The 86,953-nt window shown below is 74.6% G+C and carries 73 protein-coding genes and 3 tRNA genes; 39 read left to right on the plus strand and 37 right to left on the minus strand.

The window, feature by feature from the left end; translation table 11 throughout:
* Positions 1 to 47 precede the first annotated feature (47 nt).
* The 3 genes from ACH01S_RS04330 to ACH01S_RS04335 are packed head-to-tail and all read right to left on the minus strand — an operon-like array spanning position 48 to position 1,695.
* Entirely contained in the window at positions 48 to 656 is a 609-nt protein-coding gene (locus tag ACH01S_RS04330; protein WP_083980318.1) for a TetR/AcrR family transcriptional regulator, read from the minus strand.
* Between the two features lie 4 nt (positions 657 to 660).
* Complete coding sequence (locus tag ACH01S_RS46715) at positions 661 to 831, minus strand: fatty acid desaturase (protein WP_218010135.1); 171 nt, start codon at positions 829 to 831, stop codon at positions 661 to 663.
* A gap of 60 nt (positions 832 to 891) precedes the next feature.
* Entirely contained in the window at positions 892 to 1,695 is an 804-nt protein-coding gene (locus tag ACH01S_RS04335) for an ArsR/SmtB family transcription factor (protein ID WP_067885723.1), read from the minus strand.
* A gap of 107 nt (positions 1,696 to 1,802) precedes the next feature.
* Here ACH01S_RS04335 and ACH01S_RS04340 point away from each other — a divergent pair, with 107 nt between their 5' ends.
* On the plus strand, positions 1,803 to 2,225 hold the full coding sequence (locus tag ACH01S_RS04340; protein ID WP_067885598.1) for an SAM-dependent methyltransferase: 423 nt from the start codon (positions 1,803 to 1,805) through the stop codon (positions 2,223 to 2,225).
* Between the two features lie 18 nt (positions 2,226 to 2,243).
* Here the strand turns inward: ACH01S_RS04340 and ACH01S_RS04345 are convergent, their stop codons facing one another.
* Entirely contained in the window at positions 2,244 to 2,852 is a 609-nt protein-coding gene (locus ACH01S_RS04345) for a TetR/AcrR family transcriptional regulator (RefSeq protein WP_067885600.1), read from the minus strand.
* A gap of 109 nt (positions 2,853 to 2,961) precedes the next feature.
* Here ACH01S_RS04345 and ACH01S_RS04350 point away from each other — a divergent pair, with 109 nt between their 5' ends.
* The 4 genes from ACH01S_RS04350 to ACH01S_RS04365 are packed head-to-tail and all read left to right on the plus strand — an operon-like array spanning position 2,962 to position 9,726.
* Positions 2,962 to 4,995, plus strand: a complete 2,034-nt coding sequence (locus ACH01S_RS04350; protein ID WP_067885602.1) for an acyclic terpene utilization AtuA family protein — start codon at positions 2,962 to 2,964, stop codon at positions 4,993 to 4,995.
* Complete coding sequence (locus tag ACH01S_RS04355; RefSeq protein ID WP_067885604.1) at positions 4,992 to 6,584, plus strand: acyl-CoA carboxylase subunit beta; 1,593 nt, start codon at positions 4,992 to 4,994, stop codon at positions 6,582 to 6,584. The genes ACH01S_RS04350 and ACH01S_RS04355 overlap by 4 nt, the downstream gene beginning before the upstream one ends.
* A gap of 5 nt (positions 6,585 to 6,589) precedes the next feature.
* Positions 6,590 to 8,575 carry an acetyl/propionyl/methylcrotonyl-CoA carboxylase subunit alpha gene (locus tag ACH01S_RS04360; protein WP_067885606.1) on the plus strand — a complete coding sequence of 662 codons (1,986 nt, stop codon included), beginning with the start codon at positions 6,590 to 6,592 and terminating at the stop codon, positions 8,573 to 8,575.
* Complete coding sequence (locus ACH01S_RS04365) at positions 8,572 to 9,726, plus strand: acyl-CoA dehydrogenase family protein (protein WP_067885608.1); 1,155 nt, start codon at positions 8,572 to 8,574, stop codon at positions 9,724 to 9,726. Before ACH01S_RS04360 ends, ACH01S_RS04365 begins: the two co-directional genes overlap by 4 nt.
* A 17-nt stretch (positions 9,727 to 9,743) precedes the next feature.
* Here the strand turns inward: ACH01S_RS04365 and ACH01S_RS04370 are convergent, their stop codons facing one another.
* The 5 genes from ACH01S_RS04370 to ACH01S_RS04390 form a co-directional block, all read right to left on the minus strand.
* A complete protein-coding gene (locus tag ACH01S_RS04370) occupies positions 9,744 to 10,304 on the minus strand; it encodes a P-loop nucleotide/nucleoside kinase family protein (protein ID WP_067885610.1) in 561 nt (186 codons plus the stop codon).
* Positions 10,301 to 11,353: an enolase C-terminal domain-like protein gene (locus tag ACH01S_RS04375; RefSeq protein WP_067885613.1), complete on the minus strand. Its 1,053-nt coding sequence runs from the start codon at positions 11,351 to 11,353 to the stop codon at positions 10,301 to 10,303. The genes ACH01S_RS04370 and ACH01S_RS04375 overlap by 4 nt, the downstream gene beginning before the upstream one ends.
* Before the next feature lie 104 nt (positions 11,354 to 11,457).
* On the minus strand, positions 11,458 to 12,936 hold the full coding sequence (locus ACH01S_RS04380) for an LCP family protein (RefSeq protein WP_067885615.1): 1,479 nt from the start codon (positions 12,934 to 12,936) through the stop codon (positions 11,458 to 11,460).
* A gap of 108 nt (positions 12,937 to 13,044) precedes the next feature.
* Entirely contained in the window at positions 13,045 to 14,307 is a 1,263-nt protein-coding gene (locus tag ACH01S_RS04385) for an LCP family protein (protein ID WP_067885617.1), read from the minus strand.
* A 110-nt stretch (positions 14,308 to 14,417) separates the two neighbouring features.
* Positions 14,418 to 15,854: a GuaB1 family IMP dehydrogenase-related protein gene (locus ACH01S_RS04390; RefSeq protein ID WP_067885620.1), complete on the minus strand. Its 1,437-nt coding sequence runs from the start codon at positions 15,852 to 15,854 to the stop codon at positions 14,418 to 14,420.
* Positions 15,855 to 16,509: 655 nt separating this feature from the next.
* On the opposite strand from ACH01S_RS04390, the gene ACH01S_RS04395 reads away from it, so the two are divergent.
* A complete protein-coding gene (locus ACH01S_RS04395) occupies positions 16,510 to 17,424 on the plus strand; it encodes an Lrp/AsnC family transcriptional regulator (RefSeq protein ID WP_067885622.1) in 915 nt (304 codons plus the stop codon).
* 75 nt (positions 17,425 to 17,499) lie between these two features.
* Here ACH01S_RS04395 and ACH01S_RS45095 read toward each other — a convergent pair whose 3' ends face one another.
* From ACH01S_RS45095 to ACH01S_RS04420, 5 genes are all read right to left on the minus strand, one after another.
* Complete coding sequence (locus ACH01S_RS45095) at positions 17,500 to 19,086, minus strand: Na+/H+ antiporter (RefSeq protein ID WP_067885624.1); 1,587 nt, start codon at positions 19,084 to 19,086, stop codon at positions 17,500 to 17,502.
* Between the two features lie 29 nt (positions 19,087 to 19,115).
* The gene (locus tag ACH01S_RS45100; protein ID WP_067885626.1) at positions 19,116 to 19,988 is read right to left on the minus strand and encodes a LysR family transcriptional regulator; all 873 of its coding nucleotides are present in this window, start codon (positions 19,986 to 19,988) and stop codon (positions 19,116 to 19,118) included.
* An 83-nt stretch (positions 19,989 to 20,071) separates the two neighbouring features.
* Complete coding sequence (locus ACH01S_RS04410; protein ID WP_067885628.1) at positions 20,072 to 21,655, minus strand: MFS transporter; 1,584 nt, start codon at positions 21,653 to 21,655, stop codon at positions 20,072 to 20,074.
* Positions 21,655 to 21,918, minus strand: a complete 264-nt coding sequence (locus ACH01S_RS04415; RefSeq protein ID WP_067885630.1) for a ubiquitin carboxyl-terminal hydrolase 14 — start codon at positions 21,916 to 21,918, stop codon at positions 21,655 to 21,657. Before ACH01S_RS04415 ends, ACH01S_RS04410 begins: the two co-directional genes overlap by 1 nt.
* 32 nt (positions 21,919 to 21,950) lie before the next feature.
* The gene (locus ACH01S_RS04420) at positions 21,951 to 22,985 is read right to left on the minus strand and encodes a GDP-mannose 4,6-dehydratase (protein ID WP_067885725.1); all 1,035 of its coding nucleotides are present in this window, start codon (positions 22,983 to 22,985) and stop codon (positions 21,951 to 21,953) included.
* A gap of 185 nt (positions 22,986 to 23,170) precedes the next feature.
* Here ACH01S_RS04420 and folP point away from each other — a divergent pair, with 185 nt between their 5' ends.
* A complete protein-coding gene (gene folP / locus ACH01S_RS04425) occupies positions 23,171 to 24,016 on the plus strand; it encodes a dihydropteroate synthase (protein WP_067885726.1) in 846 nt (281 codons plus the stop codon).
* Positions 24,017 to 24,023: 7 nt separating this feature from the next.
* On the opposite strand, the gene ACH01S_RS04430 is transcribed toward folP, so the two are convergent.
* A complete protein-coding gene (locus ACH01S_RS04430; protein WP_067885633.1) occupies positions 24,024 to 24,575 on the minus strand; it encodes a CGNR zinc finger domain-containing protein in 552 nt (183 codons plus the stop codon).
* A 385-nt stretch (positions 24,576 to 24,960) separates the two neighbouring features.
* On the opposite strand from ACH01S_RS04430, the gene ACH01S_RS04435 reads away from it, so the two are divergent.
* Positions 24,961 to 26,535 carry a Na+/H+ antiporter gene (locus ACH01S_RS04435; protein ID WP_067885635.1) on the plus strand — a complete coding sequence of 525 codons (1,575 nt, stop codon included), beginning with the start codon at positions 24,961 to 24,963 and terminating at the stop codon, positions 26,533 to 26,535.
* A 12-nt stretch (positions 26,536 to 26,547) separates the two neighbouring features.
* On the opposite strand, the gene ACH01S_RS04440 is transcribed toward ACH01S_RS04435, so the two are convergent.
* Complete coding sequence (locus tag ACH01S_RS04440; protein WP_067885637.1) at positions 26,548 to 27,120, minus strand: hypothetical protein; 573 nt, start codon at positions 27,118 to 27,120, stop codon at positions 26,548 to 26,550.
* A 324-nt stretch (positions 27,121 to 27,444) separates the two neighbouring features.
* Between ACH01S_RS04440 and ACH01S_RS43215 the strand changes: the two genes are divergently transcribed.
* The 3 genes from ACH01S_RS43215 to ACH01S_RS04450 all read left to right on the plus strand — a co-directional run bounded on the left by ACH01S_RS43215 (position 27,445) and on the right by ACH01S_RS04450 (position 27,742).
* Positions 27,445 to 27,516: transfer RNA gene (locus ACH01S_RS43215), tRNA-Trp, on the plus strand.
* Positions 27,517 to 27,531: 15 nt separating this feature from the next.
* Positions 27,532 to 27,602, plus strand: a tRNA-Ala gene (locus tag ACH01S_RS04445).
* A 55-nt stretch (positions 27,603 to 27,657) separates the two neighbouring features.
* Positions 27,658 to 27,742, plus strand: a tRNA-Ser gene (locus tag ACH01S_RS04450).
* Between the two features lie 43 nt (positions 27,743 to 27,785).
* On the opposite strand, the gene ACH01S_RS04455 is transcribed toward ACH01S_RS04450, so the two are convergent.
* The gene (locus ACH01S_RS04455; RefSeq protein ID WP_067885639.1) at positions 27,786 to 29,111 is read right to left on the minus strand and encodes a pyridoxal phosphate-dependent aminotransferase; all 1,326 of its coding nucleotides are present in this window, start codon (positions 29,109 to 29,111) and stop codon (positions 27,786 to 27,788) included.
* A gap of 174 nt (positions 29,112 to 29,285) precedes the next feature.
* On the opposite strand from ACH01S_RS04455, the gene ACH01S_RS04460 reads away from it, so the two are divergent.
* The 5 genes from ACH01S_RS04460 to ACH01S_RS04480 all read left to right on the plus strand — a co-directional run bounded on the left by ACH01S_RS04460 (position 29,286) and on the right by ACH01S_RS04480 (position 35,454).
* The gene (locus tag ACH01S_RS04460; protein WP_067885641.1) at positions 29,286 to 30,212 is read left to right on the plus strand and encodes a LysR family transcriptional regulator; all 927 of its coding nucleotides are present in this window, start codon (positions 29,286 to 29,288) and stop codon (positions 30,210 to 30,212) included.
* 197 nt (positions 30,213 to 30,409) lie between these two features.
* Positions 30,410 to 31,183: a VC0807 family protein gene (locus ACH01S_RS04465; RefSeq protein WP_246237098.1), complete on the plus strand. Its 774-nt coding sequence runs from the start codon at positions 30,410 to 30,412 to the stop codon at positions 31,181 to 31,183.
* A 237-nt stretch (positions 31,184 to 31,420) separates the two neighbouring features.
* On the plus strand, positions 31,421 to 32,590 hold the full coding sequence (locus ACH01S_RS04470; protein WP_246237100.1) for a L,D-transpeptidase: 1,170 nt from the start codon (positions 31,421 to 31,423) through the stop codon (positions 32,588 to 32,590).
* 197 nt (positions 32,591 to 32,787) lie between these two features.
* Entirely contained in the window at positions 32,788 to 34,023 is a 1,236-nt protein-coding gene (locus ACH01S_RS04475) for a L,D-transpeptidase (protein ID WP_246237102.1), read from the plus strand.
* A gap of 63 nt (positions 34,024 to 34,086) precedes the next feature.
* Positions 34,087 to 35,454: a glycosyltransferase family 4 protein gene (locus ACH01S_RS04480; protein WP_246237104.1), complete on the plus strand. Its 1,368-nt coding sequence runs from the start codon at positions 34,087 to 34,089 to the stop codon at positions 35,452 to 35,454.
* On the opposite strand, the gene ACH01S_RS04485 is transcribed toward ACH01S_RS04480, so the two are convergent.
* Genes ACH01S_RS04485 through ACH01S_RS04495 form a run of 3 tightly spaced genes read right to left on the minus strand, consistent with a single transcriptional unit; the run spans position 35,381 to position 37,855 of the window.
* Entirely contained in the window at positions 35,381 to 35,890 is a 510-nt protein-coding gene (locus ACH01S_RS04485) for a mycothiol transferase (RefSeq protein ID WP_067885647.1), read from the minus strand. The genes ACH01S_RS04480 and ACH01S_RS04485 overlap by 74 nt on opposite strands.
* A gap of 10 nt (positions 35,891 to 35,900) precedes the next feature.
* A complete protein-coding gene (locus ACH01S_RS04490) occupies positions 35,901 to 37,202 on the minus strand; it encodes a sensor histidine kinase (RefSeq protein WP_067885649.1) in 1,302 nt (433 codons plus the stop codon).
* A complete protein-coding gene (locus ACH01S_RS04495) occupies positions 37,199 to 37,855 on the minus strand; it encodes a response regulator transcription factor (protein ID WP_067885651.1) in 657 nt (218 codons plus the stop codon). The genes ACH01S_RS04490 and ACH01S_RS04495 overlap by 4 nt, the downstream gene beginning before the upstream one ends.
* Positions 37,856 to 38,052: 197 nt before the next feature.
* Between ACH01S_RS04495 and ACH01S_RS04500 the strand changes: the two genes are divergently transcribed.
* The 4 genes from ACH01S_RS04500 to ACH01S_RS04515 are packed head-to-tail and all read left to right on the plus strand — an operon-like array spanning position 38,053 to position 41,505.
* Positions 38,053 to 38,586, plus strand: coding sequence for a hypothetical protein (locus ACH01S_RS04500; RefSeq protein WP_067885653.1), 534 nt, complete (start codon positions 38,053 to 38,055; stop codon positions 38,584 to 38,586).
* Positions 38,586 to 39,629: a peptidoglycan-binding protein gene (locus tag ACH01S_RS04505; RefSeq protein WP_067885655.1), complete on the plus strand. Its 1,044-nt coding sequence runs from the start codon at positions 38,586 to 38,588 to the stop codon at positions 39,627 to 39,629. The genes ACH01S_RS04500 and ACH01S_RS04505 overlap by 1 nt, the downstream gene beginning before the upstream one ends.
* A complete protein-coding gene (locus ACH01S_RS04510) occupies positions 39,626 to 40,315 on the plus strand; it encodes an ABC transporter ATP-binding protein (RefSeq protein ID WP_246237106.1) in 690 nt (229 codons plus the stop codon). The genes ACH01S_RS04505 and ACH01S_RS04510 overlap by 4 nt, the downstream gene beginning before the upstream one ends.
* On the plus strand, positions 40,312 to 41,505 hold the full coding sequence (locus ACH01S_RS04515; protein ID WP_067885657.1) for an ABC transporter permease: 1,194 nt from the start codon (positions 40,312 to 40,314) through the stop codon (positions 41,503 to 41,505). The genes ACH01S_RS04510 and ACH01S_RS04515 overlap by 4 nt, the downstream gene beginning before the upstream one ends.
* 25 nt (positions 41,506 to 41,530) lie before the next feature.
* Here ACH01S_RS04515 and ACH01S_RS04520 read toward each other — a convergent pair whose 3' ends face one another.
* Together ACH01S_RS04520 and ACH01S_RS04525 are read right to left on the minus strand one after the other, a co-directional pair.
* Positions 41,531 to 42,445, minus strand: coding sequence for a hypothetical protein (locus ACH01S_RS04520; protein ID WP_067885659.1), 915 nt, complete (start codon positions 42,443 to 42,445; stop codon positions 41,531 to 41,533).
* Positions 42,442 to 43,275, minus strand: a complete 834-nt coding sequence (locus ACH01S_RS04525; RefSeq protein WP_067885660.1) for an RNA polymerase sigma factor — start codon at positions 43,273 to 43,275, stop codon at positions 42,442 to 42,444. Before ACH01S_RS04525 ends, ACH01S_RS04520 begins: the two co-directional genes overlap by 4 nt.
* A 258-nt stretch (positions 43,276 to 43,533) precedes the next feature.
* Between ACH01S_RS04525 and dinB the strand changes: the two genes are divergently transcribed.
* Positions 43,534 to 44,703 carry a DNA polymerase IV gene (gene dinB / locus ACH01S_RS04530; RefSeq protein WP_218010137.1) on the plus strand — a complete coding sequence of 390 codons (1,170 nt, stop codon included), beginning with the start codon at positions 43,534 to 43,536 and terminating at the stop codon, positions 44,701 to 44,703.
* 6 nt (positions 44,704 to 44,709) lie between these two features.
* Here the strand turns inward: dinB and hpaD are convergent, their stop codons facing one another.
* Genes hpaD through ACH01S_RS04550 form a run of 4 tightly spaced genes read right to left on the minus strand, consistent with a single transcriptional unit; the run spans position 44,710 to position 49,670 of the window.
* On the minus strand, positions 44,710 to 45,726 hold the full coding sequence (gene hpaD / locus ACH01S_RS04535) for a 3,4-dihydroxyphenylacetate 2,3-dioxygenase (protein WP_067885662.1): 1,017 nt from the start codon (positions 45,724 to 45,726) through the stop codon (positions 44,710 to 44,712).
* A complete protein-coding gene (hpaE, locus tag ACH01S_RS04540; protein ID WP_067885663.1) occupies positions 45,723 to 47,231 on the minus strand; it encodes a 5-carboxymethyl-2-hydroxymuconate semialdehyde dehydrogenase in 1,509 nt (502 codons plus the stop codon). The genes hpaD and hpaE overlap by 4 nt, the downstream gene beginning before the upstream one ends.
* 41 nt (positions 47,232 to 47,272) lie before the next feature.
* The gene (gene dapA / locus ACH01S_RS04545; RefSeq protein WP_067885665.1) at positions 47,273 to 48,193 is read right to left on the minus strand and encodes a 4-hydroxy-tetrahydrodipicolinate synthase; all 921 of its coding nucleotides are present in this window, start codon (positions 48,191 to 48,193) and stop codon (positions 47,273 to 47,275) included.
* A 43-nt stretch (positions 48,194 to 48,236) separates the two neighbouring features.
* On the minus strand, positions 48,237 to 49,670 hold the full coding sequence (locus tag ACH01S_RS04550; protein WP_067885667.1) for a fumarylacetoacetate hydrolase family protein: 1,434 nt from the start codon (positions 49,668 to 49,670) through the stop codon (positions 48,237 to 48,239).
* Positions 49,671 to 49,876: 206 nt separating this feature from the next.
* On the opposite strand from ACH01S_RS04550, the gene ACH01S_RS04555 reads away from it, so the two are divergent.
* Together ACH01S_RS04555 and ACH01S_RS04560 are read left to right on the plus strand one after the other, a co-directional pair.
* Positions 49,877 to 50,605, plus strand: coding sequence for an alpha/beta fold hydrolase (locus ACH01S_RS04555; RefSeq protein ID WP_067885670.1), 729 nt, complete (start codon positions 49,877 to 49,879; stop codon positions 50,603 to 50,605).
* 52 nt (positions 50,606 to 50,657) lie between these two features.
* Positions 50,658 to 51,344, plus strand: a complete 687-nt coding sequence (locus ACH01S_RS04560; RefSeq protein WP_067885674.1) for a GntR family transcriptional regulator — start codon at positions 50,658 to 50,660, stop codon at positions 51,342 to 51,344.
* Between the two features lie 84 nt (positions 51,345 to 51,428).
* Here the strand turns inward: ACH01S_RS04560 and ACH01S_RS04565 are convergent, their stop codons facing one another.
* A complete protein-coding gene (locus tag ACH01S_RS04565) occupies positions 51,429 to 52,166 on the minus strand; it encodes an SDR family NAD(P)-dependent oxidoreductase (protein ID WP_067885676.1) in 738 nt (245 codons plus the stop codon).
* Positions 52,163 to 53,155 carry a methyltransferase gene (locus ACH01S_RS04570; RefSeq protein ID WP_067885678.1) on the minus strand — a complete coding sequence of 331 codons (993 nt, stop codon included), beginning with the start codon at positions 53,153 to 53,155 and terminating at the stop codon, positions 52,163 to 52,165. Before ACH01S_RS04570 ends, ACH01S_RS04565 begins: the two co-directional genes overlap by 4 nt.
* A gap of 109 nt (positions 53,156 to 53,264) precedes the next feature.
* Here ACH01S_RS04570 and ACH01S_RS04575 point away from each other — a divergent pair, with 109 nt between their 5' ends.
* Positions 53,265 to 54,281 carry an aldo/keto reductase gene (locus ACH01S_RS04575; RefSeq protein WP_067885680.1) on the plus strand — a complete coding sequence of 339 codons (1,017 nt, stop codon included), beginning with the start codon at positions 53,265 to 53,267 and terminating at the stop codon, positions 54,279 to 54,281.
* A 22-nt stretch (positions 54,282 to 54,303) separates the two neighbouring features.
* Here ACH01S_RS04575 and ACH01S_RS04580 read toward each other — a convergent pair whose 3' ends face one another.
* Complete coding sequence (locus ACH01S_RS04580; RefSeq protein ID WP_067885682.1) at positions 54,304 to 55,701, minus strand: amidohydrolase; 1,398 nt, start codon at positions 55,699 to 55,701, stop codon at positions 54,304 to 54,306.
* Between the two features lie 121 nt (positions 55,702 to 55,822).
* Between ACH01S_RS04580 and lipP1 the strand changes: the two genes are divergently transcribed.
* The 7 genes from lipP1 to ACH01S_RS04615 all read left to right on the plus strand — a co-directional run bounded on the left by lipP1 (position 55,823) and on the right by ACH01S_RS04615 (position 63,617).
* Complete coding sequence (lipP1, locus tag ACH01S_RS04585; RefSeq protein ID WP_067885683.1) at positions 55,823 to 56,770, plus strand: LipP1 family hormone-sensitive lipase; 948 nt, start codon at positions 55,823 to 55,825, stop codon at positions 56,768 to 56,770.
* A complete protein-coding gene (locus ACH01S_RS04590) occupies positions 56,770 to 57,522 on the plus strand; it encodes an ABC transporter ATP-binding protein (RefSeq protein WP_067885684.1) in 753 nt (250 codons plus the stop codon). The genes lipP1 and ACH01S_RS04590 overlap by 1 nt, the downstream gene beginning before the upstream one ends.
* A complete protein-coding gene (locus ACH01S_RS04595) occupies positions 57,519 to 59,279 on the plus strand; it encodes a branched-chain amino acid ABC transporter ATP-binding protein/permease (RefSeq protein WP_067885686.1) in 1,761 nt (586 codons plus the stop codon). The genes ACH01S_RS04590 and ACH01S_RS04595 overlap by 4 nt, the downstream gene beginning before the upstream one ends.
* Before the next feature lie 112 nt (positions 59,280 to 59,391).
* Positions 59,392 to 60,561 (plus strand): ABC transporter substrate-binding protein, encoded by a 1,170-nt coding sequence (locus ACH01S_RS04600; protein ID WP_083980321.1) that lies wholly within the window; start codon positions 59,392 to 59,394, stop codon positions 60,559 to 60,561.
* Positions 60,562 to 60,622: 61 nt separating this feature from the next.
* Complete coding sequence (locus ACH01S_RS04605; RefSeq protein ID WP_067885688.1) at positions 60,623 to 61,495, plus strand: ABC transporter permease subunit; 873 nt, start codon at positions 60,623 to 60,625, stop codon at positions 61,493 to 61,495.
* A 31-nt stretch (positions 61,496 to 61,526) separates the two neighbouring features.
* Positions 61,527 to 62,633, plus strand: a complete 1,107-nt coding sequence (locus ACH01S_RS04610) for a zinc-binding dehydrogenase (RefSeq protein ID WP_067885690.1) — start codon at positions 61,527 to 61,529, stop codon at positions 62,631 to 62,633.
* A 15-nt stretch (positions 62,634 to 62,648) separates the two neighbouring features.
* A complete protein-coding gene (locus ACH01S_RS04615) occupies positions 62,649 to 63,617 on the plus strand; it encodes an aldo/keto reductase (RefSeq protein WP_067885692.1) in 969 nt (322 codons plus the stop codon).
* Positions 63,618 to 63,651: 34 nt separating this feature from the next.
* Here ACH01S_RS04615 and ACH01S_RS04620 read toward each other — a convergent pair whose 3' ends face one another.
* The 4 genes from ACH01S_RS04620 to ACH01S_RS04635 all read right to left on the minus strand — a co-directional run bounded on the left by ACH01S_RS04620 (position 63,652) and on the right by ACH01S_RS04635 (position 67,341).
* Positions 63,652 to 64,038, minus strand: a complete 387-nt coding sequence (locus tag ACH01S_RS04620; RefSeq protein ID WP_067885693.1) for an STAS domain-containing protein — start codon at positions 64,036 to 64,038, stop codon at positions 63,652 to 63,654.
* Between the two features lie 84 nt (positions 64,039 to 64,122).
* A complete protein-coding gene (locus tag ACH01S_RS04625; protein WP_067885694.1) occupies positions 64,123 to 65,760 on the minus strand; it encodes an ABC transporter permease in 1,638 nt (545 codons plus the stop codon).
* The gene (locus ACH01S_RS04630; RefSeq protein WP_067885696.1) at positions 65,757 to 66,671 is read right to left on the minus strand and encodes an ABC transporter ATP-binding protein; all 915 of its coding nucleotides are present in this window, start codon (positions 66,669 to 66,671) and stop codon (positions 65,757 to 65,759) included. Before ACH01S_RS04630 ends, ACH01S_RS04625 begins: the two co-directional genes overlap by 4 nt.
* Positions 66,649 to 67,341, minus strand: a complete 693-nt coding sequence (locus ACH01S_RS04635) for a TetR/AcrR family transcriptional regulator (RefSeq protein WP_067885700.1) — start codon at positions 67,339 to 67,341, stop codon at positions 66,649 to 66,651. The genes ACH01S_RS04630 and ACH01S_RS04635 overlap by 23 nt, the downstream gene beginning before the upstream one ends.
* Before the next feature lie 162 nt (positions 67,342 to 67,503).
* Between ACH01S_RS04635 and ACH01S_RS04640 the strand changes: the two genes are divergently transcribed.
* From ACH01S_RS04640 to ACH01S_RS04655, 4 genes are read left to right on the plus strand one after another with little or no spacing between them, the layout of a single operon-like run.
* Positions 67,504 to 68,574 carry a FecCD family ABC transporter permease gene (locus ACH01S_RS04640; protein ID WP_067885701.1) on the plus strand — a complete coding sequence of 357 codons (1,071 nt, stop codon included), beginning with the start codon at positions 67,504 to 67,506 and terminating at the stop codon, positions 68,572 to 68,574.
* Positions 68,571 to 69,596: a FecCD family ABC transporter permease gene (locus ACH01S_RS04645; protein WP_067885702.1), complete on the plus strand. Its 1,026-nt coding sequence runs from the start codon at positions 68,571 to 68,573 to the stop codon at positions 69,594 to 69,596. The genes ACH01S_RS04640 and ACH01S_RS04645 overlap by 4 nt, the downstream gene beginning before the upstream one ends.
* Entirely contained in the window at positions 69,593 to 70,402 is an 810-nt protein-coding gene (locus ACH01S_RS04650) for an ABC transporter ATP-binding protein (RefSeq protein ID WP_067885703.1), read from the plus strand. Before ACH01S_RS04645 ends, ACH01S_RS04650 begins: the two co-directional genes overlap by 4 nt.
* Positions 70,403 to 70,438: 36 nt before the next feature.
* The gene (locus tag ACH01S_RS04655) at positions 70,439 to 73,828 is read left to right on the plus strand and encodes a non-ribosomal peptide synthetase (RefSeq protein WP_246237108.1); all 3,390 of its coding nucleotides are present in this window, start codon (positions 70,439 to 70,441) and stop codon (positions 73,826 to 73,828) included.
* Here ACH01S_RS04655 and entS read toward each other — a convergent pair whose 3' ends face one another.
* Entirely contained in the window at positions 73,829 to 75,097 is a 1,269-nt protein-coding gene (gene entS / locus ACH01S_RS04660) for an enterobactin transporter EntS (RefSeq protein WP_067885704.1), read from the minus strand.
* 76 nt (positions 75,098 to 75,173) lie between these two features.
* On the opposite strand from entS, the gene panD reads away from it, so the two are divergent.
* Together panD and ACH01S_RS04670 are read left to right on the plus strand one after the other, a co-directional pair.
* A complete protein-coding gene (gene panD, locus ACH01S_RS04665; RefSeq protein WP_067885705.1) occupies positions 75,174 to 75,581 on the plus strand; it encodes an aspartate 1-decarboxylase in 408 nt (135 codons plus the stop codon).
* A 5-nt stretch (positions 75,582 to 75,586) separates the two neighbouring features.
* Entirely contained in the window at positions 75,587 to 77,161 is a 1,575-nt protein-coding gene (locus ACH01S_RS04670; protein WP_083980322.1) for a (2,3-dihydroxybenzoyl)adenylate synthase, read from the plus strand.
* On the opposite strand, the gene ACH01S_RS04675 is transcribed toward ACH01S_RS04670, so the two are convergent.
* Positions 77,149 to 78,057 (minus strand): MBL fold metallo-hydrolase, encoded by a 909-nt coding sequence (locus tag ACH01S_RS04675; RefSeq protein ID WP_067885709.1) that lies wholly within the window; start codon positions 78,055 to 78,057, stop codon positions 77,149 to 77,151. The genes ACH01S_RS04670 and ACH01S_RS04675 overlap by 13 nt on opposite strands.
* 111 nt (positions 78,058 to 78,168) lie before the next feature.
* Between ACH01S_RS04675 and ACH01S_RS04680 the strand changes: the two genes are divergently transcribed.
* Positions 78,169 to 79,026 (plus strand): LysR family transcriptional regulator, encoded by an 858-nt coding sequence (locus ACH01S_RS04680; protein WP_067885711.1) that lies wholly within the window; start codon positions 78,169 to 78,171, stop codon positions 79,024 to 79,026.
* 10 nt (positions 79,027 to 79,036) lie between these two features.
* On the opposite strand, the gene ACH01S_RS04685 is transcribed toward ACH01S_RS04680, so the two are convergent.
* Together ACH01S_RS04685 and ACH01S_RS04690 are read right to left on the minus strand one after the other, a co-directional pair.
* The gene (locus ACH01S_RS04685) at positions 79,037 to 79,813 is read right to left on the minus strand and encodes an Fpg/Nei family DNA glycosylase (protein WP_067885713.1); all 777 of its coding nucleotides are present in this window, start codon (positions 79,811 to 79,813) and stop codon (positions 79,037 to 79,039) included.
* Between the two features lie 34 nt (positions 79,814 to 79,847).
* On the minus strand, positions 79,848 to 81,158 hold the full coding sequence (locus ACH01S_RS04690) for a salicylate synthase (RefSeq protein ID WP_083980323.1): 1,311 nt from the start codon (positions 81,156 to 81,158) through the stop codon (positions 79,848 to 79,850).
* Between the two features lie 122 nt (positions 81,159 to 81,280).
* Between ACH01S_RS04690 and ACH01S_RS04695 the strand changes: the two genes are divergently transcribed.
* Positions 81,281 to 86,953, plus strand: a 5,673-nt coding sequence (locus ACH01S_RS04695) for a non-ribosomal peptide synthetase (RefSeq protein WP_169809203.1), incomplete at its 3' end; no start/stop codon positions are given.

The following is an 86,953-nucleotide window of genomic DNA, read 5'->3' on the forward strand; positions in this document are numbered from 1 at the left end:
TTTATTAAGGGGAGGCCCCGCCGTTATCGGCGGGGCCTTCCTCATTTCTACGGGTCTGTTCTGCGGGCGCCGGAGAAGGCGTCCCAGAGGACGGCGGCGGGTTCGGCGGTGGTGAAGAGCGACTCGATTCGGGAGCGGTCGCCGTCCAGGTGGGTGAGGGTCTGCACGCCCAGGAACGTCGCCACCGCGAGCATTCCGATATCGCGCGACGGCACCAGGCCCTCGAACGTCGTCCCCTGGACGAGGCGTCCGATGGCGGTGGCGGCGAGATCGGACCAGGAATCGACCTGGGTGAGCAGTTCCTCGCGCAGCCGCGGCGAGGACGACGACGCGGTGAACAATTCCTGGACGGCGGCGATGTGACCCTCGTCCCGCGTGTCCTCCGCGTACAGTCCGCGGAGGCGGGAGAGCAGTTGGGTGGCGTCCGTGCAGGAGCCGAGAACCTCGTCGTAGCGTGCCCGCCGCGCCTGGCTGGTGTGGCGTAGTGCCGCGACGAACAGGGCTTCGAGATCGTCGAAATGGTGGTAGACGATGTCGGGTGCGAACCCGCCGGTGCGGGCGATGGAACGCTCGGTCGTCCCGCCGTGGCCTTCGACGGCGAGCGTGGTCATGGCCGCTTCCAGGAGACGCTGCCGGGTCCCCTCGCGTGGCGCCATTCGCTCAGATCACTTCCAGGGTTTCACTCCGCCCTCGGCGAGGACCGGGTCGAGCCGCAGGGGCGAGCCGCGCGAGACGGTGGCTCGGTACCTGCGGGTACAGATGATGCTCCACGTGGTACGTCAACTCCAGGAGCAGCGCCGAGACGACGCGTCGGCGCGACGCGCGCGGCACCCCCGGTAGTGGTCGAGGCCGGGCGCGGTCGCGCCCGGCCTCGATGCGGTGGGGCGGTCCTCAGGAGTAGAGGGCCTTGCCGGTCTCCAGGAGGGTCTTCAGGTCGCTGAGCGTCTGGCTCCAGCCGCCGCCCGCGTCCCCCGCGTCCCCGGCGGTCTGCAGTGCCGTCTTCGGCGCGTCGGTGACGTCGTGGGTGACGGTCAGCCGCGACACCCCGGTGCCGTCGTCCTCGATCTCGTAGGTCAGGCGGGTGAACGGCTCGTCAAGGAACAGCGCCCGCCAGGTCTGGACGAGGCGGCGCGGCGGGTCGGCCTCGATGACCTCGCCGTCGATCAACACGTCCGGGGCGCCGTGCTCCTTCATCACGTCGCTGGCGAGGCCGCGGAAGGCGCCGCCGGGGCGCAGGTCGTACTCGACGGGCGCCTGGTAGCCGAACTTCACCGTCCACTCGGGCTTGGTGATGGCCTCCCAGATGGCCTCCGGGGTCGCCTTGATGTAGACCCGGTACACCTGGACGGTCCTGCTCTCGTCGGTCTCGGTCGTCGTCATATCGGACTCCAGTTCCCTCTTGAGGTCGGCGAGGGCCGCGGCGGGCCGCTCGGTGAACTTGCCGATCCAGCGGTCGTGGATCAGCCTGATCGGCACGGGGTTGAGGAAGTGCAGCTTCTCCCTGCCCGAGCGGCGGGAGACCACCAGCCCGGCGTCCTCCAGAACCCGCAGGTGCTTGGCGACGCCGAACCGTGTCATCTCCACCTCCGACTCCAGCTCGCCGAGCGTCCGGCCCTCGCGGGCGAACAGCAGGTCGAGCAGGAACCGGCGGGTCGGGTCCGCCAGCGCCTTGAAGGCGAGATCGTCGTCGCTCACCACTCCAAAATAGGTGACCAAAAGGTCACATGTCAAGGTGGGTCGGGGCGGACGCCGGTCGGCGGGCGCGGAGGCGGAGCGGGCGGGCGCTGGCCTATCGTCGGGTCATGCCGTCCCTGTCGCCGCGGCTCGCGGAGATCGTCGAGGCGCTGCCGCTCGCGCCCGGACTGCGCGTCCTGGAGATCGGCTGCGGGCCCGGCGCGGCCGCGCGGGCCGTGGCGGCGAGGCTCGGCGCCGGGCACATCCTCGCGATCGACCGGTCGGCGAAGGCGGTCGCGCAAGCGCGGGACGCCGGCGCGGACGAGATCGCGTCAGGGCGGATGAGCGTCCGGCAGGCCGCGATCGAGGACTTCGTCCTGGAGCCGGGCGAAGCGCCGTTCGACCTCGTCTTCGCGGTGCGGGTGGGGGCGCTCGACGGCCGTCATCCGGAGGCCGGGCGCAGGGCCCTGCCCCGGATCGCCGCGGCGCTCGCGCCCGGTGGGAGGGTCTTCGTCGACGGCGGGCGTCCGCTGCGGGAACTGACCGTCTGAGGGCGGACGCGGGGACGGTCAGCGGGCGAGGACCGTGTCGAGGGTCGCGGCCCACTGGTTCAGCAGGCGGGTGCGGCGGGACGAGTCGTCGGTGAGCAGGTCGGCGAGGCCGAGGCCGCGGACCAGGTCGAGCGTCGCCTGGACCGTCTCGCGGACGCCGGGGACGCTCTCGTCGGCGCCGAGCGCCTCGACGGTGAGGCGGTGCGCCTCGCGTCCGACCCGGGCCTCCAGGGGGACGACCCGCGCGCGGAGTTGCTCGTCCGAGGCGGCGGCGACCCAGAGCTGCAGCGCGGCGCGGAACAGGGGGCTGGTGTACATCTCGCCGAGGCGGGTGACGACGTCGAGGGTGGACGGGCGGCGTCCGGCGAGCGCGTCGAGGTGCTCGCGCATCCGCGCCATCCGGACCTCGGAGCCGTACTCGACCGCCGCGGTGACTAGCTCCTCGCGCGTCCGGAAGTGGTGCTGCGCGGCGCCCCGGGACACCCCGGCGCGCTCGGCGACGACGGTCACGGTCGTCCCGGCCCAGCCGACGGAGGCGAGGCAGTCGATGGCCGCCTCCAGCAGGCGGCGGCGGGTGGCGCGGCTGCGGTCCTGCTGCGGTTCGCGGGGGAGTGCCTGGGCGGTCATGGGGTCCTCGGCTCGGTGGGCCTCCAGTCAACCAAATGATCCGGGATCGGACCGATGGAAACAATCATGCGCGATTGATTTTTTAGGACGGGGCTGGCAGGGTTCAGGCATGGGTGAGGTGCTGAGGGTCGGGAACGCCTCGGGCTTCTACGGCGACCGCTTCTCCGCCGTGCGGGAGATGCTGGAGGGCGGGCCGCTGGACGTCCTGACCGGCGACTATCTCGCCGAGCTCACGATGCTGATCCTCGGGCGCGGGAAGCTGAAGGACCCGTCCGCCGGGTACGCGACGACGTTCCTGCGCCAGATGGAGGAGTGCCTCGGCCTCGCCGTGGAGCGCGGCACGGCGATCGTCGCCAACGCGGGCGGGCTCAACCCGCGCGGGCTCGCGGACCGGCTGCGCGAGTTGGCGGGGCGGCTCGGCCTGGACGTGCGGATCGCCCACGTCGAGGGTGATGATCTGGTCGAACGCGTCGACGGACTGGGCCTCGGCGGTTCGCGGTATGGGCGTCCGCTCACCGCCAACGCCTACCTCGGCGCGTGGGGGATCGCCGAGTGCCTGCGGGCGGGCGCGGACGTGGTGGTGACCGGCCGCGTCACCGACGCGTCGCTGGTCGTCGGACCGGCCGCCGCGCGGTTCGGCTGGGCCCGGGACGACTGGGACGCGCTGGCCGGGGCGACCGTCGCCGGACACGTCCTGGAGTGCGGGGCGCAGGCGGTCGGTGGCAACTTCGCCTTCTTTGAAGAGATCTACAATGTAAAGGCGTCGGGCTTCGCGGACCTCAGGACGGGCTTCCCGATCGCCGAGATCCGTTCCGACGGCTCCAGCGTCATCACGAAGCACCCCGGGACTGGAGGTGCGGTGACCGTGGAGACCGTGACGGCCCAGTTGCTGTACGAGATCGGCGGGCCGTCCTATGCGGGGCCGGACGTCACGACTCGCTTCGACACGATCGAGCTCGCGGAGGACGGGGCCGACCGGGTGCGCGTCTCCGGTGTCCGGGGCGGTCCGCCGCCTCCGACGACGAAGGTGTGCCTGAACCATCTGGGCGGGCATCGGAACGAGATGACGTTCGTCCTCACGGGGCTTGGGATCGAGGCGAAGGCGGAGTTCGCGAAACGCCAGCTTGAGGCCGCCTTCGGTGATGATCCGCCCGCGCGTGTGGAGTGGACGCTCATCGGGTCGGTCGAGGCCGACCCGGCGACGCAGGGGGAGGCGACCGCGTTGCTGCGCTGCGCCGTCCTCGACCCGGATCCGGAGAAGGTCGGGCGGACGTTCAGCGGCGCGGCCGTGGAGCTGGCGCTCGCCGGGTATCCGGGGTTCACGATGACGTCGCCGCCGGGGAAGGGGAGCCCTTACGGGGTCTATTCGCCGGGGTTCGTCCCGAACGGGGCGGTCGAACACGTCGCGGTGACGGCGGCGGGGGAGCGCATCCCCATCCCACCCGTTCAAGAAACCGCGCCCGTGCAGTCCGCGCCTGTGGAGGCCGCGCCCGCGCAGTCCGCGCCCGTGGAGGCCGCGCCTGTGGAGTCCGCGCCCGTGGAGGCCGCGCCTGTGGAGGCCGCGCCCGTGGAGGCCGCGCCTGTGCAGTCCCCGCCCGCCCAGGGGGGCCATCCCATTTCCAGTGTCGAACGCGCAGGTCATACGGCGGAGGCGAAACCGCCCCCTGTGGAAAACCCGCGCCTCGGCCGGGCGTTCGGCCAGGCGTTCGGCCAGGCGTTCGGCCAGGCGTTCGGTCGGGCGTTCGGTCGGGCGTTCGGTCGGGCGTTCGGTCGGGCGTCCGGACACCTGGCCGCCTCCGCTTCCTCAGGGAGGACGCGGAGGCTGCCGTTGGGCAGGGTTGTCGGGGCGCGGAGCGGGGACAAGGGCGGCGACGCCAATATCGGGGTCTGGGCCCGTACCGACGCGCAATGGGAATGGCTGGAGCCGTTCCTCACCACCGGCAGGTTCAGGGAACTGCTCCCCGAGACCCGCGAGCACACCGTCCGCCGGTACGCGCTGCCCAACCTCCGCGCGGTCAACTTCGTCGTGGAGGGGCTGCTGCAGGACGGCGTCTCGGCCTCGACCCGGTTCGACCCGCAGGGCAAGGCCCTGGGGGAGTGGCTGCGATCCCGCCTCGTCGACGTCCCGGAGGCCGTCCTTTGACCCTGAAGAGCACCCTCGACACCGGTTCCGCCGAGTACCGGGAGCGCCGCCGGGCCATGCTCGAAAAGCTGGCGGCCCTGGACGCCGAGCACGCCAAGGCCCTGGACGGCGGCGGCGACAAGTACGTCACCCGGCACCGGAAACGCGGGAAACTCCTGGCCAGGGAGCGCGTCGAGCTGCTGCTCGACCCCGACTCGCCGTTCCTCGAACTGAGCCCGCTCGCCGCCTGGGGCAGCGACTTCCCGGTCGGCGCGAGCGTCGTCACCGGGATCGGCGTCGTCGAGGGCGTCGAGTGCGTGATCGTGGCGAACGACCCGACGGTGCGGGGCGGGTCCAGCAACCCGTGGACGGTGAAGAAGAGCTTCCGCGCGTCCGACATCGCGCTGGAGAACCGGCTCCCGCTGATCAACCTGGTCGAGTCGGGCGGCGCGGACCTGCCGACGCAGAAGGAGATCTTCATCCCGGGCGGGCGGATGTTCCGCGACCTGACCCGGCTGTCGGCCGCCGGGATCCCGACGATCGCGCTGGTGTTCGGCAACTCCACGGCGGGCGGCGCGTACATCCCCGGCATGTGCGACCACGTCGTCATGGTGAAGGAGCGCGCGAAGGTGTTCCTCGGCGGCCCGCCGCTGGTGAGGATGGCGACCGGGGAGGAGGCGGGCGACGAGGAGCTCGGCGGCGCGGAGATGCACGCGCGCACGTCCGGCCTCGCCGACCACATGGCCGAGGACGAGCACGACGCCCTCCGCCTCGGCCGCCGGATCGTCAAGAACCTCAACCACCGCAAGCTCGGCCCGCCGCCCGCGCCCGCCGAGGAGCCGCTGTACGACCCGGAGGAGCTGGCGGGGATCGTCCCGGAGGACCTCAAGGTCCCGTTCGACCCGCGCGAGGTGATCGCCCGCATCGCGGACGGCTCCCGCTTCGACGAGTTCAAGCCGCTCTACGGGACGAGCCTCGTCACCGGCTGGACGCGCGTCCACGGCTACCCGATCGGCGTCCTCGCGAACGCGCGCGGCGTCCTGTTCAGCCAGGAGGCGCAGAAGGCCGCCCAGTTCATCCAGCTCGCCAACCAGAGCGACACTCCGCTGCTGTTCCTGCACAACACCACCGGCTACATGGTCGGCAAGGAGTACGAGCAGGCCGGGATCATCAAGCACGGCGCGCTGATGATCAACGCGGTGGCGAACAGCACGGTGCCGCACATCTCGATCATGATGGGGGCGTCGTACGGGGCGGGCAACTACGGCATGTGCGGCCGCGCCTACGATCCCCGGTTCCTGTTCGCCTGGCCGTCGGCGAAGTCGGCGGTGATGGGGCCGCAGCAGCTCGCGGGCGTCCTGTCGATCGTCGCGCGGCAGGCCGCCGAAGCGCGCGGGCAGGTCTACGACGACGAGCAGGACCGCGCCATGCGGGAGATGGTCGAGACGCAGATCGAGGCCGAGTCCCTCCCGTTCTTCCTGTCGGGACGCCTCTACGACGACGGCGTGATCGACCCGCGCGACACGCGCACCGTCCTCGGCCTGTGCCTGTCCGCCGTCCACAACGCGCCCGTGCGCGGCGCCGCCGGCTTCGGCGTCTTCCGGATGTGAGCCACATGATCAACAGAGTCCTCGTCGCCAACCGCGGCGAGATCGCCCGCCGCGTCCTGCGGGCCTGCCGCGGCCTCGGGATCGCGACGGTCGCCGTCTGCTCCGACCCCGACGCGGACGCCCCGCACGCGCGGGAGGCGGACGTCGCCGGACGCCTCCCCGGCGCGTCCCCGGCCGAGACGTACCTGGACGGCGACCGGATCCTCGCCGTCGCGAAGAGCGCCGGGGCCGACGCCGTCCACCCCGGGTACGGGTTCCTGTCGGAGAACGCCGCGTTCGCGCGGGCCGTCGCGGACGCGGGCCTCACCTGGATCGGGCCACCGCCCGCCGCGATCGCCGCGATGGGCTCCAAGATCGAGGCGAAGAAGCTGATGGCCGCCGCGGACGTCCCGGTGCTGCCCGAGATCGACCCCGCCCGGGTCACCGCCGCGGACCTCCCGCTGCTGGTCAAGGCGTCGGCGGGCGGCGGCGGACGCGGCATGCGCGTCGTCCGCGACGCCGCCGCGCTGGAGGGCGCCGTGGCGGCGGCGCGCCGCGAGGCGCAGTCGGCGTTCGGCGACCCGGCCGTGTTCTGCGAGCCGCTGCTGGACGGCGCCCGGCACGTCGAGGTGCAGGTCCTCGCCGACGCGCACGGGACCGTCTGGACGCTCGGCGAGCGCGAGTGCTCCGTCCAGCGCCGCCACCAGAAGATCGTCGAGGAGGCGCCGTCGCCCGCGGTCGGGCCCGCGCTGCGCGCCGAGCTGTGCGCGGCGGCGGCGGACGCGGCCCGCGCCATCGGCTACACCGGCGCCGGGACGGTCGAGTTCCTCCTGTCGCGCGACGGCCGCTTCCACTTCCTGGAGGTCAACACGCGCCTCCAGGTCGAGCACCCGGTGACCGAGTGCGTGTTCGGGGTGGACCTCGTCCGCCTCCAGATCGAGATCGCCGAAGGCGCCCGGCTGCCCGCGGAGCCGCCGGAGCCGCGCGGGCACGCCATCGAGGTCCGCCTCTACGCCGAGGACCCGGCGCACGACTGGCGTCCCGCCAGCGGCGTCCTGCGCACGTTCGAGGTCCCGGACGTGGACGCCGAGTTCGCCGTCCCCGCCTCCCACGGGCTGCGGCTCGACAGCGGGGTGGAGAGCGGCTCGGAGATCGGCGTCCACTACGACCCGCTGCTCGCCAAGGTGATCGCGTGGGCGCCGACCCGCGCCGCCGCCGCGCGCAGGCTCGCCGCCGCGCTGCGCGGCGCCCGCCTGCACGGCGTGACGACGAACCGCGACCTGCTCGTCCGCGTCCTGGAGGAGCCCGGCTTCCTGGACGGCGGCACCGACACCGGCTACCTCGACCGCGTCGGCCTGGACGTCCTCGCCGCGCCGCTCGCCGACGGCGCGGCGGTCGAGCTGTCCGCCCTCGCCGCCGCGCTCGCCCGGGCGGCCGCGAACCGCGCGGAGGCGGCGGTCCTCGGCGGGCTGCCGTCGGGGTGGCGCAACGTCAGGTCGCAGCCCCAGCGCAGGATGTTCCGCACCCCCGGCGGCACGGTCGACGTCGACTACCACCTGCACCGGGGCGCGCTGGTCTCCGGCGTCTGCCCCGGCACGGAGCTGGTCTCGGCGACGCCGGAGCGGGTCGTCCTGGAGCGCGACGGCCTGCGCGAGACGTTCACGATCACCTCGGCGGGCGGCGGCGCCGAGGTGTACGTCGACTCGCGGCTCGGGCCGGTGGCGCTCACGGCCGTCCCGCGGTTCACCGACCCGAGCGCCCGGATCGCCCCCGGCACCCTCCTCGCCCCGATGCCGGGGACGGTCGTCCGCGTCGAGACCGAGCCGGGCGCGGACGTCGCCGAAGGGCAGACGCTCCTCGTCCTGGAGGCCATGAAGATGGAGCACCGCGTCGCCGCCCCCGCCGCCGGGACGGTCGCCGAACTGAACGTCGCCGCCGGTCAGCGGGTCGAGTCGGGCGCCGTGCTCGCCGTCCTCACCGGCCCGGCGGCCGCCGAAGGGAGCCCAGGATGAGCTTCGTCGAGACCGAGGAGCGGCGGGCCCTGCGCGCCGCCGTCGCCGACCTGGGCGCGAAGTACGGCGCGTCCTACTACGTCGAGAGGGCCAAGGCGGGGCGGAAGACCGACGAGCTGTGGGCCGAGGCCGGACGGCTCGGCTACCTCGGCGTCAACGTCCCCGCCGAGTACGGCGGCGGAGGCGGCGGCATCGGCGACCTCGCCGCCGTGTGCGAGGAGCTCGCCGCCGCGGGCTGCCCGCTGCTGCTCATGGTCGTGTCCCCGGCGATCTGCGCGACGATCATCGCCCGGTCCGGCACCGCGGGGCAGCGCGAGCAGTGGTTGCCCCGGTTCGCCGACGGCTCGGTGAAGATGGCGTTCGCGATCACCGAGCCGGACGCCGGGTCCAACTCGCACCGCATCACCACCACCGCGCGGCGCGACGGCGACGGCTGGGTCCTCACCGGGCAGAAGACGTTCATCTCCGGCGTGGACGAGGCGGACGCCGTCCTGGTCGTCGCCCGCAGCCACGACCAGCGGGGCAACCTGCGGCCTTCGCTGTTCATCGTCCCGACCGGCGCCGAGGGGTTCGCCTTCACGCCCATCGACATGGAGATCGTGTCGCCGGAGAAGCAGTTCGTCCTCCACCTCGACGACGTCCGGCTGCCCGCCGACGCGCTCGTCGGCGACGAGGACGGCGGCCTGCTCCAGCTGTTCGCCGGGCTGAACCCCGAGCGGATCATGGCCGCCGCCATGGGCGCCGGGATCGGCCGCCTCGCCCTCGGCAAGGCCGTCTCCTACGCGAACGACCGGCAGGTGTTCAGGACGCCGATCGGCGCGCACCAGGGCCTCGCGCACCCGCTCGCCGCCGCGAAGATCGAGCTGGAGCTGGCGCGGCTGATGGCGCAGAAGGCCGCGTGGCTGTACGACGCGGGCGACGACGAAGGCGCGGGCGAGGCCGCGAACATGGCCAAGTACGCGACCGCCGAGGCCGCGATCCACTGCGTCGACCAGGCCATCCAGACCCACGGCGGCAACGGCCTCACCACCGAGTACGGCGTCGGGATGCTCGCCGGGGTCGTCCGGCTGATGCGCATCGCGCCGGTCAGCCGCGAGATGGTCCTCAACTTCGTCGCGCAGCACACCCTCGGACTGCCCAAGTCCTACTGACCGGGCGGGCGGCCGCGTCAGGCGAGCAGGGCGTCCACCTGCGCGGACAGCGGCTCCGGCGCCGTGAGCCGGTTGTCGACCGCGGCGTGCGGGACGGGCGGCGGCTCGTCCGGCCGCATCCGCGCGGCGAACGCCTCGAACGCGGCGAGCTTGCCGGTGTCGCGGGGCGACCCGCGCCGCGCCAGCCGGCGGCGCAGCGTCGCCGCGTCCGACCGGACCCAGACGAGGCGCACCGGCAGGCCGCCGAGGGCCTCCGCCCACTCCGCCCACCGTGCCGCCGAGCGGATCTGGCCGGTGAACGGGCCGCTGAGCAGCACCGGGCAGCCGTGGCCGCGGATCTCCCGCGCCGTCGCCGCCATCCCCGCGTACTCGTGCGGCTTGACGTGCTCGTCGTACCAGGGGCCCTCGCGCTCGCCCGGGTCGCGGCCGGACGCCGCGAGCGTCGCCGCGACGAACGCCCCGTACATCGTGTCCTTGTCGAGCAGCGCCGGGACGGGACGCAGCCGCGCCAGCAGCAGCTCCGCGACCGTGGTCTTGCCGCAGCCGGGCGGGCCCGCCACCACCCACGCGGTGGTCACAGCCGCATCCGCCGGGTCGCCAGCCGCTCGATGCGGGTCTCGTCGATCTCGTGGCCGAGGCCCGGCTGGGTGAGCGGCACGCCGACGACGCCGCCGGACGAGCGGACCGGCGGCGTCACGAACACCGGGCCGCCCGCCGGGTCCGTCACGTCGCTCGGCAGCGTGCAGCCCGGCAGCGCGGCCAGCGCCACCGCCGCCGCCTGCCCGATCCCGAACGCGCCGCAGCCGCTGCACCACACGTCCCATCCGGCCGCGTAGGCGAGGTCGTGCGCGCTGCGCGCCGCCGTCAGCCCGCCGAGCCGGTCGAGCCGCAGGTGCAGGGCGCGGCCCGCGTCCAGCGACAGCGCCGCGTCGAGCGTCTCCAGGTCGCCGACGGCGGGCGCGACCGCGGTGCCGACCCGCAGTTGTAGCCGGGCGTGCGCGGCGAGGTCGCCGGGCGGGAACGGGCGCTCGATCGCCGCGAGCCCGTAGGCGTCCAGGCCCGCGAGGACGGCGAGGTGCTCCGCCGACTCGGTGTAGGCGTGGCCCGCGTCCGCGACGAGCGCGAGCGCCGGGTAGGCCTGCCGGATCGCGCGCACCGGCTCGATGTCCCAGCCGGGGCGGACGTCCAGCGTCACGCGGGTGTGGCCCGCGCCGACCGCCCGGTTCACCCGGGCCGTGACCGTGTCCAGTGCGGGCTCCGGCGAGATCCGCGCGCCCGTCACGATGGACGTGCGGGTGCCGCCGAGCGCGTGCGCGAGCGGCAGGCCCCGCGTCCGGCACCACAGGTCCCAGCAGGCGGTGTCGATCGCGGCGGCGGCCTCGCGGGCGCCGAGGTCGGCGGCGGCGGACACGTCCTCGGGACGGTCCCAGTCGAGCCCGATGAGGGCGGGCCCCATGCGCTCCTCGATGTCGGCCCACGCCGCGGCCGCGCCGTCCGGGCCGCCGGGCACCGCCATCTCGCCCCAGCCGACCGCGCCGTCCCCGGCGACCCGGACGAGGACGCTCACCGGCCTGCGCCCCCGCGGCATCGCCACGCGGAACGCGTCGCAGCCCTCGATCCGTGGCAATCCGCACCCGCCTTTCCGGAATTGGTCCCCCTCGATTGTCCCCCCTCCGGGGCAGGGTCAGGACGCGCGGCGGCCCGGCCTCCCGCCGCCCCCCGGCGGGGAGGTCACTTCGGGCAGCTCGACTCCAGCGAGACCGGCTTGTTCGGGGGCTTGGTCGGCGTCCCCCCGTCCGGGGAGCCGGACGGCGTCGCCGACGGCGAGCCGGACGGGGACCCGGGCGGCGACGTGCTCGGATGGCTGCTCACCTGGCGCGGGTCGGCGTTCACCGCGTCGGACGCCAGCTTGCGGATGAGGTGGAAGTCGGGGTTGCCCGAGTAGACCAGCGGCGGCACGAACTGCAGGCTGTTGATCTGCGCGCCGTCCTTGACCTTGTTGGACAGCTTCACGAGGGCGGGCAGCAGCTCCTGCGGGATGTCGGTGGACAGCGTCCGCTTGGCCGCGGCGGCGAGCTTGTCGAAGCTCGTGAGGACGGTCTGCGGGTCGGCCTGCTCGGCGATCGCGCGCATCAGGCACTTCTGCCGGCTCATCCGCACGTAGTCGCTGCTGCCGGTGCGGGACCGCCCGTACCAGAGGGCCTCCTTGCCGCCCAGCTTCCGGTAGCCGGGCTGGAGCACGCCGCCCTCCAGCCCGTACGGGATCGGCTCGTCGATCTTCAGCTTGACGCCGCCCATCGCGTCCACGATGTCGGCGAAGCCGAACATGTCGACCAGGATGTAGTAGTCGACGCGCAGGCCGAGGATCCCGGCGATCGTGGCCTTCAGCAGCTCGGGGCCGCGGTGGTTCTTCGCGACGCCGGGCACCACGTCCGGGTGCTCCTCGGCGTACTGGTACACCTCGTTCAGCAGGCCGGGCGTCTGCGGGCCGTCGCCGGTGAAGCCGTAGGGGAAGCGGTCGCGGGCCGGGCCCGGCGGGAGCTGGAAGTGCTCCAGGTTGCGGGGCAGGCTCAGCAGGACGGTGTCGCCGGTCTCGGTGTCGACGCTCGCGACCGTCATGCTGTCGGTGCGGACGCCGGTGCGGTCGGCGGCGGCGTCGCCGCCGAGCAGCAGGATGTTCACGCGGGACTGGCCGTTGAACGGGTCGTCGACGTCGACGTGCCGCCCGTTCTCGCTGCCCGTGCGGAAGATGCTGGTCAGCGCGTCGCGGTAGACGTAGGTGCTGTGCGCCGACCAGGCCGCCGGGACCGCGACGGCGAAGCACATCACCGCGACGGCGGCGGCGCCGAGCGTCCGGCCGCCGACCGTGAGCTGCGCGGGCCGCAGCACGAAGTAGGAGCGGACGACCACCAGGACCCACACCACGCCGACCGCCACCAGCGCGGCGGACAGCCGCTGCAGCACGTCCGGCTGGACGGCGAGGTGCAGCAGGTCGGGACGGTACACGGTGGTGGCGGCGCCGACCGCGACGATCATCAGCAGGTACAGGGCGAGCAGCACCGCCCCGGCGACCCGGCGCCCGGCGGCGAGGTGGGCGACGCCCCACACGAGGGCGGAGGCGAGCGTGAGCGCGAGCGCGCGGGCGAGCCCCCCGTTGCCGGAGGGGCCGTCGACGTCTCTGGCCCGGGCATGCCGGCTCGCGCGACCCATGTAAGCTCCGATTCCCACCCACGGTGAATTAAGCCCCGGCTCACAATATGGACGCGCGGAACCGGGCAAAGGTTGCGTAGGTGTCGGCCACCTGTGAGTCGTGGTGCCTCAGGTGCAGGCGTTGCTCAGGATATGCATTCTGGGCGTGTCGCGGGAGCCCGGGGCGGGCATCCGGAGGGTCTCCGCCGCGATCCGCCTGATCTCCGGATAGTCCGGCCGCCGGGGCGAGACGAGCGGCGCGGCGAGCCGCAACCCGCTGATCTGCGCGTCCTTGATCTTGGCGGCGAGGGCGAGGAGCGGGGGCAGCGGCCGGCGCGGAAGATCGGTGCTGACGGAGTCCCTGAGAATTCGGGCGAGCCGCTCGAAGGCGCCGAGCACGGCGCGCGGCCCCGCCTGCCGGGCGAGCGCCCGGAGGAGGCACGTCTGCCGGGCCATCCGCGCGGGCGCGCCGCCCGCCGCGCGGGCGGGCCCGATGCCGCCGACCGCGTCCACGATCTGCCGGAAGCCGGTCATGTCGAACATGGCGTAATAGGGCACTGGACGGCCGAGGATGTGGCCGACCGTCCGTTTCAGCAGCTCGGCGCCCGGGTCGCGGACGCGTCCGCCGCCCGCGAGGACCCCCGGATGCCCGGCACCGTAGCGGTAGACGGCGTCGAGCGGCCCCTCCGGCGGGAACGGGACGCGTCCCGCGCCCGACCACACCGGCACGCGCCGCAGGTCGCGGGGGAGGCCCAGCAGGACCGTGCCGCCCGTCCTCGTGTCGATGCTGGCGACGGTCATGTCCCCGGTGCGGACGCCGTGCCGGTCGGCGTCGGCGTCGGCGACCAGCAGGACGTCGAGGCGCGGCGCGCCCGCCCACGGCGCGTCCCGGCCCTCGGCGAACAGGCTCGTGACCAGGTCGCGCTGCAGGTAGCCGTCCTGGGCGAGCGTCACCGGCGGGACGATCACGAGCAGGCACAGCACCGAGACCGTCGTCCCGCCCGCGAGACGCCACAGCGGCGAGAGCCCCGCCGGGGCGAGCACCGCGTAGGAGTGGACGATCAGCGCCGCCCACAGCCCCGCGACGGCGACCGACCCGGCCGCCAGCCCGAGCAGCCAGCCCGGCCGCGCGGACAGCTCGGCGACCAGCGGGCGGCCCCGGCCGGCCGCGAGCGCGGCGCAGGTGAGCAGCAGCGCCTGCCCGCCGACCAGCGCCGAGCCGAGCCGGATGCGCCCCGCCCGCAGCTGCGCGAGACCCGGCAGCGCGGGCGCCACGGCGGCGATCAGCAGCGCCTCCGCCAGGCCGCGCGGCGTCGCGTCCGCTCCGGCGCCGCCGCGCGCCGGTCGCGGCGGCGTCCGCGCCCGGCCGCCGCCCGGCCCGCCCTCGCCCATGCCCCGCCCCTCCCCGCGCGTCCTGACCCCAGAGAGTGCAGGTCAGGGCGCTGGAAGGGGGGCGACCTGGAGCGGCGTGTCGGGTAAAGCCCGGCGCGTACGGCGCCGGTTTACCAACTGCTGGACAGCGGCATGCCCTCGGCGAACCCGGATGAGCCCTGGATCCCGACCGTGGCCCGCTCGTGGAACTCCTCCAGCGTCCGCGCGCCCGCGTAGGTGCACGAGCTGCGCAGCCCCGCGACGATCGAGTCGATCAGGTCCTCCACGCCGGGGCGGCGCGGGTCGAGGTACATCCGGGACGTGGAGATCCCCTCCTCGAACAGCGCCTTGCGGGCCCGGTCGAAGGGGGAGTCGTCGGCGGTGCGCAGCCGCACCGCCCGCGCCGACGCCATCCCGAAGCTCTCCTTGTACAGCCGCCCGTCGGCGGCGCGCTGCAGGTCGCCGGGCGACTCGTAGGTGCCCGCGAACCAGGACCCGACCATCACGTTGGCGGCCCCGGCGGCGAGCGCCAGCGCCACGTCGCGCGGGTGCCGGACGCCGCCGTCCGCCCACACGTGCCGGCCGAGCCGGCGCGCCTCGGCGGCGCACTCCAGCACGGCGGAGAACTGCGGGCGTCCGACCCCGGTCATCATCCGGGTCGTGCACATCGCGCCGGGGCCGACGCCGACCTTGACGATGTCCGCGCCCGCCGCGACCAGGTCGCGGACGCCCTCGGCGGTCACCACGTTGCCCGCCACCACCGGGACGGCCGGGTCGAGCCCGCGCACCGCCTCCAGCGCGCTGATCATCTTGTCCTGGTGGCCGTGCGCGGTGTCGACCACGATCAGGTCGGCGCCCGCCTCCAGCAGCGCCTTGGCCTTGCCCGCGACGTCGCCGTTCACCCCGACGGCCGCGGCGATGCGCAGCCGCCCGGCGCCGTCGACGGCGGGCTTGTACAGCGTGGCGCGCAGCGCGCCGGTGCGGGTCAGGATGCCCGCGAGCCGCCCGGAGGCGTCCACGACCGGGGCGAGCCGGTGGCCGCGCTCGTGCAGCCGGTCGAACGCCTCGCGCGGGTCGACGCCCGCCGGCACCGTGACGAGGTCGCGGGACATGATGTCGCGGAGCTGGGCGAACCGGTCGACGCCCTGGCAGTCGGCCTCGGTCACGACCCCGACGGGACGGTCGTCCTCGACGACGATCACGGCGTTGTGGGCGCGCTTCGGCAGCAGCGCGAGCGCGTCCCCGGCGGTGCTGGAGGGCCCCAGCCGGATCGGGGTGTCGACGACCAGGTCGCGTCCCTTGACCCAGCCGATCACCTCGGCGACGACGTCGGCCGGGATGTCCTGCGGCAGGACCGCGATCCCGCCCCGGCGGGCGACGGTCTCGGCCATCCGGCGGCCGGACACGGCCGTCATGTTCGCGACCACGAGCGGGATCGTCGTCCCGCTGCCGTCGGCGGTGGCGAGGTCGACCTCCAGGCGCGACCCGACCGACGAGCGGCGCGGGACCATGAAGACGTCGTTGTAGGTGAGGTCGTGAGCGGAACGCTCACCGTTCAGCAGGCGCACGTCTGTACTACACCAATCGCGGTCGGAGTGGCTGGGCCACCGTCCATTCTCGGCCATGCCCGGCGGTGCCGCCGCCATGCCGCCGCTATCGTTCGCCGGGGCCTACCCGCGAGGCGCCATTGTGCTTCCGTTCCTGGCCGGGGCCCCGGCGGGCGTCGTGCGCGGAAATCCTCATGGCGTGGTCGAAAACGGTGCAACGTGAGGCTTGGCTCTCTGTAAAGTTACCTCTTGACGTAACTGCGCCCTCGATGCACTTTTCTTACATGTGCCTCATGCGGACGGCGGAACCGCCGTAGGGGCGTGACAGCAGAACACCGGGAGAAGCGCATGCAGGTCACGCACTTGGGCCCGGTCAGCCGCGCTCGTCCGCGCCGCGGGCCGTCCCGGGCATGTGCCGACCGGTGGAGCCGCCGGGCACGTCCCCCGCCCGCGTCCCCCCGCGCTCCGGCGCGCGCCGTGTCCGGCAGCGTTGCGCTTCCACGCGGGTTCACGAGGCGTCCGAAACGTCGCCCCGCCGAACCCGCCGCCGACGCATCGACGGCCGCCGGGTACGGCGAACACGAGCAAGATCAATATTTGACGTCATACCGTCCTGAAATGGAATGATCTTGCAGTCGCAGGCAAACCGATTCTTTTCACGTCGAGGAGGACAGCCGTGCTGGATGCGGTCGACGCCGTGCTCGTCCGCGAGCTCCAGCGGGATGGCAGGGCGACGTTCCAGGCGCTCGCCGACCGCGTCGGGCTCTCCCGCACGGCCGTGCGGGCCCGGGTGCAGCACCTTCTCGAAACGCGGGTCGTCCGCGTCGTCGGCATCGTGCACGCCGCCGTCGTCGGCGCGGAGGCGATCGGGCACGTCTCGGTCACCGTCGAGGGCTCGGCCCGGGACGTGGCGGCGGCCGTCGCCGGCCGTCCCGCGGTCAGCTTCGCGGCGCTGACCGCCGGCCCGTACGACCTGGTCGCGCAGGTCCGCACCCGCGACGACGCCGCGCTCGCCGCGGAGGTGGACCACATCAGGTCCGTCTCCGGCGTGCGCTCGGCGGAGGTGTTCCGGTCGGTGTCCACCGTGCGCGACACGCACGCGGTGGTGCGCGAGCTCGGCGAGGTCTCCCTCGACGACATCGACTGGCGGCTCCTGCAGGAGCTGCAGCGCGACGGGCGCGCCCCCTACACCCGGCTCGCGCACATCATCGGGCTGTCGCAGGCCGCGACCCGGGCGCGGGTCGTGCGGCTGATGCGCTCGGGCGTCATCCAGGTCACCGGCCTCGCCGACCCGCTCGCCCTCGGCGCGGCCGAGCTCGGCGGGTTCGGCCTCGTGGTGACCGGCGGGCTGCGGAAGGTCGCCGAGGCGGTCGCCGCCCAGGACGGCGTCCGCTACCTGGCGACCGGCTTCGGCCGCTACGACATCGTCGGGCAGGCCGAGGCGGCGTCGCGGACCGGGCTGGTCGCGGTGCTGGACGCCATCCGCGGCGTGCCCGGCGTGACCGTCCGGGAGTCCTGGCACCACCTCGACGTGGTCAAGGAGTCCTACGCGGTCGAGCTGCCCGACCAGCCCCTCAACGGGTCGGCCTGAGCGCGCCCGCCACGGCGGCTCCCCTCCGCCCTCCGCCCCGGCCGCGGTCGACGCCGCGGCCGGGGCGCCGCGCGGCTAGTCGCGGTTGAGGGCGGCCTCCTCCAGGTCCAGCTCGTGCAGGACGCGGGTCAGCACCTCGTCGTCGATGCGGCGCTCGTCCCGCGCCCGCAGGAACACCCGCCGCTCGGCGGCCAGCATCTCGCGCCGCAGCCGCCGGTACGTCGCGGTCGGCACCTCCGCGCCCTCCGGGCCCGTCCCGCCGCCGAGCCGCTCCCACGCCTTCAGCCGGCGGTGCTCGGCGAGCCAGCGGAGCCGCTCCACGACCTCGGGGTCCAGGTCGTCCTGGTCCTCGGTGAGCTCGTCGAGGCGGTCCAGCGCGGCCCGCGCCGCCGCGTGCTGCGCGCCCGCCTCCGCGACCGAGTCGGTGTAGCGCTCGCGCTCCCCGCCGACGCCGAGCCTGCGGATCAGCGCGGGGAACGTCATGCCCTGGATCAGCAGCGTCCCGAGGACGGTCGTCAGCGTGAAGAACAGGATCAGGTCGCGGCCCGGGAACGGGAGGCCGTCCGAGGTCGTGAACGGCACGGCGAAGGCCGCCGCCAGCGACACCACGCCGCGCATCCCCGCCCACGACAGGACGGTCCGGCTCCGCCACCCGACGTGCTCCCCGCGCGGCGGCAGCCGGGGGAGCTGCGCGGCGGGGAACACCCACACGAACCGCGCCGCGACCGTCACCGCGAAGATCGCGGCGGCCCAGCCGGTCAGCTCCAGGGCGCCGTGCCCGGACACCCCGTCCAGGACGGGCCGGAGCTGCAGCCCGATCAGCAGGAAGACCACCGACTCCAGGACGAAGACCGTCACCTTCCAGAACGACTGCCCGACCAGCCGCGTCACCGCGCCCGACTCGCCCGCCCGGTGCCCGAGGTACAGGCCGCTGACGACCACCGCCATCACCCCGGACGCGTGCACGCTCTCGGCGACCAGGTAGCCCGCGAACGGCGCCGCGAGCGCGACGCCGTTCTCCATCAGCGGGTCGTCCAGCCGGGTGCGCAGCCAGTGCAGCGGCGGGCCGAGCAGCAGCCCGACGAAGACGCCGCCGGCGGCCGCGAACAGGAACTCCCCGACGCCGTCGAGGAGGGTGAAGCCCGCGCCGGTCGCCGCCGTCAGCGCGACCCGGAACGCCGTGAGCGCCGTCGCGTCGTTGAACAGGCTCTCGCCGACCAGGACGGTCGTCACCCGGCGGGGGAGCCCGAGCCGCTGCGCGACGCTCACCGCGGCGACCGCGTCCGGCGGCGCCACCACCGCGCCGAGCACGAACGCCGCCGCGAGCGGCAGCCCGGGGACGAGCCAGTGCGCCGCGAACCCCACCGCGAACGTCGTGAACAGGACGAGCCCGATCGACATCATCCCGATCGTCCAGCCGTTCTGCCGCAGGTTCGGCAGGGAGCTCTGCCAGGCCGCGAAGAACAGCAGCGGCGGCAGGAAGACGTACAGCACGAACTCGGGGTGCAGTTCGAACGCCGGGACGCCCGGCACGTACGAGACGGCCAGTCCCGCGACCACGAGGACGAGCGGCGCGGACAGGCCGGTCCGCCGCGCGCCGCCGGCCACCGCCAGCGCGAAGATCGGAACGGCCAGCAGCCAGAGCGCGTTAGTGGTCCCCACCGCCAGATGATCGCACGGCGCCGCGCCGCTCAGTGCGCGTCGCGGGCGGTCTCCTTGGCGAACGCGAGGAAGTCCCGGGCGGCGGGCGGCAGCCTGCGGTGCGGGTGCACGATCCCGATCATCCGGGTGATCGGCGGCATGAACGACCGGACGGTCACGCCCTCGGTGTCCTCGATCTGGTTGCGGTACCAGAGCAGCGAGCCCATCCCGGCGCGGACCCAGCCGAGCCACGCGCCGCGCTCGTCGGACTCCACCGCCGCGACCGGGGTCGCGCCGATCCGCCGCAGCATCGCGTCGACCTCGGCGCGGCGGGGGCTGCCGCGCGCGGGCAGGACGAGGCGCATGCCGTCCAGCGCGGCGGGCGGCACCGGCTCGCGGACCTTCAGCGCGGGCGGCGAGATCAGCACGACCTCCCGCTGCTCGAACGGGTGCGCCGTCATGTCGCCCGGCACCGGCAGGTCGGCGAGCGCCAGGTCGGCGCGGCCCGCGCGCAGCGCCGCCGCGACCCGGTCGCGGTCGGCGCAGCGGACCACCCGGACCCGGACGGCGGGCTGGTCGCGCGCGAACCGGGGGATGAGCCGCCCGGTCAGCTCCGGCTCCAGCGACGCGGTGACGGCGACGCGCAGCTCGGCGCCCCGCCCGTTGGAGCGGCCGACCGACAGGCCCTCGATCGCGTCGACGGCGTCCAGCGCGACCCGCGCCTGCCGGACCACCTGCTCGCCGACGTCGGTGAGCGCCACCCCCCGCCCCGACCGTTGGAACAGCTCGACGCCGAGTTCGCGCTCCAGCTCGCGGACGGCCCGCGAGAGCGCGGGCTGGGCCACGTAGAGAGCCTGGGCCGCCGACGTCATCGTGCCGTGGTCGGCGGTCGCCACGACGTAACGCAGCTGCCGCAGATTCATGCATCGACCGTATGACAACGAACCGATCCGGTCCTGGACATAGCCGGAAACGGACCGGGTCCGGCCGCCGTTCGCGCTGGTGATCAAGCCAGCGGGCGCGCGGCCGGGCCGTCCGGCGCCCCGTCGGCCGCTCCGCTCGCGGGGGCGGTCCGGGGCTCCGGCTGGAGCGGCGGGGCGCCGACGGCGCAGTGGCTCCGGCCCTCCGGCTCGACGGCCGCGCCGGACGGGGCGCGCAGCGCGTCGTCCCCCACCGTGAGGAAGCTGAGCACCGCCCCGGCGGCGAGCATCGCCGCGCACACCGACATCGCGATCGTGAACCCGTGCGAGAACTTCCCGGGGTCGGCGTAGGCGTCGCCGGTCAGCCCGGCGAGCGGCGGGACCGCCGCCACCGTCAGCAGCCCGGCGGCCCGCGCGACCGCGTTGTTGACGCCGCTCGCGACGCCCGCGTGCCGGACGTCGGCGGTGGCGAGCACGGTCGCGGTGAGCGGCGCGACCGTCGCGGACAGGCCGAGGCCGAACACGACGACGGCGGGCACCACGTCCCGGACGTAGGACGCGCCCTCCCCGATCCGCGCGACCAGCAGCGTCCCGACCGCCGCGACGACGAGGCCGACCGTCATCGGCAGCCGCGGGCCGATCTTCTGCGCGAGCGCGCCCGCCCGCGCGGACAGCAGCAGCATCAGCACGGTGACCGGCAGCAGCGCCGTCCCGGCGGCGATCGGCGAGAAGCCGGCGACGACCTGGAGGTTCAGGACCAGCAGGAAGAACATCACGCCCATCCCGCCGTACATGACGAACGTGACGACGTTCACGGCGGAGAACTGGCGGGAGGCGAACACGTCCAGCGGCAGCATCGGCTGCGGCGCCGCCCGCCCGCCGCGCGCCCCCGGCAGCGGACGGCCCCGTCCCCGGAGCCGCTCGACCGCGACGAACGCGACGGCCGCCGCGATCCCCGCCGCCGCGGCGGCGGCGATCACCACGGTCGCCGTCCGGTCGCCCGGCGCCTCGGTGAGCGCGTACGTCGTCCCGGCGAGGGCCAGCGCGGCGAGCGCCGCGCCGAGCACGTCGAAGCGGCCGTGGGCGTCCGGGTCGACGCTCTCCGGGACGTGCCGCGCCGCGACCAGCACCACCACGGCGGCCAGCGGCACGTTCAGCAGGAACACCCACCGCCAGCCCGCCGCCTCGACGAGCCACCCGCCCGCGAACGGCCCGACCGCCCCGGCGACGCCGCCGAACCCCGACCAGGCCCCGACCGCGCGCGGCCGGTCCTGCGCCGCGAACGACGACTGGATGATCGCCAGCGAACCGGGGGTGAGCAGCGCGCCGCCCGCGCCCTGCAGCGCCCGCGCCGCGACGAGCATCTCGATGTTCTGCGCCATCCCGCACAGCACGGACGCGACCGCGAACCACACGACGCCGACGAGGAAGATCCGGCGGCGGCCGAACCGGTCGCCGAGGGACCCGCCGAGCAGGATGAAACCGGCGAGCGTCAGCGTGTAGGCGTTGACCGTCCACTGCAGGCCCGCCATGTCGGCGTCCAGGTCGCGCGCCAGCCTCGGCAGCGCCACGTTCACGACCGTCGCGTCGAGCATCGCCACGCTCGACCCGAGCACCGTCGCCAGCAGGACCCAGCGGCCCGGCCCGGTGCCCAGCCGGACGTCCGGCATCAGACGATCAGTTCATCGACGAAGCACCAGCGCCAGTCCTCGCCCGGCTCGAACGACCGGACGATCGGGTGCCCCTCCTTCGCGAAGTGCGCGGTCGCGTGCTTCATCGGGGAGGAGTCGCAGCAGCCCACGTGCCCGCAGCCGAGGCAGAGGCGCAGGTGGACCCACCGGGTGCCCTCCGCCAGGCACTCCTCGCAGCCCTGCGGGGTGTTCGGCGACGGATCGTCCGCCGGAAGGGTCAGCACGTGCTCGCAAGTGGCCATGCCTGCATCGTGCCACGCCGCCGGTCACCGGATCACCAATGATCGGGACTGAACGGCTCGTCCTCGGGCCGGGCCGACTCCGACAGGAGCCGCAGGTCCGACTCGACCATCATCGTGACCAGCTCCTCGAAGGTCACCGCGGGCTCCCACCCGAGCTGCTCGCGGGCCTTCTTCGGGTCGGCGCACAGCAGGTCGACCTCGGCGGGACGGGTGTACTTGGCGTCCAGGACGACGTGGTCCTCCCAGTCGAGCCCGGCGGTGCGGAACGCGAACTCGACCAGCTCGCGCACGGACTGGGTCTGGCCCGTCCCGATGACGAAGTCCTCGGGGGAGTCCTGCGCGAGCATCAGCCGCATCGCGCGGGCGTAGTCGCCCGCGTAGCCCCAGTCGCGGCGGGCGTCGAGGTTGCCGAGCCGCAGCTCGGTCGCGAGGCCCAGCTTGATGCGGGCCGCGCCGAGCGACACCTTGCGGGTCACGAACTCCGCGCCCCGGCGCGGCGACTCGTGGTTGAACAGGATCCCGCTGACCGCGAACATCCCGTACGACTCGCGGTAGTTCTGCGTGATGTAGTGCCCGTAGCTCTTCGCCACCCCGTACGGGCTGCGCGGATGGAACGGCGTCTTCTCGTTCTGCGGCGTCTCCCGGACCATCCCGAACATCTCCGAGGACGACGCCTGGTAGAAGCGGATCTGCCCGCCGCCCGGCGTCCGGGACGGGCTGATGCCCGACACGACCCGGATGGCCTCCAGCGTCCGCAGCACGCCCATGCCGGTGACCTCGGCGGTCAGCTCGGCCTGCTGCCACGACATCGGCACGTAGGAGATGGCGCCGAGGTTGTAGACCTCGTCGGGCTGGACCCGCTCCACCGCCGAGATCAGGCTGCCCTGGTCGAGGAGGTCACCGGTGGTGATGTGGACGTCGCCGATGTGCTTGCGCAACCGCGACACGTGGGGGTTCGCCTGCCCCCGCACCAGGCCCCAGACCTCGTACCCAAGCGCAAGCAGATGCTCGGCCAGATACGAGCCGTCCTGTCCGGTGATGCCGGTGATGAGTGCTCGCCTGGACAGCGGATCCTCCATGGCTGACTTGGGCTGACTTGGGCCGACCGGGTCCGGCGCGGGGAGGGGCCCGCGCCGAGCGTGACATATGAGGTTAGCGACCGCGGCGGGAGGCTGACGAGGGAGGGCCGGGTTTGAACCGAATGCGTTTCTGTTCGCTCGGAGGCTCCGCGATGTGCCACGGTGAGGGCATCATGAGCTCTCCGGGGACGCCGCCGCTGCGGCTGAACGGCCGCGCCGTCGGCCCGCACGCGATCATGGCCGTGGTGAACCGCACGCCCGACTCGTTCTTCGACAAGGGCGCCACCTACGCCTTCGGCGCCGCGCTCGACGCCGTCGACCGCGCGGTGGCGGACGGCGCCGACATCGTCGACATCGGCGGCGTCAAGGCCGGGCCCGGCGAGGACGTCGGCGTCGCCGAGGAGCTGCGCCGCGTCGTCGGGCTCGTCGCCGCCGTCCGTGACCGGCACCCCGGCCTCGTCATCAGCGTCGACACCTGGCGCGCCGAGGTCGGCGAGGCCGTCGCGGACGCGGGCGCCGACCTGCTGAACGACACCTGGGGCGGCCCCGACCCGCGGCTCGCCGAGGTCGCCGCGGCGCGCGGCGTCGGCCTCGTCTGCGCGCACGCGGGCGCGCTCGCGCCCCGGACCCGCCCGCACCGGATCGGCTACGACGACGTCGTCGCGGACGTCCTCGCCCACGTGACGGCGGAGGCGGAGCGCGCCGTGGCGCTCGGCGTGCGGCGCGACGCGATCCTCATCGACCCCGCGCACGACTTCGGCAAGAACACCCGCCAGTCCCTGGAGATCTGCCGCCGGCTCGGCGAGCTGACCGCCACCGGGTGGCCGGTACTGGTCGCGGTGTCCAACAAGGACTTCATCGGGGAGACGCTCGGCCGCCCGGTCGACAAGCGCGGCGTCGGGACGATGGCCGTCCTCGGCGTCTCGGCGCTGCTCGGGGCGCGGGTGTTCCGCGTCCACGACGTCGCCGCCGCGCGCCGCGCCCTGGACGCCGTGGCCGAGCTCACCGGGCGGGGCTAGGACGGGCTCAGAGCGCACGCTGGCGGGCGCGGTACGCGGCGACGTGCATGCGGTTGCCGCAGGTGCGGCTGTCGCAGTAGCGGCGGCAGCGGTTGCGCGACAGGTCGACGAGGACCCGCGCGCAGTCGGGCGCCTCGCAGGTGCGCAGCCGGTCGAGTTCGCCCGCCGCGACGACGTAGGCGAGCGCCATCCCGCAGTCGGCGGCGAGGTGCTCGCCGACCGGCGCGCCCGGCGCGAAGAAGTGGACGTGCCAGTCGTAGTCGTCGTGGTCGGTCAGGTGCGGGGTGGCGCGGACCTCGCCGACGATCTCGTTGATCCGCGCGACGGCGGCCGGGACGTCGCCCGCGCGGAACACCGCGTGGAACCGCTCGCGCAGCTGCAGCACCCGCGCGAGGTCGGCCTCGGTCAGCTCGCCGACGTCGCTGAAGTCGTGGCGCTCGACGAACGCGCGCAGCCCGGGCAGCCCGCCGAGCTCCTCGGCGCCGGACGCCGCCGCGCCGGTGTTGATCAGATCGACGACGACGGCGAGCGCGTGCTCGGTGTCATGAGTGAAGATCATGACGCCCTACCTTTCTGGGGGGCGGCCCCCCGTCCCCCGGACGGTCGGCGCCATGATCCTCGCTCCGGTGCGGTCATGAGGACTCCCAGTCTCGGGGCCGGCGCGGTTCCGGCGCGCGGGGTCGCTTCCCGCGCGGGAACCCGGGCGGTTCCGGGACGCGGGCTGCCCCGCGGGGGACCCGGGGCGGTCGTGTGCCCGGCGCCGTCGCCGGGGCCGGAACGCGGCCCGTGGCCCCGAGCATATGACGAGAAGGGGGCGCGGCCACGTCCACCCGCCGGAAACGCGGGCCCGGCGCAGCGCCGCGTACCTGCGGGAACGTTCCACGCCGGGTGCGGCCGCGGGAACGCCGCGCGTACCGCGCCCCTTTCCGGACAGGTAGACCTCCGTGGCGCACGACCGGCTCTTCACCGTCTTCCTGGCCGTCGCGGTCGTGGTGCTGCTCGCCCGCGCGCTGGCGGGGCGGCTGCGGACGCCCGACGCGATCCTGCTCGTCGTGCTCGGCGTCGCCGCCGGGTTCGTGCCCGCGCTGCCCGCGGTCGTCGTCCCGCCCGACGTGGTGCTGCTCGGGTTCCTGCCGCCGCTGCTCTACCACGCCGCGTTCTTCAGCGCCCCGCGCGAGACCCGCGCCGACGCGGCGCCCATCGTCGCGCTGGCGTTCGGGCTCACCACCGTCACGACCGTCGCGGTGGCCGCGACCGCGCACGCCCTGCTCCCGGACGTCTCCTGGCCCGTCGCGCTGGCGTTCGGCGCGGCCGTGTCGCCGACCGACCCGGTCGCCGCGACCGCCGTGCTGCAGCGGCTCGGCGCCCCGCCCCGGATGGTCACGATCCTGGAGGGGGAGAGCCTGATCAACGACGGCGCGGCGCTGACGATCTTCGGGCTGGCGGTGGAGGCGATCGGCACCGACTTCACCGTCGCGCACGGGGCGGGGCGGGTCGCGCAGATCGTCCTCGGCGGGGTGGCGTACGGGCTCGTCCTCGGGATCGTCGTCCGCCGGGTGCGGCGCTGGATCACCGACCCGGTCAGCCAGATCATCGTGTCGCTCGTGACGCCGTACCTCGCGTTCGTCCCGGCGGACCGGTTCGGCGCGTCCGGGGTGCTCGCCACCGTCGTCGCCGGGTTCTCGATCGGGACGCACGGCGAGGGGTTCCTGCAGCCCGCGTCCCGGCTGGTGGGCGCGACGTTCTGGCGGATCCTGACGTTCCTGCTGGAGTCGGCGCTGTTCGTGCTGCTCGGGCTGGAGATCCGGCAGATCGTCCGCGAGCCGGGCGGGGAGACGTGGGGGAAGGTCGCGGTCGTCGCGGTCGCGGTGTCGGCCGTCGTGATCGGCGTCCGGCTGCTGTGGGAGCTCGGCAACGGCCCGCTCGCCCGCGCGGTCCCCGGCGGGCGCCGCAGCCAGTCCGGGCTCGGCTGGCGGCAGCGGCTCGTGATCGGGCTCGGCGGCATGCGCGGCGCTATCACCCTCGCCATCGCCCTGTCGCTGCCCGACACGGTCGGGGACGAGCGCGGCACGCTGGTCGTCCTCGCCGCGCTCGTCGTCCTCGTGACGCTGCTCGGCCAGGCGCCGGTGCTGCCCGTCCTGCTGCGCCGCCTCGGCCTCGCCGAGCCGGCCCGCCGCCGCGCCGAGGCGATGCTCGCCCGCAAGGCCGGGCTGCAGGCCGCGCTCGCCCGGCTGGACGAGCTGGCCGAGGACGAGGACGTCGACGAGCAGACCGCCGAGGCGTTCCGGCAGATGCTCGAACTGCGGCTGGAACGCGTCCGGTACCTCCTCGACCGCAAGGAGGCCGACCGCGACCGGCCCGCGCCGAACAGCCGCCGCGTCCGCACCGAGCTGGTCAGGGCGCAGCGCGCGAAGCTGCGGACGCTCTACCGCAAGGGCAGGATCGGCGCCGAGACGTACCGGGAGATCGTCCGCGAGCTCGACTTCGAGGACCCGGTGGCGATCAAGGGGCAGCGCTGACGCCCGGCCGGGTCAGCGCTCGTAGTGGGGGTCGGCGACCACGGGGTAGTAGGCGTCGGTGTGCTGGACGCGCATCGTGACGGCCGCCCCTTCGAGGGTGTAGTCGGCCTTCACCTGGCGGAACATCGAGTCGCTGGCCCACGGGTTGTAGAGCCGCCCGACCGTCGCCCCGTACCGCAGGTGGACGACGTCGTACCCGCCGGACGGCATCGACTCCAGCGCCAGGCCGTCGGCGAGCGACACGCCGAACCGGAACTCGGTCGGGGCGTCGGGCCCGTGGATCACGGTCAGCAGCCGCACACCGCCCGCCGTCGTCTGCGCGACGATGTCGGTGTCGACGTCCACGCCCACGAACACCCGCAGGCTCGGGCGCAGCACCTGCGCGACGGTGTCGGCGGCGGCCACGTCGATGCCGACGTGGATGCGCTGCCCGTCCCTGGTCGGCACCCACACCCCGTCACGGGCGCGCTGGCCCCAGGCCACGTCCGGGTTCTCCATCTCCTGGGGCTCGTTCTTGCCCCGCGCGACGAGGATCCTGGAGGCGGCGCTCATCGCGGCGGCAGCCCCGTCCCGTGCGTGCCTCATGGCGGGCCCCCTCGCCTTCTTCCATCACTCGCGTGACTTCGTGCCTGTGTCGGGTTTACCACGGGCAGCGCGGACAGGACGTCCGTTGGCCTGCCGTTGGTCGATTCGTGACGTTCGCCCCGTGCGTCGTTGGACCTTACACCACGTTTATGTGCGCTGGAGGGGCCGGGCCTGCGCTTCCGCCCCGCCGATCACGGGACCCATCACGGGACCGATCACGGCCCGATGACGGTGCGCGTCCGAGCCCTCACCGAGAAAAACGATTTGTGTCCGAACGAAACCGCCCCGCATCATTGGACGCGTCGAACGGACGCGAAACAGCGAAGGGGCGAGCCACCGGTTAGGCGGCCGGTCTCCAAAACCGGCGGAAAGTGGGTTCGACTCCTACCGCCCCTGCTGAGCGCCGTGGGCGGGCTTGTGGTGCAACGGAAGCACACCTCCCTTGCAAGGAGGCGATCAGGGTTCGACTCCCTGCTGGTCCACCGGGCGGTTCGCGGGACGCGGGCCGTCCGCGAACGGACGGCCCGCGCATCCCCCGGAGGGTTGGCCGAACGGTAAGGCAGCGGTTTCGAAAACCGGCGTCGAGGTGACACTCGAAGGGGTTCGACTCCCTTACCCTCCGCAATTCGATTGCCTTCCCGCCGCCCTTTCGGACCGGCCCCGCGTCACGCCGGGACGGGCTGTCCGGCGGTGGCGGTCTCGGCGAGGTCGGCGAGCACCTCGCTCAGCCGGTCCAGGGCGTCCGCGATCCACGGCAGCGCCGCCGGGGCCGGGGACGCGAGGGCCGCGAGGCGCTGCTCGTCGTCCTCGCCGTAGAGCAGGCTCGGCGCCACCCGCATCCGCAGCGCGGACGGGGCGTCCCCGAACGAGCTGCCGGGCAGGACGCCCACTCCGTAACGTTCCAACAACAGGCCCGTGAGATCGTCCGCCGTCCGGACGCCGTGGTTCTCCGCCAGCGCGTCCCGCAGCGGCCCGAAGTCGGGGTAGACGTAGAAGGCCCCCTGCGGCCGCGGCACCCGCGCGCCCGCGGCCGTGAACCGGTCCGCGACCGCCGCCGCCACCGCCGCGTGCAGCCGCCTGCTGCGGTCCACGCGCTCGACCAGCTCGGGCGGCTCGGCGAACGCGTAGGCGGCGGCGTGCTGCATCGGCGCGGGGGCGCTGGACCAGATCTCGCTCGCCACCCCGAGCACGCTGTCGCGCAGCGCCCGGCCGAACGGGCCGTCCGGCAGCCGCGCGACGCCGAGCCGCCAGCCGCCCGCCGCGAGGCTCTTGCTCAGCGCGGTCGTCACGACGGTGCGCTCCGGCGCGTGCCGGGCGGGGCTCGGCGCGGTCCGCTCCGGGTCGTGGACGAGGTCGCGGTAGATCTCGTCCGAGACGATCACGAGGTCCTGCTCGCGGGCCACCGCGCAGAGCCGCCGGACGGCGTCCTCGGACGCGATCGTCCCGGTCGGGTTGTCGGGCAGCGTCACCACCACGGCCCGCACGTCCCGGCCCCGCGCGCGGGCCCGCACCACGGCGTCGGCGAGCAGCGCCGGGCTCGGCACGCCGCCCTCGCCCGGCGGCGTGGCGACCCGGATCGGCTCGGCCCCCGCGAGCGACGCCTGCGCCGCGTAGGACACCCAGCTCGGCGACGGGACGACGACGTCCCCGCCGAGCGCGGCCAGCAGCGCGTACAGCAGCGGCTTGCTGCCCGGCCCCGCGACGACGGCGGACGGGTCGGTCGGCAGCCCGCGCCTGGACCAGTACCCGGCGGCGGCGGCGCGCAGCGCGGCCGATCCCGCGACCGGCCCGTACCCGCCCCGGCCCGCGGCCGCGCCGAGCTCGCGGGCCAGGGCGGGATGTATCGGTATGCCGGCCTCTCCGAAGCCGAGCGGGAGGACGCGCACCCCCTCCCGGCGCTTGCGCGCGATCGCCTCGTTCACGGCGAGCGTGGCCGACAGCGGCACGCGCCGCGGCTCGAAGGGCAGGGGCCGGGCGGACGCGGAGTTCATCTGGGCTGGCTGTGTCTGGGCAGACATCGACAACAACTCCAAAAGGGCATGCGAGGACAGCGGAGGGTGACCGCGGATTCCCCCTGTGTGACCCGGCCGGGCTCGTCCTCATGCTTGCCCGCTTTTAGCATCATCACAAGCGAGTCTCATCGATGGTGACCGTAAGGTGGAGTGATGCTGGAACTGCGCCGCCTGCGCCTGCTGGCCGAGTTCGCCCGCCGCGGGAGCATCGCCGCGACCGCCGCCGCCCTCGGCTACACGCCGTCGGCCGTCTCGCAGCAGCTCGCCACCCTGGAGCGGGAGGCCCGCGTCCCGCTCCTCGACCGGACGGCCCGCAGCGCGGAGCTGACCGACGCCGGGCGCCGCCTCGCCGAGCGCGCCGAGGAGATCCTCGGCCTGGTGGAGACGGCGGAGGCGGAGCTGTCCGCGCACTCCGACACGCCGATGGGACGGGTCGTCGTCACCGCGTTCCCCACCGCCGCCGTCGCGTTCGCGCCCGCGCTGGCGCGCAGCCTCGGCGAGCACCCCGAGCTGACGTTCGTGCTGCGGCAGACGCGCCCCGGCGACGGCATCCGGCAGGTGCAGAACGGCGAGGTCGACATCGCGCTCATCGACGACTGGACGGGCAAGGTCCCCGAGCAGTCGCCCGCCGCGCTGGAGTTCTTCCACCTGCGCCGCGACCCGCTGGTGCTGGTCGTCCCGGCCGCGCACCCCATGTCCGAGCCGGGCCGGCCGGTCGACCTGCAGCGGCTGCGCGAGGAGCCGTGGATGGCGGCGCCGCCCGGCGAGCCGTCCCGGCAGGCCGTCGAACGCCTGCTCGATACCGTGGGCGGGGCGCGTCCCGTCCCGTGGGAGTTCGAGGGGCTGCACACGATCCTCAGCCTGGTCGCGCGGGGCATCGGGATCACCGCGGTGCCCGCGCTGGCGCTCGCCGCGGGCGACCGGGGGGTGGCCGTCCGGTCCATCCCCGACTGCGCGCTGGCCCGCGAGGTCTACGCCGTGACCAGGTCGGCGAGCGTGCGCAGGCCGTCGGTCGCGGTGACGCTGCGGGCGATCTACGCGGCGGCGCGGGACGTCCAGCCCGTCGCGCCGGAGAAGTGACCGGAGCGAAAACCGGCGGACGACCCGCCGAAAGAAAAATGAGTTCCGCGCCGCGGGGGTTCGATTCTGGCCGTTTCCGGTCGTCACCCGCACCGGACGGAGTGTGGAGCCGAACTAAGGGGGGAACAAGGGCGCGTGCCCGGATCGTCGAAAGCGGACGGACGCGTGCGGATCATCACGTACGGTGGGGCGAAATCGTGAGGCAATCCCAGTCCAAGCACACCGATCGGGGAGCGCAGCGCTCGATGGAGACACCGGCGACCACGCTCGAAGAGCCCTCCGGGGCGCAGACCGGCGACGCGCCGAAGGCGGCCCGGGACGGCGCCGCGGAAGGCGGCCCCCACGGCTTCGAACTGCCGCGGGTGACGGCGCTGCTGATGCACGCCCTCCCGCGCTTCGTGGAGGGCGTGATCGCGCCCGTCGCGGTGTTCTACGCGGCGCTCATGGTGCTCGGGCTGAACGGGGCGCTGATCGCCGCCGTCGCCTGGGTGTACGGCGGGATCTGCTACCGGTACCTGCGCGGCCACCCCGTGTCGGGGATGCTGCTGCTGGCCGCCGTCGGCGTGACCGTCCGGGCCGCCCTCGCGGCGGCGACGCACAGCGCCGTCGTCTACTTCCTGCAGCCGACGCTCGGCACGCTGATGGTCAGTCTGGCGTTCCTCGCGTCCGTCCCGCTCGGACGGCCGCTCGCCCTGAAGCTGGCGAGGGACATGGCGCCCATCCCCGAGGCGTTCCTGAAGCACGCCCGGGTGCACCAGTTCTTCCTGCGGATCTCCCTGCTCTGGTCAATGGTGCTCTTCACCAACGTGGCCGTGAGCCTCTGGATGCTCTTCAACGAGTCGATCGGCATGTACCTGTGGATCCGGACCGGCATCGTCGCCGGGCTGGGCGCGCTCGGCGTCGCCGTCTCCGTCTGGGGCTTCCGGCGGGTCGTGCGGCACGTCAACCGCGAGCCCTCGGCCGCGTCCTGAGCGTCTTCTTCCGAGCGGCGCTCCATGAGCGCCGCCTTCTGATCGTCGCGTGATTCCTGCCCGCCCCGACCCGGCCTTCGCCATGGCGCGGCGCCGCCCCCGGCGCTCGTCCCGGCCAGGCCGTCTGAGCAGTGATTTCCCGGTCTCCGGACCGAACCTCCGGCCCGTTCGCGGCGTCTCCACTCTCAGATAGATTCACCAGACGGGGTGAAAAAGTGGGATCTGGGGGAGTTTGTGGTGAATAAGGGGCGTTTGCGGCTGGCGCTGACCGGTGGTGTCGGCGCGATGGCGGTGCTCGCCGCGGGCTGCTCGATCGGCGGGAAGGGCGCGCTGGCCGCGGGCGACTCGCCCGCCGTCGTGACGATCACCCCCGCCAACGGGACCGCGCAGGTCAAGCCGGACGGGACGATCGAGGTCAAGACCTCCGGCGGCAAGCTGGAGAAGGTCACCGTCCAGGGGCAGGGCGCCGTCACGGTCAGCGGCCGGTTCGCGGACGGGCACAAGGTCTGGCGGTCCGACCGGACGATGACGCCCGGCGCGTCCTACACCGTCACGGCGCAGGCCAGGGACGACGGCAAGACCCGCACCGCGACCAGCACGTTCACCACGCTCAAGCCGTCCGCGACGCTGTCCATCGCCGACGTCACGCCGAACCTCAAGGGCGAGAAGGTCGGGATCGGTATGCCGATCTTCGTCCGGTTCGACCGCCCGGTGACCGACAAGGCCGCCGTCGAGCGGACGCTGCGCGTCACCCCCGACAAGCCCGTCGAGGGCGCCTGGCGCTGGATCGGCTCCGACCAGGTCGTCTACCGGACGAAGACCTTCTGGCAGCCGCACCAGAACGTCCGGTTCCACGCGAGCCTCGCCGGAGTGAACGCGGGCGGCGGCGTCTACGGCGCGGCCGACGCGGACGCGACCCTGTCCATCGGCGCCGCGCAGATCACGACCGGCGACATCGGCGGCCACCACATGACCGTGACCCGGGACGGCAAGAAGCTGCGCACCGTCCCCTTCAGCGCCGGGAACGGCGAGACGCGCGAGTTCACCACGACCAGCGGCGTCCACCTGCTGATGGAGAAGGGGAACCCCGTCACGATGACGTCCCCCGGCCGCCAGGAGGGCGACCCCGGCTACTACAAGACGGTCGTCAACTACGCGGTCCGGTTCTCCAACAGCGGCGAGTACGTGCACTCGGCGCCCTGGTCGGTCGGCTCGCAGGGCTCGGCCAACGTCAGCCACGGCTGCCTGAACGTCAGCCCGGAGAACGCCAAGTGGTTCTACGACATCGCGCAGCGCGGCGACGTCCTGAAGCTGACCGGCAGCACCCGCGAGGTCGAGTGGGACAACGGCTGGAGCGTGTTCCAGATGCCGTTCGACGAATGGCGGCAGGGCAGCGCGCTGAAGTGACCCGCCCCGCCCGGCAGGCGCCGGGCCCGCCCCGCCGGGCGCGGCCGCCGCCTCCCTCCCTGCCTGGGACGATCGCGGAGCGTGCGGCCAGGCAACGCTTTGATCTCGGACGACCGCCAAAACCGGGCTCATGGCGTGATCCACCGAATTAGTCGCTAATGTCTCCCTGATAGACGGCGGGGTTTCTGGAGGTCGTGGTGCAGCGGAGGGTTTCCGCAGGGGTTCTGGCGGGCGCGGGGATGGCGGGGGCCGTGCTGCTCCTCACGACGGCGTGCAGCGGCGGGGAGAAGGAGGGCGGCGTCACCGTCGGCGAGAAGGCCGACGCGAACGCCCCCCAGGTGACGATCGACCCGGGCAACGGGAACACCAAGGCGCGGCCGGAGGCGGGCGTCGTGGTGACGGCCGCGGGCGGCACGCTTGAGCAGGTCACGGTCACCCTCAAGGGCAGGCCCGTGGACGGCGCGATGGCCGCCGACAAGAAGAGCTGGCGGTCGCGGACGCTGCGTCCCGGCTCCAAGTACCAGGTGACGGCCGTGGCGAAGAGCCCGCAGGGCAAGTCCGCGACGGTCAACGCGCAGTTCGCCACGCTCAAGGCGGCGAAGACGCTCGGCATCGCCGACGTCACGCCGAACAAGAACGAGAAGGTCGGCGTCGGCATGCCGATCCAGGTGACGTTCACCCGGGCGGTGGCCGACAAGAAGGCCGTGGAGCGGGCCCTTGAGGTCAAGTCCACCAAGCCCGCGACCGGCGCGTGGTACTGGGTGAACGACACCACGGTGATCTTCCGGACGAAGAACGGCGAGTACTGGCAGCCCAACCAGCGGGTCGAGTTCCGGGCCAAGCTCGCGGGCGTGAAGGCGGGCGGCGGCACCTACGGCGTGTCGGACTTCGGCCGCGCGTTCCGCATCGGCGACTCCCACATCGTCGACATCAGCACCAAGACCAAGAAGGCCGTGGTCAGGAAGAACGGCAAGAAGGTCCGGAGCTGGCCGATCAGCGCGGGCCGCGGCGGCCGCGTCGTCAACGGCGTCGACACCTACCTCACCACCAGCGGCATCCACCTGACCATGGGCAAGGAGAATCCGGCGATCATGACGTCGGAGTGGATGGGCGTCGACCCGAAGGACAAGAAGAACGGCGGCTACCGCGAGGTCATCCCGTTCGCGGTGCGGATCTCCAACAGCGGCGAGTACATCCACTCGATGGCGTCCACCACGTGGGCGCAGGGGCGGCAGAACGTCAGCCACGGCTGCGTCAACTCCCCGCCCAAGGACGCCGAGTGGTTCTACAACTGGTCCTACCGCGGCGACGTCGTGAACATCACGGGGACCTCGCGCAAGCTTGAGCCGCTCAACGGGTGGGGCTACCGCCAGATGTCGTGGAGCCGCTGGGTCAAGGGAAGCGCTCTCGACCGGACCGTGACCACCGGCTGACGTTGACCGGCCCCCCGGCGGGAACGGGCCGGGGACGGACGCCGTCCGCCTTGGGGGGAGCCGGTGAACGAGCCGATGCCGCGCGCGCTGGGGCGCCGCGCCCGGCGCGGGGCGCATCGCGCGCTGCGCCGCGCGGCGCTCTGGTCCCTGCGCCCGCTCGCGTGGCGGGGCGTCCCGGCCGCGCCGCCCGGTGAGCGGCCGCGCGTCCGCGTCCTGCTGCAGAACGCGCACGGGACGGGCGGGACGATCCGCACCGTGCTGAACCTGTGCGGCCACCTGGCCCGCGACCACGACGTCGAGGTCGTCAGCGTGCTGCGGCGCAAGCGGGAGCCGTTCTTCCCCCTGCCGCTCGGGGTCGCGGTGACCTACGCCGACGACGCGCTCGCCCCGCGGGGGCGGGCCGCGCGGCTGCTGTCGCGGCTGCCGAGCCTGCTGGTCCCGGCCGGGGAGGCGTCGTTCCGGCAGATGAGCCTCTGGTCGGACGTGTGCCTGCTGCGGGCCGTGCGCCGTCCGCCCTGCGACGTGCTGATCGGGACGCGGCCGTCGCTGGTGCTGCTCGCCGCCGAGCTGGCCCCGCGCGGCGCCGCGACGGTCGGGCAGGACCACATGAGCCTGGACTCCTACACGCCCGCCCTGCGCCGGCAGATCGTCCGCGCCTACCGGCGGCTGGACGCGGTGGCCGTCCTCACCGAGGCGGCCCGCGCCGGGTACGCGGCGGCGCTCGCCGGGTCCGGGACGCGGGTCGTGCGGATCCCGAACGCCGCGCCGCCGCTGCCCGGCCGCCCGTCCCGCCGCGAGCACCACGTCGTGCTGGCGGCCGGGCGGCTCATCGCCACGAAGGGCTTCGACACGCTGATCCGCGCGTTCGCGCCGGTCGCCGCCGACCATCCCGGCTGGACGCTGCGCCTGTTCGGCAACGGCCCGCGCCGCGCCGCGCTCCGCGCGCTCGTCGCCGAGCTCGGGCTCGACGGCCGGGTCGAGCTGCGCCCGGCGACCCGCGACCTGCACGCCGAGATGGCGCGCGCCTCGGTCTACGCGCTGTCGTCGCGCCGCGAGGGCATGCCGATGGTGATCATCGAGGCGATGGGGATGGGGCTCGCGGTCGTGTCGTTCGACTGCCCGCACGGGCCCGCCGAGCTGATCGCGCACGGCCGGGACGGGCTGCTCGTCCCGCCCGGGGACGGGGCCGCGCTCTCGGCCGCGCTCCGCGCCCTGGTCGAGGACGCGGGCCTGCGCGACCGCCTCGGCGAGGCGGCCGCCCGGTCGGCGCGGGCCCACGACCTGGAGCGCATCGGGCCGCGCTGGTCGCGCCTCATCGCCGAACTGGCCAGACCGGAGGCCGCCTCCGGCCGCGCCGTCAGACGCGCAGGACGAGGCCGCGGACGAACGCCGCCTGGCCCGCGTGCTGCAGGTCGTCGGATATCACGCTGACCAGCCGCACGCCCAGCGTGACCGGCGGGTTCCACGCGCGGTCGACGACGCGGGGCAGGTCGTCGTCGGTCAGGGCGCCGACGTAGGCGACGGTCCGCGCGTGGACGGCGTCGTGGTAGCCGGTCAGCAGCTCCGCCGACTCGACCTGGACGGCCTCGACCTGGTCGGGGGAGTGCCCGTACCCGGTCTCGGACGGGTCGAGCGGCAGCCCGAACCGGTCGGCCCAGCCCTCGTCCGTCCACGCCTGGGAGGTCCCGGCCACGTCGGCGATGTGGTCGTCCTGGACGCGGGTGAGGTGCCAGACGAGCCAGGCGATCGAGTTGGCGGACGGGTCGGCGCGGTAGGCGAGCTGCGCCGGGGTGAGCCCCTCGACCGCCTCGTGGACGGCCTCGCGGATCCGGTCGAAGGCGTCGGTGAGCAGGTGCGCGCTGGTCATTGCCCCGACGCTACCCGCCCCCGGCGGGGATTTCAGGGGCCGTCCCCGGCGATTCCGCCCGCGCGTCCGCCGTCCGCACGGGCAGCCGGACGGTGACGTCGAGGCCGCCGCCGGGGCGCGGCACGGCGGTCACCGTCCCGCCGTGCGCGGTCGCCGTCGCCCGGACGATCGACAGCCCGAGCCCCGCGCCCCGGTCCGAGCGGACCCGGTCGTTGCCGAGCCGCCGGAACGGCTCGAAGATCGTCTCGACGTCGTAGCCGGGCACGACCGGGCCGGTGTTGGCGACCGCGACCTCGGCCCGCCCGTCCCGGACGCGGGTGGCGACCGACAGCTCGCCGCCGTCCCGGTTGTGCCGGATCGCGTTCTCCACGAGGTTCTGCACCAGCCGCTCGACGAGCACCGGATCGCCGGACGTCGGCGCCGCGCCGAGGTCGCGCCGCACGGTCAGCCCGCGCTCCCCCGCCTCCCGGGACGCCTGGTCGAGGACGTGCCCCGCGACGTCGGCGAGGTCGAGCGGACCGGCGTCCACGACCACGTTCTCGGTGCCCGCGAGGGTGAGCAGCCCGTCGATGAGCCGCTCGTGCCGCCCGTTGACGACCAGCAGCGACTCGCCGAGCCGCTTGACGTCCTCGGTGGCGTCCGGGCGGCGGACGGCGACGTCGACGAGCGTCCGGTTGATGGCGAGCGGGGTGCGCAGCTCGTGCGAGGCGTTCGCGACGAACCGGCGCTGCCCGTCGAACGCCCGCGCGAGGCGCCCGAGCATGGTGTCGAACGTGTCGGCCAGCTCCTTGACGTCGTCGCGCGGGCCCTGGTAGGCGATCCGCTCGGTGAGGTCGTGGCTGCGCGCCACCCGCCGCGCCGTCTCGGTGATCGTGTGGACGGGGCGCAGCGCCCGGTCCGCGAGCAGCCAGCCGAGCCCGAGCCCCGCCGCGCCGACCAGCCCGAGCGCGATGGAGCCCTGCGTCAGCAGCGCGGACAGCGTCTTCTTCTGGTAGTCCTCGCGCCCCTTCACGAGGACGCCCTCCACCTGCTTGACCACGACCGGCGGGGGCTTGGCGGACGGGTCGCCCGGGAACGGCCCGTCGAACCCGGTCCCGGCCTCGCCCTGCGGCGCCTGGGCCGCCTGGAACACCTTGTTGACGCCGGCCGTGCCGCTCTGCCGCTGGAGGGTCGCCTGCACCAGCACGTACGTCAGCCCGAGCAGGACGACCCCCGCGAACAGGAACAGGCCCGCGTAGAGGAGGGTGAGCCGCATCCGGATCGTCGGCCGGAGCCGTCCGGTCAGCCGCGCGGCCGCGGCGCGCGCCGTCATGGGATCCGGTACCCCGCTCCCGGGACGGTCTCGATCACCGGCGGGTCGCCGAGCTTGCGGCGCAGCTTCATCAGCGTCACCCGGACGGTGTTGGTGAACGGGTCGGCGTGCTCGTCCCACACCTTCTCCAGCAGCCGCTCCGCCGACACGATCGCGCCGTCCGCGCGCATCAGCTCGGCGAGCAGCCCGAACTCCTTGCGGGCGAGCCGCACGTACCGGCCGTCCCGGTACACCTCCCGGCGGGACGGGTCGAGCCGGATCCCGCCGCGCTCCAGCGTCGGCGGCGCGGCCGGGCGGGCGCGGCGGCCGAGCGCCTGGACCCGCGCGACCAGCTCCTCGAACGCGAACGGCTTGGTCAGGTAGTCGTCCGCGCCGATCCGCAGCCCGTCGACCCGGGCCGGGACGGTCACCGCCGCCGTCAGCATCAGCACCCGGACCAGCGCGTCCGACTCGGCCACCGCGCGGCACACGTCGTCGCCGTGCACGACGGGCAGGTCCCGGTCGAGGACGAGCACGTCGTAGTCGTTGACGCCGAGCCGCTCCAGCGCCGCGTCCCCGTCGTAGACCACGTCCACGGCGAGGGCCTCGGCCCGCAGCCCCTCGGCGATGGAGTCGGCGAGCATCCGCTCGTCCTCGGCGATCAGCACCCGCACGTCTGCCGTCCCTGCTCTCTCACTGCCCGCTCCCCGGCCGCGCGTTCGGCGCGGCCTGACGACCAAGCTTCGGGCAGCGGGCGTAACGCGGGCGTAACGCGATCCGGTTACGCCCGGGTTACCGGCGCGCCGCTGGACTTGCGGTCCCGCCGGGCGCCCGCCCGGCGGACCTCGTGCGGACGACAGGGAGACCGACGATGCGACGACAGACGCTCGCGGCGCTCGCCCTCGTCCCGGCGCTGGCCCTCGGGGCCGCCGGGTGCGGGAGCGGCGACGGCGGCGGGTCCGGCGGGACCGCGAAGCCGGCGGCCGACGACGACAAGAAGATGCGGGAGTTCGCCGCGTGCATGCGCGAGAACGGCGTGGACATGCCCGACCCGAAGGACGGCAAGGTCCAGATCCGCGTGACAGGCAAGCCGGACCAGGCGGGGCAGAACGGCAAGGTCGAGGCCGCGCAGCGCAAGTGCCGGCACCTGATGCCGAACGGCGGCAAGCCGCAGAAGCCGAAGCCGGAGGAGCTCGCCAAGATGCGCGCGTACTCCAAGTGCATGCGCGACAACGGCATCGCGAAGTTCCCCGACCCGCAGCCGGACGGCGGCATGATGCTGAAGGCCGGGCCCGGAACCGGGATCGATCCGAAGAGCCGGCGGTTCATGGACGCGCAGCGGGCGTGCGCGAAGCTCGCCCCCGACGGCAAGGGCCCGATGACGTCCGGCAAGGGGCGGGACTAGTGTCGCGGCGGCGCACCGCCGTCCTCGGCGCGGCGGGCGCGGCGGTGCTCGGCGGCGCGGGCCTCGCGGCCGCCGGGCTGGGCGGCGGCGACGGCCCGGCCGCCGCGCGCGGGGCGCTGCCCCCGGCGACCGCCCCGGTCGAGCGGACGACCCTCGTCGAGACCCAGGAGGTCGACGGCACGCTCGGCTACGGCGACACCCGCACCGTCGCGGGCGCCGGGCGGGGGACGGTCACGTGGCTGCCGGCCGCCGGGTCCGTCGTCGCGCGGGGAGGCCCGGTGTACCGGGCCGACGACCGGCCCGTCCCGCTGCTGTACGGCTCGCTGCCCCTCTACCGCGTGCTCGCGCCGGGGACGGAGGGCGACGACGTCGAGCAGTTCGAGCGGAACCTGAGCGCCCTCGGCTACACCGGCCTCACCGTCGACGAGAGCTACGACGCCGCCACCGCGGCGGCCGTCAGGCGCTGGCAGGACGACCTCGGCGTGCCCGAGACGGGGACGGTGCGCCCCGGGTCGGCGGTCGTCGCGTCCGGCCGGATCCGGGTCGCCGAGCGCCGGGCGCACGTCGGCGACCGGGTCGGCGGCGCCGTGCTCACCTACACCGGCACCACCCGCGTCGTCACCGTGGACCTGGACGTCCAGTACCAGCGGCTCGCGAAGAAGGGCGCCCGGGTCGAGGTCGAGTTGCCGTCCGGCGACACCACCAGGGGCACGATCGCCTCGGTCGGGAAGGTCGCCAAGCAGGGGCAGGGCGACGACCCGACGACCGTGGAGGTGACGGTCGCGGTCGGCGCGCGGAAGTCGCTCGGCGCCTACGACAAGGCGCCGGTCACGGTGCGGCTCACCGCGAACCGGCACGGCGGCGTCCTCGCGGTGCCGGTCGAGGCGCTGCTCGCGCGGGGCGACGGCGGGTACGAGGTGCAGGTCGTCCAGGGCGGGCGCGTGCGGACGGTGCCCGTCGAGACCGGCGTCTACGCGGACGGCCGGGTCGAGGTCTCGGGGGCCGGCCTGGCGGAGGGCATGAAGGTCGGGGTCCCCTCGTGACCGGGGTGGTGGAGCTGCGGGAGGTCACCAAGACCTATCCGGGCGGCGTCACCGCGCTGGACGGGGTGTCGCTGACCGTCCGGCCGCGGGAGCTGGTCGCGATCGTCGGCCCCTCCGGGTCGGGGAAGTCGACGATGCTGCACCTGCTCGGCACCCTGGACCGGCCGAGCGCGGGCGCCGTGCTCGTGGAGGGCGTCGAGGTGTCCCGGCTGCCGGACCGGCGGCTGTCGGCGCTGCGCGCCCGCCGCATCGGGTTCGTGTTCCAGCAGTTCCACCTCGCCGCCGGGGTGGCCGCGCTGGACAACGTCGCGGACGGCCTGCTGTACGCGGGCGTCCCGCAGGCCGAGCGCCGCCGCCGCGCCCGCGCCGCGCTGGAGCGGGTCGGGCTCGGCCACCGGCTCGGGCACCGCCCGCACCAGCTGTCCGGCGGGGAGCGGCAGCGGGTCGCGATCGCCCGCGCGGTGGTGGGGGAGCCCGCGCTGCTGCTCGCGGACGAGCCGACCGGGGCGCTGGACTCGGCGTCCGGCGCGGGCGTCCTCGACCTGCTGCGCGAGCTGTCGGGCGCCGGGACGACCGTCGTCCTCATCACCCACGACCGCGACATCGCCGCCATGCTGCCCCGCCAGGTCCGCATGCGCGACGGCCGCATCGTCCACGACGACGCTCTGACGGAGGCGACCCTATGAGCATGGAGACACCGGCCCGGCTCGGGCCGGGGGACGTGCTGCGGGTCGGGGCAGCGGGGCTGCGGTCGCGGCCGCTGCGGGTGTTCCTGTCCGCGCTGGGCATCGCGATCGGCATCGCCGCGATGATCGGCGTGGTGGGGATCTCGACGTCCAGCCGGGCGCAGCTCCAGGCGACCCTGGACCGGCTCGGCACGAACCTGCTCACGGTCGGCCCGGGCAAGGACCTGTTCGGGGACGCCTCCAAGCTGCCCGAGGAGTCGGTCGGCATGGTGCGGCGGATGCCGGACGTCGAGTCCGTCTCCGCGACGGCGGCGCTGCGGGACGCCCGCGTCTACCGCAACGACCGCATCCCCGAGGGGGAGAGCGGCGGGATCGCCGTCCTCGCCGCACGGCTCGACCTGCCGCGCACCGTCGGCCTTGCCATGGCGTCCGGGAGCTGGCTGAACGCGGGCACCGCCCGGTACCCGGCGGTGGTGCTCGGGGCGGAGAGCGCGGACCGGCTCGGCGTCGGCGCGCCCGGCGTCCAGATCTGGCTCGGCTCGCAGTGGTTCAAGGTCGTCGGGATCCTGGAGCCGAACCGGCTCGCGCCCGAGCTCGACGCCGCCGCCCTCGTCGGCTGGGAGGCCGCCACCGCCCGCCTCGGGTTCGACGGGCACCCCACCACCGTCTACACGCGCGCCCACAAGGACGCCGTGCCGAAGGTGCGGGACCTGCTCGCCGCCACCGCCAACCCGCAGGCGCCGAACGAGGTCGAGGTGAGCCGCCCCTCGGACGCCCTCGCCGCCGAGAACGCCACCGACCGCGCGTTCACCGGCCTCCTGCTCGGCCTCGGCGGGGTCGCGCTGCTGGTCGGCGGCGTCGGCGTCGCGAACACGATGGTGATCTCGGTGCTGGAGCGGCGCGCGGAGATCGGGCTGCGCCGCTCGCTCGGCGCGACCCGGGGGCAGATCAGGCTCCAGTTCCTCACCGAGTCGCAGCTCCTCGCCGCGCTCGGCGGGGCGGGCGGCGTCGCGCTCGGCATCGTCGTCACCGCCGTGTTCGCGGTGACGCAGGGCTGGCCGACGGTCGTCCCGGTCTGGGCCATGGCGGGCGGCATCCTCGCGACGCTGCTCATCGGCGGCGTCGCGGGCCTCTACCCGGCCCTGCGCGCCGCCCGCCTGCCCCCGACCGAGGCGCTGGCCGCGCCCTAGCCCCGGCCGCCGGAGCCGCCCGCCCTCACGGCCGGTCGGGGGCGGGCGTCGGCGAGGGCTCCGCTCCCGTCCTCCGGTCGCTCTCGCGCCCGCCGGACGGCGTCGCCGACGGCGTCCCCGGCGGCGGGGGAGCGGCGGTGGGCGCCGCGCTCGCCGCGGGGCTCCCGGACTCCGCGGCGGGCGGCGCGGAACGGCCCACGCGCGCGTCGCCCATCAGGCACGCTGGGTCGGCGCCGCCCGTCCGGGCGCCGGCGGCGGCCACGGTGATCCCGACGGTCCTCGCCTCGTCGAGCCGGAGCCGGATGGACGCCGCCTGCCCGCGCCGCACCGTCCGGACCAGCTCCGGCGCGCCCTCGTCGGTGCGCAGCGTCCAGACGCAGCGGGCCACGCCGCTCGCGCCGACCGTGGCGTCGAGCCACCCGGACCGGGTGTCGATCCGGTACCGGAAGTGAAGGGCGGCGCCCCGCCCGACGGGGACCCGCCAGCCGTCCCGGAACCGGCGCCCGCCGATCTCGACGGGCCCGAGCGCGGGCCGGACGCCGGGATCGCCGAGCAGCTCAAGCCGTCCGAGCGGGGTGGCGGCCGGCGCCGGTCCGCCGCGCGGCCGCCCGGCGGCCATGGGGCGGCGGGGCGGGTGCGCCGAGGGCGCCGGGGCGGCGCGGGGCACGGCGGCGGCCCGCTCCGGGGACGGCGGCGCGGGCGCGCCGCCGTCCCCCCGGGCGTTGATCGCGAGGGTCAGCGTCGCGGCGGTGACGACCAGCACGACGGGCACCAGCGACCAGCGGCGCAGCGTCCCGGCCCGCGGCGCGGGGGACCGCCGGGCGCGGCGGCCGATGTCGGCGAGCGCCCGGTCGAGGTCGGCCGGCGGCGGTTCGGGGCGGTGCGCGGCGCGCATGATCCGGGTCAGGGCGTCGGCCTCGCGGCGGCGGGACGCGGTCACTGGCCGGCCTCCTCGTCGTGGACGGACCTGCGGCGCGGCCGCGGGCGGCGGTCGCGCGCCTCGGTGCGCAGCGCGTCCCGCAGTTCCGGATCGGTCTCGGCGGCGGCGTCGAGCCGGGACAGCAGCTCCCGCACCGCCTGCTCGACCGCGCGGCGCACGCGCCACCGCGAGGCCCCGGTGGCGGCGGCGATGTCGCGGCGGGTGAGCCGCCTGGTGAAGTAGAGCTCGATGACGCGCCGGTCGACCCCGGCCGTCTCCAGGAGCAGGTCCCCCCAGATCCGCGCGAGGACGGGGTGCAGGCCGCCCCGCACCGGGTCGGGCCCGTCGAGGACCGCGCGGACGCGCGCCCAGTCCGTGTGCGCGCGCATCGCCCGCTCCTCCTTCCGTAACTGCTCGACGACCTGGTTCCTGATCGCCCGGGTGAGAATCGCGCGCAGCTCGGACTCCGGCTTTCGCGAATACCGGCCCCATTCCCGCTGCAGTTTCGCGTAGACGTCGTGGACCGCGTCCTCGCCGTCGAACATCCGGCCGATCGCGAGGTCGTAGGCGATCCGCCGCGCGTACCCGTAGGTGCGCGCGACGAACTCCTCGAAATCCGGTCGGCCGTCCCCGCCTTGGTCCCCGTCCTCGTCCTCGCCCCGGCCGTCGCCGCCGAGGCCCGGACGGGGCGTGCCGCCCGCCGTGTACTGCATGGTGAAGCCGGACGAGAGGCTGATCCGCACGGTGCTGCCGGGAGGCGTCCGGAGACTCATCCTGACGACGGCCAGGTCGTGCAACGCCAGGATCAGGGCGAGCAGACCGGCCGCGTCGAACGCCGGGTTAAGGGACATCGAACTCGCTTCCGTGGTGCCGAACGGTGCGGGGGCGGACGTCTTTCGAGGGGCACCCTGACAACGCGCGGAACCGCTCAGCGGGCAGTCGGCGAACGGCCTCCGCGACCCCCGCCGATGATCGGCATAAGGGATCAAGAGGGCCATGCCGGAAAAATGCCGTCGCCGCAAAACGGAATTCGCCGAGCGTAAAGGCCGTAACGAATGTGACGAGGATCACGACATGCTCGGGCCCGCCGACCATGCGAACATATGTTCGTGTCCGCCTCCATCCTGCACGCCGACCTGGACGCCTTCTACGCGTCCGTCGAGCAGCGCGACGACCCCGCGCTGCGGGGTCGGCCCGTGATCGTGGGCGGCGGCGTGGTGCTCGCCGCGAGCTACGAGGCCAAGGCGCACGGGGTGCGGACGGCGATGAGCGGCGGGCAGGCGCGTCGGCTGTGCCCGCGCGCGGTCGTCGTCCAGCCGCGGATGAGCGCCTACGCGGCGGCGAGCAAGGCGGTGTTCGCCGTCTTCCGCGCGACGACGCCGCTGGTGGAGGGGCTCTCGATCGACGAGGCGTTCCTCGACGTGGACGGCCTGCGCCGGCCGCCCGCCGCGATCGCCGCGCGGCTGCGCCGGGACGTCGCCGAGGAGGTCGGGCTGCCGATCACGGTCGGCGTCGCGCGCACCAAGTTCCTCGCCAAGGTCGCGAGCGGCGTCGCGAAGCCCGACGGCCTCCTCGTCGTGCCGCCGGACGGCGAACTCGACTTCCTGCGTCCGCTGCCGGTCCGGCGGCTGCGGGGCGTCGGCAAGGCGACCGCCGCGAAGCTCGCCCGCTACGGCGTCACGACCGTCGGCGACGTCGCCGACATGCCGGAGGCCGCGCTCGTGTCGCTGCTCGGTCCCGGCGCCGGACGCCACCTGCACGCGCTGGCCCGCAACCGCGACCCGCGCCCGGTGCGCACCGGCGTCCGGCGCCGCTCGATGGGGGCGCAGCGGGCGCTCGGACGCCGCCGCCGGTCGCCCGAGGAGCTGGACGCCATGCTCGTCGGCCTCGCCGACCGGCTCGGCGGACGGCTGCGCCGGGCCCGCCGCGTCTGCCGGACGGTCACCCTCCGCCTCCGCTTCGACGACTTCGCCCGCGCCACCCGCTCGCACACCCTCGCCCAGGCCACCGCGGACACCCCGCGCGTCCTGCACACGGCCCGCGGCCTGCTCGCCGCCGCCGCGCCGTTGATCGAGGACCGCGGCCTCACCCTGATCGGGCTCTCGCTCGGCAACCTGCAGGACGCGCGGGCCGTCCAGCTCGCGCTCCCGTTCGACCGGGCCATGGCCGTGGACGACGCGGTCGACGGCGTCCGCGGCCGGTTCGGCCAGGCCGCGATCACCCGCGCCGTCCTGCTCGGCCGGGACCCGGGCGTGCAGGTCCCGCTGCTGCCCGACTGACCCGCGCTACTCGGAGGGGTCGATGATGCCGAGCCCGTCGGCGCCGACGCGGACGGCGGACTCGTCCAGCGCCGCGTCGGAGACCGGCTGGACGTTCCCGTCCAGGTCGAGGGCGGGGCTCGCCTCCTTGTACCAGGACTCGATCACCGCGTTGCCCCAGAAGTCGCGGCGGCGGTCGTCGTGCACGTTCCACCGGAACGTCTCGTGGTCGGGGTCGCCGGTGTAGTAGTCGGAGGTGTAGATCTCCACCCGGTGCCCGTCGGGGTCGCGTAGGTAGACGTAGAAGGCGTTGGACACGCCGTGCCGCCCCGGCCCGCGCTCGATGTGGTGCTCCTTGCGCAGCGAGCCGAGGATGTCGGCCATGTGCAGCACCTGGTGCGACTCGTGCGTCGCCATCCCGATGTGGTGCAGGCGGGGGCCCGCGCCGCCGGTGAACGCGACGTCGTGGACGGTCTGCTTCCGGTACATCCACGCCGCGTAAAGCTCGTGCTCGTCGCCCTCGATGGTCTCCGAGCAGCCGAACCCGAGCGACCTGTAGTGCTCGTAGGCGGCGGGGATGTCGGGGGTGCAGACGTTGAAGTGGTCGAGCCGCGCGATCTGGGCGCCCCGGTGCAGGTCGTAGCGCTGGATGAGGCGCTCGCCGCGGGCGATGTCGTGGAAGAACTCGACCGTGAACCCCAGCGGGTCGACCACCCGGACGGCGTCGCCGACCCCGAAGGTGCCCTCCCCGGCGGCGAGGCGCCGGACGGGGCGGCCGAGGTCCTTGAAGAACCGCTCCGCCTTGTCGACGTCGTCGGGGGTGCGCACCCGGTAGGCGAGGTGGTCCAGGGCCGCGACGGGCCCGGCGCGCAGCACGACCGAATGGTGGGTCAGCTCGTCGGTGCCGCGCAGGTGGAGGGCGCCGGCGTCCTCGTGCTGGACGTGCATCCCCAGCATGTCGACCCAGAACCAGCGGGCCGCCGCGAGGTCGGTGACGGCGAGCTGGACGTAGGCGGAGCGGACGACGTCGGGGGCTGTGCTCATGGCTGCTCCTGGGCGCCGAAGCGGGGCGTGTGCACCTCGCCCAGCATGACGTGGACGATCTTGGACTCGGAGAAGAAGTCGATGCTGTGCGCGCCGCCCTCCCGGCCGAGCCCCGAGTCCTTCACGCCGCCGAACGGAGTGCGCAGGTCGCGAACGTTGTGGGAGTTGATCCAGACCATACCCGAGGCGACCCCGTGGGCGATCCGGTGGCCGCGCCGCAGGTCGTTCGTCCAGACGTAGGCGGCGAGGCCGTAGCGGGTGGCGTTGGCCAGGTCGATCGCCTCGCCCTCGTCGTCGAACGGGGCGACCGCGACGACCGGGCCGAAGATCTCCTCCTGGAAGATCCGGGCGTCCCGGGGGACGTCGGTGAACACGGCGGGCTGCAGGTAGTTGCCCTCCGGCAGGTGCGCGGGGCGCACGCCGCCCGCGACGAGCTTCGCCTCCCGCTGCCCGATCTCCACGTACTCAAGGACGCGCGCGTAGTGCTCCGGGTGCACGAGCGCGCCGACCTCGGTCGCCGGGTCGGACGGCGGCCCGACCCTGACCTTCTCGGCGCGGGCCGCGAGCCGCCGGGTGAACTCCTCGTAGATCGGGCGCTCCACCAGCACGCGGGAGCCCGCGGTGCACCGTTCCCCGTTCAGCGAGAACACGCCGAACAGGACGGAGTCGAGGGCCGCGTCGAGGTCGGCGTCGGCGAACACCACGACGGGGGACTTGCCGCCGAGCTCCATCGACAGCGCCTTCAGGCCGTCCGCGGAGCAGCGCATGATGTGCCGGCCGGTCTCGGTGGAGCCGGTGAACGACAGCAGCGGGACGTCCGGGTGGTCGACCAGCGCCTGGCCCGCGACCTCGCCGATGCCGTGGACGATGTTGACCACCCCGGCGGGCACGCCCGCCTCGGCGAAGATCTCCGGCCACAGGCCCGCCGACAGCGGCGTCCACTCGGCGGGCTTCAGCACGAGCGTGCAGCCGGACGCGATCGCCGGGGCGAGCTTCCAGCTCTCCAGCATGAACGGGGTGTTCCACGGGGTGATCAGCCCGGCGACGCCCGCGGGCGTCCGCACCACGTAGTTGAGCTGCTGGGAGCCGACCCGGTAGGACTCCTCGCCCAGCGCGACGATCACGTCGGCGAAGTAGCGGAAGTTCTCGGCGGCGCGGCGGGCCTGGCCGCGCGCCTGCGTGATCGGCAGCCCGGAGTCGAACGACTCGAACTCGGCCAGCCGGTCCTCGCGGGCCTCGACGGCGTCCGCGACGCGGGTGAGGATCGTGGCACGCTCCCGGTTGCCGAGCGCGGCCCAGCCGGGGAACGCCGCGCGCGCGGCGGCCACGGCCCGGTCGACGTCGGCGGGCCCGCCCGCGGCGGCGGTGGCGTACGGGGTGTTGGAGACGGGGTCGGCGACGTCGAAGACCGCGCCGTCGGCGCTGTCGGCGAACTCGCCGCCGATCCAGTGCCGGATGCGGTCCGGCAACCCGTCGGGCCGGGTGGGGGAGGAGGGGAGGGACATCGTGCTCTCTTCCGGTCGTTGTGGGAGGGCGCCTGCGCGGGTCACAGCCCGGCGGTCAGGTCGCCGCCCTGGTCGAGCAGGTCGCGGATGCGCGCGACGGCCGCGTCGGACGGCGTCGCGAGCGGCGGCCGGACGTACCCGGACGGGATCCGGCCCTGCCGCTCCAGCACCCACTTGGCGGGCGCGGGGTTGGTCTCGACGAACAGCAGGTCCACCAGCGGGTGGAGGCGGTAGTGCAGGTCGCGGGCGCCGGCCTGGTCGCCGGACGTCCACAGCTCGTACATCCGGGCGACCGCGGCGGGAGCGAGGTTGGCGACGGCGCTGACGAACCCGGCGCCGCCGAGCGCGAGCAGCGGCAGGCACAGCAGCTCGATCCCCGACCAGACGAGCAGCTCGGGACCGCAGGCGTGCAGCACGCGGGAGAAGTGCTCGAAGTCCTTGGTGGTCTCCTTGATCCCGACCACGTTGTCGAAGTCGGCGAACAGCCGCCGGACCGTCTCGGGGGCGATGTCCACGGCCGTCCTGGACGGCACGTTGTAGATCACCAGCGGCAGGTCGGGGAACTCGCGCGCGACGGCCGCGTACCAGGCGTACAGGGCGTCCTGGGTGGGCCGCGCGTAGTACGGGGTGATGATCAGCGCGGCGTCGGCGCCCGCGTCCCGGGCGGCGGCGGTGATCTCCAGGGTCTCGTCCAGCTTGGCGGACCCGGTGCCGGGCAGGAACGGGACCCGGTCGGCGACCTCGTCGGCGGCCGTGCGGATCGCGGCGATGCGCTCGGCCGCGGTCTGCGCGCTCGGCTCGCCGGTCGAGCCGCCGAGCGAGATCCCGTGCGAGCCGGAGTCGAGCTGCCAGCGGATCAGCCCGCGCAGCGCGTCGTGGTCGACGGCGCCCTCGGCCGTGAACGGGGTGACGACGGGCGCGATGGACCCGCGGATCGTGGCCGGGTCGGTGCGGAACTTCAACGTCTGCTCCTCGGTGGTCGTTGTCGCGCGCGGCGGGGCGCGCTCACAGGTCGTGGTCGCGGCGCCAGGTCTCGTAGGCCGCGCGCCAGCGCGGCCCGAGCGGGTAGAGGCCCTCGATCGGCTCCCCGGCCGCGACGCGCTCGGTGATGAAGCGCTCCTGCGCCTCCTGCTCGGCCGAGTCCCGGACGAGTTCGGCGGCGAGGTCCGGGGGGATGACGACGACCCCGTCGGCGTCGCCGACGAGGATGTCCCCGGGCTGGACGAGCGCGCCGCCGCAGGAGATCGGCAGCCCCGTGTCCCACGGGACGTGGCGGCGCCCGAGCACGGCGGGGTGCGCGCCCGCGTGGAAGACCGGCAGGTCCATGCCCGCCACGGTCGCGCTGTCGCGCAGCCCGCCGTCGGTGACGACCCCGGCCGCGCCGCGCCGCTGGGCGCGCAGCGCGAGGATGTCGCCGATCGTCCCGGCGGAGGCGTCCCGGCGCGCGTCCATGACGAGTACCTGCCCCGGACGAAGCTCCTCCACGGCACGCTTCTGCGCGTTCATGCCGCCGCCGTACCGCTCGAAGAGGTCCTCGCGGAGCGGCAGGTAGCGGAGCGTGTGCGCGGTGCCGACCATCTTCACGCCGGCGCCGCCCGCCGGGTGGACGCCGTCGACGCTCATGTGCTGGAGGCCGCGCTTGCGCATCTGGGAGCTGAGCGTCGCGGTGGACAGCTCGCGCAGTGCCGCCGCGAGGTCCTCGTCCAGCGCGGGCGCGGCCCGGTAGGCCGAACCCCAGGCGTCGGCGCGGTCCGCCTCGGCGGCCTTCGGCATCGCGCCCCAGCCGGGCAGGGCGTCCGCCTCGACGACGGTGTTGGACAGCCGTCCGGTGGACGCGTCCCCGGCGGTCACCTCGACCTCGACGGTGTCGCCGGGGGAGACCACGGACGCGCCCGCCGGGGTGCCGGTGAGGATCACGTCCCCGGCTTCGAGGGTGACGAGCCGGGACAGGTCGGCGACGAGCGTGGCGAAGGGGAACAGCAATGTGTCGGTCGTGTCGTCCTGGACGGGCTCCCCGTTCACCCACGTGCGGATCCGCAGCCCGTGCGGGTCGACGGCGCGGGCGTCGAGCAGCCGGGGGCCGATCGGGGTGAACCCGTCCGCGCCCTTGGAGCGCAGGTTGGAGCCCCGGTCGGCGTACTTCATGTCGTGCACGCCCGCGTCGTTGGCGGCGGTGACCCAGCCGACGTGCTCCCACGCCTCGGCGGGCGTGACGCGGTGCGCCCGCCGCCCGATGACCAGGGCGATCTCGCCCTCGAACGTCATCAGCTCGCAGCCGGCCGGGCGGCCGAGCGGGTCCCCGGTCCCGGCGAGGGACGACGGCGGCTTGACGAAGTACGAGGGCTCGGACGGCGTCCGTCCGCGCTCCTTGGCCCGGGACGGGAAGTTGAGGTGGACGGCGATGATCTTGGAGGGTCGGTCGCCCAGGGGGTGCGGCACTGCGGGCTCTCCTGCTGACGGTCGGGACGGAACCCCCGCGCCGAGGGTCGCTGCAAATCGTATATGAAGTCATGCACGATGACGAGAGTGCATCCGATGTGACTTCGATCGTTCCAACTCAGCGGGGCCCGGAACGGCCGGACACGATGTGCCTGTGCAGTATCATCGCAAATCGTATGCGAAATCCTCTAGGAGGTGCCTGACGGATGCGCGACCTCGCCGTTCGGACGCTCACGCCCACCCGTCCCGCCGACGCGCCGCCCGTGCTCCTCGTGCACGGCTTCGGCTCGGACGGGAAGGCCGACTGGGTCGACACCGGCATCGCCGAGGCGCTCGCCTCGGCGGGGCGGACCGTCGTCGTCCCGGATCTGCCCGCCCACGGGGAGAGCCCCGCGCCCGCCACCGCCGCTGAGGTCACCGCGCCCGCGATCGCGGCGGCCCTCGTGACCGCCCTGGACGCCGCCGGGGTCACCGAGTTCGACGCCGTCGGGTACTCCCTCGGCGCCAGGATCATATGGGAGCTGCCGTCGGCCGCCCCCGACCGGGTGGCGCGGACCGTCCTCGGCGGGCTGGCCCCCGGCGAGCCGTTCACGGCCGTCGACGTCGAGGCCCTGCACCGCGCCGTCCAGGACGGGACGGAGTGCGCCGACCCCTTCACCGGCATGATCGCCGGGATGGTCAAGGGCCACGGCGACCGCGCGCCCGGCCTCGCGCTCTGCGTGGAGGGACTGCGCGCGACCCCGTTCGCGGGCGGCGCTTGGAACGCCAAAGCCCTTCCCGTCTTCGTCGTCGGCGAGAATGATGAGTTGACACGAGGGATCGGGGGCCTCGCCGAGGAGATCGGGGCGAAACTGGTCACGGTGCCCGGCGCCCACCACGAGGTGCTGGGCGGAGGGCGCTTCCGCGACGTCGTCGTGGACGCGCTGGCGCGGTGACCACCACCCCGACCACGAACTGGGGGCGCGGGCCGAGGATGAGGAGAACCGGGTGAGTGCCGCGAAGAAGCAGGACCAGACCAAAGAGAGCAAGGCCGAGTTCTGCTACGAACTGCTGCGGTCGCGCATCCTGGACGGCACGTACGTCCCCGGGTACCGGCTGGTCATCAACCAGCTCGCCCAGGAGACGGGGGTCAGCACGATCCCGCTGCGCGAGGCGCTGCGCCGCCTCCAGTCCGACGGCCTCGTCGAGGTCGTGCGCAACGTCGGCGCCCGCGTCGCGGTCTTCGACGCCGAGCAGGTGGAGCACACGCTGCAGATCCTGGCCCGCCTGGAGGGCTACGCGACCGCGATCTCCGCGCCGCAGATGACCGCCGCGCACGTCGCCGGGTCCCGCAAGATCAACGACCGGATGGTGGAGGCGCTCCAGGCGTTCGACCCCACCGCGTTCACCGCGCTGAACCGCGAGTTCCACTTCTCGATCTACGAGCACTGCCCCGACTCGCACCTCCAGGCCCTCCTGGAGGCCGAGTGGACGCGCCTGGACCACATGCGCCGGTCCACGTTCAGCTACGTCCCCGGCCGCGCCCGCCGCTCGGTGGTCGAGCACGAGCAGATCCTCAAGCTGATCTCCGAGAACGCCGACGCCGCCGAGATCGAGCGCGTCGCCTGCGCCCACAAGAACGCCACGGCGGACGCCCTCCACACGGCCTCCCACCCGGTCGTCCCCCAGCAGTAGCTCCCGCGCGCGAGACGCGCGAAGAGACGAACGCGCCGTTCCCACCGGGCGATCGGGGAACGGCGCGTTCGGGTTTCTCCGGGGTCACACGAGCAACTGGCCGCCGTCCACCTGGATGACCGTGCCGGTGATGTGGCCCGCCTGGTCGGACGCCAGGAACAGCACCAGCGGGACGATGTCGTCCGTCGTCGCGATCTTGGCCAGCGGGATGCGGGACTCCCAGGCCGCGCGCGCCTCGGGGTTCTCCATCAGGCCCGCCGTCATCGGCGTGTGGACCGGCCCCGGCGCGACGCCGTTGACCCGGATGCCGTGCCCGGCGAGCTCCAGCGCGGCGGTGCGGGTGAGGGCGTCCACGGCCGCCTTCGTCGCCTCGTAGTGGCCGAGCCCGGCCGTGGGCTGGCGGGCGCCGATCGAGCTGATGTTGACGATGCGGCCCTTTGTGTCCCGTTCCAACATCTGGTTCGCGACCGCCTGGGTGACGGTGAACGTCCCGCGCAGGTTCACGGCGACGACCGTGTCGAAGATCTCCAGCGGAAGGGACGTCAGCGGCCCGCCGCCCGCGACCACGCCCGCGTTGTTGACCAGCACCTCGATCGGGCCGAGCGTCTCGGCGACGTGCGCGACCCCGGCGGCGACCGAGTCCGCGTCGGTGATGTCCATGGCGACGGCGTGGGCGTTCAGCTCCTTGGCCGCCCCCGCCGCCGCGTCGGCGTCCTTGTCGGCGATCGCCACGCGGTCGCCCGCCGCGGCGAACCCCGCAGCGACGGCGCGCCCGATGCCGCTCGCGGCGCCCGTGACGAGGACGACCCGCCCGGCGGTCATCGTGCCTCCGCGATGATGATCCGCGGGCTGCCGGGCAGCGCGCGGGTCTCGACCGGCTCCCAGCCGGCGGCGGACAGCCAGCCGCGGACCTCGGCCTCGGGGTAGACGACGGTGCCGTCGATGACGAGGTACTCGCCGGCGTGCAGGGCGTCGATCACGCGCTGCTCGGGGTCGTCGTCGAGGAAGAAGTCGAGCAGGACGAGCGTCGCGCCGGGCGCCGCCGCCCGCCGGGCCCGCTCGATCATGGCCTTGTTCTGCTCGGCGTCGAACCGGTGGACGACGTGCTCCAGCAGGACGAGGTCGAACCCGTCCGGCAGGTCGCCGGTCAGCGGGTCGGACTGGACGACGTCGGCGCGGTCGCCCACCCCGGCCTCGTCGAGCGCAGTGCGGGCGAACTGGACGAAGTCGCCGGGGCCGAGGAACGTCCCGTGCGCCTTCTCGGCCGAGCGCAGCGCCTCGATGAGGAACGAGCCGGACAGCCCGCCGAAGTCGAGGATCCGGGAGAAGGGGGTGAAGTCGAACGTCTCCGCGAGCATCTTCGCGTGCAGCGCGTTGTAGGTCATCACGCCGGTCATGAACGTCTGCATCCGCTCGCCGCCGAGGTCGAGCGGCTGCGGCTCGGCGCTCCGGGTCGTCGCGGCGAACTCGGTCCAGTGCGGATAGCTGATCGCGTCGAGGAAGGCGAGGAACGGGCGCAGGTCGACGTCGTCGCCGGTTCCGGCCAGGTACGCGGCGGTCGCGGGGGAGTTCGCGTACCGGCCGTCCGCGCGGGTGAGCAGGCCGAGTCCCGCCATGGCGTCGCCGAGGATGCGCGCGGTGCGCTCGGGCAGCCCGGCCCGGCCGGCCAGCTCGGCCGCCGTCGCCGGACCGTCCGCGAGGGCCGCGAAGACGCCCGCCTCGCTGGCCGCGAACAGTTGCTTGGCGGCCATGTAGCCGGTGGCGACGCCGAGGATCGAGGAAGGGTCGGCGCCCGGGGAGGGATGCGACATGAAGATGTCTCCTTCGGGGTAAAAGATATGCCAGATGCTATACGATCAGCGTGAACGACGGCCAGGGGTTCCGCCCCTCGGCCCTGCTCAACCGCACCGGAGGTCGGCGATGGAGTTCGCAGAACGGGTCCCGAGACGGCGTCTCGGCGTGCACGGCCCGGAGGTCCCGCTGCTGGCCCTCGGGTCCTGGAACACCTGGGACCGGATGGACCGTGACGACGCCGCCGAGCTGGTCCGGCTGGCGGTCGACCGCGGCGCGAACATGTTCGACGTCGCGCACTACAACTTCGGCCCGCACGCGGAGAACGCCGTCACGGACGTGCTGTTCGGGCAGGCCGTCCGGGACGCCGGGCTGGCGCGCGAAGACTACCTGCTGTGCGGGAAGCTCTGGCTGTGGGAGTACCCGCGCTCCTCGTTCGCCGAGCAGATCGAGGTCTCGCTCGACCGGATCGGCACCGACCGCGCCGACATGGTCGTCGTCGGCGACTTCATGGAACGTCCCGATCTGCACGCCGTGGTGCGGGACGTGTCCGAGCTCGTCCGCGCCGGGAGGTTCGCGTCCTGGGGCGTGAACAACTGGTCGGCCTGCGACGTGCTGTTCGCCTGCCGGTTCGCCGCCGCCGAGGGCCTCGTCCCGCCCTCGTTCGCGCAGCTCAAGTACAACCTGGCCCGGCGGTCGGTGCCCGAGGGCGCGCTGTTCGGCAAGCTGTACGCCGAGGAGGGCCTCGCGCTCCAGGCGTCGGACGTCCTGGAGGGCGGCATCCTCGCCGGCAAGCTCGCCCCCGAGCGCAAGATCGGCGCCGACCCGGGCGGCATCCGGGACCGGATCCGCGCCGCGTTCCCCGAGGTCAAGCGGATCGCCGGGGAGTTCGGCGTGCCGCCCGCGCAGTTCGCCGTCGCCTACACCCTGGCCCACCCGGCGGTCGCGAACGTCCTCGTCGGCGTCTCCCGCGCGGAGCAGCTCGAAGACGGCCTCGCCGCGCTCGGCCTCGCCGCCCGGCACGGCGCCGAGCTGCGCGCGGCCGCGGCGGGCCTCTGGCTGGACAAGGGCGTGGTCGACCCGGCGGCGTCCTGGGGGACCGACGCGCCGTCGGCGCAGGGCCGCGACGCCGTCCCCTGCGGATGAGCCGCCGGGCCGTCCGCCCCGCTCACCCCTCGTAGACGACCTCGCCGCCGAGGACGGTCATCCGCACCGGCACCGACGGCAGCTCCCGCGGCTCGACGGCGAAGACGTCGCCGTCGAGGACGCAGAGGTCGGCGACCTTGCCCGGCTCGACCGAGCCCTTCACGTCCTCCATGCCGTCCTGCCAGGCCGGGGTGACGGTGTAGGCGCGCAGCGCCTCCGCGACCGCGAGGCGCTGCGCCTCGCCGCGCACCGAACCGTCCAGGCCGCGGCGCGTCACCGCCGCCGCCAGCCCGTGGCGCCAGTCCGGGGTGAGCACCGGGGCGTCCGAGCTGAGCGACAGCCGGACGCCCGCGTCGAGCGCGTCGCGGGTGGGCCAGGCGTCCCGCAGGGCGTCGGCGCCGAGCGCGTCCACGATCATCGGCTCGGTCGCCACCGGGATCCCGGCCTGGGTGTTCAGCCCGATCCGTGCGGCGGCGAGGACGGTCAGCGTCCGCGGCGCGAGCAGGTCGCCGTGGATGAGGTAGTGCCGCGCGTCGCGGCCGTCCCTGGCGAGCGCCGTGGCGAGCGCGTCCGCGACGACCCGGGTGGTGCGGTCGCCGGTCGCGTGCACGCCGATCTGGTGGCCCGCGTCGTGCGCCGCGTCGATCATCGTGCGCAGCGCGGCCTCGCGCTCGGCGTCGGAGTTCCCGTCGACCAGCAGCGCGCCGTGCGTGCCGTCGGAATAGGAACGGTCCGTCCAGGCGGTGCGCATGGGCGGGATGCCGTCGGCGAAGATCTTCACGCCCGCGACCCGGAACCGTCCCGGCACGTCCGCGGGCGGCTTGAAGTCGCGCAGCCCGGCCAGCAGCTCGGCGGCCGAGCTGCGGCCGTCCAGCTCCCCGAACAGCGTCAGCGCGGTCACCCGCGCCTTCAGCCTGCCCTCCGCCGCCAGCTCGGCGTAGTCGTGCAGGGCGGCGGAGCCGAAGCAGCCGGTCGCGCCCGCGTCCTCGCCGGGGCCGAGGCCCGGCTCGGTGTAGCTGGTGATGCCGAACGAGGCGAGCAGGTCGGCGGTGCGCAGGATGGCGCGGCGGCGGTCGGCCTCGGTCTCCAGCCGCGGCGGGCCCTCCGGCATGCCGTCCGGCGGGGGTTCGTGCGAGTGCCCGCCGGAACCGGCCAGTTGATCCATCAACAGTGCCGGCCACATCGAACCGAGCCACACTCCATGCAGATGCGAGTCGTTGATGCCCGGCAGGACCGACCGCCCGTGGAGATGGACCACGCGCGTGCGCGGTCCGATGAGGGGCGCGACCGTCTCCGCGGCGCCGACGCGCGCGATCCGTCCGGCGCGTACGGCGACGGCCTCGGCGATGCGGTCCTGCGCGTCGACGGTGTGGACACGTCCACCGGTCAAGACGAGATCGGCGGCGGAAACATCCGGCATATCCTGCTCCAACATCTGGACAGCGTCGATGGGATGCAATTAACGTACACGGAATCAGATACGATTTTGGAGTGTCCGCTCCAGTGGGGAGTCGGACACGCCGGGCCTTCGGAGGTAAACGATGCCCCTGGATCCCGAGGCGCAGCGGATCGTCGACCGCACTCCTGCCGAGGACCCGAACGGGTCGGCCCCGCCCGACCCCGTCGCGATGCGCGAGGGCTTCAAGCAGATGTGGCGGATGCCCGACGACCTGCCCGCCGTCGGCTCCGTCGCCGACACCGTGATCCCGGGCCCCGCGGGCGACCTCCCCGTCCGCGTCTACACGCCCGCCGGGGAGGGGCCGTTCCCCGCGTTCGTCTGGTACCACGGCGGCGGGTGGACGATCGGCGGTCTCGACGAGAACGAGTACTCGTGCCGCGCCGTCTGCGCCGCGGCGGAGACCGTGGTGGTCTCCGTCGACTACCGGCTCGCGCCCGAGAACCCGTTCCCGGCCGCGGCCGAGGACGCCTACGCCGCCGTCGCCTGGATCTCCGCGCACGGCGCGGAGATCGGCGCCGACCCAGCCCGGATCGCGGTGGGCGGGGAGAGCGCGGGCGGCAACCTCGCCGCCGTCACCGCGCTCAAGGCCCGCGACCTCGGCGGTCCGGAGCTGGCCCTGCAGGTGCTCGTCTCGCCCGTGCTCGGCCATCCCGACGACGGGCGGGCCTCCTACGAGGAGTATTCGGAAGGATACTTCCTCTCCAAGTCCAGTATGGACTGGTTCTTTACGACATATCCGACCGATCCGCGCGACCTCGACGACCCGTACCTGCTGCCGCTGCGGTCGAAGAACCTCGCCGGGCTGTGCCCGGCGCTGGTCCTGGAGGCCGAGTACGACGTGCTGCGGGATGAGGGCGAGGAGTACGCCGCGCGGCTGGAGGAGGCGGGCGTCCCGACGGAGCTCGTCCGGTACGAGGGCATGATCCACGCGTTCTTCGGCCCGCTCGCGACCGAGCTGTCGGCGGGGCGCGCGGCGCAGCGGCGGGTCTCCGCCGCGCTCCGCGCCGCCTTCGGGACGGACGGCGCCTGATGACCGCCCCCGCACTGGCCCTGGAGGGCGTCGGCGTCGACCGGGCCGAGGTCCAGATCATCCACGACGTCACGCTCGACGCCGCCCCGGGCGCGGTCACCGTCGTCCTCGGCGCGAACGGCGCCGGGAAGACGACGCTGATGGACGGCATCGCCGGCCTCGCCCCGCTCAGGTCCGGCTCCATCCGGCTGGACGGCACGCCCATCGAGAAGCTCGCCCCCTACAAGCGGGCGAGGGCCGGGCTCGGCTACGTCGAGCAGGCCCGCACCACCTTCCGGACGCTGACCGTGGAGCAGAACCTCCTCGTGTCCCAGTCCGGGGACGGCGACCTCGGCACCGTCTACCGGCTCTTCCCCGAGCTGGAGAAGCGCCGGAGCCTGCAGGCCGGGCACCTGTCGGGCGGCGAGCAGCAGATGCTCGTGCTCGGCCGGGCGCTCGTCTCGGCGCCGAAGGTCGTCCTGATCGACGAGATGTCCCTCGGCCTCGCGCCGCTCGTGGTGCGGCGGCTGATGGGCACCGTCGGCGAGCTGGCCGGGATGGGCATCGCGGTCGTGCTGATCGAGCAGTTCGCGAACCTGGCCCTGGACATCGGCACCCACGCCCACGTGCTGCGCAAGGGCCGCGTCGTCTTCTCCGGCCCGTGCGAGGAACTCCGCGGCGACGAACAGCGCCTGCACCGGCTCTACTTCGGCGGTCCGCCCCTCAGCGGCGCCAAGACCGACGCCGGTGCGGCAGAGAGCGAGCTCGAATGAACGTGCTGGACAAGCGGGGGCTGGGCGTGGGGCTCGGCGCCGCGGCGCTCGCCTGCGCCGTGCTGCCGGTGGTGCTGCCCCCGTACTGGATCTACCTGGGGATCAGCGCGGCGATCAGCGCGGTGATCATGCAGAGCTTCGGCGTGATCGTCGGCCGGGCCGGCGTCATGTCGCTCTGCCAGATGTCCTTCGCGGCGATCGGCGCGTGGGTCATGCTGCGGCTGAACGTGGCGGAGGCCCCCGGCGGCTTCTTCGTGTGGCTGCTGCTCGGCGGCCTCGCCGCGGTGCCGGTCGGCGTCGCGATCGGGCTGCCCGCGCTGCGGATCCGCGGCGTGAACCTCGCGGTGGTGACGTTCGGCTTCGCGGTGTCCACCGACATCGTGCTGAACAGCAACCCGTTCCCGGGCGCCAAGGACCTGAAGATGCTCGACCGGCCCGCGCCGTTCGACACCGACAGCGGGTACTTCATCCTCTGCGTCATCGTGTTCACGATCCTCGCCGTCGCGCTCGGCGCCATCGGCAAGACGCGGCTCGGGCTGTCCTGGTACGAGCTGCGGCACTCCGAGCGGTCCGCCGCCGCGCACGGCATCTCCGTCGCGCGCAGCAAGCTCGCCGCGTTCGCGATCAGCGCGTTCGTCGCCGGGATCGGCGGCGGGCTGCTGGTCGGCCAGCTCAGCCTGGTGGTGCCGCAGAACTTCGCGATGGGGCAGTCGCTCGCGCTGTTCGCCGTCGCCATCATGATCGGCCCGCACCACCCGGAGGGCGCCGTCCTCGGCGGCGTGTTCGGCGCGATCATGGGGACGATCATGGAGAAGATCTCGCTGCCGCAGGACTTCGGCGGCGTGCTGTTCGGCGTGGGCGCCCTGCTCGCGCTGCGCAGCGGGCTCAGCCAGACCGACCTCACCCGGATGCGCAAGCGCGAGCGCGACGCCCGCAAGCTGCTCAAGGAGGTCGGCGACCCCGCCGAGGCGGCCGCGGAGAGCGCCGCCGCGCAGGCGCACGCCGACCCGCCGGAGGCGCCCGCGCCGCGGGCCGCCGCCGACCGCAAGCCGGTCCTGACCGTGAAGGGCATGACGGTCAAGTTCGGCGAGGTCGTCGCGCTCGACGCCGTGGACCTGACCGTCCCCGAGGGCGGGGTCGTCGGGCTCATCGGCCCGAACGGCGCCGGGAAGTCGACCTTCATCGCGGCCGTCAGCGGCTTCGTCGGCTACGAGGGCGCGGTCACGCTGGACGGGCGCCCGCTCGACCGGGTCGTGCCGAACAAGCGGGCGACGCTCGGCCTGCGCCGGACGTTCCAGACCACCGCCATCGCGCCCGAGCTCAGCCTCTACGAGTACCTGACGATCGGCGCGGGCCGGAAGCTCGCGAAGTCCGAGGCGGACGAGCTGCTGGAGTTCTTCGCCTGCCCGCCCGGCGACGTCCCGGTGTCCATCGTGGACGCCGGCACCCGCCGCCAGCTCGACGTCGCCGCGGCGATCGCGGCGCGGCCGAAGGTGGCGCTGCTCGACGAGCCCGCCGCCGGCCAGTCCGCCGCCGAGTCGATCGCGCTCGGCGCGCGGCTGCGGGCCGTCCCCGCGCGGTTCGGGGTGGCGATCCTGCTCGTCGAGCACGACATGGAGCTCGTCCAGGCGACGTGCGAGGAGGTCACCGTCCTGGACTTCGGCCATGTCATCGCGTCCGGGCCCACCGGCGAGGTCCTGGAGGACCCCGCCGTCCGGGCCGCCTACCTCGGCGCCGCGGACGTCCCGGCGTCGTGACCCGCGCTGTCGTAACGAATGTCGTAACAAATCACGTGGTACCACGCCCCGTCGTAACAAGTCCTGTTCCATACCCCCAACCCCATCTCTTCGTGAAGCAAGGGCCTCTGCGATGAAACGCACACACGCGCGCTCATACTCACTGGCGGCCGCGGCCGCGCTCGTCATCTCCGTCACCGGCGCCGGCTGCCAGTCGTCCGGCGGCTCGGACGGGCCGATCAAGGTCGGCGCGATCAACGGCATCACCGGGCTGTTCCAGACCCCCGAGGTCCCGAAGGCCGTCAAGGCGGTCTTCGAGGAGGTCAACGCGGCGGGCGGGATCAACGGCCGGAAGCTGGAGCTGATCAGCAAGGACGACGCGATGGACCCGGCGCGGTCCAGTCAGGCCGCGCGCGAGCTGATCAAGTCCTCGAACGTGGTCGCGTTCGCCGGCTCCTCCAGCGCGGTGGACTGCGGGCTGAACCGCGCCACCTACACCAAGGAGAAGATCGTCTCCATCCCGGCGGTCGGCGTCGACCCGACCTGCTTCACGAGCCCGAACATCGCGCCCGTGAACCCGGGTCCGTTCACGCTGACGACGGCGATGCTGTACTACGCGTCGGAGACGCTCAAGCGCAACAAGGTCTGTATCGACTACACCGTCCTGCCCGGCAGCGGCGGCGGCATCGAGAAGGCCATCAAGGACTGGACGGACCTGACCGGCAAGACCCTGGCGCACAAGAACCTCGCCGTCGGCCAGGGCGACCCGACCCGCTACCTCGTCGCCGACAAGAACGCGGGCTGCGAGGCCGTCCTCTACAACGCCACCGTCGGGCCGTGGTTCCAGCAGGCCAAGACGCAGGGCATGCAGAAGGTCGACTTCATCGTCGCGGCGAACAGCTACACCGACGCCAACGCCAAGGTGATCCCGCCGGACATGAACGCCTACGCCGCCACCGAGTGGCAGCCGTACACCGACCCGACCCTGCCGGGCAACGACCGGTGGGCGAAGCTCGTCGACAAGAACGGCATCCAGAAGACGGCGTTCAGCCAGGGCGCGGTCATGTCGGCGGACATCTTCGTCCAGGTGCTCAAGTCCATCAAGGGCGACATCACCCGCGAGTCGGTGACCAAGGCCTTCAAGAACATGAAGCCGATCAGCTACCCGATGGCGGGCACCCCGTACGTGTTCGGCCCCGGCAACGAGCACAACCCGATCAAGGGCAGCCAGTTCGTGAAGGCGGACAAGGGCGGCTGGAAGGTGCTGCCCGGCGGCTTCACCGTCCCGGCCCCCACGAAGTAGCGGCCTGTCGCCGGGCGCGCTGGACCCCTCCCGCGCGCCCGGCCCCACCCGGAGGTATCCGATGGTGAACTCTGTGATCGCCGGGCTGTCCAGCGGCGGCGCCTACGCGCTGCTCGGCCTGTGCGTGGTGCTGACCTACCGGCTCGTCGCCGTGGTCAACTTCGCGATGACGGCGGTCGGCGCGATGGGCGCGTTCGTGATGGTGTCGCTCACCGACAGGGGAGTGAACGTCTGGCTGGCGCTGCTGGTCGGCGCGGCCGCGGCGGCGCTGCTGTCCGGCGTGTTCGGCGCGGCGCTCGTCCGCTGGTTCGCCGGGCACCGGGAGCGGACGAAGGCGGCCGTCACCGTCGCGCTGTACGTGGCGCTGACCGCGATCGGGGTGCGGCTGTTCGGCGGCAACTCGACCGGCGCGCACCGCTTCCCGAACCCGTTCGGCGACCCCGTCTTCACGGTGGGCAGCGTCGTCGTCCCGCAGTCGGTGCCGGTGGCGATCGGGTTCGCGCTGCTCATCACCGTCGCCGTCGGGCTGCTGCTGACCCGCACCCGGCTCGGGCTGAAGCTGCAGGCGCTGTCGGAGCGGCCCGGCACCGCCGAGGTCGTCGGCATCCCCGCGCCGCGGCTCGCGGTCGGCGTCTGGGCCGGCGTCGGCGCGATCACGATGCTGGTGATCGTGCTGGTCGCGCCGCGCCTCGGCGGCGACTTCGGGACGCTGTCCGGGCTGATCAGCACCGCGCTCGCGGTCGCGATGGTCGGCGCGTTCCGCAGCCTGCCGCTGACGCTGCTCGGCGGGCTGATCCTGGGCTGCCTGGAGGGCCTGTCGTCCTCCATGGACTCGATCCAGAAGTACCAGGGCGTCGTGCCCTTCCTGGTGATCCTCGTCCTGCTGTGGTGGCGGAGCCGCCGCGAGGTCTGGGACACCGCGCACAGCCGGTAGGCGTGCGGAGAAGAGAGAGAAACGAGGCAAGATGGGTCACCCGACCGCTACCAGGGCCGCGGTGCTCCGCGAGCACGGCGCCGAGCTCAGCCTGGAGGAGCTTCCGCTGCCCCCCGAGTGCGAGCCGGGCGCGGCGCTCGTCAGGGTCGACTGCGCGACGCTGTGCGCGACGGACGTGCACCTCTGGTCCGGCGCGATGTCGTTCCCGGAGATGCTGCCGATCGTCCTCGGGCACGAGACGATGGGCACCGTCCAGGCCGTCGGCCCGGGGACGCGCGACGCCCTCGGCCGCGAGGTCAAGGTGGGCGACCGCATCGGCTGGTCGGAGTCGGTGTGCGGGCACTGCTACGGGTGCACCGTGCTGCGCAACCCGGTCGCGTGCGCCGAGCGGGGCTACGGCTTCCTCCTGCGCGCCGACCGGTTCCCCTACGCCACGGGCGGGCTCGCCGAATACAACTACGTGACGCCGGGCGCGCTGAAGCTCGTCCTGCCGGACGACGTGAAGGACACCTGGGCCGCGTCCGCCGGGTGCGCGGTCAAGACCGTCCTGCACGCGTTCGACCGGGCCGGGGGAGTCCGGCCGGGGTCGGCGGTCGCGGTGCAGGGCGCGGGCGCGCTCGGGCTCGTCGCGACGGCCGTGGCGAGCGTGTCCGGCGCCGGCACGGTGATCACCATCGGCGCCCCGGACGACCGGCTGGAGCTGGCCCGCCGGTACGGCGCGGACGTGACGATCGGGCTGGACGGCGACGCCGACTCCCGGGTCGCCGCCGTCATGGACGCGACGCAGGGGCGCGGCGCCGACCTCGTCCTCGACCTCGCGGGCGCGCCGGGCGTCGGCGCGGAGGCGATCGGCATGGCCGCGTTCGGCGCGTCGTTCGTCATCGTGGGCAGCACCGGGCCGCGGCCGGAGCAGCTCGCGCTCGGCGCGATCATGGGCAAGGAGCTGAACGTGCGCGGCTCCCTCAACGGCGACGTCGGCGACCTGCACCGCGCCGTCGAGTTCCTGCGGACGTTCCAGGACCGCTTCGCCTGGGACGACCTGTTCGGCGCCCCGGACGGCCTCGGCGCGGCGTCCGGGGCGCTCGGCTCCATGTCCCGGCTTGAGCAGGTCAAGGCCGTCATCCACCCCAACAGGTAAGGAACAGCTCGCACCGTGTCCCCAGAACGGAAGATCCCCCAGCGCCGTCTCGGCTCCGCCGGGCCCGAGGTGGGCGTCCTGTCGCTCGGCTCCTGGCACACCTACGACCGCATGGACTTCGGCGAGGCCGTGAAGATGCTCCGGCACGCCGTCGACTCCGGAATCAACCTGTTCGACGTCGCCGTCTACGGGATCCCCGGCGTCCACCCGCCGGTCTTCACCGACGTGCTGTTCTCCGCGATGGTCCGCGCCGCCGGGCTCGCGCGGGACGACTACCTCCTGTCCGCCAAGCTGTGGCTGGAGGGGTACCCCGAGCACTCGCTGCGCGACCAGCTCGCGAACGCGCTGTTCCGGGTCGGCGCCGACCACGCGGACGTGGCCGTCCTCGGCGACATCCGCAGCGACGACCTCGACCTGAAGGCCCTCGCCGAGGACCTCGCCGCGCTGGAGAAGGAGGGCCTGCTCGGCTGCTGGGGCGTGAACAACTGGTCGGCCACCGCCGTCCGGACGATCCGCGAGCACGCCCTCGCCGCCGGGTCGCCCGGCCCGCAGCTCGCCCAGCTGAAGTACAGCCCGTGCCGCCGCGCCATCCCGGACGGCGAGCCGTTCGCGGCCGTCTTCGCCGAGGGCGTGTCGCTGCAGGCGTCCGACGTCCTCGAAGGCGGCATCCTCGCGGGCAAGTCGGGGGAGTCCCGGCAGGTCGGCCGCGACCCCGGCGACATCCGGCCGAGGATCCACGAGGCGGCGCGCGGCATCGCCGACCTCGCGGCGAGCCTGGACGCGACGGCCGCCCAGCTCTGCATCGCGTTCACGCTGACGCACCCGTCCACGAGCACGGTGCTGTTCGGCTCGACGAGCATTCAGCAGCTCACGGACAACATCGCGGCGCTGGACGTCCTGGAGCGCGTCGGCGCGTCCGAGCTCAGGACGCTGATGGACCCGTACTGGGTCGACCGCGACATCGTCGACCCGGAAGGGCCGTGACGGCCGTCCGCTGATCAAAGGGGAGGCGCCGCGGTCAGGACTCCGTCAGGGCCGCGAGCGCCTCCTCTTGCGTCGGGTGGGAGATGAGGTGGCGGTCCAGGCCGCTGCGCTCGATGATCGTCCGCAGCCGCTGCCGCGGCCGGGCGAGGACCAGCTCCCCGCCCGCCCGGCGCGCCGCCTTCCACAGGACGATCAGGGCGTTCAGCCCCGACGAGTCGCAGAACCCGACCTCGCCGATGTCGAGGACGACCCGCGGGGGGCCGTCCAGCTCCCGCATGTCCAGCAGGACGTGCTCGCGGAGCTGGTCGGCCGTCAGGATCGTCAGCTCGCCCTCCGCCTCGACGAGCAGGCAGGGGCCGCGGGTCATGGTGCGGACCCGCAGCGGGTCGACGGGCCGCGGCCCGTCCGCGCCGAGAGACATGCCGGTCACCTTCCGTCGTCGCGGGCATCTCGGTACCCGCGAACGGCCAGGTCATGCGGCCGCCTCCGGGCGGAACGCGGCGGGTCAGGCGATGTCGCGGCGGCGGAGGGCGAGCAGCCCGGCCGCCGTCACCGCCGCCGCGACCGCCGTCAGGACGGCGAGCGGCGTCGCGGCGAAGTCGCCTCCGGGCAGCTTCGGCGTGTGGGTGAACGGCGAGACGTCGAGGACGCCCTGCGGCAGGTCCAGCAGCGGCCCCACCTGCCCGAGCAGCAGGCAGGCCGCGAGCACGCCCCACCCGGCGGACGTCGCCCGGGGCAGCGCGGCGAACAGCAGGAACGCGACCGCGGCGATCACCCACACGGACGGGAGCTGGGCCAGCGCGGCGCCGAGCTGGCGGACGAGCCGCCCGTCCACGTCGCCGGTCCGGGCGCCGTGGACCAGCCCGGCGGTGAACCCCGACAGCAGGAGCAGCACGGCCGTGCCCGCCACGGTGACCGCGAGGTTCGCGACCGCCCACCGGACCCGGCCGACGGCGGTGGCGAGGAGCGGTTCGAGCCGTCCGGCGCTCTCCTCGGCCCGCATCCGCACGACGGTCTGCACCGCGTACGCGGCGGTGAACAGGGCCATGAGGCTCATCGCGGTGGCGAGGAACGCGTCCGCGAGGTCCCCGCCGCCGCCGAGCTTGCGGATGTCGTCGAGGACGGCCTCGCTGCCGTTGACCAGGTCGCCGACGCCGTCGGCGACGCCGCCGATGGCGAACCCGTAGATGCCGAACGCGGCCGCCCAGCCGAGCAGCGCGCCGCGCTGGAGCCGCCACGCCAGCGCGAGCGGGCTCCGCAGCGACGGCGCCGCCGCGGCCGGGCCGAGCGAGGGCGCGAGGATCCCCGCGCCGAGGTCGCGCCGCTCGGTCAGCGCGTAGGCGACGGCGACGAGCGCGGCGGTCGCGGCGAGCGGCAGCAGCAGGACGGCCCACTGCTCGTCCGCGCAGGGGCGCACCCGCTGCGCCCACCCGATCGGCGACAGCCACGCGACCCAGTGCGCGGACCCGGCGTCCGCGATGCCCCTGAGCAGGTACGCCGCGCCGAGCACGGCGAACGCCAGCCCGTTCGCCAGCCGGGACGTCTCGGCGAGCTGCGCGGTGACGGCCGCGACCCCGGCGAACACGGCCCCGGCGCCGAACCACGACAGGCCGAACGCCACCGAGCCCGCCACCGGCATGCCGAACAGGACCATGACGGCGGCGGCGACCGCCGCGAGGACGGCGGCGGCCGTCCCGGCGGTGAGCAGCGCGGCGGTCAGCGGCGCGCGGCGCCCGACCGCGGCGGCGCCGACGAGCTCAAGCCGCCCGCTCTCCTCCTCGGCCCGCGTGTGCCGGACGACGAGCAGCACGCACATCACGGCGGTCAACGCCGCGCCGACCGCGCCGACCCGCCAGGCGCTCAGCCCGCCGACCGTCCCGGGGTTCAGCACCGGCCCGTACATCGCCCGCGTCGACGGGTTCCCGTTGATCCCGCGCGCGAAGGACGCGAGCGCCTCCGGCGTGTCGTACTCGTTCTTGAAGCTGTAGACGGTCCCGGCCACGAGCGCGGTCAGCCCGTAGATCCAGGACGGCACCATCACGCGGTCGCGGCGCAGCCACAGCGTGAGCAGCCGCGCGGTACCCGTGAGCCCGCCCTCCCGCCGCACGGGCCGCGCGGCGGGGCGCAGAGCCGCCGCAGTCATGACGCCTCCTGAACCAGGTCGTCTTCGTAGTGCCGCAGGAACAGTTCTTCGAGGGTGGGCGGGCGGCTGGTCAGGCTCCGCACGCCCGCCGTCGTGAGCTGCTTCAGGGCGGCGTCCAGCTCGGACGTCTCGACCTCGAACCGGATCGTGTTGCCCTCGATCCGGACGTCGTGCGCGCCGGGGAGCGGGAGCCCGTCCGGCGGGGCGGCCAGCTCCGCCGTGATGGACGTGCGGGTCAGGTGCCGCAGCTCGTCCAGGGTGCCGGTCTCGACCGTCCGGCCCTTGCGGATGATGGTGACGCGGTCGCAGAGCGCCTCGACCTCGGACAGGATGTGGCTGGACAGCAGGACCGTCCGGCCGCGCCGCCGCTCCTCGCGGACGCACTCCTGGAAGACCTCCTCCATGAGCGGGTCGAGGCCGGACGTCGGCTCGTCCAGGACGAGCAGCTCCGCGTCCGACGCGAACGCCGCGACGAGCGCCACCTTCTGCCGGTTGCCCTTGGAGTAGGCGCGGCCCTTCTTGCGCGGGTCGAGTTCGAACCGGTCGAGCAGCTCCGCGCGGCGGGCCGGGTCGAGGCCGCCGCGCAGCCGCCCGAGCAGGTCGATCACCTCCCCGCCGGACAGGTTCGGCCACAGCGTGACGTCGCCGGGGACGTAGGCGAGCCTGCGGTGCAGCGCGGTCGCGTCCCGCCACGGGTCGCCGCCGAGCAGCCGGGCGTGGCCGGAGTCGGCGCGCATCAGGCCGAGCAGGATCCTGATCGTGGTCGACTTGCCCGCCCCGTTCGGGCCGAGGAAGCCGTGCACCTCGCCGGGGGCGGCGCGCAGGTCGAGGCCGTCCAGGGCGCGCGTGCGGCCGAACGTCTTGACCAGGCCCTCCGCTTGGACCGGGTCAGCCTGGACCGGGTCGGTCATCGTCGTCTCCCTTGGTGTCGTTCGCCTCGAAGTCGTCCATCACGGCGCGGACGCGCTCGACGAGCTCCCGGCTGAGCAGCCGGTCGTCGAACACCTCGAAGACGGCGCGCCGCAGCCGCAGCGAGCCCTCCGGGGTGAAGGTGTCGGCGCCGAGCACCCGCGACAGGTGCTCGTGCAGCACCTCGATGCCGACGGTCATCGCGACCGTCGCCGCCGCGTAGGCCCGGGGATCGCGGGTCGTGGGCCGGTTGACCCCGGCCGGAGGGTCGGCGAAGTACTCCTCCGTCGTCTCGACCAGCTCGTCGAACAGGTGGGCCGCCGCCTCCGAGCCGTCCACCAGCGCGCGCGCGAGGTAGCGGCGGACCGGCAGGTCGGCGCGCATCGTCGCGGCGAGGAAGCCGGGATCGGAGATGCCCCCGGCGGCCGACGCGGCGCTGAGCCGGCGGACGGTCTCCAGCGCGTAGGCGTCGCACGCCGCGCGCAGCTCGTCCTTGGACCCGAAGTGGTGCTGGACGAGCCCGACCGACACCCCGGCCGCCTCGGCGATGCCGCGGAACGTCGCGCCCTTCACGCCGTGCTCGGCGAGCTGGAGCAGCGCCGCCTCGCGGATGCGGGCGCGGGCGGTCAGGTCCTCGGGTGGCGGTCGCTCGTCCCGGCCGGCCGCCGCCATGTCCCGTCACCCCCAATACAAGCGTTCAACTTCCAATATGCATGTATACCATACGCTCATATTGTCGGTGGGCGCGAGCGGGTGAGGCAGGGGTCTGGGTTGAGGGGGTTCTGGCACGGATTGCCCTTCACCGAGCAAGTTAGCTTAGGCTAGCCTTAGCGCGTGCTTCCCCTTGTGCGACGACGTTCCGGGCCCCCGGCGGGGGCGGACGGCACGCGCGCCGGAGCCCTGCGGACCGGGCGAAGGGCAAGGCTCGGCTGGATCGCCGTCCTCACCGTCCTGCTCCTGCTGACCGTGGTCGCGAGCCTCGCGATCGGCGCGGAGCACGTCCCGCTCGGACGCGTCCTGCCCGGCGTGCTCTCCCCGGACCCCGGCTCCCGGGACGAGCTGATCGTCCACGAGCTGCGGCTGCCGCGCACGCTGCTCGGCGTGGCCGTCGGGGCGGCGCTCGGCCTCGCGGGCGCGGTCATGCAGGCGCTCACCCGCAACCCGCTCGCCGAGCCCGGCCTGCTCGGCGTGAACGGCGGCGCGGCCCTCGCCGTGGTCGTCGTCATCGGGACGGTCCGCGCCGACGACGCGCTCGTCTACGTCTGGGCGGCGTTCCTCGGCGCGGCGGGCGCGGCGGCCCTCGTCTACGGGATCGGCGCGCGCGGGCGCGGCGGCGCGTCGCCCGCCCGGCTGGTGCTCGCCGGAGCCGCGGTCAACGCCGTGTTCAGCGCGCTGACGGCCGGGCTGATGCTGCTCAGCCCGCGCAGCTTCAACGGCTTCCGGTTCTGGCAGGTCGGCAGCCTCGGCGGCCGCGAGATGTCGGTCTTCCTGCGCGTCCTGCCGTTCATCCTGGCCGGGACGGTCCTCGCGCTGCTGCTCGCCCGGCCGCTGAACGCGCTCGCGATGGGCGACGAGGCGGGCCGCGCGCTCGGCTCGCGCCCCGGCCGGACGCGCGCGCTCGGCGCCGTCGCGGTCGTCGTGCTGTGCGGGTCCGCGACGGCGGCGGCCGGGCCGATCGCGTTCCTCGGACTGGCGGTGCCGTTCATCGTCCGGACCGCGGCGGGCCCCGACCAGCGCCTCGTCCTGCCGTACTCGCTGCTGCTCGCGCCCGTCCTGCTGCTCGGCGCGGACGTCGTCGGCCGCGTCGTCACCCCCGGCGAGCTGGAGACCGGGATCGTCACCGCGTTCCTCGGGGCGCCGCTGTTCGCCGTGATGGTGCGGCGGGGAAGGACGCGCGACCTGTGAGGGTGCTGCGAGCGGGGACGGTGTCCCTGCGCTGGGAGCCGCGGGCGGCGGTGGTGTGCGGTGCGCTCGCGCTGGTCGCGGCGGGCGCGGCCGTGCTCGTCGTCGGCTCGGGCGATTTCCCGATCTCGCCGCCGGACGTCGTCCGCGCCGTCGCCGGGCAGGGCGACCGGGCCACCGAGTTCATCGTCACGACGCTGCGGCTGCCGCGCGCCCTCACCGGCCTGCTCGCCGGGCTCGCGCTCGGGCTGAGCGGCGCGATCTTCCAGAGCGTCTCGCGGAACCCGCTCGGCAGCCCGGACCTGATCGGCTTCACCACCGGCTCGGCGACCGGGGCGCTGCTGCAGATCCTCGTGTTCGGCGGCGGCGCGGTCGCGATCACGGCCAGCTCGGTCGCGGGCGCGGTGCTCACCGCCCTCGCCGTCTACGTCGTCGCCTACCGGCGGGGGAGCGGCGTGCACGGCGTCCGGCTGGTGCTGATCGGCGTCGCGGCGGCGGCCACGCTGGAGGCGCTGAACTCCTACCTGATCACGCGGGCCGAGCTGCACGAGGCGTACGAGGCCGCGTTCTGGCTGACCGGCAGCCTGAACGGGCGGGACTGGAGCCAGGCCGTCCCGCTCGCGATCGCGCTCGCGGTGCTCGTCCCGGCGGCGCTCGCGCTCGCCCGGCCGCTCGGCATGGGCGAGCTCGGCGACGACGCGGCGCGGGCGCTCGGCGTGCCCGTCCAGCGGACCCGCGCGCTGCTCACCGTCGCCGGGGTCGGGCTCGTCGCGGCGGCGACGGCGGCGGCCGGGCCCGTCCCGTTCGTCGCGCTCGCCGCGCCGCAGCTCGCCCGGCGGCTGACCCGGCGCCCCGGCGCGCAGCTCCTGCCCGCCGCGCTGACCGGCGCCGCGCTGCTCGCCGCGGCCGACCTGATCTCGCTGCACCTGCCGGTCGCGATGCCGGTGGGCGTCGTCACCGGCGTCCTCGGCGGCGCGTACCTCGCGTGGCTGCTGTCGACCACCGCACGGAAGGGGACGACATGACCGGGCTCCACGCCGACGACCTCACCCTCTCCTACGAGCGGCGCGTCGTCGCCGAGAACCTCTCCGTGGAGATCCCGGACGAGTCGTTCACCGTCATCGTCGGCCCGAACGCGTGCGGGAAGTCGACGCTGCTGCGCGCCCTCGCCCGCCTGCTCCGCCCGCGCGCCGGGACCGTCTTCCTGGACGGCGCCCCGATCTCCGCGCTCCCGCCGAAGCGGCTCGCGCGGCGGCTCGGCCTGCTGCCGCAGTCGCCGCTCACCCCGGAAGGCATCACGGTCGCCGACCTCGTCGCGCGCGGCCGCTACCCGCACCAGGGCCTGCTGCGCCAGTGGTCGCGCGAGGACGAGACCGCCGTCGCGGACGCCCTCGCCGCCGTCGGCGTCGCCGACCTCGCCGACCGGGTCGTGGACGAGCTGTCCGGCGGCCAGCGGCAGCGGGTGTGGCTGGCGCTCGTCCTCGCCCAGGAGACGGGCGTGCTGCTGCTGGACGAGCCGACCACCTACCTCGACATCGCCCACCAGATCGAGGTGCTGGACCTGTGCGCGCGGCTCCACGAGGAGGGGCGGACGCTCGTCGCCGTCCTGCACGACCTCAACCACGCCTGCCGGTACGCGACGCACCTGATCGCGATGCGCGGCGGCGAGGTGCTGGCCGCGGGGCCGCCCGGGGAGATCGTCACCGCGGAGCTGGTGGAGCGGGTCTTCGGGCTGCCGTGCCGGGTCGTCCCGTGCCCGGAGACGGCGACGCCGATGGTCGTCCCGGCCGACCGGCGGCGGGCGCGGGCGTTGACGGCCGACACCCTCTAAATTAGGTTAGCCTTACCTAACTTGAGGGGAGTGCCGGTGTCGACCGTGCTGACCTGGGACGAGCTGCACGACGCCCTGGCCGAGGTGCTGGGCGAGCCCGCCGGGGCCGACGACAACCTCATCGGGCTCGGGATGGACTCGATCCGGCTGATGCAGCTCACCGGACGGCTGCGCCGCCGCGGCGTCGAGGTCCGGTTCGCCGAGCTGGCCGAGCGCCCGACGCTCGCCGAGTGGTGGGCGCTGCTCGCGGCGAAGGGCCAGGCGGGGGGCGCCGCCCCGGCGGACGCCGCCGTGCCGCGCGAGGAGGCCGCCGTGCCGCGCGAGGAGATCGAGCCCGCCGAGCCGTTCCCGCTCGCGCTCATGCAGCACGCGTACTGGATCGGCCGCGACTCCGGCCAGTCGCTCGGCTCCGTCGCCGCGCACCTGTACGTCGAGCTGGACGGCCGCGCGATCGACCCCGCCCGGTTCGAGGCGGCCGTGCGCGCCCTGGCCGAGCGGCACCCGATGCTGCGCGCCGCCGTGTCCGACGACGGGACGCAGCGGATCCTGCCGGAGCGTCCCGGGCCCGCGGTGACCGTCCACGATCTGCGCGGGTCCGCCGACGCGGACGGCGAGCTGGCGGCGATCCGCGCGGAGATGTCCGAGCAGCGGCTCCCGATCGAGGACGGCCGCGTCTTCGACGCCCGCCTCAGCCTCCTGCCGTCCGGCGAGTCCCGGCTGCACCTGGACGTCGACATGGTCGCCGCCGACGCGATGAGCTACCGCGTCATGCTCGCCGACCTCGCCGCCCTGTACGAGGGCGAGACGCTCGCGCCGATCCGCTACGGCTACGCCCGCTACCTCGCCGACGACCCGCGCGCCGAGGCCCGCGCGAAGGACCGCGAGTGGTGGGCCGCGCGCCTCCCCGACCTGCCCGGACCGCCGGAGCTCCCGGTCGTCGCCGAGCCCGGCGACCGCGTCGAGCGCATGCACCACTGGCTCGCGCCGGACGAGCGGCGGCGCCTCGTCGCCCGCGCCCACGCCGAGGGCGTCACCCCGGCGATGGCGCTCGCGGCCGTGTTCGCCGAGGTCATCGGCACGTGGTCGGCGTCGCCCCGGTTCCTGCTCAACCTGCCGCTGTTCCACCGCGAGCCCGTCCACCCGGACGTGGACAAGGTCGTCGGCGACTTCACCGGCTCCATCCTGCTGGAGGCCGACCTCACCGCCGACCTCCCGTTCGTCGAGCGCGCGCGTGCCGTCCAGGCGAACCTGCACGCGGCGGGCGCGCACAGTGACTACTCGGGCCTTGAGGTGCTGCGCGACCTGTCCCGGCTGCGCGGCGAGCAGGTCCTCGCGCCGATCGTCTACACGAGCGCGCTCAACCTCGGCGAGCTGTTCGGGGACGCCGTCCGGGAGCGCTTCGGCGAGCCCGGCTGGATCATCTCGCAGGGCCCGCAGGTCCTGCTGGACGCGCAGGTCACCGAGGTCTCCGGCGGGCTGCTGCTGAACTGGGACGTGCGCGTCCCCGCCTTCCGGGAGGGCGTCGCCGAGGCGATGTTCGCCGCCTACACGGCCGCGATCGCCCGGCTCGGCGCGCCCGGCGCCGACTGGGACGCGCCGCTCGGCGTCGCCGCGCCGCCGTCTCAGCTGCGCGTCCGGCACGGGCTCAACGCGACCCCGGCGCCGCCGCCGCGCACGCTGACCGAGGGGTTCTTCGCGCACGCGCGCACCCGTCCGGACGCGCCCGCGCTGCACTGGGGCGACACCGGGACGCTCACCTACGGCGAACTGGCCGAGCGCGCGCTGCGCGTGGCGTCCGCCCTGGTCGCGGACGGCGTGCGCCCCGGCGACCGGGTCTCGGTCGAGCTGCCGAAGGGACCGGAGCAGGCCGCCGCCGTGCTCGGCGTCCTCGCCGCCGGGGCCGCCTACGTGCCGATCGGGCCGGAGCAGCCGGAGGCCCGCCGCGCCCGGATCCGCGCGTCCGCCCGCGTCGCCGCGTCGCGCACCCTGGACGCCGCCGCGCACGTCGAGCCGCTGCGCGAGCCGGTGGCGGTGCGCCCGGACCAGACGGCGTACGTGCTGTTCACGTCCGGTTCGACGGGCGAGCCGAAGGGCGTCGAGGTGCCGCACGGCGCGGCGATGAACACCATCGGCGACCTCGTCGAGCGGTTCGCGATCGGTCCCGACGACGTCACCTTCGGGGTTTCCGCGCTCGACTTCGACCTGTCGGTGTTCGACCTGTTCGCGGCCTGGCACGCGGGCGGCGCGGTCGTCCTGCCCGGCGAGGACGAGCGCCGCGACGCCGCGCGCTGGGCCGACCTGGTCGGGCGCTGGTCGGCGACGGTGCTGAACTGCGTCCCGTCCGTGCTGGAGATGCTGCTGCGCGCCGGGCGCGCGGACACCCTGCGGCTCGTCCTGCTCGGCGGCGACTGGGTCGGCACGCACCTGCCCGCCCTGCTGGCCGAGCGCGCCCCCGGCTGCCGGTTCGTCGCCCTCGGCGGGACGACCGAGACCGCGATCCACTCCACCGTGCAGGAGGTCGCGGGCCGCGTCCCGGACGACTGGCACGCCGTCCCGTACGGGGTGCCGCTGCGCGGCGTCGCCTGCCGGGTCGTGGACGAGGCGGGCCGCGACCGCCCCGACTGGGCGGCGGGCGAGCTGTGGATCGGCGGCTCCGGCGTCGCCGACGGCTATGCCGGGGACCCGGAGCGCACGGCCGACCGGTTCGTCGTCCATGAGGGCGCCCGCTGGTACCGGACGGGCGACCTCGCCCGCTACCGCCCGGACGGCACCCTGGAGTTCCTCGGCCGCCGCGACCACCAGGTGAAGGTGCGCGGCTTCCGGATCGAGCTGGGCGAGGTCGAGGCGGCGCTGCGCGACCACCCCGCCGTGGGACGCGCCGTCGCGCTCCTCGCGGACGGCCGCCTCGCCGCCGCCGTCGAGGCCCCGGACGGGCTCGACCGGGACGCCGTGCTCGCCCGCGCCCGGGAGCTGCTGCCGCCGCACATGGTGCCCGAGGTGCTCGTCCGCGTAGCCGCGCTGCCGCTCACCGCGAACGGGAAGGTCGACCGCAAGGCGCTCACCGCCCTCGCCGCCGAGGCGGGCGGGGCCGCGGACGCCTACGTCGAGCCGGAGACGCCGCTGGAGAAGGTGCTCGCGCGGATCGTCGCGGAGGTGCTGGGCGTTGAGCGCGTCGGCGCGGACGCCGACTTCTTCGCGCTCGGCGGCGACTCCGTCCTCGCGACGACCGTCGTCGCGCGGCTGCGGGAGGCGCTCGACACGACGGCGCTGCCCGTCCGGGTGCTGTTCGCGGAGCGGACCGTGGCGCGCGTGTGCCGCCGCCTCGCCGAACTGGAGGACGCGCCCGGGCGCCTGGAGGCCGTCGCGGCGATCTGGCTGGAGGTCGAGGCCATGACCGAGGACGAGCTGGCCGCCCGCCTGGGCTGATCAGCCGGGTTCCGGCTCCGCGCGCAGCGTCGCCGTGCGGAGCCCGGTGAGCGTGAGCGCCAGGGCCAGGGCGAGGACGGCGCTGACCGTCCCGAACAGGACGATCACCGCGCCCGGCGCGAGGTAGCGGCCGAGCGCGCCCGCGCCGAGCGACCCGACGGCGCCGCCGCCGGTCTCCTGCGCGGCCCACAGGGCGTTGACGCGGCCGAGGTGGGAGTCGGGCGTGTGCGACTGGATCAGCCCGTACCGCAGGATTTCCTCGACCGACTGGGCGAACCCGTAGGCGAACAGGATCGCGACGGCGAGCGCCGCGTGCCGGGCGAGGCCGAGGCAGGCGAGCAGCGCGAAGCCGGTGACGGACGCGGCGAGCAGCGCGCGGCCGGGCGCGCGGAACGTCCCGGCCCAGCCGCTCGTCAGGGACGCGAGCACCGCCCCGCACGCCGGGGCGGCGAACAGCAGCCCGACCGTGGTGGGGCCGCCGTCCAGGGCGCGGGCCGCGAACGCGGGCATCAGCACCGGGATGCCGCCCGCGACCATGAACAGCAGGCCGAGCAGCATGAGCGAGCCGACGACCCGGTGGGAGGCGACGAACCGGAACCCGTCCCCGATGGCGCGCAGCGGGTGCGCGGGCTCCTCGCCCGCGGTGTCCGGCCTGAGGACGGGGAGGCGGGTGAGCAGCCCGATCGTGCCGAGCGTCCCGGCCGCCGCGGCCGCGTAGTTCCAGCCGACGCCGAACGCGGACACGACGACGCCGCCGAGCGCGGGCGAGGCCATCGACCCGAGCCGGACGGTGAGCGCGTTCAGCGCCCCGGCCGCGACCAGCTTGTCCGGCGCGACGAGGGCGGGCGTCGCGGCCAGCAGCGCGGTGACGCTGACGCCGGTCGCGAGGCCGTCCCAGGCCGCGAGCACGTAGATCGCCGCGACCGACGGGGACGGCAGGAACGCGTTCAGCGCCAGCAGGACGAAGCCGACCCCGGCGGCGGTCCGGGCGCGCAGCATCAGCCGCCGCCGGTCGCGCCGGTCGGCGAGGACGCCGCCCCACAGGAACCCGGCGAGGAGCGCGAACCCCTCCGCCGCGGACACCGCGCCGACGTGCGCCGTCGACCCGGTCAGCGCGTACACCTGGACGGGGACGGCGACCGCGAGCATGCCGATCCCGAACACCGAGACGGTGCGGGCGACGAACACGTCGCGGAACGGCGCGCTGTCGCGCAGGGGCGTGATGTCCATCGTGAGCCGCCGGAGCAGCCGTCGGGGCGGTCGGGGCATCGCGGGGTTCTCCTCAGCCGGGGGAGTAGCTAAGGTAAGCCTAGCCTTAGTTGGTCTTGAGGAAGAGGACGCACCGGTGCTGCGCTCGCTGATGAACGGAAAGATCCACCGTGCCACCGTCACGCAGGCGGACCTGCACTACGTGGGCTCCCTGACGATCGACGCCGACCTCATGGAGGCGGCCGACATCGTGGAGGGCGAACAGGTCCACGTCGTGGACATCACGAACGGGGCCCGGCTCGTCACCTACGCCATCACGGGGGAGGCGGGCAGCGGCGTCATCGGGATCAACGGCGCGGCGGCCCGCCTGGTCCAGCCGGGCGACCTCGTCATCATCATCACCTACGCGTCGGTGGCGGAGTCCGACCGCCACCGGCACGAGCCCCGCGTCGTCCACGTGGACGGGGCGAACCGGATCGTCGCGCTCGGCTCCGACCCGGCCGCGCCGGTCCCCGGCGCCCCCGCCCAGCTCACGGGGCGGTGACCGGCGTGGACGGCGTCACCCCCTGGCCCGCCGACCTCGCCGCCCGCTACACGGCGGAGGGGTACTGGAGCGACCGCGTCCTCGGCGGGTTGCTGCGCGGCGCGCCCGGCAAGACCGCCCTCGTCGCGGGCGACGACCGCCTCACCTACGCCGAGCTGTACGACCGCGCCGCCCGCACGGCCGCCGGGTTCCTCGGCCTCGGCATCGGCAAGGGCGACCGCGTCGTCGTGCAGCTCCCCAACACCACGGGGTTCGTGGTGGCGTTCCTCGCGCTCGTCCGCATCGGGGCGGCGCCCGTCCTCGCGCTGCCCGCGCACCGCGAGAGCGAGATCCGCTACCTGTGCGAGCTGGCCGAGGCCCGCGCCTACGTCTGCGCGGACCGCGACGGCGACTTCGACTACCGCGCCCTGGCCCGCACCCTCCCCGTCGAGCACGTCGTCGTGGACGGGGACGCCGAGGAGTTCGTCCCGCTCGCGAAGGTCGACGCCGACCCGGTCGAGACGGCGCCGCCCGCGCCGTCCGACGTCGGCGTGTTCCTGCTCTCCGGCGGGACGACCGGCCTGCCGAAGCTCATCCCGCGCACGCACCGCGACTACGTCTACAACCTGGAGGCCAGCGCCGAGGTGTGCGGCTTCACGCCGTCGACCGTCTACCTGGTGGTGCTCCCGGCCGCGCACAACTTCGCGCTCGCCTGCCCCGGCATCCTCGGCGTGTTCGCCACGGGCGGGACGGTCGTGCTCGCCCCGTCCGGGTCCCCGGACGAGGCGTTCCCGCTCATCGAGCGCGAGCGCGCGACGGTCTGCGCGGTCGTCCCGCCGATCGCGCTCCTCTGGCTGGACGCGGTGGCCTGGCAGGACGAGGACATCTCGTCCCTCCGGCTCCTCCAGGTCGGCGGCGCGAAGTTCGCCGCCGAGCGCGCCGCCGAGGTCCCGGACGTCCTCGGCTGCCAGGTCCAGCAGGTCTTCGGCATGGCGGAGGGCCTGCTCAACTTCACCCGCCTGGACGACCCCCGCGACCTGATCGAGCGGACCCAGGGCCGCCCCCTCTCACCGGCCGACGAGATCCTGGTCGTGGACGCCGACGGCGCGCGGGTCGCGCCCGGCGAGGTCGGGGAGCTGCTCACCCGCGGCCCGTACACGCTCCGCGGCTACTACCGCGCGCCCGAGCACAACGCCCGCTCGTTCACCCCGGACGGCTTCTACCGGACGGGCGACCTCGTCCGGCGGCTGCCGTCCGGCCACCTGATCGTCGAAGGGCGCGAGAAGGACCAGATCAACCGGGGCGGCGACAAGATCTCGGCGGAGGAGCTGGAGAACCACCTGCTGGCGCACCCCGCGGTCCACGACGCGGCCGTGGTCGGCGTCCCCGACCCGATGATGGGGGAGCGCACCTGCGCGTTCCTCATCGTCCGGGACGGCGAGAAGGCCCCCGACCTCCGCGAGATCAAGGACTTCCTGCGGACGCGGGGCGTCGCCGCCTACAAGTTCCCCGACCGCCTCGAAACGGCCGACGCGTTCCCCCGCACGCCCGTGGGCAAGGTCAGCAAGAAGGCCCTGACCGCCCGGATTCATTCGGCCTGATGGGGATGTGAATGTTCGGCGCAGAGGCAGGCGACCGCGTTCTCTATCCATTCCCGGCCGGTCCAGTCCGGGTGCAGTTCGAGCATGAGGGCCTTCACCTCCTGCGCGGTCGTCTCCTCGCTGACCGCCGAGTCGCGCCTTTTCCAGGTCTCGTCGCGTAGCAGGCGGAGATAGTCGCGGACGTCGCGCAGCAGGCCCGCGCCGCCGATGTCGCCGTGGCCGGGGACGACGGTCCCCGGCGGATCGACGGCCAGGCGCTCCAGCACCGCGAGCCACCGCAGTCCGGACACGTCGGTGTCGTGCGGCGGGAACCACGGGAAGATCGCGAACTGCCCGGTCTCGACGAGGTCGCCGGTGAACAGGACGTCCGCGTCCGGCACCCGGACCACCTGGTCGCCGCGGCTGTGCGCCCGCCCCGTCGCCCGCAGTTCCACGACCCGGCCGCCGAGGTCCAGGTCGTGGGAGTCGTCGTAGACGACGTCCGGGCGGGGGAGTTCGACGCCCTCCAGATGGCGCGCGACCTCCTCGCTCAGCCCCTTGAACATCTCGATGTATCCGGGGCCCTTCGTCGTGAGGTCGTCGGCTTGGGCGCGGTTGACCAGGAACGTCGCCTCGCCGGAGAACGTCCCGGCGCCGAGCGCGTGCTCCGGGTGGAAATGGGTCGTGGTCAGGTAGAGCCTGCGTCCGCGCGCGTACTCGGCGGCGAATTCGAGCACGGTCTCCGCGTTCCGCGGGCCGAGGCCCGTGTCGACGACGAGGACGGAATGCGTCCCGCCGATCACCCCGATGTTCGGCACGAGCTGCACCCCGCGATTCGGGACGGCCACCAGGTCGCGTCCGAGTTCCCGGACGCCGGTGATCTGCACGGCGGGATCGGCTCCGGAATGCACGGGCATGGTCGCTCCTCGAAATCAGTCGTCGGTGGAATCCCAGTTCAGCGCGCGGCGCGTGCGGGCGTCCAAGTCCGATCCCGTGGCCCCGATACCCGTCCGGTATCGTCGCCGGTGATGGAGCTGCGAGAACTCCGCTATTTCGTGGCGGTCGCCGAGGAGCTGCACTTCGGCCGGGCCGCGGCGCGCCTGCACATGACGCAGCCTCCGCTGAGCCGGGCCGTCAGGCGGCTGGAGGCCGACCTCGGACACCCGCTGCTGAGCCGGTCGCCCACGGGCGTGGCGCTCACCCCCGCCGGGGCCGCGCTCTACGACGAGGCGCGCACGCTGCTCGCGCAGGCCGACCACGCGCGGGCGCGGGTGGCCGCCGCGGGCGGCGCCGCCGCGCTGGCCGTCGGCACGCTCGGCGACAGCGCGGAGCGGGTCGGCGCCGGGCTCGCCGCCGCCTACCGGGAGCGGCACCCGGAGGTGCGCGTCCGGGTCCGGGAGGCCGACTTCACCGACCCGTCCGCGGGCCTGCGGGCGGGCCTCGTGGACGTCGCCCTCACGCGCCTGCCGTTCGACGACGCGGGCCTCGCCGTCCGCGTGCTCCGCACCGACCCGGTCGGCGTGGTGCTCCGCGCCGACGACCCGCTGGCCGGACGCCCCCGGCTGCGCTCGGCCGACCTCGCCGACCGCCGCTGGTTCCGGCTGCCGGACGGCGTCGACCCGCGCTGGCGGGCGTACTGGAGCGGGCCCGCCGGAAGCGACGGGCCCGTCGTCCGGACGGTCCACGAGTGCCTCCAGGCCGTCCTGTGGAACGGGAGCGTCGGCCTGGCCCCGCTCGACCTCGACCTCCCCGACGGCCTCACCTCGGTCGCCCTGGCGGACATGCCGCCGAGCCGTCTCGTCGCCGCCTGGCCCGCCGCCGGCGCGAACCCCCTCGTCCGCTCGTTCGCGCGGATCGCGGCGGACGTCTACCGCGCCGCCGCCTAGCCCGGCGGGCTCACCCGGGCTGGCAGCGCGGGCACCAGACCGTGCGGCGGCCGGAGAGGCGGCGGCTCGCCAGGTGCGCGCCGCAGCGCGGGCAGACCGGGTCGGGGTCGTCGCGGGCGCCGGTGAGCCAGGCGGCGCGCGGCGGGACGCGCCCGGCCTCGACCGACGCGCGCAGCACCCGGCGCATCGCCCGGTGCAGGGCGGTGAGCTCGGACGCGTCCAGGCTCCCGGCGGCGCGCAGCGGGTTGATCCGGGCGCGCCAGCAGATCTCGTCGGCGAGCAGGTTGCCGAGGCCCGCGATCACCGACTGGTCCGCCAGCGTCGTCTTCAGCCGTCCCCGGGGTCCGGACAGGAGTTCGGCGAGCCGGTCGCGGGAGACGTCGAGCGCGTCCGGGCCGAGGTCGCCGAGCACGCGCGGCGCGGCGGCGGCGTCGGCGGCGAGGTGGATCCCCATCAGCTTGCGCATGTCGCGGTAGCGCAGCTCGCCGTCGCGGAGCCGCCACACGACGCGGACGAACCGGTCCCGCGGCTCGTCCGCCGGATGCCAGGACAGCGAGCCGGTCATGCCGAAGTGGATCAGCACGACCGGTCCCTCGGCCGGGGCGATCAGCCACTTCCCGCGCCGCCGCGCCGCCTCGAACCGGTGGCCGCGCAGCGCGGCGCGGAGCCGCCGGGCGGTGACGCCGCGCAGGACGCCCGCGTCGTAGACGGACACGGACTCGATCGGCTCGCCGGTGTGCTCCTCCAGCACCCGCCGGAACCCTTCGACGTCGGGTAGTTCGGGCATGCGCCCCTCTTACCCGCCGCGCCGCCGTGCAAGGTCAGCGGAGCGGGACGACGTGCGGCGCGATGCTGGAGAGCTTCTCGCAGGTCTCCTCGAACTCCCGGTCGGGCGTGGACGCGCCGACGATCCCGGCCCCGGCGCGCAGCCAGGCGCGGCCGTCCTCGTTGTAGAGGGCGCGCAGGACGAGCGCCGAGTCGAGCGACCCGTCGTGCGAGACGGCGACGACCGCGCCCGAGTAGAGGCCCCGGCGCTCCTCCAGGCGGGTGATCGCCTCGATCGCCTCGGGCTTCGGGATGCCGGACGCGGTGACGCCGGGGAACAGCGCGTCCAGGGCGTCCCAGGACGTGCGGCCGGGCGCGAGGACGCCGCCGACGCTGGAGCCGAGGTGCTGGACGCTGCCCCGCTCCTTCACCGTCATGAACCCCGTGACCTGGACCGATCCCGGCTCGCACACCCGGTTCAGCTCGTCCTGGGAGGTGCGGACCGACACCGCGTGCTCGTAGATCTCCTTCGGGTCGGTCTCCAGGTCCCGCCGGGTGCGGGCGTCGGCGGCGGCGCCCGCGCCGAACGCGCGGGTCCCGGCGAGCGGCTGGGTCATGACGCGTCCGGCGGCGTCCACGCCGGCGAGCACCTCGGGGCTGAACCCGGTCGCCTGGAACCCGCCGAGGTCGAGCAGGAACGAGCGGGCCGGGGTGTTCGCGCGGCGGCCCCGGACGAACGTCGACACGACGTCGACGGGGTACGGGACGTCGACCCGCCGCGACACGATGACCTTCTGGTAGCGGCCCGCGCCGATCTCGGCGACCGCGTCCGCGACGAGGGCGCGGTAGGCGTCGCCGCCGGTCCGGACGCCGACCGGCGAGGCCGCGCCGACGAACGGCGCGGCGGGTTCGCGGAGCAGCTTGGCGACCTGCTCGGCCTCGGCGGCGTCGACGCCGGTGACGCGGGCGCGCCCGGCCTCGACCGTGACCTCGGTGCGCGGGACGAGCAGGTGCGCGAGCCGCCCGCGCGGCTCCGGCGCGGCGAACTCGAAGGCGATCCAGCCGTAGGCGTTCCAGGCGGGCAGCGGGGCGGCGGCGAACGTGTCGCGGAGGGCGTCGGCGGGGCGTCCGGTCCAGGCGCGGGCGGCGGGCGCGCGGCCCGGCCAGCGGGCGTGGACGCGATCGGCGTCGAGGACGACCTCGCCGAGCAGGCCGCCCGCGAACGTCCACGAGCCGGGGCGCTCGTAGACGACGTAGTCGTCGAACAGCCCCGAGGCGGCGAGCCGGGCGGTCAGCGCGAGGGGTTCCGATTCGTGTTCGACGAGCCGGGCGGCGGGTTTCGCATCAGTGCTCAGACCGGAGGACAAGGCGTCGACATCCTTTCGCGGGCCGGGGGATCCCGAACTTAGGTAAGGCTAACCTTGTGCGATTTTCGTAGGCAAGGCTAACCTAACCCGCGATGGTCCAGCCGACGGCGAAAGAGTTGAGCGTGCAGGAGCAGACGGTGGTCAGCGAGGTCCGGACACGGCGGCGCGAACTGATGCGCCGGATGATGGCGGAGGCGGGGCTCGGCCCCGACGCCGCCCGGCTCGCCCCGCGCGACGGCGACGGGCCCGCCCCGCTGTCCTACGCGCAGCAGAGCATGTGGCTCCACCACCGCGCCTTCCCCGACAGCCCCGCCTACAACGTCTGCCTGCTCGTCCGCATGTCGGGGCCGCTCGACACCGGCGCCCTGCGGGACGCGCTCCGCGCCCTCCTCCGGCGGCACGCGGTCCTCCGCACGACCTACGCGGAGGACGGCGACGGCCGCGCCGTCCAGACCGTCACCGACGACGGCTCCCTCGACCTGACCCCGGTCGACTGCGCCGACCCGGACGCGCGGGCCGCCGAGCTCGCCGCGCGGCCCTTCGACCTGCGGAACGAGCGCCCGATCCGCCTGGAACTGCTGCGCATGGGCGGCGACGAGCACGGCCTCGTCCTGGTCGTGCACCACATCGCGTGGGACGGCATGACGTGGGGCTCGCTGTCGCGCGACCTGTCCGCGCTGTACCGCGCCGCCGTCACCGGCGAGCCGGACGGGCTGCCTCCGCTGGCCGTCCAGTACGCCGACTTCGCCGAGTGGGAGCAGCGGCGGCCCGTCCCGGAGGCGGACCTCGCGTACTGGCGGGAGCGCCTCGACCCGCCGCCCCCTCCGCTCGACCTGCCCGCCGACCGGCCGCGCGGCGCCGCGCCGTCCGAGCGCGGCGGACGCCGGGCGCGGCGCTTCGGCGACGACGTGACCGGCGGGCTGCGCGCGCTCGCCGCCGAGGAGGACGCCACCCCGTACACGGTGATGCTCGCCGCGTACGCCGTCCTGCTGCACCGCTACACCGGCGCGGACGACGTCGCGGTCGGCTCGGCCGTGATGAACCGCGAGCACGCCGAGGTCGAGCGGCTCGTCGGGAACTTCGGGAACACGCTGGTGATGCGGGTCGGGCTGGCGGGCGCGCCGACGTTCCGCGAGGCGGTGCGGCGCGCCGCCCGGACGGTCGCCGAGGGCTTCGCGCACCAGTCCGCGCCCTACGACCGGCTCGTCCGGGAGCTGCGTCCGGCGCGCGGGCGGGGGCGGTCGGCGTTCTTCGACACGATGCTGCTGTTCCTCGCCCAGGAGATCGGCGAGCTGGACCTGCCCGGCGTCACGTCGACGTGGACGCACGTCCACAACGGCACGACGCACTTCGACCTGTCGCTGGAGGCGTTCGTCCGGCCGGGCGGGATGACGGTCGAGGCGACGTTCCGCCGCGAGCTGTTCGACGACGAGCGCGTGGACGCGCTGCTCGGCCACCTGGAGACCCTGCTGCGGGACGCGCTGGCCGACCCCGACCGCCCGATCGGCGCGCTCCAGGTCATGGACGGCGCCGAGCGCGCCCTCATCGACGCCGCCAACGACACCGGCCGCGACCTCCCGCGGACGAACGTGGTCGCCCTGTTCGAGGAGCAGGCCGCCCGCACCCCGGACGCGACGGCGATCGAGGCCGGGCCGCTGTCGCTCACCTACGCCGAGCTGGACGGGCGCTCGTCCGCCCTCGCCGCCGAGCTCCGCGCCCGCGGCGCCGGGCCCGAGCGGACCGTGGCGCTCGCGCTGCCGCGCACGCCGGACCTCGTCGTCGCGCTGCTCGGCGTCCTGAAGTCGGGCGCCGCGTACCTGCCGCTCGACCTGGACCATCCCGCCGACCGGCTCGCCTACATGCTGGACGACGCCGCGCCGCTCTGCGCCATCGTCACCCGCGACACCGCGAGCCTCCTGCCGGACACGACCGGCCTGCTCGTCGTCGACGGCCCCCGGCCGGACGTTCCGGCCGTCCCGTCCCGTCGGCCGCGCGCCGACGACCTCGCCTACGTCATCTACACGTCCGGGTCGACGGGGCGTCCGAAGGGCGTCGCCGTCCCGCACGGGGCGCTGGCCAACTTCCTGCTCACGACGCGGTCGCGGCTCGGCCTCGGGGCGGGCGACCGGCTCGTCGCGGTGACGACGGTCGCGTTCGACATCGCCGCGCTGGAGCTGTTCGTCCCGCTGACGAGCGGCGCGACGGTCGTGCTGGCCGACCGCGCGGCGGTCCGCGACCCCGCCGCGCTCGGCGCGCTGCTGGCGGACGCGACCGTCGTGCAAGGGACGCCGTCCCTGCTCGGCACGCTCGACCCGGACGCGCTCAAGGGCAAGCGGGTCCTGGTCGGCGGCGAGGCGCTGCCCGCCGCGCTCGCCGAGACCCTCGCCGGGACCGCGTCGCTCGCGACCAACCTGTACGGGCCGACCGAGGCGACGATCTGGGCGACGGCGGCGGACCTGCCCTCGTCCGGCATCGGCACACCGTTCTGGAACACCCGCGCCCACGTGCTGGACGCGGCACTGCGTCCCGTCCCGCCGGGCGTGCCGGGCGAGCTGTACCTCGCGGGCGCGCAGCTCGCGCGCGGGTACGTCGGCCGCCCGGACCTGACGGCGGAACGGTTCGTGGCCGACCCGTTCGGGCCGCCCGGGTCGCGCATGTACCGGACGGGCGACCTCGCCCGCCGCGCCCGCGACGGGTCGATCGAGTACCTCGGCCGCACCGACGACCAGGTGAAGATCCGCGGGTTCCGGATCGAGCCCGCCGAGGCGGAGGCCGTGCTCGCCGCGCAGCCGGGCGTCGCGCGGGCGGCGGTGGTCGTCCGCGAGGACCGGCCCGGCGAGCCGCGGCTCGTCGGCTACTACGTGCCGGACGGCGCGGCCCCGGACGAGGCCGCGCTGCGCGACGCGCTCGGCCGGGCGCTGCCCGAGTACATGGCGCCGTCCGCCCTCGTCGCGCTGGACGCGCTGCCCCGGACGGTCAACGGCAAGCTCGACCGCGCCGCGCTGCCCGCCCCCGAGGCCGGGGTGTCCGGCCGCGCCCCGCGCGACGCCCGCGAGGCCGCGCTCTGCGCGATCTTCGCCGAGCTGCTCGGCGTCGAGGGCGTCGGGATCGACGACGACTTCTTCGCGCTCGGCGGGCACTCGCTGCTCGCCACCCGCGTCGCCGCCAAGGCGCGGGCGGTGCTCGGCGGGACGCTGTCCATCGCGGACGTCTTCGAGGCGCCGACCGTCGCCGCGCTCGCGCCCCGGCTGGTCGCGTCGCAGGCGGCGCGCGTCCGCGACGTCGCGCGGCCGGACGTCGTCCCGGCGTCGGCGGCGCAGCGCGGGCTGTGGCTGGAGGAGCGGCTGCGCGGCCCGTCCGCGTCGTACTCGCTGCCGCTCGGCCTGCGGCTGCGCGGCCCGGTCGACGAGGCCGCGCTGGACGCCGCGTTCGCCGACGTCGTCGCCCGCCACGAGGCCCTCCGGACGCTGCTCGTCGAAGGCCCGGACGGGCTGCCGGTGCAGCGCGTCCTGGAACCGGACGTGCCCGTGCGCCTCGCGATGATCGACGCCCGCGCGGAGACGCCGGAGCGGCGGGCGGCGATCGAGCGCGAGGCCGCCGCGCACGTCTTCGACCTCGGCCGCGACCTGCCCGTCCGCGGCACCCTCGTGCGGACCGGCGACGACGCGTGGTCGCTGATCCTGCTGCTGCACCACGCCGCCGCCGACGAGTGGTCGTTCACGCCGCTGCTCGCCGACCTGGCCCGCGCCTACGCGGCCCGCCGGGACGGCCACGCGCCCGGCTGGGAGCCGCTGCCCGTCCAGTACGCCGACTACGCGGCCTGGCAGCGGGAGGCCGCCCCCGACGCCGCCGAGGGCCTCGACTTCTGGGCGGACGCGCTCGCCGGGCTGCCGGAGGAGACCGTCCTGCCGTTCGACCGGCCGCGCCCGGCGGAGGCGGCGCACCGGGGCGGGCTCGTCCCGTTCCGGCTCCCGGCCGCCGGGGCGCGGCGGCTCGCCCGCGACACCGGGACCAGCGTGTTCATGGTCCTGCACGCCGCCGTCGCCGCGCTGCTCCAGCGGTTCGGCGCGGGCGACGACGTGGCGCTCGGCTCGCCCATCGCGGGACGTCCCGACGAGGACCTCGCCGGGCTCGTCGGCGTGTTCGTGAACCCGCTGGTGCTGCGGACCGACCTGTCCGGCGACCCGACGTTCGCGGAGCTGCTCGACCGGGTGCGCGCCGCCGACCTCGCCGCGTTCTCGCACGCCGACGTCCCGTTCGAGCGGGTCGTGGACCGGCTCGCGCCGGAGCGGTCGCTCGCCCGGAGCCCGCTCTTCCAGGTGATGATCGTCCACCAGCGGCTGGCGGACGTGCGGCTCGCGCTGCCCGGCGTGCGCGCGGAGCCGTTCCTGCCCGAGACCGGCGGCGTCAAGTTCGACCTGGACCTGTACTTCGCCGAGGGCGACGCGGACGTCGAGGGGTTCGCCGCGTTCGACGCCGACCTGTTCGACGCGCCGACCGTCGAGCGCCTCCTCGACGCCCTGGACGACCTCCTCGCCCAGGTCACGGCCGATCCGGGGCGGCGGCTCTCGGCGCTCGGGCCGCGCGTCGAGCATCCCGACACCTCCCGCGCGTGGCCGGTGCGGACGGTCGCCGCGCTCATCGAGGAGCGGGCCGCCCGCGCGCCCGGCGCGACCGCCGTGGTGTTCGGCGACACCGTCCTCACCTACGCCGAGCTGGACCGGCGCGCCGAGGCGCTCGCCGACCGGCTCGCCGCCGCGGGCGCCGGTCCGGAGAAGGTCGTCGCGATCGCGCTCCCGCGCTCGGACGAGTTCGCCGTCGCGCTCCTCGCCGTGCTCAAGACCGGGGCGGCCTACCTGCCGGTCGACCTGTCGTATCCGCCCGCCCGCGTCCGGATGATGCTCGACACGGTGCGGCCGGTGCTCGTGCTCGGGCGCGACGAACCGCCGGCGGACGCTCCGCCCCGGCCGCGGCCCGACGTGCGGCCCGAGCACGCGTCGTACGTCGTGTTCACGTCCGGGTCGACCGGGACGCCGAAGGCCGTCGTCGGCACCCAGCGCGGCCTCGCCAACCGGCTCGCGTGGGGCGCGGACCTCGCCGCGCCGGGCGTCCGCGTCGCGAAGAGCTCGCCCGCCTTCATCGACGGGACGACCGAGCTGCTCGGCGGCCTCGTCGCCGGGGACGCCGTCGCCATCGCCGACGACGCGACCGCCGCCGACGCCGTCGCGCTCGCCGCGTTCGCCGAGCGGCACGGGGCCGGGCTGGTCACGCTCGTCCCGAGCCTCCTCGCCGCGCTGGCGGAGAACGGGCTCCCGCCGTCCGTCACGACGTGGATCAGCAGCGGGGAGGCGCTGCCGCCCGCGCTCGCCGCGAAGGTCCCGGCCCGGCTGATCGACCTCTACGGCTGCTCGGAGGCGGCGGGCGACAGCCTGATCGGCGTGGTCGCCGAGGGGGTCGCCGAGGGCGGGGGACTGCGGCCGATCGCGAACACGCGCGCCCACGTCCTGGACGGCGCGCTCCGCGAGGTCCCCGTCGGCGAGCTGTACCTCGCGGGCGACGGCCTCGCCCGCGGCTACCTCGGCGACCCGGCCCGCACCGCCGAGCGGTTCGTCGCCGACCCGTTCGGCCCGCCCGGCTCCCGCCTCTACCGGACCGGCGACCGGGTCCGCCGCCGCCCGGACGGCGGGCTCGACTTCCTCGGCCGCGCCGACGCGCAGCTCACGCTGCGCGGCTTCCGGATCGAGCCGGGCGAGGTCGAGGCCGCGCTCGCCGCGCAGCCCGGGGTGCGGCGGGCC

It is taken from the genome of Actinomadura chibensis NBRC 106107 (assembly GCF_001552135.1).
Classification (GTDB): domain Bacteria; phylum Actinomycetota; class Actinomycetes; order Streptosporangiales; family Streptosporangiaceae; genus Spirillospora; species Spirillospora chibensis.

Excerpts from the sequence above, each read along its gene's own strand:
- ACH01S_RS04330 (WP_083980318.1), bottom strand. The coding sequence starts at position 656 with ATGGCGCCACGCGAGGGGACCCGGCAGCGTCTCCTGGAAGCGGCCATG.
- ACH01S_RS04340 (WP_067885598.1), top strand. The coding sequence starts at position 1,803 with ATGCCGTCCCTGTCGCCGCGGCTCGCGGAGATCGTCGAGGCGCTGCCG.
- ACH01S_RS04345 (WP_067885600.1), bottom strand. The coding sequence starts at position 2,852 with ATGACCGCCCAGGCACTCCCCCGCGAACCGCAGCAGGACCGCAGCCGC.
- ACH01S_RS04350 (WP_067885602.1), top strand. The coding sequence starts at position 2,962 with ATGGGTGAGGTGCTGAGGGTCGGGAACGCCTCGGGCTTCTACGGCGAC.
- ACH01S_RS04360 (WP_067885606.1), top strand. The coding sequence starts at position 6,590 with ATGATCAACAGAGTCCTCGTCGCCAACCGCGGCGAGATCGCCCGCCGC.
- ACH01S_RS04365 (WP_067885608.1), top strand. The coding sequence starts at position 8,572 with ATGAGCTTCGTCGAGACCGAGGAGCGGCGGGCCCTGCGCGCCGCCGTC.
- ACH01S_RS04380 (WP_067885615.1), bottom strand. The coding sequence starts at position 12,936 with ATGGGTCGCGCGAGCCGGCATGCCCGGGCCAGAGACGTCGACGGCCCC.
- ACH01S_RS04385 (WP_067885617.1), bottom strand. The coding sequence starts at position 14,307 with ATGGGCGAGGGCGGGCCGGGCGGCGGCCGGGCGCGGACGCCGCCGCGA.
- ACH01S_RS45100 (WP_067885626.1), bottom strand. The coding sequence starts at position 19,988 with ATGAATCTGCGGCAGCTGCGTTACGTCGTGGCGACCGCCGACCACGGC.
- ACH01S_RS04410 (WP_067885628.1), bottom strand. The coding sequence starts at position 21,655 with ATGCCGGACGTCCGGCTGGGCACCGGGCCGGGCCGCTGGGTCCTGCTG.
- ACH01S_RS04415 (WP_067885630.1), bottom strand. The coding sequence starts at position 21,918 with ATGGCCACTTGCGAGCACGTGCTGACCCTTCCGGCGGACGATCCGTCG.
- folP (WP_067885726.1), top strand. The coding sequence starts at position 23,171 with ATGAGCTCTCCGGGGACGCCGCCGCTGCGGCTGAACGGCCGCGCCGTC.
- ACH01S_RS04430 (WP_067885633.1), bottom strand. The coding sequence starts at position 24,575 with ATGATCTTCACTCATGACACCGAGCACGCGCTCGCCGTCGTCGTCGAT.
- ACH01S_RS04440 (WP_067885637.1), bottom strand. The coding sequence starts at position 27,120 with ATGAGGCACGCACGGGACGGGGCTGCCGCCGCGATGAGCGCCGCCTCC.
- ACH01S_RS04455 (WP_067885639.1), bottom strand. The coding sequence starts at position 29,111 with ATGAACTCCGCGTCCGCCCGGCCCCTGCCCTTCGAGCCGCGGCGCGTG.
- ACH01S_RS04460 (WP_067885641.1), top strand. The coding sequence starts at position 29,286 with ATGCTGGAACTGCGCCGCCTGCGCCTGCTGGCCGAGTTCGCCCGCCGC.
- ACH01S_RS04485 (WP_067885647.1), bottom strand. The coding sequence starts at position 35,890 with ATGACCAGCGCGCACCTGCTCACCGACGCCTTCGACCGGATCCGCGAG.
- ACH01S_RS04490 (WP_067885649.1), bottom strand. The coding sequence starts at position 37,202 with ATGACGGCGCGCGCCGCGGCCGCGCGGCTGACCGGACGGCTCCGGCCG.
- ACH01S_RS04500 (WP_067885653.1), top strand. The coding sequence starts at position 38,053 with ATGCGACGACAGACGCTCGCGGCGCTCGCCCTCGTCCCGGCGCTGGCC.
- ACH01S_RS04515 (WP_067885657.1), top strand. The coding sequence starts at position 40,312 with ATGAGCATGGAGACACCGGCCCGGCTCGGGCCGGGGGACGTGCTGCGG.
- ACH01S_RS04525 (WP_067885660.1), bottom strand. The coding sequence starts at position 43,275 with ATGTCCCTTAACCCGGCGTTCGACGCGGCCGGTCTGCTCGCCCTGATC.
- hpaD (WP_067885662.1), bottom strand. The coding sequence starts at position 45,726 with ATGAGCACAGCCCCCGACGTCGTCCGCTCCGCCTACGTCCAGCTCGCC.
- hpaE (WP_067885663.1), bottom strand. The coding sequence starts at position 47,231 with ATGTCCCTCCCCTCCTCCCCCACCCGGCCCGACGGGTTGCCGGACCGC.
- ACH01S_RS04555 (WP_067885670.1), top strand. The coding sequence starts at position 49,877 with ATGCGCGACCTCGCCGTTCGGACGCTCACGCCCACCCGTCCCGCCGAC.
- ACH01S_RS04565 (WP_067885676.1), bottom strand. The coding sequence starts at position 52,166 with ATGACCGCCGGGCGGGTCGTCCTCGTCACGGGCGCCGCGAGCGGCATC.
- ACH01S_RS04570 (WP_067885678.1), bottom strand. The coding sequence starts at position 53,155 with ATGTCGCATCCCTCCCCGGGCGCCGACCCTTCCTCGATCCTCGGCGTC.
- ACH01S_RS04575 (WP_067885680.1), top strand. The coding sequence starts at position 53,265 with ATGGAGTTCGCAGAACGGGTCCCGAGACGGCGTCTCGGCGTGCACGGC.
- ACH01S_RS04580 (WP_067885682.1), bottom strand. The coding sequence starts at position 55,701 with ATGCCGGATGTTTCCGCCGCCGATCTCGTCTTGACCGGTGGACGTGTC.
- lipP1 (WP_067885683.1), top strand. The coding sequence starts at position 55,823 with ATGCCCCTGGATCCCGAGGCGCAGCGGATCGTCGACCGCACTCCTGCC.
- ACH01S_RS04590 (WP_067885684.1), top strand. The coding sequence starts at position 56,770 with ATGACCGCCCCCGCACTGGCCCTGGAGGGCGTCGGCGTCGACCGGGCC.
- ACH01S_RS04595 (WP_067885686.1), top strand. The coding sequence starts at position 57,519 with ATGAACGTGCTGGACAAGCGGGGGCTGGGCGTGGGGCTCGGCGCCGCG.
- ACH01S_RS04600 (WP_083980321.1), top strand. The coding sequence starts at position 59,392 with ATGAAACGCACACACGCGCGCTCATACTCACTGGCGGCCGCGGCCGCG.
- ACH01S_RS04605 (WP_067885688.1), top strand. The coding sequence starts at position 60,623 with ATGGTGAACTCTGTGATCGCCGGGCTGTCCAGCGGCGGCGCCTACGCG.
- ACH01S_RS04610 (WP_067885690.1), top strand. The coding sequence starts at position 61,527 with ATGGGTCACCCGACCGCTACCAGGGCCGCGGTGCTCCGCGAGCACGGC.
- ACH01S_RS04620 (WP_067885693.1), bottom strand. The coding sequence starts at position 64,038 with ATGTCTCTCGGCGCGGACGGGCCGCGGCCCGTCGACCCGCTGCGGGTC.
- ACH01S_RS04625 (WP_067885694.1), bottom strand. The coding sequence starts at position 65,760 with ATGACTGCGGCGGCTCTGCGCCCCGCCGCGCGGCCCGTGCGGCGGGAG.
- ACH01S_RS04630 (WP_067885696.1), bottom strand. The coding sequence starts at position 66,671 with ATGACCGACCCGGTCCAGGCTGACCCGGTCCAAGCGGAGGGCCTGGTC.
- ACH01S_RS04635 (WP_067885700.1), bottom strand. The coding sequence starts at position 67,341 with ATGGCGGCGGCCGGCCGGGACGAGCGACCGCCACCCGAGGACCTGACC.
- ACH01S_RS04650 (WP_067885703.1), top strand. The coding sequence starts at position 69,593 with ATGACCGGGCTCCACGCCGACGACCTCACCCTCTCCTACGAGCGGCGC.
- entS (WP_067885704.1), bottom strand. The coding sequence starts at position 75,097 with ATGCCCCGACCGCCCCGACGGCTGCTCCGGCGGCTCACGATGGACATC.
- ACH01S_RS04675 (WP_067885709.1), bottom strand. The coding sequence starts at position 78,057 with ATGCCCGTGCATTCCGGAGCCGATCCCGCCGTGCAGATCACCGGCGTC.
- ACH01S_RS04680 (WP_067885711.1), top strand. The coding sequence starts at position 78,169 with ATGGAGCTGCGAGAACTCCGCTATTTCGTGGCGGTCGCCGAGGAGCTG.
- ACH01S_RS04685 (WP_067885713.1), bottom strand. The coding sequence starts at position 79,813 with ATGCCCGAACTACCCGACGTCGAAGGGTTCCGGCGGGTGCTGGAGGAG.